At 63.6% G+C, this 115,343-nt stretch carries 97 protein-coding genes, 4 pseudogenes and 1 riboswitch (2 of these 102 only partly in view); of the genes and pseudogenes, 58 read left to right on the top strand and 43 right to left on the bottom strand.

What is annotated here, in order from left to right:
* The 3 genes in view from AB7M33_RS11360 to AB7M33_RS11350 are tightly spaced (at most 37 nt apart) and all read left to right on the top strand, a layout consistent with a single transcriptional unit that may run on beyond the window.
* Window positions 1-868: the 3' portion of an NAD(P)/FAD-dependent oxidoreductase gene (locus tag AB7M33_RS11360; protein WP_027592498.1), read on the top strand. The gene continues 308 nt to the left of window position 1, outside the view; only the last 868 of its 1,176 coding nucleotides appear in the window; the start codon falls outside the window, past its left edge; the stop codon is at window positions 866-868.
* A complete protein-coding gene (locus AB7M33_RS11355; protein ID WP_085272294.1) occupies window positions 865-1,677 on the top strand; it encodes an aldo/keto reductase in 813 nt (270 codons plus the stop codon). The genes AB7M33_RS11360 and AB7M33_RS11355 overlap by 4 nt, the downstream gene beginning before the upstream one ends.
* A 37-nt stretch (window positions 1,678-1,714) precedes the next feature.
* Window positions 1,715-2,683 carry a hypothetical protein gene (locus tag AB7M33_RS11350; RefSeq protein WP_027592496.1) on the top strand — a complete coding sequence of 323 codons (969 nt, stop codon included), beginning with the start codon at window positions 1,715-1,717 and terminating at the stop codon, window positions 2,681-2,683.
* 107 nt (window positions 2,684-2,790) lie between these two features.
* Here the strand turns inward: AB7M33_RS11350 and AB7M33_RS11345 are convergent, their stop codons facing one another.
* The 4 genes from AB7M33_RS11345 to AB7M33_RS11330 form a co-directional block, all read right to left on the bottom strand.
* Window positions 2,791-2,988, bottom strand: a complete 198-nt coding sequence (locus AB7M33_RS11345) for a hypothetical protein (protein ID WP_454242854.1) — start codon at window positions 2,986-2,988, stop codon at window positions 2,791-2,793.
* Window positions 2,988-4,409, bottom strand: a complete 1,422-nt coding sequence (gene hldE, locus AB7M33_RS11340; protein WP_027592495.1) for a bifunctional D-glycero-beta-D-manno-heptose-7-phosphate kinase/D-glycero-beta-D-manno-heptose 1-phosphate adenylyltransferase HldE — start codon at window positions 4,407-4,409, stop codon at window positions 2,988-2,990. The genes AB7M33_RS11345 and hldE overlap by 1 nt, the downstream gene beginning before the upstream one ends.
* Before the next feature lie 130 nt (window positions 4,410-4,539).
* Window positions 4,540-6,348 carry a lipid A export permease/ATP-binding protein MsbA gene (msbA, locus tag AB7M33_RS11335; protein WP_027592494.1) on the bottom strand — a complete coding sequence of 603 codons (1,809 nt, stop codon included), beginning with the start codon at window positions 6,346-6,348 and terminating at the stop codon, window positions 4,540-4,542.
* A 15-nt stretch (window positions 6,349-6,363) separates the two neighbouring features.
* Window positions 6,364-7,539, bottom strand: a complete 1,176-nt coding sequence (locus AB7M33_RS11330) for an O-antigen ligase family protein (protein WP_454242853.1) — start codon at window positions 7,537-7,539, stop codon at window positions 6,364-6,366.
* A 100-nt stretch (window positions 7,540-7,639) separates the two neighbouring features.
* Between AB7M33_RS11330 and AB7M33_RS11325 the strand changes: the two genes are divergently transcribed.
* Entirely contained in the window at window positions 7,640-8,245 is a 606-nt protein-coding gene (locus AB7M33_RS11325) for a hypothetical protein (protein ID WP_027592492.1), read from the top strand.
* A gap of 3 nt (window positions 8,246-8,248) precedes the next feature.
* Here the strand turns inward: AB7M33_RS11325 and AB7M33_RS11320 are convergent, their stop codons facing one another.
* From AB7M33_RS11320 to putP, 9 genes are all read right to left on the bottom strand, one after another.
* Complete coding sequence (locus AB7M33_RS11320; RefSeq protein WP_454242852.1) at window positions 8,249-9,340, bottom strand: glycosyltransferase; 1,092 nt, start codon at window positions 9,338-9,340, stop codon at window positions 8,249-8,251.
* 45 nt (window positions 9,341-9,385) lie between these two features.
* A complete protein-coding gene (locus AB7M33_RS11315; RefSeq protein ID WP_027592490.1) occupies window positions 9,386-10,159 on the bottom strand; it encodes a glycosyltransferase family 2 protein in 774 nt (257 codons plus the stop codon).
* Between the two features lie 64 nt (window positions 10,160-10,223).
* Window positions 10,224-11,180, bottom strand: a complete 957-nt coding sequence (locus AB7M33_RS11310) for a glycosyltransferase family protein (RefSeq protein WP_085272293.1) — start codon at window positions 11,178-11,180, stop codon at window positions 10,224-10,226.
* Window positions 11,181-11,228: 48 nt separating this feature from the next.
* Window positions 11,229-12,632, bottom strand: a complete 1,404-nt coding sequence (locus tag AB7M33_RS11305) for a PIG-L deacetylase family protein (RefSeq protein WP_454244215.1) — start codon at window positions 12,630-12,632, stop codon at window positions 11,229-11,231.
* The gene (locus AB7M33_RS11300; protein ID WP_027592487.1) at window positions 12,629-13,525 is read right to left on the bottom strand and encodes an antimicrobial resistance protein Mig-14; all 897 of its coding nucleotides are present in this window, start codon (window positions 13,523-13,525) and stop codon (window positions 12,629-12,631) included. The genes AB7M33_RS11305 and AB7M33_RS11300 overlap by 4 nt, the downstream gene beginning before the upstream one ends.
* Entirely contained in the window at window positions 13,525-14,655 is a 1,131-nt protein-coding gene (locus AB7M33_RS11295) for a glycosyltransferase (RefSeq protein WP_454242851.1), read from the bottom strand. Before AB7M33_RS11295 ends, AB7M33_RS11300 begins: the two co-directional genes overlap by 1 nt.
* Window positions 14,639-16,396, bottom strand: a complete 1,758-nt coding sequence (locus AB7M33_RS11290) for a carbamoyltransferase family protein (RefSeq protein WP_027592485.1) — start codon at window positions 16,394-16,396, stop codon at window positions 14,639-14,641. Before AB7M33_RS11290 ends, AB7M33_RS11295 begins: the two co-directional genes overlap by 17 nt.
* Window positions 16,397-16,598: 202 nt before the next feature.
* Window positions 16,599-17,435, bottom strand: coding sequence for a 23S rRNA (adenine(2030)-N(6))-methyltransferase RlmJ (locus AB7M33_RS11285; protein ID WP_027592484.1), 837 nt, complete (start codon window positions 17,433-17,435; stop codon window positions 16,599-16,601).
* A gap of 106 nt (window positions 17,436-17,541) precedes the next feature.
* Entirely contained in the window at window positions 17,542-19,020 is a 1,479-nt protein-coding gene (gene putP / locus AB7M33_RS11280; protein ID WP_099430603.1) for a sodium/proline symporter PutP, read from the bottom strand.
* A gap of 356 nt (window positions 19,021-19,376) precedes the next feature.
* On the opposite strand from putP, the gene putA reads away from it, so the two are divergent.
* Together putA and AB7M33_RS11270 are read left to right on the top strand one after the other, a co-directional pair.
* Entirely contained in the window at window positions 19,377-23,330 is a 3,954-nt protein-coding gene (gene putA, locus AB7M33_RS11275) for a trifunctional transcriptional regulator/proline dehydrogenase/L-glutamate gamma-semialdehyde dehydrogenase (protein WP_454242850.1), read from the top strand.
* A 598-nt stretch (window positions 23,331-23,928) separates the two neighbouring features.
* Window positions 23,929-25,731: an acyl-CoA dehydrogenase gene (locus tag AB7M33_RS11270; RefSeq protein WP_454242849.1), complete on the top strand. Its 1,803-nt coding sequence runs from the start codon at window positions 23,929-23,931 to the stop codon at window positions 25,729-25,731.
* Window positions 25,732-25,761: 30 nt separating this feature from the next.
* On the opposite strand, the gene AB7M33_RS11265 is transcribed toward AB7M33_RS11270, so the two are convergent.
* From AB7M33_RS11265 to AB7M33_RS11255, 3 genes are read right to left on the bottom strand one after another with little or no spacing between them, the layout of a single operon-like run.
* Entirely contained in the window at window positions 25,762-26,697 is a 936-nt protein-coding gene (locus AB7M33_RS11265) for a DMT family transporter (protein ID WP_454242848.1), read from the bottom strand.
* 2 nt (window positions 26,698-26,699) lie between these two features.
* Window positions 26,700-27,659 (bottom strand): 2OG-Fe(II) oxygenase, encoded by a 960-nt coding sequence (locus AB7M33_RS11260; RefSeq protein ID WP_454242847.1) that lies wholly within the window; start codon window positions 27,657-27,659, stop codon window positions 26,700-26,702.
* A 24-nt stretch (window positions 27,660-27,683) separates the two neighbouring features.
* The gene (locus AB7M33_RS11255) at window positions 27,684-28,664 is read right to left on the bottom strand and encodes a hypothetical protein (RefSeq protein WP_238215707.1); all 981 of its coding nucleotides are present in this window, start codon (window positions 28,662-28,664) and stop codon (window positions 27,684-27,686) included.
* 124 nt (window positions 28,665-28,788) lie between these two features.
* Between AB7M33_RS11255 and AB7M33_RS11250 the strand changes: the two genes are divergently transcribed.
* From AB7M33_RS11250 to AB7M33_RS11210, 9 genes and pseudogenes are all read left to right on the top strand, one after another.
* Window positions 28,789-29,679, top strand: coding sequence for a LysR substrate-binding domain-containing protein (locus AB7M33_RS11250; protein WP_085272286.1), 891 nt, complete (start codon window positions 28,789-28,791; stop codon window positions 29,677-29,679).
* Window positions 29,676-29,789, top strand: a pseudogene (locus tag AB7M33_RS11245) (hypothetical protein); the annotation flags it as partial. The gene AB7M33_RS11250 and the pseudogene AB7M33_RS11245, both read left to right, overlap by 4 nt.
* Before the next feature lie 31 nt (window positions 29,790-29,820).
* Window positions 29,821-31,263 (top strand): TldD/PmbA family protein, encoded by a 1,443-nt coding sequence (locus AB7M33_RS11240; protein ID WP_186677300.1) that lies wholly within the window; start codon window positions 29,821-29,823, stop codon window positions 31,261-31,263.
* Complete coding sequence (locus AB7M33_RS11235; RefSeq protein ID WP_454242846.1) at window positions 31,263-32,594, top strand: TldD/PmbA family protein; 1,332 nt, start codon at window positions 31,263-31,265, stop codon at window positions 32,592-32,594. Before AB7M33_RS11240 ends, AB7M33_RS11235 begins: the two co-directional genes overlap by 1 nt.
* Before the next feature lie 129 nt (window positions 32,595-32,723).
* Window positions 32,724-34,151, top strand: coding sequence for a multidrug transporter subunit MdtD (gene mdtD / locus AB7M33_RS11230; protein ID WP_099430611.1), 1,428 nt, complete (start codon window positions 32,724-32,726; stop codon window positions 34,149-34,151).
* A gap of 112 nt (window positions 34,152-34,263) precedes the next feature.
* On the top strand, window positions 34,264-35,601 hold the full coding sequence (dbpA, locus tag AB7M33_RS11225; protein WP_238348789.1) for an ATP-dependent RNA helicase DbpA: 1,338 nt from the start codon (window positions 34,264-34,266) through the stop codon (window positions 35,599-35,601).
* A gap of 136 nt (window positions 35,602-35,737) precedes the next feature.
* Window positions 35,738-36,919, top strand: coding sequence for a BaiN/RdsA family NAD(P)/FAD-dependent oxidoreductase (locus AB7M33_RS11220; protein WP_099455527.1), 1,182 nt, complete (start codon window positions 35,738-35,740; stop codon window positions 36,917-36,919).
* An 82-nt stretch (window positions 36,920-37,001) separates the two neighbouring features.
* A complete protein-coding gene (gene yccS / locus AB7M33_RS11215; protein WP_454242845.1) occupies window positions 37,002-39,185 on the top strand; it encodes a YccS family putative transporter in 2,184 nt (727 codons plus the stop codon).
* A 72-nt stretch (window positions 39,186-39,257) separates the two neighbouring features.
* A pseudogene (locus AB7M33_RS11210) lies at window positions 39,258-39,362 on the top strand (hypothetical protein); the annotation flags it as partial.
* A 290-nt stretch (window positions 39,363-39,652) separates the two neighbouring features.
* On the opposite strand, the gene AB7M33_RS11205 reads toward AB7M33_RS11210, so the two are convergent.
* Window positions 39,653-40,390, bottom strand: coding sequence for a substrate-binding periplasmic protein (locus AB7M33_RS11205; protein ID WP_274882949.1), 738 nt, complete (start codon window positions 40,388-40,390; stop codon window positions 39,653-39,655).
* Window positions 40,391-40,610: 220 nt separating this feature from the next.
* On the opposite strand from AB7M33_RS11205, the gene AB7M33_RS11200 reads away from it, so the two are divergent.
* Entirely contained in the window at window positions 40,611-41,063 is a 453-nt protein-coding gene (locus tag AB7M33_RS11200) for a GNAT family N-acetyltransferase (protein ID WP_027592469.1), read from the top strand.
* 29 nt (window positions 41,064-41,092) lie between these two features.
* On the opposite strand, the gene AB7M33_RS11195 is transcribed toward AB7M33_RS11200, so the two are convergent.
* From AB7M33_RS11195 to tkt, 9 genes are all read right to left on the bottom strand, one after another.
* On the bottom strand, window positions 41,093-41,389 hold the full coding sequence (locus AB7M33_RS11195; protein ID WP_003249396.1) for a winged helix-turn-helix domain-containing protein: 297 nt from the start codon (window positions 41,387-41,389) through the stop codon (window positions 41,093-41,095).
* 12 nt (window positions 41,390-41,401) lie between these two features.
* On the bottom strand, window positions 41,402-41,902 hold the full coding sequence (locus AB7M33_RS11190) for a M48 metallopeptidase family protein (protein WP_027592468.1): 501 nt from the start codon (window positions 41,900-41,902) through the stop codon (window positions 41,402-41,404).
* Window positions 41,903-41,941: 39 nt separating this feature from the next.
* Window positions 41,942-44,071 (bottom strand): putative bifunctional diguanylate cyclase/phosphodiesterase, encoded by a 2,130-nt coding sequence (locus AB7M33_RS11185; protein WP_265970337.1) that lies wholly within the window; start codon window positions 44,069-44,071, stop codon window positions 41,942-41,944.
* Between the two features lie 209 nt (window positions 44,072-44,280).
* Window positions 44,281-45,345 carry a class II fructose-bisphosphate aldolase gene (gene fba, locus AB7M33_RS11180; RefSeq protein WP_008093958.1) on the bottom strand — a complete coding sequence of 355 codons (1,065 nt, stop codon included), beginning with the start codon at window positions 45,343-45,345 and terminating at the stop codon, window positions 44,281-44,283.
* 100 nt (window positions 45,346-45,445) lie between these two features.
* Window positions 45,446-45,775: an MliC family protein gene (locus AB7M33_RS11175; protein ID WP_027592466.1), complete on the bottom strand. Its 330-nt coding sequence runs from the start codon at window positions 45,773-45,775 to the stop codon at window positions 45,446-45,448.
* Window positions 45,776-45,854: 79 nt separating this feature from the next.
* On the bottom strand, window positions 45,855-46,106 hold the full coding sequence (locus tag AB7M33_RS11170) for a hypothetical protein (RefSeq protein WP_099430618.1): 252 nt from the start codon (window positions 46,104-46,106) through the stop codon (window positions 45,855-45,857).
* Window positions 46,106-47,269, bottom strand: coding sequence for a phosphoglycerate kinase (locus AB7M33_RS11165; protein ID WP_027592464.1), 1,164 nt, complete (start codon window positions 47,267-47,269; stop codon window positions 46,106-46,108). Before AB7M33_RS11165 ends, AB7M33_RS11170 begins: the two co-directional genes overlap by 1 nt.
* 12 nt (window positions 47,270-47,281) lie before the next feature.
* Window positions 47,282-48,343: an erythrose-4-phosphate dehydrogenase gene (gene epd, locus AB7M33_RS11160; protein ID WP_027592463.1), complete on the bottom strand. Its 1,062-nt coding sequence runs from the start codon at window positions 48,341-48,343 to the stop codon at window positions 47,282-47,284.
* 152 nt (window positions 48,344-48,495) lie between these two features.
* Window positions 48,496-50,493, bottom strand: coding sequence for a transketolase (gene tkt / locus AB7M33_RS11155; RefSeq protein WP_454242844.1), 1,998 nt, complete (start codon window positions 50,491-50,493; stop codon window positions 48,496-48,498).
* Between the two features lie 225 nt (window positions 50,494-50,718).
* Here tkt and AB7M33_RS11150 point away from each other — a divergent pair, with 225 nt between their 5' ends.
* The 4 genes from AB7M33_RS11150 to AB7M33_RS11135 all read left to right on the top strand — a co-directional run bounded on the left by AB7M33_RS11150 (window position 50,719) and on the right by AB7M33_RS11135 (window position 55,290).
* On the top strand, window positions 50,719-51,711 hold the full coding sequence (locus AB7M33_RS11150; protein ID WP_027592461.1) for an ArsR/SmtB family transcription factor: 993 nt from the start codon (window positions 50,719-50,721) through the stop codon (window positions 51,709-51,711).
* A 19-nt stretch (window positions 51,712-51,730) separates the two neighbouring features.
* Window positions 51,731-52,921: a methionine adenosyltransferase gene (gene metK / locus AB7M33_RS11145; protein ID WP_027592460.1), complete on the top strand. Its 1,191-nt coding sequence runs from the start codon at window positions 51,731-51,733 to the stop codon at window positions 52,919-52,921.
* Window positions 52,922-53,065: 144 nt separating this feature from the next.
* Complete coding sequence (ligB, locus tag AB7M33_RS11140) at window positions 53,066-54,766, top strand: NAD-dependent DNA ligase LigB (RefSeq protein ID WP_454242843.1); 1,701 nt, start codon at window positions 53,066-53,068, stop codon at window positions 54,764-54,766.
* 131 nt (window positions 54,767-54,897) lie between these two features.
* Window positions 54,898-55,290, top strand: coding sequence for a DUF1090 domain-containing protein (locus AB7M33_RS11135; RefSeq protein WP_027592459.1), 393 nt, complete (start codon window positions 54,898-54,900; stop codon window positions 55,288-55,290).
* A gap of 122 nt (window positions 55,291-55,412) precedes the next feature.
* Here the strand turns inward: AB7M33_RS11135 and AB7M33_RS11130 are convergent, their stop codons facing one another.
* Window positions 55,413-55,859 carry a c-type cytochrome gene (locus AB7M33_RS11130; protein WP_454242842.1) on the bottom strand — a complete coding sequence of 149 codons (447 nt, stop codon included), beginning with the start codon at window positions 55,857-55,859 and terminating at the stop codon, window positions 55,413-55,415.
* 118 nt (window positions 55,860-55,977) lie between these two features.
* Between AB7M33_RS11130 and mltA the strand changes: the two genes are divergently transcribed.
* Window positions 55,978-57,129, top strand: a complete 1,152-nt coding sequence (mltA, locus tag AB7M33_RS11125; protein ID WP_454242841.1) for a murein transglycosylase A — start codon at window positions 55,978-55,980, stop codon at window positions 57,127-57,129.
* Window positions 57,130-57,242: 113 nt separating this feature from the next.
* On the opposite strand, the gene AB7M33_RS11120 is transcribed toward mltA, so the two are convergent.
* Window positions 57,243-57,629, bottom strand: a complete 387-nt coding sequence (locus AB7M33_RS11120) for an MAPEG family protein (protein WP_454242840.1) — start codon at window positions 57,627-57,629, stop codon at window positions 57,243-57,245.
* A gap of 28 nt (window positions 57,630-57,657) precedes the next feature.
* Complete coding sequence (locus tag AB7M33_RS11115; protein ID WP_099430625.1) at window positions 57,658-58,491, bottom strand: EamA family transporter; 834 nt, start codon at window positions 58,489-58,491, stop codon at window positions 57,658-57,660.
* A 261-nt stretch (window positions 58,492-58,752) separates the two neighbouring features.
* Here AB7M33_RS11115 and AB7M33_RS11110 point away from each other — a divergent pair, with 261 nt between their 5' ends.
* The gene (locus tag AB7M33_RS11110) at window positions 58,753-59,988 is read left to right on the top strand and encodes a cation:proton antiporter (RefSeq protein WP_027592454.1); all 1,236 of its coding nucleotides are present in this window, start codon (window positions 58,753-58,755) and stop codon (window positions 59,986-59,988) included.
* 117 nt (window positions 59,989-60,105) lie between these two features.
* Here AB7M33_RS11110 and AB7M33_RS11105 read toward each other — a convergent pair whose 3' ends face one another.
* On the bottom strand, window positions 60,106-60,507 hold the full coding sequence (locus tag AB7M33_RS11105; protein WP_027592453.1) for an acyl-CoA thioesterase: 402 nt from the start codon (window positions 60,505-60,507) through the stop codon (window positions 60,106-60,108).
* A gap of 179 nt (window positions 60,508-60,686) precedes the next feature.
* A riboswitch (S-adenosyl-L-homocysteine riboswitch) is annotated at window positions 60,687-60,783 on the top strand.
* 20 nt (window positions 60,784-60,803) lie between these two features.
* Here AB7M33_RS11105 and ahcY point away from each other — a divergent pair.
* The 6 genes from ahcY to AB7M33_RS11075 all read left to right on the top strand — a co-directional run bounded on the left by ahcY (window position 60,804) and on the right by AB7M33_RS11075 (window position 69,022).
* Window positions 60,804-62,213 (top strand): adenosylhomocysteinase, encoded by a 1,410-nt coding sequence (gene ahcY, locus AB7M33_RS11100; RefSeq protein WP_099430626.1) that lies wholly within the window; start codon window positions 60,804-60,806, stop codon window positions 62,211-62,213.
* Window positions 62,214-62,350: 137 nt separating this feature from the next.
* Window positions 62,351-63,196: a methylenetetrahydrofolate reductase [NAD(P)H] gene (gene metF / locus AB7M33_RS11095; protein ID WP_027592451.1), complete on the top strand. Its 846-nt coding sequence runs from the start codon at window positions 62,351-62,353 to the stop codon at window positions 63,194-63,196.
* Between the two features lie 93 nt (window positions 63,197-63,289).
* Window positions 63,290-64,366 (top strand): hypothetical protein, encoded by a 1,077-nt coding sequence (locus AB7M33_RS11090; RefSeq protein ID WP_454242839.1) that lies wholly within the window; start codon window positions 63,290-63,292, stop codon window positions 64,364-64,366.
* 52 nt (window positions 64,367-64,418) lie between these two features.
* Window positions 64,419-65,207, top strand: coding sequence for a substrate-binding periplasmic protein (locus AB7M33_RS11085; RefSeq protein WP_454242838.1), 789 nt, complete (start codon window positions 64,419-64,421; stop codon window positions 65,205-65,207).
* A 218-nt stretch (window positions 65,208-65,425) separates the two neighbouring features.
* Window positions 65,426-67,312, top strand: coding sequence for a DEAD/DEAH box helicase (locus AB7M33_RS11080; protein ID WP_085272274.1), 1,887 nt, complete (start codon window positions 65,426-65,428; stop codon window positions 67,310-67,312).
* A 150-nt stretch (window positions 67,313-67,462) separates the two neighbouring features.
* Window positions 67,463-69,022, top strand: coding sequence for a M60 family metallopeptidase (locus tag AB7M33_RS11075; protein WP_454242837.1), 1,560 nt, complete (start codon window positions 67,463-67,465; stop codon window positions 69,020-69,022).
* Between the two features lie 71 nt (window positions 69,023-69,093).
* Here the strand turns inward: AB7M33_RS11075 and AB7M33_RS11070 are convergent, their stop codons facing one another.
* The 3 genes from AB7M33_RS11070 to AB7M33_RS11060 all read right to left on the bottom strand — a co-directional run bounded on the left by AB7M33_RS11070 (window position 69,094) and on the right by AB7M33_RS11060 (window position 72,356).
* A complete protein-coding gene (locus AB7M33_RS11070; RefSeq protein WP_265968821.1) occupies window positions 69,094-69,672 on the bottom strand; it encodes a YceI family protein in 579 nt (192 codons plus the stop codon).
* A 31-nt stretch (window positions 69,673-69,703) separates the two neighbouring features.
* Window positions 69,704-70,255, bottom strand: coding sequence for a cytochrome b (locus AB7M33_RS11065; protein ID WP_099430628.1), 552 nt, complete (start codon window positions 70,253-70,255; stop codon window positions 69,704-69,706).
* A 223-nt stretch (window positions 70,256-70,478) separates the two neighbouring features.
* Complete coding sequence (locus AB7M33_RS11060) at window positions 70,479-72,356, bottom strand: flavin monoamine oxidase family protein (RefSeq protein ID WP_454242836.1); 1,878 nt, start codon at window positions 72,354-72,356, stop codon at window positions 70,479-70,481.
* A 209-nt stretch (window positions 72,357-72,565) separates the two neighbouring features.
* Between AB7M33_RS11060 and AB7M33_RS11055 the strand changes: the two genes are divergently transcribed.
* From AB7M33_RS11055 to AB7M33_RS11045, 3 genes are all read left to right on the top strand, one after another.
* Complete coding sequence (locus AB7M33_RS11055; protein ID WP_265968819.1) at window positions 72,566-73,054, top strand: hypothetical protein; 489 nt, start codon at window positions 72,566-72,568, stop codon at window positions 73,052-73,054.
* 79 nt (window positions 73,055-73,133) lie between these two features.
* Window positions 73,134-74,540, top strand: coding sequence for an adenosylmethionine--8-amino-7-oxononanoate transaminase (locus AB7M33_RS11050; RefSeq protein ID WP_027592442.1), 1,407 nt, complete (start codon window positions 73,134-73,136; stop codon window positions 74,538-74,540).
* A gap of 127 nt (window positions 74,541-74,667) precedes the next feature.
* The gene (locus AB7M33_RS11045) at window positions 74,668-75,387 is read left to right on the top strand and encodes a 16S rRNA (uracil(1498)-N(3))-methyltransferase (RefSeq protein ID WP_085272272.1); all 720 of its coding nucleotides are present in this window, start codon (window positions 74,668-74,670) and stop codon (window positions 75,385-75,387) included.
* Window positions 75,388-75,395: 8 nt separating this feature from the next.
* Here the strand turns inward: AB7M33_RS11045 and trhA are convergent, their stop codons facing one another.
* The 7 genes from trhA to AB7M33_RS11010 all read right to left on the bottom strand — a co-directional run bounded on the left by trhA (window position 75,396) and on the right by AB7M33_RS11010 (window position 85,054).
* Window positions 75,396-76,013: a PAQR family membrane homeostasis protein TrhA gene (gene trhA / locus AB7M33_RS11040; RefSeq protein ID WP_027592440.1), complete on the bottom strand. Its 618-nt coding sequence runs from the start codon at window positions 76,011-76,013 to the stop codon at window positions 75,396-75,398.
* Window positions 76,014-76,198: 185 nt separating this feature from the next.
* Window positions 76,199-76,672, bottom strand: a complete 474-nt coding sequence (locus tag AB7M33_RS11035) for a chemotaxis protein CheW (protein ID WP_027592439.1) — start codon at window positions 76,670-76,672, stop codon at window positions 76,199-76,201.
* Complete coding sequence (locus AB7M33_RS11030; protein ID WP_454242835.1) at window positions 76,665-81,608, bottom strand: Hpt domain-containing protein; 4,944 nt, start codon at window positions 81,606-81,608, stop codon at window positions 76,665-76,667. Before AB7M33_RS11030 ends, AB7M33_RS11035 begins: the two co-directional genes overlap by 8 nt.
* Before the next feature lie 9 nt (window positions 81,609-81,617).
* A complete protein-coding gene (locus AB7M33_RS11025) occupies window positions 81,618-83,642 on the bottom strand; it encodes a methyl-accepting chemotaxis protein (protein ID WP_189662490.1) in 2,025 nt (674 codons plus the stop codon).
* A 47-nt stretch (window positions 83,643-83,689) separates the two neighbouring features.
* Window positions 83,690-84,244, bottom strand: a complete 555-nt coding sequence (locus AB7M33_RS11020) for a chemotaxis protein CheW (protein ID WP_027592436.1) — start codon at window positions 84,242-84,244, stop codon at window positions 83,690-83,692.
* Complete coding sequence (gene pilH, locus AB7M33_RS11015; RefSeq protein WP_454242834.1) at window positions 84,241-84,606, bottom strand: twitching motility response regulator PilH; 366 nt, start codon at window positions 84,604-84,606, stop codon at window positions 84,241-84,243. Before pilH ends, AB7M33_RS11020 begins: the two co-directional genes overlap by 4 nt.
* 46 nt (window positions 84,607-84,652) lie before the next feature.
* Entirely contained in the window at window positions 84,653-85,054 is a 402-nt protein-coding gene (locus AB7M33_RS11010) for a response regulator (RefSeq protein ID WP_027592434.1), read from the bottom strand.
* Window positions 85,055-85,286: 232 nt separating this feature from the next.
* Here AB7M33_RS11010 and gshB point away from each other — a divergent pair, with 232 nt between their 5' ends.
* The 14 genes from gshB to AB7M33_RS10940 all read left to right on the top strand — a co-directional run bounded on the left by gshB (window position 85,287) and on the right by AB7M33_RS10940 (window position 99,408).
* Entirely contained in the window at window positions 85,287-86,240 is a 954-nt protein-coding gene (gene gshB, locus AB7M33_RS11005; RefSeq protein WP_027592433.1) for a glutathione synthase, read from the top strand.
* A gap of 91 nt (window positions 86,241-86,331) precedes the next feature.
* Complete coding sequence (locus tag AB7M33_RS11000; protein ID WP_027592432.1) at window positions 86,332-87,237, top strand: energy transducer TonB; 906 nt, start codon at window positions 86,332-86,334, stop codon at window positions 87,235-87,237.
* Window positions 87,238-87,408: 171 nt separating this feature from the next.
* Window positions 87,409-87,978 (top strand): YqgE/AlgH family protein, encoded by a 570-nt coding sequence (locus tag AB7M33_RS10995; RefSeq protein WP_027592431.1) that lies wholly within the window; start codon window positions 87,409-87,411, stop codon window positions 87,976-87,978.
* Window positions 87,978-88,403, top strand: a complete 426-nt coding sequence (ruvX, locus tag AB7M33_RS10990) for a Holliday junction resolvase RuvX (protein ID WP_027592430.1) — start codon at window positions 87,978-87,980, stop codon at window positions 88,401-88,403. The genes AB7M33_RS10995 and ruvX overlap by 1 nt, the downstream gene beginning before the upstream one ends.
* Window positions 88,404-88,449: 46 nt before the next feature.
* Entirely contained in the window at window positions 88,450-88,968 is a 519-nt protein-coding gene (gene pyrR, locus AB7M33_RS10985) for a bifunctional pyr operon transcriptional regulator/uracil phosphoribosyltransferase PyrR (protein ID WP_027592429.1), read from the top strand.
* 12 nt (window positions 88,969-88,980) lie between these two features.
* Window positions 88,981-89,985 (top strand): aspartate carbamoyltransferase catalytic subunit, encoded by a 1,005-nt coding sequence (locus AB7M33_RS10980; protein WP_027592428.1) that lies wholly within the window; start codon window positions 88,981-88,983, stop codon window positions 89,983-89,985.
* The gene (locus AB7M33_RS10975) at window positions 89,982-91,253 is read left to right on the top strand and encodes a dihydroorotase (protein WP_454242833.1); all 1,272 of its coding nucleotides are present in this window, start codon (window positions 89,982-89,984) and stop codon (window positions 91,251-91,253) included. Before AB7M33_RS10980 ends, AB7M33_RS10975 begins: the two co-directional genes overlap by 4 nt.
* 327 nt (window positions 91,254-91,580) lie before the next feature.
* On the top strand, window positions 91,581-92,111 hold the full coding sequence (gene hslV / locus AB7M33_RS10970) for an ATP-dependent protease subunit HslV (RefSeq protein ID WP_003249309.1): 531 nt from the start codon (window positions 91,581-91,583) through the stop codon (window positions 92,109-92,111).
* Window positions 92,112-92,184: 73 nt separating this feature from the next.
* The gene (gene hslU, locus AB7M33_RS10965; RefSeq protein WP_099430637.1) at window positions 92,185-93,528 is read left to right on the top strand and encodes an ATP-dependent protease ATPase subunit HslU; all 1,344 of its coding nucleotides are present in this window, start codon (window positions 92,185-92,187) and stop codon (window positions 93,526-93,528) included.
* Between the two features lie 182 nt (window positions 93,529-93,710).
* Entirely contained in the window at window positions 93,711-94,088 is a 378-nt protein-coding gene (locus tag AB7M33_RS10960) for a gamma-butyrobetaine hydroxylase-like domain-containing protein (RefSeq protein WP_099430638.1), read from the top strand.
* Between the two features lie 353 nt (window positions 94,089-94,441).
* Window positions 94,442-96,121, top strand: a complete 1,680-nt coding sequence (gene phaC / locus AB7M33_RS10955; protein WP_265970101.1) for a class II poly(R)-hydroxyalkanoic acid synthase — start codon at window positions 94,442-94,444, stop codon at window positions 96,119-96,121.
* Between the two features lie 63 nt (window positions 96,122-96,184).
* Window positions 96,185-97,036, top strand: a complete 852-nt coding sequence (gene phaZ / locus AB7M33_RS10950) for a poly(3-hydroxyalkanoate) depolymerase (RefSeq protein WP_099430640.1) — start codon at window positions 96,185-96,187, stop codon at window positions 97,034-97,036.
* A gap of 61 nt (window positions 97,037-97,097) precedes the next feature.
* On the top strand, window positions 97,098-98,780 hold the full coding sequence (gene phaC, locus AB7M33_RS10945) for a class II poly(R)-hydroxyalkanoic acid synthase (RefSeq protein ID WP_454242832.1): 1,683 nt from the start codon (window positions 97,098-97,100) through the stop codon (window positions 98,778-98,780).
* Between the two features lie 13 nt (window positions 98,781-98,793).
* Window positions 98,794-99,408: a TetR/AcrR family transcriptional regulator gene (locus tag AB7M33_RS10940; protein WP_027592421.1), complete on the top strand. Its 615-nt coding sequence runs from the start codon at window positions 98,794-98,796 to the stop codon at window positions 99,406-99,408.
* A gap of 120 nt (window positions 99,409-99,528) precedes the next feature.
* On the opposite strand, the gene AB7M33_RS10935 is transcribed toward AB7M33_RS10940, so the two are convergent.
* Window positions 99,529-100,317: a phasin family protein gene (locus AB7M33_RS10935; protein ID WP_099430642.1), complete on the bottom strand. Its 789-nt coding sequence runs from the start codon at window positions 100,315-100,317 to the stop codon at window positions 99,529-99,531.
* Between the two features lie 10 nt (window positions 100,318-100,327).
* A complete protein-coding gene (locus tag AB7M33_RS10930) occupies window positions 100,328-100,747 on the bottom strand; it encodes a phasin family protein (RefSeq protein WP_027592419.1) in 420 nt (139 codons plus the stop codon).
* 188 nt (window positions 100,748-100,935) lie between these two features.
* Here AB7M33_RS10930 and AB7M33_RS10925 point away from each other — a divergent pair, with 188 nt between their 5' ends.
* Complete coding sequence (locus AB7M33_RS10925; protein ID WP_454242831.1) at window positions 100,936-105,693, top strand: dermonecrotic toxin domain-containing protein; 4,758 nt, start codon at window positions 100,936-100,938, stop codon at window positions 105,691-105,693.
* A gap of 28 nt (window positions 105,694-105,721) precedes the next feature.
* On the opposite strand, the gene AB7M33_RS10920 is transcribed toward AB7M33_RS10925, so the two are convergent.
* Window positions 105,722-105,997 (bottom strand): polyhydroxyalkanoic acid system family protein, encoded by a 276-nt coding sequence (locus AB7M33_RS10920; protein ID WP_027592417.1) that lies wholly within the window; start codon window positions 105,995-105,997, stop codon window positions 105,722-105,724.
* A gap of 124 nt (window positions 105,998-106,121) precedes the next feature.
* On the opposite strand from AB7M33_RS10920, the gene ubiE reads away from it, so the two are divergent.
* From ubiE to AB7M33_RS10860, 12 genes and pseudogenes are all read left to right on the top strand, one after another.
* A complete protein-coding gene (ubiE, locus tag AB7M33_RS10915; protein ID WP_099430644.1) occupies window positions 106,122-106,892 on the top strand; it encodes a bifunctional demethylmenaquinone methyltransferase/2-methoxy-6-polyprenyl-1,4-benzoquinol methylase UbiE in 771 nt (256 codons plus the stop codon).
* Window positions 106,892-107,515 carry a ubiquinone biosynthesis accessory factor UbiJ gene (locus AB7M33_RS10910; RefSeq protein ID WP_099455558.1) on the top strand — a complete coding sequence of 208 codons (624 nt, stop codon included), beginning with the start codon at window positions 106,892-106,894 and terminating at the stop codon, window positions 107,513-107,515. The genes ubiE and AB7M33_RS10910 overlap by 1 nt, the downstream gene beginning before the upstream one ends.
* Complete coding sequence (ubiB, locus tag AB7M33_RS10905; RefSeq protein WP_099430646.1) at window positions 107,512-109,131, top strand: ubiquinone biosynthesis regulatory protein kinase UbiB; 1,620 nt, start codon at window positions 107,512-107,514, stop codon at window positions 109,129-109,131. The genes AB7M33_RS10910 and ubiB overlap by 4 nt, the downstream gene beginning before the upstream one ends.
* Before the next feature lie 72 nt (window positions 109,132-109,203).
* Window positions 109,204-109,596 carry a phosphoribosyl-AMP cyclohydrolase gene (gene hisI / locus AB7M33_RS10900; protein WP_027592414.1) on the top strand — a complete coding sequence of 131 codons (393 nt, stop codon included), beginning with the start codon at window positions 109,204-109,206 and terminating at the stop codon, window positions 109,594-109,596.
* A 1-nt stretch (window position 109,597) separates the two neighbouring features.
* Window positions 109,598-109,933, top strand: coding sequence for a phosphoribosyl-ATP diphosphatase (locus AB7M33_RS10895; protein ID WP_099430647.1), 336 nt, complete (start codon window positions 109,598-109,600; stop codon window positions 109,931-109,933).
* A gap of 25 nt (window positions 109,934-109,958) precedes the next feature.
* Window positions 109,959-110,231: a twin-arginine translocase TatA/TatE family subunit gene (locus AB7M33_RS10890; RefSeq protein WP_099430648.1), complete on the top strand. Its 273-nt coding sequence runs from the start codon at window positions 109,959-109,961 to the stop codon at window positions 110,229-110,231.
* A 3-nt stretch (window positions 110,232-110,234) separates the two neighbouring features.
* Window positions 110,235-110,621 (top strand): Sec-independent protein translocase protein TatB, encoded by a 387-nt coding sequence (gene tatB / locus AB7M33_RS10885; protein ID WP_027592412.1) that lies wholly within the window; start codon window positions 110,235-110,237, stop codon window positions 110,619-110,621.
* On the top strand, window positions 110,618-111,406 hold the full coding sequence (gene tatC, locus AB7M33_RS10880; protein ID WP_027592411.1) for a twin-arginine translocase subunit TatC: 789 nt from the start codon (window positions 110,618-110,620) through the stop codon (window positions 111,404-111,406). Before tatB ends, tatC begins: the two co-directional genes overlap by 4 nt.
* Window positions 111,403-112,110 carry a 16S rRNA (uracil(1498)-N(3))-methyltransferase gene (locus AB7M33_RS10875; RefSeq protein ID WP_265970098.1) on the top strand — a complete coding sequence of 236 codons (708 nt, stop codon included), beginning with the start codon at window positions 111,403-111,405 and terminating at the stop codon, window positions 112,108-112,110. The genes tatC and AB7M33_RS10875 overlap by 4 nt, the downstream gene beginning before the upstream one ends.
* A 47-nt stretch (window positions 112,111-112,157) precedes the next feature.
* Window positions 112,158-113,273, top strand: a pseudogene (locus tag AB7M33_RS10870) (methyl-accepting chemotaxis protein); the annotation flags it as partial.
* On the top strand, window positions 113,256-114,128 hold the full coding sequence (locus AB7M33_RS10865) for a methyl-accepting chemotaxis protein (RefSeq protein WP_371097101.1): 873 nt from the start codon (window positions 113,256-113,258) through the stop codon (window positions 114,126-114,128). The pseudogene AB7M33_RS10870 and the gene AB7M33_RS10865, both read left to right, overlap by 18 nt.
* A 245-nt stretch (window positions 114,129-114,373) precedes the next feature.
* Window positions 114,374-115,343: pseudogene (locus AB7M33_RS10860) on the top strand (methyl-accepting chemotaxis protein) (its annotated part continues 71 nt past the right edge of the window); the annotation flags it as partial.

The following is a 115,343-nucleotide window of genomic DNA, read 5'->3' as shown; positions in this document are numbered from 1 at the left end:
GTCCCCCGGCACCTTGGCCGGTAACCTCACCAGCTTCTTCGCCAGCAAGGCCGTGCGCGGCCGCGTCGATCAGGTCAAGGGTGAGCAACTGCCACCTGCGCTGCAGGACCGCGACTTCAAGGGCAAGGTCTATCGCCTGGCCGAGCTGGTCATCGACGTGCCCAGCCTGCTGGCCAACCTGGCCGAACTGGCCGGCGACAGCCTGCTCGCCGGCGAACGCATCGAACCCCTGCGTGACGGCGATGAGCTGGTTGGCCTGCGCGTGGACGACCGTGAAATCCGTGCGCAACGTATCGTGCTCAGCGCCGGCGCCGGCACCGAAGACGTGCTGCACGCCTTGGGCCTGAGCCAGCCGGCCATGCAACGTCGCCCGTTGCACATGGTCATGGCCAAGGGGCCGAACCTCAAGCCACTGTATGCACACTGCCTGGGCGGTGGGCCCAAGCCACGGGTCACCATTACCACCCACCCGGCGGCGGATGGCCAGTGGGTCTGGTACCTCGGCGGCGACCTGGCCGAGGCCGATGGCGTGGCGCGTGAGCCTGCCGCGCAGATTGCCGCAGCGCAAAAGGAAATCGGCAACCTGCTGCCGTGGGTCGACCAAAGCCAGATTCGCTGGGCCACCCTGCGCGTCGACCGCGCCGAACCGGCACAGTCGGGCCTGGTACGCCCGGACAACGCGTTTATTGCCGACCAGCAACGCCTGCTGGTGGGCTGGCCGACCAAGTTGGCGCTGGCCCCGGACTTCAGCGACCGGGTAATCGCCAAGCTTGAGCGCGATGGCATACGCCCCAGTGCCCAAGCCGATCTCTCTGGCCTGCCACGCCCTGCGCTGGGCGTACCTGCTTGGGAGCAACTGCTGCCATGAGCCTGCCAACCCTGCACGACTTCCATCGCCCCCTGGGCAGCACCGGCCTCACGGTTTCGCCCCTGGGCCTGGGCACGGTCAAGTTGGGCCGCGACCAAGGCGTGAAGTACCCGACCGGTTTCACCATCCCCGGCGATGACGAGGCCCGCATGCTGCTGGCCCAGGCGCGCGAACTGGGGATCAACCTGATCGACACCGCCCCGGCCTATGGCCGCAGCGAAGAGCGCCTTGGCCCGCTGCTGCGCGGCCAGCGTGATGAGTGGGTGATCGTCAGCAAGGTCGGCGAAGAATTCGACAACGGGCTCTCCCACTTCGACTTCAGCGCCGCCCATACCCGCCGCTCGGTCGAACGCAGCCTGCGCCTGCTGGAAACCGACCACATCGAACTGGTGTTGGTGCATTCCGACGGCAATGACTTGGCCATCCTCGAACAGCAAGAGGTCTACCAGACACTGGCCGCCCTCAAGCAGGAAGGCAAGATCCTCGGCTACGGGCTGTCCGGCAAGACCGTCGCCGGCGGCCTCAAAGCCCTGGAACAGGGCGACTGCGCCATGGTCACCTACAACCTGAACGAGCAGGCAGAACGCCCGGTGCTGGACTACGCTGCCGAGCACGGCAAGGCGATTCTGGTTAAAAAAGCCTTGGCCAGCGGGCACATCTGCCTGGCGCCTGGGGTTGACCCGGTGCAGGCCAGTTTCGAGCTGCTGTTCTCCCACCCGGGGGTCAGCAGTGCTATCGTCGGCACCATCAATCCCTTGCACCTGGCCCATAACGTGGCCACCGTGGCCCGAATTCTGGGCCAGCATTGAGCCGCCCTCGCGGGCGTCCGACAGGAGGAGGAACCTCGTGCCGCGTACGCTGATCCGCAAGAACCCGAGCAACTTCAAGACACTGCCGCTGCATGTCGAGGCAACTGCCGAAGGCCTGGTCTACCAGAGCATCGGCATGCCGCTAAACTTCGCCCAGACCCAACAGCGGCGCAGGGCCATCCAGTTGCCCGACACACAGCGTTTCGTGGCCGAGCTGGCCAACCTGGGCGTTTCGGTACGCCTGACCCTGCATTGGCAAAACCGTGATTACTGGGTACTGGTGCGCCAGCGGCGCCAGGACCGTGGCGACGTGGTGCTGAAGCTGATTTCAGGCTACGTCCCCGCTCAAGAGCTCAACTTGCCGCTGCACACCGCCGTCCAGGAAGTGGCCGAGGAGTGTTTGCTGGAAACACCGGAAGGCTGGCTGGGGGGGCGCTTCAACGACACCTGGCTACCGGCGCCCTACGCTGCCGCACTGCACTACCGCGAAGCGCTGCCTTTTGTGCTGACGCCGGAGTCTGGCGCGGCACGGCCGGTGCATTGCGGCAAGCTGATGCTGCTGGAGCGGCCACGGGCTTACGTGCACCTGCCGACCGCCTCGTTGCAACTGATCTATGACATGCGCCTGCAGGTACCCAAGGACGCCAAAAAGCTCAGCTTGTTCCATGTCGACGAACGCCTGGAAGGTGACCAGTTGGTGGCCCGACTGAATCGCAAGCGCCCAGACCTGTACCTAATGCCATTGGAAGAAGGCCGACCGTTGGCCGAGCTCTATACGCTGAAAAAGGACGAGCTGGTGCCGGCGAGCACGCGCGGGCTTTACTTGGCAGAGAGCTTTGCCCGGCAAGAAGGCTGGGTGGTCACCGATGAGCGGATTCGCTGGCGGGATTGGGTGAAGCAGCAGGGCTTGGTAGAGGCCAAGCCAGGGCGGGCTTCACACCTGCAGCGGTTTGGTGACAAGGCACGGGCGCTGCTAGCGCGGGCGCGGACGTCGCTGAATAAATAAATTCACGCGCGCGCCCTGTAGGAGCAGCCTTGTGCTGCGAAGAGGCCGGTGAAATCACCCTCAATCTATGGTGCTTTCACCGGCCTCTTCGCAGCACAAGGCTGCTCCTACAATGACCACGCATTGCACAGGTACAACGACCGCGCATTGTGCAGGTACAACAAACGCGCATTGCGCAGGTACAAGGACCGCGCGTTGTACGGGTACAACAAACGCGCAGTGCGCAGGTACAACGACCGCGCGTTGTACGGGTACAACAAACGCGCAGTGCGCAGGTACAACGACCGCGCAGTGCGCAGGTACATCAATGCTTGCGGATCTTCTCGACAATCGCCGTGGTCGAGCTGTTTTCAACTAGCCCGAGCACTTTCACGGTCCCGCCATAGGCCTTGACGATGTCGGCGCCGACCACCTGGTCGATACCATAGTCGCCGCCTTTGACCAGCACATCCGGCTTCACCTGGCTCAGCAGGTTTTCCGGCGTACCTTCCGGGAAGCTGATCACCCAATCTACCGCGCCCAGCCCCGCCAGTACCGCCATGCGGCGGTCGACGCTGTTGATCGGGCGGCCTGGGCCTTTAAGGCGGCTGACCGACGCATCGTCGTTGACCGCGACGATCAGCCGATCGCCCTGGGCCCGCGCCTGCTCCAGGTAGGTGACGTGGCCGGCATGCAGAATATCGAAGCAGCCGTTGGTGAAGACGATTTTCTCGTTGTGCGCACGCGCATCATCAATCGCCAGCAGCAGTTGTTCCAGGCCCAGCACACCGCGCTCGGAACCTTCTTCGCGCTGGATCGCCCGGCGCAGCTCAGGCGCGCTGATTGCCGCCGTGCCCAGTTTGCCCACCACGATGCCCGCAGCCAGATTGGCCAAGGCAACCGCGTGTGGCAGTTCTTCACCGGCCGCGATAGCTGCCGCCAGGGTAGAGATAACGGTATCGCCGGCACCGGTCACATCGAACACTTCACGCGCCCGGGCCGGCAAGTGCAATGCGGGTTGGCCGGTACGCAGCAGGGTCATGCCATGCTCGCCACGGGTGACCAGCAAGGCGCCCAGGTCGAGGTCCAGCAGCAGCTGCAGGCCCTTGGCGACCAGCTCCGCCTCATCGGCGCAACGGCCGACGATGGCTTCGAACTCGCTGAGGTTCGGGGTAATCAGGCTGGCACCGCGGTAGATGGAAAAATCCTTGCCCTTGGGGTCGGCCAACACCGGAATGCCCTTGGCGCGTGCGGCCTGGATCAGGCTCTGGTGGTTTTTCAAGGCACCTTTGCCGTAGTCGGACAACACCAGCACCTTGACGCCATCGAGCAGGCTGTCGACCTCCGCGCCCAACGACAGCGGGTCGGTGGCAAACGGTTCTTCAAAGTCGATACGCAGCAGCTGCTGGTGGCGGCTCATGACCCGCAACTTGACGATGGTCGGCTGGTGCGCGATGCGTTGGAACACCGAGCGCACGCCTGCAGCTTGCAGGCTGTTGGCCAGGCTGTCGGCGGCCTCGTCCTGGCCGGTGACACCAATCAGCGACGCCGGTGCGCCCAGGGCGGCGATGTTCAAGGCAACGTTGGCCGCGCCGCCGGGGCGATCCTCGATCTGATCGACCTTGACCACCGGGACTGGCGCTTCAGGCGAGATACGCGAAGTACCGCCATGCCAGTAGCGGTCGAGCATGACATCGCCGACCACCAGTACCGGGGCTTGATCGAAACGCGGCATGGACAACTTCATGGGCAACCCATATGAAAATAATGAACAGGGGCAGGATATTAGCACAGGGTAAGCGACGGCTTTATGGCCAGATCGGGCCCTTGAAAATTCCGGTGACAATCGGGGCCGGCGAGGCCCCGATCAAAGAGGTTCAGGTGATATCGGCCTTGGCCGGCTCATCCAGGCCCATCGCATGCAGGCGGGCATAATGGCCATTCGCCTGAAGCAACTCGGCATGGGTACCGCGCTCTACTAAGCGGCCCTGGTCCATGACCAGAATCAGGTCGGCCTTCTCGATGGTCGACAGGCGGTGGGCGATGACCAAGGTGGTCCGCCCTTCCATCACGTGATCCAGTGCGGCCTGGATATGCCGCTCGGACTCGGTATCCAGCGCCGAGGTCGCCTCGTCGAGGATCAGCAGTGGCGCGTCCTTGAGCAACGCGCGGGCAATCGCCAGGCGCTGGCGCTGGCCGCCGGACAGCAACACGCCGTTCTCGCCAACCTCGGTATCGAAGCCCTTCGGCAGCTTGTCGACGAACTCCTTGGCATAGGCATCGGCAGCCGCCGCCTCGATGTCCTCGCGCGGTGCACCGGCCAGGTCGCCGTAGGCGATGTTGTTGGCGACCGTGTCGTTGAACAAGGTGACGTGCTGGGTGACCTGGGACACATGGCGACGCAAATTGCGCAGGCGATAGTTCTCGATCTCCTCGCCATCGAGCAGAATCTGCCCTTTGTCGTGGTGATAGAAGCGCGGAATCAACGCCGCCAGGGTCGACTTGCCGCTGCCGGAGCGGCCTACCAAGGCAATCATCTGCCCCGGTTCAGCAACAAAGCTGATATCGCTCAGCACCTCACGGTCGGTGCCGGGGTAGGTGAAGCTGAGGTTACGCACTTCCAGACGGCCTTCTACCTGCGCCTTCTCAAGGGTGCCCGTGTCTACCTCGGGCTCTTCGTCGAGCTGTTCGAAGATGCTTTCTGCACCGGCGAGGCCCTTCTGGATGGTCGAGCTGACTTCGGACAGCTGGCGGATCGGTTTCGGCAGCAGGCCAGCCGCGGTGATGTAGGCCACCAGGTCACCGGCGGTCGAGTCACCACGGAGGTACAGCACCAGGAACATCAAGGCCGCCATGGCGGTGTAGATCACCAACTGCAGCATCGGCGTGTACAGCGAGCCGGTCTTGGTCATGCGCAGTTGCTTGTCGGTATTGCTTTGGCTCGCGCGGCCAAAACGCTGCTGTTCGTAAGCCTCGCCGCCGAAGCTGCGCACCACGCGATAGCCCTGGATGGTCTCGGAGGCGACGTGGGTCACATCGCCCATGGCCACCTGGATCTTCTTGCTCTGCTTGCGGAATTTCTTGCTGGCAACGCTGACCATCACCGCAATCACCGGCAGGATGGCAACCATCACCAAGGTCAGGTGCCAGTTCATCCACAGCAGGTAGGCGAACAGGAAGACCACCGTCAGGCCTTCGCGGATCACGACCTTGATCGCGTCGGTCGCAGCGCCGGTGACCATGGTCACGTTGAAGGTGATGCGCGAGATCAGGTGCCCCGAGTTGTGGTTGTCGAAGTAGCGGTTGGGCAACACCAGCAACTTGTTGAACAACTCGACACGCAGGTCATGCACCAGGCACAGGGAAACCTTGGCCAGGAAGTAGTTGCCCAGAAACGAGCCCAACCCCTGCCAGGCCGCGATCAGGATGATCAGCAGCGGCACCGCCTGCAGCAGCTGCAGGTCGCGCAGGTAAGGCACGGTAGGGAACAACACCGCTTGCGGATTGCTCAGGCCATCGACGAAATACTTGAGGATCCCGGCCAGCATCGGCTGGGTCGAGGCGAAGATCACGAAACCGACGATGCTCAGCAGGAAAATACCGGCATAGGGTTTCACGTAGCTCAGCAGCCGGAAGTAGATCTTCAGGCTGGAGGTATGCTCCGCGGTTCGCGGTGTTTCGGCCATCATCGAGCTCGCTGTTCAGGTTGAACCGGAAATTTTACCACAGGCGTCATTTTCGGCACGCCCCCAAGGCAACATCATGGCCAGGCCGACCGGCAGCCAGCTGATGAACCACTCTGCACGCGGCGTACCAGTGAGGCTGGCGGCATCGAACTGCATGGCCAGGGTCGAGTAAACCCAGAAGCACAGCAGGATCTTGCCGAACAGCGTGCCGCGTGCCCGGACAATTTCAGCCAGGGTGTACAGCCACACGGCCACCCACAGCAGCATGCCGGGCAGGCCCATTTCCACGGCAACGTGGGTGAACATGTTGTGGGTATGGTCGAAGTGCAGGCCAACGGCGTTCACATCGTACGCCGCGCCCAGCCCCAGCCCAGTCCAAGGGTGGGCGGCGATCATGTTCAGCACCGCATGGAAAATCTCCGGGCGGTACGATGAGCCGCGCTCGGCGATCAGGCTGAACAGGGTGTAGAAGGCCGCAGCGGTGGCGATCATGGCGAGGATGGCGAACAGCCGGCTGTGGCGGTCGCGGAACCACAGCGGCGCCAGCACCACAGTGATGACCAGGGCCAGCACCGCGCCACGGCTCTGACTAAGCACCGCGAAGGCCCCCAGGCAGGCCAGCGCCACCAGCCAGGCCAACTGCAGGCCGCGATGACGCGGCGGTTGGTAAAGCAGCAGCAGCGCGGCAGCGCCAATCACATAAGCGCCCAGGATCGGGTGCGAAATCTCGCCGATCCCCCCCAGCCGTACCGGCAGCGGGTTGCCCTGCACACCATAGAAGTTGATGATCGAGATCAGCGCGGCGAGGCCCAGCAAGCCGCTGCCAAACGCCAACAAGTGGCGAATTCGCCGCTGACCACGCTGCGCCAACAGCGGGAATGCCATCAGAAACACCAGGATATAAATCAGCCGCTTGATTTCGCGCCCGGGTTCCTCGGACGGCGACCAGGCCAAACTGATCCCGCTCCACGCCAGCAACAGCAGCACGCTCGCCCACAAGGCCGGCTGGCGCCGCCAAGCCTCAGCCAGCACCTGCCGGGCAGACCACGCCAACAGCAACGTCGGCAACCACAAGAACAGCACCAGCCCTTGCTGGTACAGCTTATTGCTGGGCGCCAGCGCAATCGCCGCCAAGAACCAGACCAGACCCAATCCTAACCAGGCGCGCGCCCAGTTTTTTTCATACAACATCCTTTCCCCCGATGAATCAAAGACACCATCCATGGTGCTACCGCATTATTTTCGGCATTATTGCCGGTCATTTTGCTCGCCAGACGACAAGGCCCTATTCATGCAATGCTCCCGGCTCACCCAGGTCGAATTCGATCAGCTGACACTAGGCGCACAGGTGCTAGAGGCAGACAGCCATGGCGCCAAAGTCTACCTGCTCGAGAATGGTAATTTCCTCAAGGTTTTTCGTCGTAAGCGACTGATTTCATCTGCGCTGCTGCGCCCCTATTCCCAGCGCTTCGTCGACAACGCCGCGCGCCTGGCGCAATTGGGCATTCCTACCCTCGAGGTGATCAGCCAGCACAAGCTTGACTTGCCCGGCAGAACGGCGGTGCTGTACCGCCCGCTGCCTGGGCGCACGCTGCTGCAGATGTCGCGCGACGCTGACTTCAGCTGGGACACTTACCTGCCGCGGTTGATCGAGTTGATCCGCCAACTGCACCGCAGCGGTGTCTACTTCCGCTCGTTGCACCTGGGCAATGTCGTGGTCACCCCCGACCAGCGCCTGGGCTTGATCGACGTGGCCGACATGCGCTTCCTGCGCCCGCCGCTGTCTGCACGCATGATTCGGCGCAACGTGCAGCACATGGTGAACTACATTCAGCGGGAGAACCTGGGTGACCGGTTCCCCCTCGCCGACTTCGAGGCCGCCCTGCTGGCCCGCTGACACTCAACTGCGCAGCAGGCTTTGCGACCCGTTCTGGAAAGCCTGCCAGGCCTGCTCCGGCGCCAATGCCTGGCGTTGCCGGGCAGCCAGCGCTGTGGCGCCGGGCACGCTGCAGCGCTCTATCGCCGCGGCCCAGGCTGACTGGTCAGCAATTGGCAGGTAGCCACCGGTGTCCAGCAACTGCTCACGGAAGACCAACAGGTCGCTGCAGACCACCGGCACATCGGCCATCACCGCCTCTTGCACGACCAGCCCCAAGCCTTCTGACCGCGAAGGCACCAGTAGCCAGTCAAACGCGCGGTAGAGCTGCTGTAGGTCTTCACGGTGACCGCACAGGTGCACCCGCCCGGCCAGGCCCAACTCGTCGATGCGCGCTTGCAGCACGGCATGCAAGGGGCCTTCACCGATGATTGCGAGTTGCAGATCAGGCTTGTGGATAGCGGCCTTGGCAAACGCCTCGATCAGCATTTCAAAGCCTTTGCTTTCGACCAGCCGCCCCACTGCACCCAACACCTGCCCATTGCCGGGCTGCAACGCCAGCGCTTGCCGGGCCTGCTCGCGGCTCAACAGCGGCTCGACGAACGCCCGTGGGTCCAGCGCCATGCGCAGGGTCTGTACGGGCCTGCCGAGATCACGTTCAAGGGCTTCGGCAAGCGTATGGGAAACCGCCGCAATGCTCAGGCGCTCGGCGGGCAGCGTGCGCAACAAGCGGATGTCGCTTGCCGTCAGCCGTGTCTTGCCATGGAACAGCACCTTGGCGCGTACGTTGGGAATCTGCTGCAACAGCGGCAGCACCAGCCGGGCGACGCCGACACCATCGAGCAGCACGATTTCGGCCTGAGCCTCGGCCAGCGCCTTGCGCAGCCGCATGCGCAGCCACGGGCGCAGCAGGCGCCACAGGTGCCGGCCCTTGAGCGCACGCGGTGGCATGTGCCACTCCCGGGTCGAACCGAGCCCACAGCAAAGCCCGCTGCCTAATAGCAGCCAGTTGCTGATCCTGGCATCGGGGCCCGCATGAGACAGCACCTGTCGATGAACCTTGTGGATGGACATGTACGGCGAACCGCCTGCCCACATCATATTGACGATGTTCATGGGGTTAGCGCCCCTCTCCCGCTCAAGTCAGGTGGGACTGCGACTTCATTGAACAAAAATGGTGATACCCATGCCGATTACGGCACCCGCCACCAGCGTCAATGCCAGCTTTATTCGATCACGTTGACGACGTTTGGCCTTGCGCTCTACTTCTACCGGCAAGGTCACGTGATTACCAAATCCTGTGTGCAATACTGCATCACCCTCCAAGGTGACCGCTGTCAGATTTAACTCTGAATAGCGACGGGAAAGCGCCTTTTCTCCAGCATAGGCGGCAAATGGCGCACAGCGCTGATAATCGCTCAGTCGGCGCAGGCCGGGGTTGAGCGAAAACGCTTGCCAGTCGGCCTTCTCGGACAGCAATGGGTAGCACGGCACGCCCGCGATCACCTGGCGATCGCCCAGGTGGATGTAGGGGCTGTGCACGGCCAGGTCGTGGGCATGGCTGCGCAGCCAGACCTGCAGCAGGTTGGGGCTGACCTCCAGGATGGCCCGGGAATCTTCGACAAAGCCCTGCCGATAGAAATGCCAGTCATCCTCGCAGTGGAAGATGTAGGGCGTCTTGACGTGGCTATAAGCCAGGTCGATCGACGGCAGCTGGCCCAGTTTTGGCCGGTTGACGAACACCGTGCAGTGCGGTTTCCAGTGCTCCGGCACTGCCCCATGCACGGCCTCGTCACCTGAATCTTCGGTGATGAAGACTTCGCGAATGGGCGCGGTGTTGTAGCGATCGAAACTCTCAAGGGTATCTTTGAGCAGATCGAACCGCCCACAACTTGTCACGACCAGCGTGACGTCACTCTCATTTGAAAAGCGCACCGGACTCCCTCCGCATTGCGACAATCGACTTCCAGCGCCCGCTCCGTAGGCACGAAAGCTCTTTTTAAATACCCAGCTTCAGGCGTAGCCGCTGCCAGGCAGACAACGGCGGATGAGGCCTGAGCGCAGGGCGCATGTGGTCGACGATGCTACGTCCAACTTCACCGAAACTGAAACGGGAAACCGCCAGATGGCGGCCATTTTCTGCAATCCGCTGTGCCAGCGCAGGGTCGGCCCGCAAACGGCCAAGCTTTTCCTGGAGGGTCGGAATGCTGTCGTAGAACACCACGTTGTGCATGTCTTGCAGGCCCAGGGCGCGGTTTTCTTCCTCGCCCTGGTCGAACGCCAGCAACACACAGCCACAGGCCATGGCTTCGAAGTTCTTGATCATGTACTCGCCCATGCCGACGTCGGCACTGACGAAGAAACGAATACGGTTGAGCGTGTTGCAGTAGTCCTCGCCCGACTTGGTGCGGGTCACTACCAGGTTCTCGACCCGCCCCAACTCGTCCAGCAGCGCCTTGCGCCCACTGTAGGCAACGCTGTTGGTGCTGCCCACGAACGCCAGTTCGATGTCGCGCTCACGGCCTTGGTCGGTCAGCAGGTGCTCATCGTAGCCTTTGGGCACGAATACCGCGTCAAAGCCTTCCTGGCGCAGGCGCTCACTGACCATGTAACCCGAACTGATCACCCGCGCCCACGGCAGCTTGCGGTAATGCGCGCTGAACTTGCCGGTGTACTTGCAGGGGATGTAGTTCTGGTAGGCGTCGTGCTCGAGGATGACCAGGTTAGGCACCGTCTGGATGAACGCCACCTGGCGGATCTCCTGCTTGAAGCGCAGGAAGAACACGATGCGGTCATAACGCTCCACCTGCACTTCACGCTTGAAGTAGCGGCGCAGGTTACGTTGGTCTTCACTGGTCAGCCAGCGCAGGTCACATTCGCAGTTGGCCGCGACGCCATCGTACAGGCGGTCGAGGATCGCCCGCTGTTCCTTCTGCACCAGAAATAAGACTTTCATTGCGTTCCTTGGGCGCTCAGCGCCATCGCGGTCAACCAGGGGGCGCGCCTACAGCTCACGCCGCCAGAACAGTTCATGTCGGCGCACGGCCTTGCGGAAGAATTCGTTCTCGCCATAGGGCGACGGCCGGCGCCCGGCCAGCCAGCGTTGCAACAGGCGGCGCAGGCGGCGCTTGAACGGCGCCGGGGGCTGCAGGTCGTGCATCATGCCCAGGGCCATGGCCTTGTCGTGTTGGGTCGGCAGGCCCAGCACCAGCGCGCACGGCGCCCACGGCTGGTCGGCACTCAGTTGCGGCGGCAAGGCCACACCGTCGCCGCTGTCACCCATTGGCCAGCGGTCGTTGTCATGCAGGTGGTTGGCATAGCACAGCAGCGTTTGCGGCTGCCACTCCAGGCCCTGCAAGGCTTCCAGCACGGCCGCCTGGGCACAGATATGGTCGGGGTGCGGGTCGAGTTGCGGGTGCGGCATGACCAGCACTTCAGGCTGGGCCATGGCCAGCAACGCGCGCAGGTCAGCCAGCAGGTTGTGCCAGGTCGGCGCACCATCACTGTCGGCGGGCAGCGCGAATGGGTTGAACTGGCGGAACGGGCGGATATCGGCCATGTCGGCTTCGCGTGAAGCGGCCGGCACATCCGGCGCGGCCTGCATGGCCGGCAGTTGCAGGCAGAAGTAGCCCAACTGCACACAGCGCGATTCCGGCACGCCCGCCCAGCGCGGCACGGCAATGCTGTCCCAGGCACGCAAACGGCCTTTGAGGCGCGCCGCCTCGGCTTTGCCCAAGCCCATCTGTTGATAGTGCTCGGCTTCGATTTCGCCGGCAGTCAGGGTGACCACCCAGGTTTCGTCGGCTTGGCTGTACAGGCCATAAGCTGCCAGCTCAGCGTCATCGGCATGGGGCGCAATGACCATCACGCGACGGCGCTGCAACTCGACGCTGGGGGTAATCCACAGGCGCGGTTCGCCCTGCAGCCGGCAATGGCGGCCACGCATACGCAGCGTACCGGCCTGGAGCCGCGCGGCCAGGCCGGTCAGGTTGAGGAATCGAACCCCGTCGACACCGCGCTCGAACGCCTGCCGGTCCGTCAGCTCATCCGCCAACAGCTCCACCCGCGGGTCGAGAAACCGCCCCAACCAGGTGCTCTTTACCCGCAGCTCCAGGACCAGGGTTTCGTCGCCTTGCAGCGCTGCGTCGGCCTTCAACAGGCCGTTTTGCAGGCTGGCCGAGGCTGCGCGGGCCTGCTCACCGAAGTTGTAGGCATAGTCCTCGGTGGGCGCGTAGAACAGGTGGTCCGCGAACCAGGCCTCGTGGGCGGCCCACACCAGCGGCAGCAACAACAGCGGCAGCCACCACCAGGTGAATACACCCAGCCCGATCAGCACGAGCAGGCCTGCAAGCAGGCCCAGGCGCTTGTTGCGCCGGTGGCGCTTGAGCAACTGCTGCTTGCGGCTCACGCCTGGAACACCGGCACGGGGTTGCACCAGCGGTCCTTGTACTCGCGGTCGGCGCGACCGAACGAGAACCGCAGGGGTTTGTTACGCGCCCGGGCGTCTTCCCAGGCCGCCTGGGTATTCAGGAAGCTCAGCACGCTACCGGGGCTGAACGCCTTGGTTTCCGGGTCGACACCGCCATTGACATACTCGACGCTGATCCACTCGGGCGCCTCGACGCGATACACCAACTGAATCGCGATGGGCTTGTCGTCGAGCAACAGCACCGAACCAATCAACAACTCGCGCAAACGCTCGAGCACCTCGTCAATGCGCTCGGCACCGGTGGCCGGGAAGCCCCAGCGACGCTGGAACAGGTCACGGTACATGGCGGCAATCTGGCCGGCGTCAAAGTCACTGATCGGCCGCACCACCCCGCCCGCCTCTTCCAGCAAACGCAACTCGCGGCGCTGGTTGTAGCGAAACTTCTTCGACAGGTCCTCGTGGGCACGGGCCATGGCCAACTGCTCGGTCTGCGCCTTGAGCCCGGTGAAGCGGCCCTGGTTCAGCTCGGACAGGTAACGCGCGGCATGGCGCAGTGGCGCGCCAGCATCGGCGGCGGCCGGCAGGATGATCTCGGCGTTGCCGAGGTCGAACAGGCCTTTCTTGCCCGCACGCTTGAGCACGTCCTTGGACAGCGCCAGGTGGCGCCCCCACGTCGGGATCGCTGCCTTCAGCTCGCCGCCTTGCAGCCAACCCAGGTAGCGCACGGGAATTTGCGCCAGCTCGGCCAACTGCTCGACCACCAGCGGGTGCGTGGCCACGCTGCCGCCAAAACGTGCCCAGGCTTCGGCATACGCGTTGGCGTCGATGACTTGCCAGCCGCGTTCGCGGAAGGCTTGGATATGATTGAGCATCACGCCTGCGCCACCAGGGCACGCACCTGCGGCAACTGCCAGAAGGCCTCGCGCACCGCCGGGTCAGAAAAGCGCTGGTGCAGGCGTTGCAGCATGTGCTCGGCGCACGCTTCGCGCTGCTGCTCATCCAGCGTGGCCATGTGCTTCAGGCCTTGGGCCAGCTGCCCAGCGTCACCGAGCGGGAACAGCACACCCACACCTTCGACCACTTCGCGGGCACCGCCGCAGGCCGTGGCCAGCACCGGTACGCCCGCCACCATGGCTTCAAGCAGGACCATGCCGAACGGCTCGTGGTCCGAACTCAAGGCGAACACATCGAACGCGGTGAAATAACGGCGGGCATCCGGCACCTGGCCAAGGAAGTCCACTTGCGCGGCGATACCCAGCTCGTCAGCCAGTGCCTTGAGCTCGGCTTCCAGGCGGCCTTTGCCCAGTATCGCCAGGCGCGCGCCAGCAGGCAGCCCCGGCAGCGCTTGGGCAAAACCGCGCAACAGCGTGGCCTGGTCTTTGTCTGGGTGCAGGCGGCCGACGTTGCCGACGATCCACGCCTGAGGGTCGAGGCCAAGTGCCTCGCGCGCTGCGTCCCGAGGCACCAATGCAGCCTGCAGGGCCTCGATGTCGATACGGTTGTACAGGGTCTGGATACGCTCAGCCGGCCATGCGGGCAGGCAGCGGCGCATGTCGTCCCGCACCGCATCGGAAACGCCGAGCAGGCTCAGGCGCTTGCTGAACAGGTTGGCAAACAGCCGCCGCCCTTTGCGCTGATAGTCGCCAAAGGCGTGGTGCACACCGATCACCGGCAGGCCAGTGCCCAACAAGGCGACATAGATCGGCTTGAACCGGTGGGCGATGCAGAAACTGAAATGGCGCTCAGCCGCAATCCGCCGCAAAGCACGGATGGCGCCAAGCTTCAGCCCACGCACAGCCTTGGAGCTGAACTCCAGGAACAGCACCTCGTCCGACGCGCAGCCGGCCGCGACCTGCGGGTCGGCGGCGCCGGTGAGAAACACCGTGGTGACCTGGTAGCCACGCCCCTGAAACAGGCTGGCGTACTGACGGGCACAGTCCAGAAACGGCCCGTCATAGCCATGGCAGAACTGCAGGATGCGCGGTTCAGAGCGGCTGGTCATACGCGGCCGCGCCGTCCTTCACTACCAGGATGTCTTCCATGATCAGGTACTGCAGGTCCGAGCCGAAGAACATGTTCAGGGCATCGGTCGGCGAGCAGATCATCGGTTCACCCCGACGGTTCAGCGAAGTGTTCAGCGACACGCCGTTGCCGGTCAGGTTTTCCAGCGCCTTCATCATGTCGTAGTAACGCGGGTTGTATTCGCGCTTGAGCACCTGGGCACGCGAAGTGCCGTCCTCGTGGACCACCTCCGGTACGCGGGTTTTCCACTCTTCAGCCACTTCGAAGGTGAAGGTCATGAACGGCGCCGGGTGATCGACCTTGATCATCTGCGGGGCGACGGTGTCGAGCATCGACGGGCAGAAAGGTCTCCAGCGCTCGCGGAACTTGATCTGGTGGTTGATGCGGTCAGCCACGCCTTCTACGCTCGGGCAGCCGATGATCGAACGACCACCCAGGGCGCGCGGGCCGAATTCCATGCGGCCCTGGAACCAGGCCACCGGGTTGCCGTCGACCATGATCTTGGCGATCTGCTCGGGCATATTGTCGAGCTTGCGCCACTTCGGCTGGTCCGGGTGACGGGCACAGGCGGCGATCACGTCCTCGTTGGAGTACGACGGGCCGAGGTAGACGTGCTCCATCTTCTCGACCGGCACGCCGCGGGCATGGGACACATAGGCCGCGGCACCCACCGCAGTACCGGCATCACCGGAAGCAGGCTGAACGAACAGCTCCTTCACATCCGGGCGAGCAATGATCTTCTGGTTGAGCTTGACGTTCAGCGCGCAGCCGCCGGCGAAGGCCAGCTTGCCGGTCTGCTTCAAGGTATCGCCCAGGTAATGGTCGATCATCTGCAGGGCCAGCTTCTCGAACAGCGCCTGCATGCTGGCGGCGTAGTGGATGTACGGCTCGTCGGCGATGTCGCCTTCGCGCTTGGGGCCCAGCCACTCGATCAGCTTCGGCGAGAAGTAGAAACCCTTGCCCTTCTCTTTATAGCGGCGCAGGCCGATGACGTTGGCGTATTCGGTGTTGATCACCAGTTCGCCGTTCTCGAAGCTGGCCAGGCGCGAGAAGTCATATTTGCTGGCGTCGCCGTACGGCGCCATGCCCATGACCTTGAACTCGCCGTCGAGCATTTCGAAACCGAGGAACTCGGTGATCGCGCCATACAGGCCGCCCAGGGAGTCCGGGTCGAAGAATTCCTTGATCTTGTGGATCTTGCCGTTTTCGCCATAGCCGAAGAAGGTCGTGGCGTACTCGCCCTTACCGTCAATACCCAGGATCGCGGTCTTTTCCTTGAAACCCGAGCAGTGGTAGGCGCTGGAGGCGTGAGCCAGGTGGTGCTCGACCGGTTCGATCTTGACCTTTTTCGGGTCGAAGCCCAGTTGCTCCAGGCACCAGACGATCTTCTTGCGGTAGCGCTTGTAGCGACGGTTGCCCATCAGGATCGCGTCGAGGGCGCGGTCCGGGGCATACCAGTAGCGCTTGGCATAGTGCCAGCGGGCCTTGCCGAACAGGCTGATCGGGGCGAACGGAATGGCTACCACGTCGACGTCGGATGGCTTGATGCCTGCCTGCTCCAGGCAGAACTTCGCCGACTCGTAGGGCATGCGGTTCTTCGCATGCTTGTCACGCACGAAGCGCTCTTCTTCGGCGGCGGCAATCAGCTTGCCGTCAATGTACAGGGCCGCGGAAGGGTCATGGCTAAGGGCGCCGGACAGGCCAAGAATCGTCAATGCCAAGGGATTAGCCTCTTCTTTCGGTAGAGATGCGCCAGCGGCCTCGTGGGCGGATGGCGGCTAAAGGGCGAGATTATAACGCAAACAATTCCAACTGGCCCTATCGCCGGCAAGCCGGCTCCCACAGGTACGGCGCAGCCCCTAAGAGCAGCGCCGTACCTGCGGGAGCCGGCTTGCCGGCGATAAGGCCAGCTGGGGAACCGCTTTACTCGGCGATCAGCCAGTCCATCCGGTAGCTACCCGCCGTCTGCGCCAGCTCTTTGGCGAGCCAGGGCAGCAGTTCCTTCAGCTCTTCCTCCAGCCCCCACGGTGGGTTGGCAATGGCCAGGCCAGAGCCGTTGAGCCCCTGCGGGCTGTCCTGGTGGTGCACATACAACTCCACGCGCAGCAACTTGGGCGCGCCAGTGCTGGTGAGGTCCTGATAGAAGCGGGTCAGCGAGCGCTGGTCCTTGATCGGGTACCAGATGGCCGCGACGGTTTGGCGCATGCGGCCGATCGCCTCCTTCATCGAGGTGGTACAGCGTTTGAGCTCATCGGCCTGCTCGAACGGCGGGTCGATCAGCATGATCGCGCGCTTTTCCTGCACCGGCAGCAGGGCGCGCGGCACATGCCAGCCCTCGCCGAGGTGAACGAAGACGCGTGGGTCTTTCTTCATGTTCTCTTTGAGCAGCGGCCCGTCTTCGGGGTGCTTCTCGTTGAGCAGGGCGCGGTCTTGCTGACGCATCAGGCGGCGGGCCAGCTCTGGCGAACCTGGGTAGTAACGCAACTCGCCATCGGCATTGAGGCGCTTGATGATGCGCAGGTAATCGCCTGCCATGGCCGGCAGGTCGTCGCGGTTCCACAACCGGGCAACGCCTTCGAGGTATTCACCGGTGCGGGTCGCCTGGTCGCCCTGCAAGTCATACAGGCCAAGGCCTGCGTGGGTATCGATATAGGCGAACGGCTGCTCCTTGCGCGACATCAGGGCGATGAGGCGGGTCAGCACGATGTGCTTGAGGACGTCGGCGTGGTTGCCGGCGTGGAAGGCGTGACGATAGTTCATGGCAACTCCTGCGGGGGTGGCAAGTTTACCTTGCCTTGCAGGCGGAGTCAGGCCTGGCTGTCGATCGGCGGCGCCTGCTTCGCGGGCGCCGCCTGTTCAACGGGTATTACTTGTCAGCGTGATACGCCGCATCAGCCGTTTCGAAGCGCTGAACCATCGCCGTCGACGGGCTACCCAGCTTGCTCACCACGACGATGGCGATGCTGGCGAAGAGGAAGCCTGGGATGATTTCGTACAGCCCAAGGGTGTCGAATTGCTTCCACAGGATCACGGTCAACGCACCCACCACGATACCGGCAAGGGCGCCGTTACGGGTCATGCCTTTCCACAGTACCGAGATCAGCACCACCGGACCAAAGGCCGCACCGAAGCCCGCCCAGGCGTAGGCCACCAGGCCCAACACGCGGTTTTCCGGGTTGGCTGCCATGGCGATGGCAATCAGGGCAACCGCCAGCACCATCAGGCGGCCGACCCACACCAGTTCACGCTGCGAAGCACCCTTGCGCAGGAAGGCTTTGTAGAAGTCTTCGGTCAGGGCACTGGAGCACACCAGCAGCTGGCAGCTCAGGGTGCTCATCACCGCCGCCAGGATGGCCGACAGCAACACGCCCGCGATCCATGGGTTGAACAGGATCTTCGCCAGCTCGATGAACACACGCTCGTGGTTCTCGGTCACCGGGCCCGCAAGATCAGGGTTGGCCGAGAAGTAGGCGATGCCGAAGAAGCCCACGGCACAGGTACCGGCCAGGCACAGGATCATCCACGTCATGGAAATGCGACGGGCCTTGGCGATCGACTTGACCGAGTCAGCGGCCATGAAGCGCGCCAGGATGTGCGGCTGGCCGAAGTAGCCCAGGCCCCAACCCATCAGCGAGATGATGCCGATGAAGGTGGCACCTTTGAACATGTCGAAGTTGGCCGGGTTCTGCGCTTCGATGGCCAGGAAGGTGGTGTCGAAGCCACCGGTCGAGATCAGCACGATCACCGGGGTGAGGATCAGCGCGAAAATCATCAGCGAAGCCTGCACGGTGTCGGTCCAGCTCACCGCCAGGAAGCCACCGACGAAGGTGTAGGCGATGGTGGCGGCAGCGCCAGCCCACAGGGCCGTCTCGTACGGCATGCCGAAGGTGCTTTCGAACAGACGCGCACCGGCGACGATGCCCGACGCGCAATAAATGGTGAAGAACACCAGGATGACGATGGCCGAGATGATCCGCAGCAGGCCGCTCTGGTCTTCGAAGCGGCTGGAGAAGTAGTCCGGCAGCGTCAAGGCATCGCCGTTGTGCTCGGTCTGCACCCGCAGGCGACCCGCAACGAACAGCCAGTTCAGGTAGGCGCCGACGGTCAGGCCGATGGCGATCCAGGCTTCGGACAGGCCGGAGAAGTAGATGGCGCCCGGCAGGCCCATCAACAGCCAGCCGCTCATGTCGGACGCACCGGCAGAGAGCGCAGTGACCACGCTGCCCAGGCTTCGACCGCCCAGGATGTAGTCGGAAAGGTTATTGGTGGCGCGATACGCGGCGAAGCCGATCAGTACCATCGCAGCGATATAGATCACAAAGGTGATCGTTAGTGGATTGCCCATGCGTGTGCCCTGGCGTTTGTTGTTATTTCATGCACAACCACAACGTGGCGGTTGCACCCAGGTGGCGAATGCTATGCAACATCGCAAACAGGGTGCAACCCTTTTTCCGTTTCAAGTTGCACCTACTCATGCATTTTCAGTTAAAGCCTCGTTCTTGCTCCTTTTTGGAGCAAAAACGGGATTTTTCAGACTAAATCGCCCCAGAAACAACCTTTAATTAAGTGTAGGAATGTTCGCCGGACGAGTTGCACCTTTTCCGTAAAAAAATCGGGTTGCACCTGGTTGCACCTGAATTGCCCTACAGCTACTCTTGGCGTCAGCTTAGGCCACAGCCGTGGCAATAATGAGGATAAGAAATGGCGACGACCACCCTTGGGGTCAAACTCGATGACCCTACCCGTGAGCGACTCAAAGCAGCTGCGCAGTCCATCGACCGCACGCCGCATTGGTTGATCAAGCAAGCGATCTTCAATTACCTGGAGAAGCTCGAGGGTGGTGCCACCCTGACCGAACTCAACGGTCATGCCAGCAACCTGGTCGACGATGCTGGCGAAGTCCAGCCGGACCATGCTCACCAATGCTTCCTCGAATTCGCCGAGAGCATCCTGCCGCAATCGGTACTGCGCTCGGCCATCACCGCCGCTTACCGCCGCCCTGAGCAGGAAGTCATTCCGATGCTGCTGGAGCAGGCTCGCCTGAGCGCGCCACTGGCAGAGGCCACCAACAAACTGGCGGCCGGCATCGCCGAAAAACTGCGCAACCAGAAGAGCGCTGGCGGCCGCGCAGGCATCGTCCAGGGCCTGCTGCAAGAGTTCTCGCTGTCGTCCCAGGAAGGCGTGGCGCTGATGTGCCTGGCCGAAGCCTTGCTGCGCATCCCAGACAAGGGCACCCGCGATGCGCTGATCCGCGACAAGATCAGCACCGGCAACTGGCAGCCGCACCTGGGCAATAGCCCATCGCTGTTCGTCAACGCCGCCACCTGGGGCCTGCTGCTGACCGGCAAGCTGGTGTCCACCCATAACGAATCCGGCCTCACCTCGTCGCTCACCCGTATCATCGGCAAAAGCGGCGAGCCGATGATCCGCAAGGGCGTCGACATGGCCATGCGCCTGATGGGCGAGCAGTTCGTCACCGGTGAAACCATCGCCGAAGCCCTGGCCAACGCCAGCCGTTTCGAGGCCAAGGGTTTCCGTTATTCCTACGACATGCTCGGCGAGGCCGCACTGACCGAGCACGACGCACAGAAGTACCTGGCATCCTACGAGCAAGCGATCCACTCGATCGGCAAAGCCTCGCATGGCCGCGGCATCTATGAAGGCCCGGGCATCTCGATCAAGCTGTCGGCCCTGCACCCGCGCTACAGCCGCGCCCAGTATGAGCGCGTGATGGAAGAGCTGTACCCGCGCCTGCTGTCGCTGACCCTGCTGGCCAAGCAATACGATATCGGCCTGAACATCGACGCCGAAGAAGCCGACCGCCTGGAGCTGTCGCTCGACCTGCTCGAGCGCCTGTGCTTCGAACCCTCGCTGGCAGGCTGGAACGGTATTGGCTTCGTCATCCAGGCCTACCAGAAGCGCTGCCCGTATGTGATCGACTATGTCATCGACCTGGCCAAGCGCAGCCGCCATCGCCTGATGATCCGCCTGGTGAAAGGCGCCTACTGGGACAGCGAAATCAAGCGCGCCCAGGTCGAAGGCCTGGAAGGCTACCCGGTCTACACCCGCAAGGTGTACACCGATGTGTCCTACGTTGCCTGCGCACGCAAACTGCTGGCCGTGCCCGAAGCCATCTACCCGCAGTTCGCCACCCACAACGCCCACACCCTGTCGGCCATCTACCACATCGCCGGCCAGAACTATTACCCCGGCCAGTACGAGTTCCAGTGCCTGCACGGCATGGGTGAGCCGCTGTACGAGCAAGTGGTTGGCAAGATTTCCGACGGCAAGCTGAACCGTCCGTGCCGTGTCTATGCACCGGTCGGCACCCACGAGACCCTGCTTGCGTACCTGGTTCGTCGCCTGCTGGAAAACGGCGCCAACACCTCGTTCGTCAACCGCATCGCCGACCACTCGATCTCCATCCAGGAGCTGGTTGCCGACCCGGTCGCCAGCATCGAGCGCATGGCCACCCAGGAAGGCGGCATCGGCCTGCCACACCCGCGCATCCCGTTGCCGCGTGACCTGTACGGCACTGAGCGGGCCAACTCGGCCGGTATCGACATGGCCAACGAACACCGCCTGGCGTCGCTGTCCTGCGCCATGCTGGCCACTGCCCACAACGACTGGAAAGCCACCCCGCTGCTGGCCTGCGCCGCCAGCGAATCGGCTGCTGTGCCGGTGCTGAACCCAGCGGACCACCGCGATGTGGTCGGCCACGTCCAGGAAGCCACGGTTGCCGACGTCGACAACGCCATCCAGTGCGCCCTCAACGCCGCACCGATCTGGCAGGCCACCCCACCCGCCGAGCGCGCTGCGATCCTTGAGCGCACCGCCGACCTGATGGAAGCCGAGATCCAGCCGCTGATGGGCCTGCTCATCCGCGAGGCCGGTAAAACCTTCGCCAACGCCATCGCCGAAGTGCGCGAGGCCGTGGACTTCCTGCGCTACTACGCGGTGCAAGCCCGCAACGACTTCAGCAACGACGCCCACCGCCCATTGGGCCCAGTGGTGTGCATCAGCCCGTGGAACTTCCCGTTGGCAATCTTCAGCGGCCAGGTCGCCGCTGCACTCGCCGCGGGCAACCCGGTACTGGCCAAGCCCGCCGAGCAAACCCCACTGATTGCCGCCCAGGCCGTGCGCCTGCTGCTGGAAGCCGGCATTCCGGAAGGCGTCCTGCAACTGCTGCCAGGCCGCGGCGAGACGGTCGGTGCCGGCCTGGTCGGTGACGAGCGCGTCAAAGGCGTGATGTTCACCGGTTCCACCGAAGTGGCCCGTCTGCTGCAACGTAACGTCGCCGGCCGCCTGGACAACCAGGGCCGCCCGATCCCGCTGATCGCCGAAACCGGCGGCCAGAACGCGATGATCGTCGACTCCTCGGCCCTGACCGAGCAGGTGGTGATCGACGTGGTGTCCTCGGCCTTCGACAGCGCCGGCCAGCGCTGCTCGGCTCTGCGCGTGCTGTGCCTGCAGGAAGACTCCGCCGACCGTGTGATCGAGATGCTCAAGGGTGCCATGGCCGAAAGCCGCCTGGGCAACCCGGACCGCCTGGCCGTGGACATTGGCCCGGTGATCGACGCCGAAGCCAAGGCTGGCATCGAGAAGCACATCCAGGGCATGCGTGAAAAAGGCCGCTCGGTCTACCAGGTTGCCATCGCCGATGCGGCCGAGGTCAAACGCGGCACCTTCGTCATGCCAACCCTGATCGAGCTGGACAGCTTCGACGAACTCAAGCGCGAGATCTTCGGCCCGGTGCTGCACGTGGTGCGCTACAACCGCCGCAACCTCGACCAACTGATCGAGCAGATCAACAACTCCGGTTACGGCCTGACCCTCGGCGTGCACACCCGCATCGACGAGACCATCGCCAAAGTGGTGGAAACCGCCAACGCCGGCAACATGTACGTCAACCGCAACATCGTTGGCGCAGTGGTCGGCGTGCAACCGTTCGGCGGTGAAGGCCTGTCCGGTACCGGCCCGAAAGCCGGCGGCCCGCTGTACCTGTACCGCCTGCTGTCGACCCGCCCGGCCGACGCCATTGGCCGTCACTTCCAGCAGCAGGATGGCGAAGGCAAGCCTGACCGCACCCTGCACGAGCAGCTGATCAAGCCGCTGCACAGCCTCAAGGCCTGGGCCGAGAGCAACCAGCAGGCCGACCTGGCTGCGCTGTGCACCCAGTTTGCCGGCCAGTCGCAGAGCGGCATCGCCCGCCTGCTGCCAGGCCCGACCGGCGAGCGCAACAGCTACACCATCCTGCCGCGCGAGCACGTGCTGTGCCTGGCGGACAACGAAGCCGACCTGCTGGCGCAGTTTGCTGCCGTCTTGGCGGTTGGCAGCTCGGCGGTATGGGCTGACGGCGAACCGGGCAAAGCCCTGCGCGCCCGCCTGCCGAAAGAGCTGCAGGCCAAGGTCAAGCTGGTAGCGGATTGGAACAAGGATGAAGTGGCGTTCGACGCCGTGATCCACCATGGCGATTCGGACCAACTGCGTAGCCTGTGCCAGCAAGTGGCCAAGCGTGCCGGGGCGATCGTCGGTGTGCACGGGCTGTCCAGCGGCGACCACCAGATTGCGCTGGAGCGCTTGGTAATCGAGCGGGCGGTGAGTGTGAATACTGCTGCTGCGGGGGGTAATGCGAGCCTGATGACCATTGGTTGATGGCTGAGGGTCGTTAATGAAGAAGGAGAGCTTTGGCTCTCCTTTTTTTATGGGTGTTTGTCTTGCGATTGGGTTGGGCTGCCAGGTGCTCGCCACAGCATTTTCTGCGCCTGCAAGACCGAGCGCCGCCCGCGCGGCGCTTCGCGGGGCAAGCCCGCTCCCACATCTGTTTCGGGCCAGTCCCGCTTGTACCAGAGCGCGCGGCCCCTTTGTCGCGCGCCAATACCACAGGCCTCATTGGCACAAAACAAATGTAGGAGCAGCCTTGTGCTGCGAAGCGCCGCGCGGGCGGCGCTCGATTTCATAGGCGCTGTAAGCATCAAGGCAAGCACCTTTATGCCCTAAGTCCTTCACGTGCGCCTTAGCCAGAGCCACCAAAGACTCCAGACTTTAGCCCCTTCAGATGCAACGACAAGGGTCAACCAAACCCACGTGCTGGTATGGATTTCCCTGTTTTGCATGGGAAATAAGATCTCAACGGATGCCAGACCGCTAGGTCTCATTGCACTTTCTAAACCCATATCACCCAAACCTATTAACCTCCCCCCACCCCACCCGATTCCCTACACTCGCAGCATCCCGCTCAAGGACCGCCCCCATGCCCGAGACCCTGCTCAGCCCTCGCAACCTCGCCTTCGAGCTCTACGAAGTCCTCGACGCCGAAGCCCTCACCCAGCGCCCGCGCTTCGCCGAGCACAGCCGCGAAACCTTCGACGCGGCGCTGGCCACCGCCCGTACCATCGCCGAAAAGTACTTTGCGCCGCACAACCGCAAGGCCGATGAAAACGAGCCGCGCTACGTGGACGGCCGCGCCGAGTTGATCCCCGAGGTGAAACCGGCCGTGGACGCCTTCCTCGAAGCGGGCTTTCTCAACGCCAACCGCGACTTCGAAGTCGGCGGCATGCAGTTGCCCAGCCTGGTCTCGCAGGCCTGCTTTGCGCACTTCCAGGCCGCCAACGCTGGCACCACGGCCTACCCATTCCTGACCATGGGCGCGGCCAACCTGATCGAAAGCTTCGGCACCGACGAACAAAAACGCCTGTTCCTGCAGCCGATGATCGACGGCCGCTACTTCGGCACCATGGCGTTGACCGAGCCGCATGCGGGCTCGTCCCTGGCCGATATCCGCACCCGCGCCGAACCCGCTGGCGATGGCAGCTACCGGCTCAAGGGCAACAAGATATTCATCTCTGGCGGCGACCACGAGCTGTCGGAAAACATCGTGCACATGGTGCTGGCCAAGCTGCCGGATGCACCTCCCGGGGTGAAGGGCATCTCGCTGTTCATCGTGCCCAAGTACCGGGTGAACCCGGATGGCAGCCGTGGCGAGCGTAACGATGTGCTGCTGGCTGGCCTGTTCCACAAGATGGGTTGGCGCGGCACCACCTCGACGGCGTTGAACTTCGGCGACAATGGCCAGTGCATCGGCTACCTGGTCGGCCAGCCGCACCAGGGCCTGGCCTGCATGTTCCAGATGATGAACGAGGCGCGCATCGGCGTTGGCATGGGCGCGGTGATGCTCGGATATGCCGGCTACCTGTACTCGCTGGACTACGCGCGCCAGCGGCCACAAGGGCGGTTGCCGGACAACAAGGACCCGCACAGCCCTGCCGTGCCGATCATCGGGCATACCGACGTCAAGCGCATGCTGCTGACGCAGAAGGCTTACGTTGAAGGCGCCTTCGACCTTGGCCTGTACGCCGCACGCCTGTTCGACGACACCCAGACAGCCGACGACGAGAGCACCCGGCAACACGCCCAGGCACTGCTCGACCTGTTGACCCCGATCGTCAAATCCTGGCCATCGGCCTTCTGCCTCAAAGCCAATGAGTTAGCGATCCAGGTCCTCGGCGGCCATGGCTACACCCGCGAATACCCCGTTGAGCAGTATTACCGCGACAACCGCCTGAACCCGATTCACGAGGGCACTGAAGGCATCCAGTCGCTCGACCTGCTCGGCCGCAAGCTTGCGCAAAACGGCGGCGCCGGGCTCAAGCAACTGATCCGCCTGATCGCCAGCACAGCCGAGCGCGCCAGCCACCACCCTGGCCTCGACACCCTGCGCCAGCCGCTGGAGCAGTTGGTCAATCGCCTGCAGGCCGTCACCCTTTCCCTGCTGGGTGACATGGCCCAGGGCAACGTCAGCACCGCCCTGGGCAACTCGGCCCTGTACCTCAAGGCCTTCGGCCACTGCGTGGTCGGCTGGCGCTGGCTGGAACAGGCGATCCACGCCGAACTCGGCCTGCTCAAAGGCAACGCCGACGACCGCGACTTCTACCTCGGCAAGCTCCAGGCCGCGCGCTACTTCCTGACCTGGGAAGTACCGGGCTGCCACAATGAGCTGGCATTGCTCGAGGTACGCGATGACACCTGCATCACCATGCAAGACGGGTGGTTCTAGCCACCAGCGCAGTGCCGCGCTCACGAGCCTCTATCTGTCACCCGTGTCGCTCAGCGCATTGGCAGGCGTGGCCGACCTGCGCGGCTGGCGGGTGATGGCGATACCTGCCGCGACCACCGCAATGCCCACATAAGTTGTCCAATGGATCACGTCCCCGAACATCAACGCCGCCCATAACAACGTCACCGGTGGCTCGAGGTAGACCAGTGCCGAGACGCGGGTCGCCGAGAGCTTTGTCAGCAATATCCACAGGCTCAGGTAGGCAATGAACGTGGAGAACAGGGTCAGCCATGCGACCGCCGCCCAGACCTGTGTGCTGGCAGGCACTTCGATCAACCCCAGTGGCAAGCCTGTAGCCGTGAGCAGCAGCAGTGTCGCAGTCGATTGCAGAAACAACGGCATCAGCAGACCGTCCTTGCTGTGGTCCGTCGCCATGATCGATTGCCGACGCTGATACAGCGTGGCAATGGACAACGTGATGGCGGCGATCAGCGGCAGGGCGTAAAGCCAGAGGCTAAGCTGGCTCGCAGACAGGCTGTACTCTGCAAAAATGATCATGCTGACGCCGGCGAACCCCACCCCAAGCCCGAGCCATTCCTGCCGACCACTGCGCTCATGCTGGCTGTTGTTGCTCATCGATGCCGTGATCAATGGCTGCAGCGCACAAATGATGGCGGCAATCCCCGCCGGTAGCCCGCCCCGGATGGCGATGTAGACACTGACCAGATAGGCAAACTGAGCCAGGAAACCAATGACGGCGTTGTAGCGTATCTGCGCCCACGTAAGCGCACGCAGCCGATGCACGACAAAAGGCAGCAGGCAGATGCTGACCAGCAGAAACCGCCAGAACAGCAGGTTGATGGCACCCGCGTCTTCCGTGCCCAGCCGGGCACCAATAAAGCCCGAACTCCAGGAAAGGACAAAGATGACTTGCAGCAGGATCAGGTACGGCGCACTGCTTGGCATGTTCACGCCCCTGTGTGATGCAATTGCGCGAACGTAATCGGCTCGATGCCTATTCTTGAAAACTGGCGGGCTGCTGATCGCTGCAAGGCCCAGCGCAACCCCAACCATTTAGGGATCGTCGCAGGGATGCCATCGTCGGAGGCCAAGTGCCAAAACCGGTTGGAGTCGTCACCAAAGTAGGGACAATGAAAGGACAGCACCAACGACATGCGTCGCCCGCTGACCACCGGGCGCACACCGTGGAACAATCGGCTGCCATAGATGAACAAGGCATCGCCAGGTGCGTCCAGGTGCGCATTTTCGAAGGTACGGTGATCCAGCGCATCAAAGCTGTCGACAGTGCCGTTATGGAACAGGAATTCGCCCCCGCTGTATTCGCAGGCCCCCGACAGCACGATGTTCAGCACGTAATTGGTGCCGTCTGTGTGCCACATGCCGAGTTGCTGCTGTTGCTCGACAGGCTTGGGGTAGAAATAGTTGACCTGCGAGCGCGCATTGACCATGGGGTAAGGCACCAGCGGCACGCCTGCAATGCGCGAGACAGCTAACAGGAATGAGCGGCTGCACATCATGTCGTTGATGAACGATGATAAAGCCGTCACCCCTCGCGTACGCCGCGAAATGATCCAGTCGCTGTCACTCGCCCCCTCCTCCAGACGGCTGCAGATGCCTTGCAAGGCCGCAACGCCCTCGGGCGTGAACAGCCGATGCACAACCGCCACCCCGGTGATGCTGTCCGCTGCGATTTTGGCGTGCGGGCTGTCGGCATACCCAAGCTGCCCAAGTGTTCGGGTGTCGCTGAGGACGGGCCCGTGCTGGCAAAGCAAATCGTCCGACCAGGGCAACTGCTCACTGAGGCAGATAGGCGATGGCCGCGGCGTGCGCTTCAATGTCGACTTGAGCGCCAGCTTCACGCGCCCTACGCCGCGTTCGAACAGGGGTAAGGTGTCTGAAGGATTCATGATGTGTCTGTCCCCGTAGAGTCACTACTGAAGGTACTTCGCGATCTGGTAGCGCACCGAGCCATCACCACTGGCGAACTCGTCCACCACACTGCAGTTGCAATGCCGGGCCCTGATGCGACGGAACTGTTCGGGCGTGTACTTGAGGCAGATGTTGGTCAGCAGGTACCCACGTTGCTGCAGACGCTGCACAGGTTGCAGGGTTACCGCTACATGGATGGGTTCATCCTGAATGCGTAGCGGTACGAGCATGGCTTCATGCTCGCCCGAGGGGATGAAGCCTTGTTGAAGCGCGACCATTTGGGAGAACTGGAGCATGCAGGGGTTGGCGTAGAACTTGAGGATGGTACTTTCCAGGCCTTCGTCGTAGACCTGCATTTCCGAAAGGATGTAGGTGGTGTTACCTGCAAGGCTACGAATCAGCCGCCCAGTGCTCACTGGCAGCTCGTTACCTTCCTGAAACCCAAGCAGGGTGATCAGTGTGAGCTCCTGATCGTGACGCAAATCCTCATGGGTTACGGTGCGGTAATCAGCGGCGATGTAATTGAAACTGCCATCCTCGCGCACGATGGGCCCCACGGCATCGCTCATCGCGGCTTGCGAGGTCTGGTTGATATCGATGGCGGTGTAGCGGATGGAGCTGGACGTCTCGACCATTCGCTTCAGCAAGCAGGCGCTTTTGATCGGCTCCGGGCCCAGCTCCACATAGTGCACGCGGCGCCCACTGCTCAGCGCTGCCAACCGCTCGGCAACGTCGCCGATGACGGCCTTGAGCGCCCCCTGCCCCTCTGCATCAGCACAGAGCCCGCTCTGACCTACGCCTTGCTCATTCAAGGCGCGCATAAGCAGAAATATCTCGTGGTTGAAACGGTGGTCGCTTTCAGGTCCCGGCTCAGGCTGGGCCAATGTCGAGTACTTCTCGTGGTTCTCGACAGTCCATAGTCGTGCGTGCTGGTAAGCGGGGTTGCGCACGAGTGCATCTACCACGAAGTCGTTCAGGCTCATCCGTATCATTCCATTGCAATTCAGGGGGCATGCGGGCTTCGACCCCACAGTAAGAGTGGGTATAAAGGCTGTACAGTTGATTAAATCGAAGCGCTGGTTCGATCCGACCAAATCAGGTGGCTCCATGGGCAAAGGCCTCGACATCGATGTACTGAGAACCTTCCAGGCAGTGGCCCGGCTAGGCCGTTTCAAGGCGGCGGCCGACTACGTCCACCGCAGCCCATCGGCGGTGACGACGCAGATCCAGAAGCTGGAGGGAAAGATCGGGCAACAATTGTTCACACGCAGTAACCAGTCGGTGGAGCTAACCCCTGCGGGCCGTCAGCTGATGGGCGAAGCGACACGTTTCTTGATGGCTCACGACAGGCTACTGGCCACGCTGTCGCCACAGCAGATGACCGGCAAGGTGCGCATAGGCGTACCCGACGGTTATGCCGCCAACCTCATGAGCGACTTTCTACCGGTGTTCGTGGCCAACAACCCGAAGCTGGAGTTGGAGGCTGTAGCGCGATCCAGCGCAGAGCTCATCGACCTGTTTGCGCGACAGCGGCTGGACCTGGCTGTAGCGGTCAGCAGTGACGACTGGCAGCAAGGCGAGTGGCTTCGCTCGACGCAGCCGCGCTGGGCCGCAGCGCCTGGATTCAGCCATGACCCCAATCGCCCCTTGCCGCTGGCACTGCAGTTGAAGGGTTGCCCGTACCGGGAGGCGGCCTTGCAGGCACTGAAAGCCCACGGCATTGCGTACCGTGTGCTGCTGGAAAGCGCCAACTGGCACGCGGTACTGGCCTGCATGAGAAGTGGCCTGGCCGTGGGCATTGTCGAAGGGCTGGATAGCACGGATACCTCACTCGCGTACGTGGAAGGGCTGGGCTTGCCCGACCTCGAAAAGCACCACGTCTACTTGCTGACGGACACCTCGCACCATGTCGCAGCGCATCTGAATGCTATGTTGAAGGCCGCCATCCAGAAAGTGGGCGTAACAACGCCGCCCCATTGCTGGGAGGGCGGTGGTTGAACGGCCCGCGTTATTTCCTGACCAGGGAAGTACCTGGCTGCCATAATGAGCTGGCATTGCTCGTGGCCCGTGACGATACGGGCCTGAGCATGCGAGTGGCGTGGTTCTAGGGGGAGCCACCACTGACTCGGAGGTTCCCGCATGTTTGATTCCAGCGCCCTGTTGCGCCAGCGCTTTGCTGGGCTGCGCAGCACGGCCGAGTTGTTTTCCCTGCGTCATGTGAAGCAGTCGTACCAGGCATTGTCTGTGCGTCGCAATGTGGCCGAGCCGCCCTTCTTCAGCCAGGACGAGGGCGCCATGCTCACCGTGCGGGTCAGCGGCGTTGAGGCCTATGCGGCCACCGCCGACCTGTCCCAACAAGGCTTGCAGCAGGCGCTCGAACGCGCCGAAGCGCTGGCCCGGCAGATCGCCAGGCATAGCCTGCTGGACCTGCGCGACCAACCGGTGACCAGCGCACGCCACGACCATGTCTCGCCCAACTTCGACCAGCCACTGCCCAACCTCGCCGATTGCCTGGGCCTGCTCGCCGCCGAGTCGGCCAGCGTGCCCCAGGACAGCCGCCTGGTGGATTGGCAAGCCGGCCTGGACATCACCCTGGTCGAACAAACCTACCTCAACTCCGCCGGCGCCGAGTTGCGCCACGCCCAGCGCTTCCTGTTCCCAGGCCTGAGCGTGACGGCCAGCGACGGCCAAGACAGCCAGAGCCGCAGCCTGGGCCGGGACAACTTTGGCCAGCAGGGTGGCTTCGAGGTCATCGAGCGCTGTGGCCTGGTCGGCGCCGCCCGGCGGGTCGCCGACGAGGCGCTGCAACTGCTGTTGGCGCCCAATACGCCCAGCGGCCCGCGTGACCTGCTGCTGATGCCCGACCAGATGATGCTGCAGATTCACGAGTCCATCGGCCACCCGCTGGAGATGGACCGCATTCTCGGCGACGAGCGCAACTACGCCGGCACCAGTTTCGTCAACGCCAGTGACTTCGGCCACCTGCAGTACGGCTCGAAGCTGCTCAACGTGACCTTCGACCCGACCATCGGCGAAGAACTCGCCAGCTACAGCTACGACGATGACGGCACCCAGGCCAGCAAGCAGTTCCTGATCCGCGATGGCGTGCTACTGCGCCCGTTGGGCGGCGCCCTGTCGCAGTTCCGCTCCGGCCTGGACGGCGTGGCCAACAGCCGTGCCTGTGGCTGGAACCGCGCACCGATCGACCGCATGGCCAACCTCAACATCGAGCCGGGCGACCGCTCGCTGGCGCAGTTGGTCAAGGGTATCGAGCACGGCATCCTGATGCGCACCAACCGCTCCTGGTCCATCGACGATGCCCGCAACAAGTTCCAGTTCGGCTGCGAGTGGGGCCAACTGATCGAAAACGGCGAGCTCAAGGGCATCGTCAAGAACCCCAACTACCGCGGCATCTCGGCGCAGTTCTGGCGCAACTTGTCCGCCGTCGGCGACGCCAGCACCTTCCAGGTGCTCGGTACGCCCAATTGCGGCAAAGGCGAGCCCAACCAGGTGGTGCGGGTTGGCCATGCTTCGCCGGCCTGCGTGTTCAGCCAGATCGATGTCTTCGGAGGCGACGCCTGATGAGCGCCACACCCCAACACCGCTTCGAAAGCCTGCTTGGCGCCCTGCGCGATGCCCTGCAGCCGGGCGAACAGTTCACCTTTGGCTACAGCGCCGAGCAGTCACAGTTCGTGCGCTTCAACCATGCCAAGGTGCGCCAGGCCGGCGAGGTGAGCCAGGCCAGTGTGCAACTGCGCCTGATCTGTGATGGCCGCCAGGCCGAGCAGTTGATCACCCTGGGCGATGATGCCGTGCAGGACCGCGCGCGCCTGGCCGATGCCCTGGGCCAACTGCGCCAGACCCTGCCCCTGCTGGCCGTCGATCCCTACCTGCGCCTGGACGAAACCCCGTGGAACAGCCACAGCCAGCAAGACCACACGCTGCCGGAACTGGATGAAGTGCTGGCCTTGATCGAACAGGAAGCCGGCGACCTGGACCTGGTCGGCATCTACGCCGCCGGGCCGATCTGTCGCGGCTTCGCCAGCTCGTTCGGGGCCTTTGGCTGGCACCAGGCCAACAGTTTCAACATGGACTGGAGCCTGTTCCACAGCAACGGCCAGGCCGTGAAAGCCAACTATGCCGGGCAGGCCTGGAGCGCTGACGAGTTCGTCGCGCGCCTGCGCCAGGCCCGCGAGCAACTGGCGTTCCTGGGCCGCCCCGCCATCACCTTGAAACCGGGCAGTTACCGCGCCTACCTGTCGCCAGCGGCCATGGACGAGATCGCCGGCATGCTGTGCTGGGGCGGGTTTTCTGCGCAGGCCCTGGCCACTGGCAACAGCGCCCTGCAGCGCCTGTATAACGGCGATGCCCAGCTGAGCCCGCTGGTCAGCTTCGACGAGCAGGTCAGCGGTTCGCTGAGCCCGGCGTTTTCAGATGAGGGGTCACCCCGCCTCGATGTGCCGCTGATCCAGCAAGGCCAAGCCGTGCAGCGCCTGATCAGCGCACGCAGTGCGGCCGAGTTCGCGCTGGTGGCGAATGGCGCCGACAGCTACGAGTCGCCCTGCGCCTTGAGCCTGGCGGCGGGCAACCTGGCCAGTGAAGCAATCCTCGAACGGCTGGGCACCGGGCTGTATATCAGCAACCTGTGGTACCTGAACTACTCGGACCTGCCAGCAGCACGCATGACCGGCCTGACCCGTTTTGCCACCTTCTGGGTGGAGAATGGCCAGATTCAGGGGCCGGTAAGTACCATGCGCTTCGATGACAGCCTGTACAGTTTGCTGGGCAGCCAGCTGGAGGACCTGACGCGCGAGCGCGAGATGATCCTGTCTACCAGTACTTATGGACAGCGCAGTACTGGGTCGAGTCATTTACCGGGGGCATTGGTCAAAGGCCTGACCCTGACATTGTGATAGGCATTAGCGGCCCTTTCGCGGGGCAAGCCCGCTCCCACAGAGATGTCACCCCATTCGAGGGCAGTGGAGATCCTGTGGGAGCGGGCTTGCCCCGCGAAGAGGCCGGCACAGACAAACGAGGACGTCATGCCCGAACGCACCCCGCTGGACCCCGTCACCGCCCGCTGGATCCCCTGGGTCGTGGCCATCGCTTTCTTCATGCAGTCCCTGGACGGCACCATTCTCAACACCGCGCTGCCGGCCATGGCCCGCTCGCTGGAAGAGGACCCGCTGCGCATGCAAGGCGTGATCATCGCCTACATGCTCACCGTGGCCTTGCTGATTCCCGCCTCCGGCTGGATCGCCGACCGCTTTGGCACCAAACGCATCTTCTTCAGCGCAATCCTGTTGTTCAGCTTCGGCTCGCTGTTGTGCGCCGCCGCCAACAGCCTGGGCTTTCTGATCCTGGCACGCGTCGTTCAAGGCCTGGGCGGTGCGCTGATGCTGCCGGTCGGGCGGCTGGTGGTGTTGCGCGCCTACCCCCGCACCGAGCTGGTGCGGATCATGAGCTTCATCACCATCCCCGGCCTGCTCGGCCCCCTGCTCGGCCCAACGGTCGGTGGCTGGCTGGTGGAAATCCTCAGCTGGCACTGGATCTTCCTGCTCAACCTACCGGTCGGTGCCATCGGCTGTTATGCCGTGTGGAAGTTCATCCCTGACCTGCGCGGCGCCGAGCGCACCAGCTTCGATGGCCCAGGCTTCCTCTTGTTCGGCGCGGCGATGGTGCTGATCACCATCGCCATGGAAGGCTTGGGCGAGTTGCACTTGCCGCACTTGCGGGTAATGTTGCTGCTGTTCGCTGGCATGGCCTGCCTGGCCGCCTACTGGCTACGGGCCGGGCGCGATCCCGAGCCGTTGTTCTCGCCCAGCCTGTTCCGCGTGCGCACCTTTGCCATCGGCATCCTCGGCAACCTGTTCGCGCGCCTGGGCAGCGGCGCCCTGCCCTTCCTCGTGCCCTTGCTGTTGCAGGTGGCATTGGGCTATTCACCAGCCCAGGCAGGCATGAGCATGATCCCGCTGGCTGCAGCGGCGATGCTGGCCAAGTCCATCGCCCGGCCGCTGATCGAGCGCTTCGGCTACCGCATCATCCTCACCGGCAATACCCTGCTGCTGGGCCTGCTGCTGGCCAGCCTCGGCCTGGTCGACGAGCAGACGCCCTACGCCGTGCTGCTGATACAGCTGGGCCTGCTCGGCGCCGTGAACTCCATGCAGTTCACGGCCATGAACACGGTGACCCTGATCGACCTCGACGATGCCAGCGCCAGCAGCGGCAACAGCCTGCTGTCGGTGGTCGCGCAACTGGCGCTGAGCCTGGGTGTGGCCTGCGCCGGGGCATTGCTGGGCGGCTTCACGGCAGCGGGCAGTGCCGAAGGGGTGGAAAGCACCTTGGGCGCCTTCCAGCTGACCTTCGTGACCATCGGCATCATGGCCATGCTGGCCGCAGCGATCTTCCTGCAACTGGCGCCGACAGACGGAAGGCGTGCCCGTCGTCCGGAACAACACATGGAGTCGTAGGGCGAATGGCCATGAGGCTGGTAGACTGTGCGGCATTTTTCGCTTCGCCACACAGGCCCGCCTCGTGACCACCGAATCCACCGCCTTTGCCACCCTGCCGCTGTCCGCCGCCATGCTGGCCAACCTGGACGCCCTCGGCTATGCCTCGATGACGCCGATCCAGGCCCAGAGCCTGCCGGTCATCCTCAAGGGCCAGGACCTGATCGCCCAGGCCAAGACCGGCAGCGGCAAGACCGCTGCGTTCGGCATCGGCCTGCTGAACCCGATCAACCCGCGCTACTTCGGTTGCCAGGCGCTGGTCCTGTGCCCGACCCGCGAACTCGCCGACCAGGTCGCCAAAGAGTTGCGCCGGCTGGCCCGCGCCGAAGACAACATCAAGATCCTGACCCTCTGCGGCGGCGTTTCGCTCGGCCCGCAGATCGCGTCGCTAGAGCACGGTGCGCACATCATCGTCGGCACCCCGGGGCGCATCCAGCAGCACCTGGATAAAGGCACCCTGGTACTCGACGGGCTCAACACGCTGATCCTGGACGAAGCCGACCGCATGCTCGACATGGGCTTCTTCGATGCCATCGCCAGCATCATCGGCAAGACCCCGGCCCGCCGCCAGACCCTGCTGTTCTCGGCCACCTACCCGTCCGGCATCAAGCAGCTTGCCGCAGACTTCATGCGCAACCCGCAGCAGGTCAAGGTCGAAAGCCTGCACACCGACAACCAGATCGAACAACGCTTCATCGAAATCGACGCGCAACAGCGCCTCGAAGCGGTGACCCGCGTGCTCGGCCACTATCGCCCGCAATCGTGCGTGGCGTTCTGCTTCACCAAGCAGCAGTGCGAAGACGTGGTCGCCCACCTCACGGCCAAAGGCATCGTCGCCCAAGCCCTGCACGGTGACCTCGAACAGCGCGACCGCGACCAAGTGCTGGCCATGTTCGCCAACCGCAGCAGCTCGGTGCTGGTGGCGACCGACGTGGCCGCGCGCGGCCTGGACATCGACGGCCTGGACATGGTGCTCAACGTCGAGCTGGCGCGTGACGCCGAGATCCACGTGCACCGTGTCGGCCGTACCGGCCGTGCCGGCGAGAAGGGTGTTGCGGTCAGCCTGGTGGCCCCGGCCGAAGGCCACCGCGCCCAGGCCATCGAAGCGCTGCAGAAGAGCCCGCTGCGCTGGGACCAGTTGGACAGCCTGAAAAATAAAGGTGGCGAGCCGCTGCTGCCGGTGATGAGCACCTTGTGCATCGCTGCCGGGCGCAAGGACAAACTGCGCCCGGGTGACATCCTCGGCGCATTGACCGGCGATGCCGGCATCCCGGGCAAGCAGGTGGGCAAGATCGCCATCTTCGATTTCCAGGCCTTCGTGGCAGTGGAGCGGGCACTGGCCAAGCAGGCGATGCAGCGCCTTAACAGCGGCAAGATCAAGGGCCGCGCCCTGAAAGTCCGCATCATTTAAAGAACTTTTGGGGCCGCTTTGCGGCCCTTTCGCGACACAAGGCCGCTCCTACACGGGTTACGCGATCCCCTGTAGGAGCGGCCTTGTGTCGCGAAAGGGCTGCAAGGCAGCCCCAGCAATCTTCAAGAGGTAACCCGTGCACACCACCGACGTGATCATCCTCGGCGCCGGCGCCGCCGGCCTGATGTGCGCCCAGCTCAGCGCCCGCCGTGGCCGCCGGGTACTGCTGCTCGACCACGCCAACAAGCCAGGCAAGAAAATCCTCATGTCCGGCGGCGGGCGCTGCAACTTCACCAACATGTACACCGAGCCTGCCAACTTCCTTTCGCACAACGCGCACTTCTGCAAGTCGGCGCTGGCCCGCTACACCCAGTGGGACTTCATCGAGCTGGTGGCCAAGCATGGCGTGCCGTATCACGAGAAGAAGCTCGGGCAGCTGTTCTGCGACAACAAGGCCAGCGACATCCTCAACATGCTCCTGGCCGAGTGCGACGAGGCCGGTGCCGAGTTGCGCATGGACACCAGCATCTCGCACATCGAGAAAACCGAAAACGGCTACCTGCTGCAAACCAGTGCCGGGCAGTTCGCCTGCCAGTCGCTGGTGATCGCCACCGGCGGCCTGTCGATCCCGACCCTGGGTGCTACCGGTTTCGGCTACCAGGTGGCGCGCCAGTTCGGCCACACCCTGCTGCCGACCCGCGCCGGGCTGGTGCCCTTCACCATCACCGAGCCCCAACTCAAGGCACTGTGCACTGAACTGTCGGGCACCTCGCTGGACTGCACGGCCAGCTGCAACGGCACCAGTTTCCGCGAGAACCTGCTGTTTACCCACCGCGGCCTGAGCGGCCCGGCGATTCTGCAGATCTCCTCGTTCTGGGAGGCCGGCGACACGGTGGAGATCAACCTGCTGCCGGACCGCGATGCACTGACCTGGCTGCAACAGCAGCAGGCCGAGCGCGCCAACGCGGAACTGAAGACGGTGCTTGGCGAGGTGTTCACCCGCAAGCTGGCCAACCTGTTGGCCGAGCAGTGGTTCGAATCGAAGCCGATGAAGCAGTACACCCCGGCAGAACTGGCCCAGATCGCCGAAAAACTGGCAGCCTGGCAGGTGGTACCGGCTGGCACCGAGGGCTATCGCACCGCCGAAGTGACGCTGGGCGGCGTGGACACCCGCGAGGTGTCGTCCAAGACCATGGAGTCGCTCAAAGCCCCGGGGCTTTACTTCATTGGCGAGGTGCTGGATGTCACCGGCCACCTGGGCGGTTTCAATTTCCAGTGGGCATGGGCATCGGCTAACGCTGCGGCGCAGTTCGTGTAGAGTAGAATCCATTCAGCAGCACGGAACGCTTCTTGCTGGTCCGTGCGGCACTGTATTCATTCGATCACAGCCCAAGGCCATCATGTCATCGAGCTCGTTCCGTCAGTCACTGCGTCGCCTGTGGGGCCAAGACAAGTTCAGCTACAGCATCAGGGTTACGGTCGCCCTTACCGGCAGCATGGCCTTGTGCTGGTACCAGGATGAAATGGCCCTGCTGATCCCCTTGTTCCTGGGCATCATCGCCAGCGCCCTGGCCGAAACCGACGACAGCTGGCAAGGCCGGCTCAGCGCGCTGGCGGTAACCCTGGTGTGTTTTGCCATCGCCGCGCTGTCGGTCGAGTTACTGTTCCCCTACCCCTGGATCTTCGCCGGCGCCCTGGCCCTGGCGGCCTTTGGCCTGACCATGCTCGGTGCACTGGGCGAGCGCTATGGTGCGATCGCTTCAGCCACGCTGATTTTGTCGGTGTACACCATGATCGGCGTGGACCAACGCGGCGGCCAGGTGAATGACTTCTGGCACGAGCCGATGCTGCTGGTGGCGGGCGCGGCCTGGTACGGCCTGCTGTCGGTGCTGTGGCAAGCGTTATTCTCCAATCAGCCGGTGCAGCAAAGCCTGGCCAAACTGTTTTTCGAGCTGGGGCGCTACCTCAAGCTCAAGGCCAACCTGTTCGAACCCATCCGCAACCTCGACCTGGAGGCCCGCCGCCTGGAGCTGGCTCAGCAAAATGGCAAGGTGGTCGCGGCGCTCAACGCTGCCAAGGAAATCATCCTGCACCGGGTCGGCAACAGCCAGCCAAATTCCAAGGTCAGCCGTTACCTGAAACTGTACTTTCTGGCCCAGGATATTCACGAGCGCGTCAGCGCCTCGCATTACCCGTACAACGCACTGGCCGAAGCGTTCTTCCACAGCGACGTGATGTTCCGCTGCCAGCGCCTGCTGCGTCATCAAGGCTCCGCCTGCCAAGACCTGGCACGCTCGATCCGCTTGCGCCAGCCGTTCGTGCTCGACAGCCGGTTTGCCGACACCCTGGAAGACCTCAACGCCTCCCTGGAGCACTTGCGCAACCAGAACAACCCGGCCTGGCGTAGCCTGCTGCGGTCGTTGCGGGCACTGGCGGCCAACCTTGCCACCCTCGACCGCCTGCTGGGCGCCGCCAGCAACCCGGACAGCCTGGCCGATGCCAGTGACAGCAGCCTGCTCGACCGTTCGCCACGCTCGCTGAAGGATGTGTTGAGCCGCCTGCGCACCCAGCTCACGCCGACCTCGCTGCTGTTCCGCCACGCTCTGCGCCTGTCGCTGGCACTGTCGATCGGCTACGGCATGGTGCATTTGATTCACCCGACCCAGGGCTACTGGATCATCCTCACCACGCTGTTCGTCTGCCAGCCCAACTACGGCGCGACCCGGCGCAAGCTGGTGCAGCGGGTGTTCGGCACGGCCATCGGTTTGACGGTCGGCTGGGCCCTGTTCGACCTGTTCCCCAGCCCGATCATCCAGTCGATGTTCGCCGTGGTCGCCGGGGTGGTGTTCTTCGTCAACCGCACCACCCGGTACACCTTGGCAACCGCAGCGATCACCTTGATGGTGCTGTTCTGCTTCAACCAGATCGGCGACGGCTACGGCCTGTTCCTGCCGCGCCTGTTCGATACCCTGGTGGGCAGCCTGATCGCCATTCTGGCGGTGTTCCTGTTCCTGCCCGACTGGCAAGGCCGGCGCTTGAACAAGGCGCTGGCCAACACTTTGGCCTGCGCCAGCGTGTACCTGCGCCAGATCATGCAGCAGTATGCCCACGGCAAACGCGACGACCTCGCCTACCGCCTGGCCCGCCGCAATGCCCACAACGCCGATGCGGCGCTGTCGACCACGCTGGCCAACATGCTCATGGAGCCGGGGCACTTCCGCAAGGAAGCGGACGTTGGCTTCCGTTTCCTGGTGTTGTCGCACACGCTGCTCAGCTACCTCTCCGGGCTTGGCGCGCACCGCGACACCACCTTGCCGGCGGAGGTGCAGGAGCAGTTGATCGAGGGCGCGGGGCAAAGCCTGGCCAACAGCCTGGATGAAATCGCCAATGGCCTGGCGGCGCGGCTACCGGTGGCGATCCACAGTGATGCCGAAGAAGCGCTGGCCAACGACCTGGAGCAGATGCCGGAAGAGCTGGATGAGCACCAGCGGTTGGTGCAGACCCAGCTGGCACTGATTTGCAGGCAGTTGGGGCCATTGCGCACGCTGGCGGCGCACCTGGTCAAGGAAAGCGCGCCGGCCTAAATGCTATGTGGCCTGTGGCGGCCTCTTCGCGGGTGAACCCGCTCCCACAGGGGGTGTGTATCGCTTGTGTGGGAGCACCAGCGGTTGGTGCAGACCCAGCTGGCACTGATTTGCAGGCAGTTGGGGCCATTGCGCACGTTGGCGGCGCACCTGGTCAAGGAAAGCGCGCCCGCCTAAATGCTATGTGGCCTGTGGCGGCCTCTTCGCGGGTGAACCCGCTCCCACAGGGGGTGTGTATCGCTTGTGTGGGAGCACCAGCGGTTGGTGCAGACCCAGCTGGCACTGATTTGCAGGCAGTTGGGGCCATTGCGCACGTTGGCGGCGCACCTGGCCAAGGAAAGCGCGCCGGCCTAAATGCTATGTGGCCTGTGGCGGCCTCTTCGCGGGTGAACCCGCTCCCACAGGGGGTGTGTATCGCTTGTGTGGGAGCGGGTTTACCCGCGAAGAGGCCAGCACGGCATTAGAGATCAAAAGCCATGCTGGCGTAACAAGCGCGCATAACTGCCATCAGCTTTCATCGCCGCAATCGCCTGTTCGAACCGTTCGACAATCTGCTGGTGTTGCGGGTGTTTCAGGCTGACCAGAATATGCAGGCTGTTCTGCGCCAGTGGCGGGTCGATCAGTTCCACACCCTCACGCACCGCCTGCGGCTCGCGCTGCAGGTTGTAACGGGCCACGTATTCATCTTCTACCGCCAGGTTCACCCGGCCTGCCGCCAACATGCGCACGGCTGACGAGAAGTTGCGCACAGGCACCTTGTGCAAGCGGGTGTCGCCGTCGAAATCGGGTGAGTAGGCATAGTCGCGCACCACGGCAATGCTGTACGGGTACAAATCGGCAGCATGCTGATAGTCAAACGCCTCACCCTTGCGCTTGAGCAAGCGGATGCGGTTAGTCAGGTAGGCGTCGGAAAACTGCCCGATGCGCGCACGCGCGTCGTTGCGCCAGGCATTGATCAGCACGTCGTAACGCCCTTCGCTGACGCCCATCAACGCACGCGCCCAGGGCACTTCTTCGAACGCGCTGGTGTATCCGGCCCGGGCCAGCGCAGTGGTGACGATGCTGGTCGCCAAACCGCCGCCGGGCATGCTGGTGTCGGTAAACGGTGGCCAGTTGTCCGCCACAAGCCGCAGCTTGCCGTGACCCTGGGCGGGCGAGGCCAGCATCACTGCCAGCAACCCCAGAACACAAAGCAGTGGCCGCATGCTCAAGTCCTTTCGCAATGGAGGGCACACACTGTGTAGGCGGTCTTCACCACAACTGCCGCTGAGCGTACACAAAGCTGCAGCCGAAGGCAGCGGACAATAGTGTCATTTTGCCTCTATTTTGGCCGAAGGCTGCATGACACCGCCTGCAGCAATCAGCCACTCGTCGGTAGCCTTGGGATTTGCGATGATCGACGGATCATTCAAGGAGTTCCTGACCATGTCCATCGACTGGCTTTGCAAGCACCACACTGATCTCGGCAAGGAGCAGCTCTATGCCATCCTGCAGTTGCGCACTGAAGTGTTCGTGGTCGAGCAACGCTGCAGCTATCAGGAAGTCGATGGCCAGGACCTGACCGGCGACACCCTGCACCTGATGGCCTGGCAAGACGACAAGCTGGTGGCTTACCTGCGCCTGCTCGACCCGCAATCCCAAGGGGGCGATGTGGTCATCGGCCGCGTGGTCACGTCACCTGCGGCGCGCGGGCTCAAGCTGGGGCATGCGTTGCTGCTCAAAGGGCTGGAGGCGGCCGAGCATTGCTGGCCGGGTACGCCGGTGTACCTGTCGGCACAGGCACACCTGCAAGGGTTTTATGCCGGGCATGGGTTTAAGGCGGTGGGTGAGGAATACCTTGAGGATGACATTGCGCATATCGGTATGCGTAAAGGCTGAAAAAGCCAGGGGGCACTTTGCCCCCCGCATCACGGATACCCCAGCACTTCGCGGATCTGGCGCAAATGCCGAATGATCCACTGCTTGTCGATCGCGCCCCAGTCATGAATGCGGTAATGCCCGGCATGATTGCGCGCGCCTTCCTGCTGCTCGAACTCACAGACGATGTCCAGGTCGGCCAGGGCGGCGATGGTGTCCTGGGCCGTGCGGCGTGGCATGCCGGTGGCCTCCATCAGCGCCGGCACGCTGGTCGCGGTCTGACTGTCGATCAGCCAGGCCACGTATAGGCGGCGGTAGAAGCTGCTCTTGGTCTTGCTCACTTCCATGCTGCGTGGTCCTTAACAGTTGCCCGGCAGCTCCCGATAGGTCAGGTAGACGCGCAGGTCGAATTCCAGTTGATGGTAGTCCGGCTCCATGTGCTGACAGAGCTGGTAAAACGCTTTGTTATGGTCGCGCTCACGCAGGTGCGCCAACTCGTGCACCACAATCATGCGCAAAAACTGCGGCGCGGCCTCCTTGAACAAAGCGGCGATGCGGATTTCCTTCTTCGCCTTGAGCTTGCCACCCTGCACCCGGGATACCGCCGTGTTCAGCCCCAACGCTCGGTGGGTCAGGTCCAGGCGGTTGTCGAACAGCACCTTGTCCAGGTTAGGCGCACTGCGCAGGTACTGCTGCCGCAACTCTTGGGCATAACCGTACAGCGCCTTGTCGCTCTGCACGTCATGGCGGTCCGGGTAACGGCGCTGCAGGTACTCGCCCAGGCGGTCGCTGTCGATCATCTGCCGCACCTGCTCTTGCAGGTGCGGCGGGTAGGCTTGCAGATAACGTAATACGGTCATGGCAGTGCATTCGGCGTGACGAAGGGCGATTCTAGCCAATCAGGGCCGAGGCCAGGAGAAAATCGCCGGGAAGCCGCTGGCATCCGCTGCGGTCATGGGGTGCGCCACCAGAAAACCCTGCACGTAGGCGCAACCGTTTGCCTTCAGCCACGCAGCCTGGGCCGGGGTTTCCACGCCTTCGGCGATCACTGTGATGCGGTAGTCGGCGCACAGGCCCACCACGCTGCGCACCAGCGCGGCGTCCACGGCTGAGTCCGGCAGGCGTGCCACCAGGTGGCGGTCCAGCTTCAGGGTATCGATCGGCAAGTCCCGCAGCATGCGCAACGAGCAGTCACCTGCGCCAAAATCATCCAGCGCCACCCGCACACCCAGCTCACGCAGGCGGTGTATCTGCTTAACCGCCGCGTCGATGTTGTACATCAGCGACGTCTCCGCCACCTCGACTTCAAGCTGCGCGGGGTCCAGCTGGTAATCCAGGATCACCCGCTGCAGCTCCTCGACCAGGCCCGGCATGACGAACTGGGCACGGCTCAGACTGATACCCAGCACCAGGTCGCGAGGGAAACGATCGCACCAGGCCTGGCGCTGCGCTGCCCCCTGGCGGTAGATCCAGCTGGCCAGGCGGTTGATCAGCCGGGCCTCTTCCAGCAAGGGTATGAACAGCCCTGGCGGCACATCGCCAACGCTGGGGTGCTGCCAGCGCAACAACGCCTCGAAACCGCGCAAGTGGCCATCGGCAAAACCCACCTGGGGTTGATACACCAGGCTGAAGTCTTGCTGTTCGATCGCTGCCCGTACACCGTCTTCAAGCATCAGCCGCGAACGTGCGCGGCCATTGAGCTCGTGGTCATAGAAGCGGTATTGCTGGCGGCCAGCCTGCTTGGCCGCGTACATCGCCGCATCGGCTGCGCGCAGCAGGCCCTCGACGGTGGCACCGCAGTCGGGGTAGGTGGCGATACCAATGCTGACCCCAAGGCACACATCCAGCCCTTCCACCTGCTGGCTGATGGCGATGCGCTCGAGCAAGCGCTCGGCGTAACGCCCGGCCTGCTCGGGGTAAGGCAAGCTGTCGAACAACGCCGTGAACTCATCACCGCCCATCCGTGCCAGCAGCGCCTCGCTGCCCAGGCAGTCCTTGATCTGCTCGGCGACCCAGCGCAGCACGCGATCACCCGCTTCATGGCCCAACGAGTCGTTGATCCGCTTGAAGCCATCCAGGTCCATGTACATCAGCGCCTGCGCCTTGTCCGAGCGCTCGTTGCGCAGCAGCACGCCCTCGGCGGCCTGGTAGAAGCCACGGCGGTTGAGCAGGCCGGTCAGCGGGTCGGTCACCGCCTGGTACTCGAGCTGTTGGTGCAGGTTGCGCACCACCGACATGTCCAGCACTGTCACCACCATCGCCTGCTGATCGGCTGGCAAGGGCGCACACGACAGCGCGACCGGTACCAGTTCGCCCCCCAGGGTGCGTAACTGGGCATCGTGCACGCGGAAAATCCGCCGCCCCAAGTAGGCCTGGTAGAAGTCCGACTCGCTCCACAGGTTGGCGTTGGCCATTTGCACCAGGTCAAGCAACTGGGCGCCCTGCAACTGCTCCACTGGCGCTGCCAGCAAGCGTGAAATGGCTGGGTTGGCGAAACTGATGGTGCCGGCGGCATCTACCACCAGAATCCCTTCGGCGGCGTTTTCCAGAATCGAAGCGTTGAACGCCCTGGCTGTTTCCAGCTCGCGGGTCAGTTGCTGCAACATGCGCCGGTTGCGTTGCTGATCGAGCAGGGCCTGGACCTTGGGCTTGAGAATCTGCGGGTCGAACGGCTTGAACATGTAGTCCACCGCGCCACTGGCGTACCCCTTCAGCACGGCGGCATCGGACTGTTCGTTAGCGGTAAGGAAGATGATCGGGGTCAGCCGCGTGCGCTGGCTGCCGCGCATCAGCCGGGCGACTTCGAAGCCGTCCATTTCTGGCATCTGTACGTCCAGCAAGACCAGGTCGACGTCGTGTTCGAGCAAGGCACTCAGGGCTTCCACCCCCGAACTTGCGGTCAATACTTGCCAATCCTGCCGGGCCAGCAAGGCCCGCATACTGATGAGGTTCTCGGGGTAATCATCTACCACCAGAAGAACCGAGCTGCCACCATCCCGTGGCTGTGGTTGAAGGTGAGCGCCATCCATGCTGCTTCTCTATTGTGTGACCGACTTCAAATCACGATTGGATCCGATAAGTACTCTAGACCCGGGCCTGTAACTCGCAATGCAATCAGAACGCTATCAGTGCATAAACTGTACGGTAGCCGACTAACGGTTGCTCTGCCGTGAATACCGGTTATCGCAGGCATAAAAAAACCCGCATCTCTGCGGGTTTTTTCAGTACTACCAGCGCATCAATTGACCTTGGCGGCCAATTCACCTTTCAGGTAACGCTGGAACATGCCTTCCAAGGAGATCGGCTTGATCTTGGAGGCATTGCCGGCGGTGCCGAAGGCTTCGTAACGGGCGATGCACACGTCACGCATGGCTTTGACGGTTTCACCGAAGAACTTGCGCGGGTCGAACTCGCTTGGGTTCTGAGCCATCAGGCGACGCATGGCACCGGTGGAGGCCAGGCGCAGGTCGGTGTCGATGTTGACCTTGCGCACGCCGTGCTTGATGCCTTCGACGATTTCTTCAACCGGTACGCCGTAGGTTTCTTTGATGTCGCCGCCGTACTGGTTGATGATCGCCAGCCACTCTTGCGGTACCGAAGAGGAACCGTGCATCACCAGGTGGGTGTTAGGGATGCGCTTGTGGATTTCCTTGATACGGTCGATCGCCAGCACGTCACCGGTCGGTGGCTTGGTGAACTTGTAGGCGCCGTGGCTGGTGCCGATGGCGATGGCCAGGGCGTCGACCTGGGTCTTCTTGACGAAGTCGGCGGCTTCTTCCGGGTCGGTCAGCATTTGGCTGTGATCCAGCACGCCTTCAGCACCGATACCGTCTTCTTCACCGGCCATGCCGGTTTCCAGCGAACCCAGGCAGCCCAGCTCGCCTTCTACCGAAACGCCGCAGGCGTGCGCCATGGCAACGGTCTGCTGAGTAACGCGGACGTTGTACTCGTAGTCGGTTGGGGTTTTGCCGTCTTCACCCAGCGAGCCGTCCATCATGACCGAGCTGAAGCCCAGCTGGATCGAGCGCTGGCACACGTCAGGGCTGGTGCCGTGGTCCTGGTGCATGCACACCGGGATGTGCGGGAACTCTTCGATCGCGGCCAGGATCAGGTGGCGCAGGAAGGGCGCACCGGCGTATTTGCGGGCACCCGCCGAAGCCTGCACGATGACCGGAGAGTCGGTCTTGTCGGCGGCTTCCATGATTGCGCGCATTTGCTCGAGGTTGTTGACGTTGAAAGCTGGAACGCCGTAACCGAACTCGGCGGCGTGGTCCAGCATCTGGCGCATGCTAATGAGTGCCATTGTGTATCTCTCTCCCGACAAGCGTCGTTTGTTTCGTGCAAGCCTGCCGCAGGGGCGGTTGCTGTTCAAGTAGTGTGGGCCACCTGGGCGGCCCGGCCAGTCACGGTGCCTTGCAGCCCCGCCCTATCAGATCGTTGGTTGCCACCCAGTACACCAGGCCTTCTTCGCCTTTGGTGTGGAAGGCCAGCACGCCATCGCTGTACATCGCGCCCGACGCGCTCGGCTCGGATTTGAGCCGGTAGACCTGGTCGCCGCCGCCAAGGCGTACGTCGACCGAATCTTGTTGTGCATCCGCGAAGCGCCACAGCACTTCAGTCTGGGTGTCACAGACCCAACGGGTCCAGTTGTCTGCCGGGGCGGGTTGCGCCGGCTGCAGCAGTGAGCATCCTGCCAGTGTCGCCAGGGCCGCGATGGCCATAAGCGCTTTCATCTCATTACTCCGCCAGGGGCTGCTTTGCAGCCCCAGTGTTGAAGACCTTCAAACCCAGCTTAGGTGCCCGAGAACCCGATCAAGGGCAACCAGGCGCCTTGTGCTGGTGGTCTTCGTCATACTTTTCCAGGCCATCCGGACCCAGGCGCTTGTTGATGACCGGTACGGTCTCAGCCTGCCACTCGGACTGGTAGCAGCCGCCCTTGGGCGACCGCGACGCGGCTTCATCCGAAGACGGGCTGCTGGAGCACGCGCTCAGCATCCCGGCCAGAATCATCACAGGCAATTGCTTGACCATCAGGTCGCTCCCTTTGCCAAGCGCCAACGTCATCAGGCCTTGGCCCGCTCTTCCAGGATTGCCACAGCCGGCAGGACCTTGCCCTCGACGAACTCGAGGAACGCGCCACCACCGGTAGAAATGTAGGAGATATCGGCGCCAACGCCATATTTGTCGATCGCCGCCAGGGTGTCACCACCGCCCGCGATGGAGAACGCGGCGCTTTCGGCGATGGCTTTGGCCAGCACTTTGGTGCCGTTGCCGAACTGGTCAAACTCGAACACGCCAACCGGGCCGTTCCACAGAATGGTCTGCGACGACTTCAGCAGCTCGGCGAAGTTGGCAGCGGTTTGCGGGCCGATGTCCAGGATCATGTCGTCAGCGGCAACGTCGGCAATGGCCTTGACGGTCGCTTCGGCGCTTTCAGCGAATTCCTTGGCAACCACCACGTCGACCGGCAGCGGCACGTTGACCTTGGCAGCGATGGCCTTGGCGGTATCGACCAGGTCAGGCTCGTACAGCGACTTGCCGACGGGGTGGCCAGCAGCCGCCAGGAAGGTGTTGGCGATGCCACCACCGACGATCAGCAGGTCGCAAACGGTGCTCAGGCTGTTCAGCACGTCGAGTTTGGTCGACACCTTGGAGCCAGCGACGATGGCCGCCATTGGCTTGGCCGGGGCTTTCAGCGCCTTGCCCAGGGCATCCAGCTCGGCGGCCAGCAGTGGGCCGGCAGCGGCGACTTTGGCGAACTTGGCCACGCCATGGGTCGAACCTTCGGCGCGGTGGGCAGTGCCGAACGCGTCCATCACGAACACATCGCACAGGGCAGCGTATTTCTGCGCCAGCTCGTCGGCGTTCTTTTTCTCGCCCTTGTTGAAGCGCACGTTCTCGAACAGCACCAGGTCACCGGCCTTGACCTCGACACCTTCCAGGTAGTCGGCGATCAGCGGCACGTCACGGCCCAGGGCCTTGCTCAAGTAGTCGGCGACCGGCTTGAGGCTGTTCTCGGCGGAGAATTCACCTTCGGTCGGGCGGCCCAGGTGCGAGCAGACCATTACCGCCGCGCCCTTTTCCAGGGCCAGCTTGATGGTCGGCAGCGCTGCCAGGATACGCGCGTCGCTGGCTACCACACCGTCCTTCACAGGCACGTTGAGGTCTTCGCGGATCAGTACGCGTTTACCTTGCAGGTCGAGGTCGGTCATCTTCAACACGGTCATGAATGCAGTCCTTCAGGGCTGTTTGTTGCGGGTTGGTTGAACGACGTGCAGATAGTGTTCGGCAACGTCGAGCATACGGTTGGCGAACCCCCATTCGTTGTCGAACCAAGCCAGCAGGTTTACCAGGCGGGGGCCGGAAACACGGGTCTGGCTGGCATCGACGATCGCCGAATGCGGGTCGTGGTTGAAATCACAGCTGGCGTGAGGCAGCTCGGTATAGGCCAGCAATCCTTTGAGCGGGCCCTCCAGCGCTGCCTCGCGCAGCACCCGGTTGACCTCGGCGGCGCTGGTGTCGCGGGCGGTCTGCAGCGTGATGTCCAGGCATGAGACGTTGACGGTCGGCACGCGCACCGCTTTGGCCTGAATTCGCCCGGCAAGTTCCGGCAGCAGCCGCTCGATGCCGCGCGCAAGGCCCGTGGACACCGGGATCACCGACTGGAACGCAGAGCGCGTACGGCGCAGGTCTTCGTGGTGGTAAGCGTCGATCACCGGCTGGTCGTTCATCGCCGAGTGGATGGTGGTGATCTGCACGTATTCGATGCCGAACGCCTGGTCCAGCACGCGCAACAGCGGCACGCCGCAGTTGGTGGTGCAGGACGCGTTGGACACCAGGCGCTCGCTGCCCGTCAGGCATGCCTGGTTGATGCCGTAGACCACCGTGGCGTCCACGTCCGCCTCGCTGGCCATGGGCTGCGAGAACAGCACCCGTGGCGCGCCGGCATCAAGAAAACGCTGGCCATCGGCGCGGGTGTTGTAGGCGCCGGAGCACTCCAGCACCAGGTCGATGTCCAGGGCGGCCCAGTCGATGCCTTCTGGGGTGGCGCTGCGCATCACCTTCACGCAGTCGCCGTTAATATGCAGACAGTCGCCGTCGACCCTCACTTCCCCGGGGAAACGCCCGTGGGTGGAGTCAAAGCGTGTCAGGTACTCGAGGCTGGCCTGATCGGCCAGGTCGTTCAGCGCAACAATCTCGAAACCGGCCTTCGCCCCCCGCTCGAACAACGCGCGCAGGACACAGCGGCCGATGCGGCCATAACCGTTGAGTGCAACTTTGTAGGGACGCGGGTGGGGCATAGGTGGCTCTTGAAATCCGTCGGTTGAAAGGGGCCGCCTTACGGCCCATTCGCGGCACAAGGCCGCTCCCACAAGGTACTGCGGCGTATGCAGATCCTGTGGGAGCGGCCTTGTGCCGCGAACGAGGGCCAAAGGCCCTCGCTTTGCCTGTATCAGTCTTCCAGCAGCTCTTCGGCGGTGCCCAGGATGTTCTCCAGGGTGAAGCCGAATTCTTCGAACAATGCAGAGGCCGGGGCCGACTCACCGTAGGTGGTCATGCCGATGATACGGCCTTCCAGGCCGACGTACTTGTACCAGAAGTCGGCGTGGGCAGCTTCGATGGCGATGCGCGCACCCACTTCCAGTGGCAGTACAGACTGCTTGTAGCCAGCGTCCTGGGCGTCGAACACGCTGGTGCACGGCATGGAAACCACGCGGACCTTGCGGCCTTGCTCGCTCAGCTTGTCGAAGGCCTGAACCGCCAGGCCCACTTCGGAACCGGTGGCGATCAGGATCAGCTCTGGCTCGCCAGCGCAGTCCTTGAGGATGTAACCACCACGGCTGATCTCAGCGATCTGCTGGGCGTTACGGTCCTGATGCTGCAGGTTCTGACGCGAGAAGATCAGCGCCGATGGGCCGTCTTTGCGCTCCAGGGCGTTTTTCCAGGACACGGCCGATTCGACCGCGTCAGCTGGGCGCCAGGTGTCCAGGTTCGGCGTGCTGCGCAGGCTGGTCAGTTGCTCGATCGGCTGGTGAGTCGGGCCGTCTTCGCCCAGGCCGATGGAGTCGTGGGTGTAGACGTGGATCACGCGCTGCTTCATCAGGGCCGACATGCGCACTGCGTTGCGGGCGTATTCCATGAACATCAGGAAGGTCGCGCCGTAAGGCACCAGGCCGCCGTGCAGGGCAACGCCGTTCATGATCGCGGTCATGCCGAACTCGCGTACGCCGTAGTAGACGTAGTTGCCGCTAGCGTCGTGGGCGTCGACGCCCTTGCAACCTTTCCACAGGGTCAGGTTGGAACCGGCCAGGTCAGCCGAACCGCCGAGGAACTCGGGCAGCAGCGGGCCGAAGGCGTTCAGGGCATTCTGGCTGGCCTTGCGGCTGGCAATGGTCTCGCCTTTGGCAGCGACGTCGTTGATGTAGGCCTGGGCCTTCTCGGAGAAGTCAGCCGGCAGCTCGCCGCTGTCACGGCGCTTGAACTCGGCAGCCAGCTCTGGGAAAGCCGCGGCGTAGGCGTCGAAGCGCTGGTTCCACTCGGCTTCAGCCTTGGCACCGGCGGCCTTGGCGTCCCACTCGGCATAGATGTCGGCCGGGATTTCGAACGGGCCGTGGTTCCAATTCAGTTCTTTGCGGGCCAGGGCGATTTCGTCGTTGCCCAGCGGTGCGCCGTGGCAGTCTTCCTTGCCCTGCTTGTTCGGCGAACCGAAGCCGATGATGGTCTTGCAGCAGATCAGGGTCGGCTGCTCGCTTTTGCGTGCAGTCTCGATCGCGGTCTTGATTTCGTCGGCGTCATGGCCGTCGACGTTGCGGATCACCTGCCAGTTGTAGGCTTCGAAACGCTTCGGCGTGTCGTCGGTGAACCAGCCTTCCACTTCGCCGTCGATGGAGATGCCGTTGTCGTCATAGAAGGCAATCAGCTTGCCCAGGCCCAGGGTGCCGGCCAAAGCGGCGACTTCGTGGGAGATACCTTCCATCATGCAGCCGTCGCCGAGGAACACGTAGGTGTTGTGGTCGACGATGTTGTGGCCTTCACGGTTGAACTGTGCGCCCAGGACTTTTTCCGCCAAGGCGAAGCCCACGGCGTTGGCCAGGCCTTGGCCCAGTGGGCCGGTGGTGGTCTCTACGCCTGGGGTGTAGCCGTATTCCGGGTGGCCCGGGGTACGGCTGTGCAGCTGGCGGAAGGCCTTGAGGTCGTCGATCGACAGGTCGTAGCCGGTCAGGTGCAGCAGCGAGTAGATCAGCATCGAGCCGTGGCCGTTGGACAGCACGAAGCGGTCACGGTCGGCGAAGCTTGGGTTGCTCGGGTTGTGCTTCAGGTAGTCACGCCAAAGCACTTCGGCGATATCCGCCATGCCCATAGGGGCACCTGGGTGGCCGCTGTTAGCCTTTTGCACGGCATCCATGCTGAGGGCACGAATGGCGTTGGCACGTTCACGACGGCTGGGCATCGCTGATCTCCTGGGGCTGAAAGGTTGTGATACGAAAAAAGGCGGCCATTTTCGCCCACTGGGGGGCTGGGGGCAAACATTTAAGCGTCAAGCGGCACGCTTTAAGCGGCAAGGTGCATGCAAGCATGGGCTGGGGCCGCTCTATCCTTGCAGCTCATCGCCAATATCAAAACTTTTTGATATTGGCCTTGCGGGTGCCACGATGCCTGTCTAGACTGCCGCCCCATGAACCTCCGTGCGCAATCGATCCCTCAGCGAAGCGACACCCTGGCCGCCCTGTGCAAAGCCAGCGGCGACGCGCTGCGCCTGAATGTTTTGCGCGCACTGGCCAGCGATTCGTTTGGCGTGCTCGAGCTGGCGCAAATCTTCGACATCGGCCAGTCCGGCATGAGCCATCACCTGAAGGTGCTGGCCCAGGCCGAGCTGGTGGCTACCCGGCGCGAGGGCAACGCGATTTTCTACCGCCGCGCCCTGCCCGACAGCCTACGCCTGGGCGGGCGTCTGCACACGGCGTTGCTCGAAGAAGTCGACGACCTGACCTTGCCACCTGCGGTGCAGGCGCGCATCGCCCAGGTACAGCAACGCCGCGCAGCCACCAGCCAAGACTTTTTCCTGCGCGTGGAAGAAAAATTCCGCGCCCAGCAAGACCTGATCGCCGGCCTGCCGCAGTACCGCGAAAGCCTGCTGGCGCTGCTCGACAAGCTGAACTTCGCGCCCACCGCCAGCGCGCTGGAAGTAGGCCCCGGCGACGGCGGCTTCCTGCCGGACCTGGCACGGCGCTTCGCCACGGTGACCGCCCTGGACAACAGCCCGACCATGCTCGAACTGGCCCGCCAGGTCTGCCAGCGTGAGCGCCTGGACAACGTGAACCTGCAGTTGGCCGATGCACTGAATGCAACGGATGTGGCAGCCGACTGCGTTGTGCTGAACATGGTGCTGCACCATTTCAGCGACCCGGCCCTGGCCCTGCGCCAGCTGGCCAAACGGGTGAAAGCGGGCGGCAGCCTGCTGGTCACCGAACTGTGCAGCCATGACCAGGGGTGGGCGCGCGATGCCTGCGGCGACCTCTGGCTGGGCTTCGAACAGGACGACCTGGCCCGTTGGGCCAATAGTGCCGGGCTGGTCCCCGGGGACAGCCTCTATGTGGGCTTGCGCAACGGTTTCCAGATACAGGTCCGCCATTTTCAGCGGGCGACTGGCGACATACACCATCGGTAAATTTTAGGAACCCTTCGAGATGAGCGAATACTCCCTTTTCACCTCCGAGTCCGTGTCCGAAGGGCATCCGGACAAGATCGCCGACCAGATTTCGGACGCTGTCCTTGATGCCATCATCGCTCAGGACAAATACGCCCGCGTGGCCTGCGAAACCTTGGTCAAGACCGGTGTCGCCATCATCGCTGGCGAAGTGTCCACGTCCGCCTGGGTCGACCTCGAAGAACTGGTACGTAAAGTCATCATCGACATCGGCTACAACAGCTCCGACGTCGGCTTCGACGGCGCCACCTGCGCGGTGATGAACATCATCGGCAAGCAGTCCGTGGACATCGCCCAGGGCGTCGACCGCTCCAAGCCGGAAGACCAGGGCGCTGGCGACCAGGGCCTGATGTTCGGCTACGCCAGCAACGAAACCGACGTGCTGATGCCAGCACCGATCTGCTTCTCGCACCGTCTGGTCGAGCGCCAGGCCGAAGCGCGCAAGTCGCGCCTGCTGCCGTGGCTGCGCCCGGACGCCAAGTCGCAGGTCACCTGCCGTTACGAAAATGGCAAGGTAGTCGGCATCGACGCGGTGGTCCTGTCGACCCAGCACAACCCTGAGGTCTCGCAAAAAGACCTGCAAGAAGCGGTGATGGAGCTGATCGTCAAGCACACCCTGCCGGCCGAACTGCTGCACAAAGATACCCAGTACCACATCAACCCGACCGGCAACTTCATCATCGGTGGCCCGGTGGGTGACTGTGGCCTGACCGGCCGCAAGATCATCGTCGACTCCTACGGCGGCATGGCCCGCCACGGTGGTGGCGCGTTCTCCGGCAAGGACCCGTCCAAGGTCGACCGTTCCGCCGCCTACGCCGGTCGCTACGTGGCCAAGAACATCGTCGCCGCCGGCCTGGCCGAGCGTTGCGAGATCCAGGTCTCCTACGCCATTGGCGTGGCTCAGCCAACCTCCATCTCGATCAACACCTTCGGTACCGGCAAGGTCTCCGACGACAAGATCGTCCAACTGGTGCGCGAGTGCTTCGACCTGCGTCCGTACGCGATCACCAAGATGCTCGACCTGCTCCACCCGATGTATCAGGAAACCGCGGCCTACGGCCACTTCGGCCGCACCCCGCAGCAGAAGACAGTCGGCGACGACACCTTCACCACCTTCACCTGGGAACGCACCGACCGCGCCCAGTCGCTGCGTGACGCTGCCGGCCTGTAAGTTTCCTACAGCGCTGGACGAAAGCCCCTGCCGAGCAATCGGCAGGGGCTTTTTTGTGACATATCGGCTGACAACTGTTCACGGCAATCGGCACCCAGCCTGCCTAGGCTGAGGGTTCCCACCCGCCATGCAAGGATGCTGGCCATGCCGTTCATGCTGTTGTTCGCACTGCTGCTATCGCTACATGCCTCGCTGGCGCACGCCAGCCCCTGCCCCGACTGGGACGCCAAACAAGCCAACGCCGAGGTCACCCACCTTCGCAACACGATTGCCCAATGGGACGACAGCTACCATCGCCTGGGCATCACCCAGGTGGCAGACGAACTGTATGACCAGAGCCGGCAACGCCTGGAACACTGGCAGCAATGCTTCGGCCTGCAGGCGCAACCCGCGCCACTGGCCACGGCGCGCGGCCCGATTACCCACCCCGTCCCGCATACAGGCGTCGACAAGTTGGGCGACGAGCAGGCCGTCAGCCGCTGGATGGCCGGCAAGGCTGGCCTGTGGGTGCAGCCGAAGGTCGATGGGGTGGCGGTGTCCTTGCGCTACCGACAGGGGCAACTCGTACAGTTGCTGAGCCGGGGTGACGGGGCCCAGGGGCACGACTGGAGCCGCCACATCCCGCGCCTCGACTCCATTACCCGGCAACTGCCCCAGGCCTTTGACCTGGTGTTGCAGGGTGAACTGTATCTGCGCCTGAACCAGCACGTGCAAGCCCAGGCGGGCAGCGCCAAGGCACGGGGCACCGTGGCAGGGCTGCTCGCCCGCAAGCAGCTCAGCGCTGAACAAGGCGCCAGCATCGGACTGTTCGTCTGGGATTGGCCACACGGCCCCAGCAGCCAGGCCGAGCGCCTGTCGCAGCTGGCACAACTGGGCTTCCCCGACAGCCAGCGCTACAGCGTTGCCATCGACTCCATCGCCGATGCCGCACACTGGCGCCAGCACTGGTACCGCTCACCCCTGCCCTTCGCCACCGATGGCGTCATCCTGCGCCAGAGCAGTCGGCCACCCGCCGAGCGTTGGCAGGCCAAGCCGCCCTACTGGCTGGCAGCGTGGAAATACCCCTACGCCCAAGCCTTGGCCCAGGTGCGTGAGGTACGCTTCCGGGTCGGTCGCACAGGCAGAGTCACGCCGGTGCTGCGCCTGCACCCGGTCACACTGGACGACCGGCTGATCACACAGGTCAGCCTGGGCTCACTGGCACGCTGGCAGCGCCTCGACATTGCGCCGGGTGATCAGGTAGCAATCAGCCTGGCCGGCCTGACCATTCCGCGTTTCGAGCACGTGGTGCACCGCGCGGTCCAACGCCAGCCGGTGGAGGCGCCGCAACCGGGGCGCTACCACCCCCATAGCTGCTGGCACGCAGACGACGGTTGCGACGAGCAGTTCATTGCGCGGCTTACGTGGCTCAGTGGCAAGCAGGGGCTGGCAATGCCGCGCACCGGGCCAGGTACGTGGCAACGCCTGGTCGGGGCTGGGTTGGTCACTTCGATGACGGATTGGCTGCAACTCGATGCTCAGCGCCTGGGCCAGGTACCGGGCATCAGCGACGCCACCGCCACGCAGCTGCTGCACGCCTTCGAAGGCGCCCGAGCACAGCCCTTCTCCCGCTGGCTGCGCGCGCTCGGCGCACCCGCACCGGGTGGTATGCAGCTCGACGGTGACTGGGCGCAGCTGTCCTCGCGCACGGCCAATGATTGGCACACCATGCCGGGTATCGGCGCAGCGCGCGCGCGTCAGCTTGAAGCGTTTTTTACGGCCAACGAAACTCAAGCCATTGCGGCGCAGTTAAACGAGGCCGGCGTAAACGCGTTCCAAATCAGCAACAAACCGCTCGCGCAATGATTTTTTACCAAATCCCACGCAGGGAAAGTCTGAGTTTCGGCCATAAAAAACCAACAAGGGTTTCTAAATAGGAAAAACCAAGGCAGGATTTCCCCCAACTTTTCTGCCCCGCCCCGTTCAGGAGGCTTTTCATGAAACGTATTTCGACTCTTTTCTTGCTCGCAACACTGGGCCTGGCTGCTGGCGCCGTGCAGGCTGCCGAGCCGGATGCCGGCCTGACTGGCTGCGCGGCCAAACGCAGCGCCATCGAGAACCAACTGAAGATTGCCCGCGAACACGGCAACAGTGACCAGGTTGCGGGGCTCGAGCAGGCACTGGAAGGTGCAAAAAACTGTACAGAAACCAGCCTGCGCAAAGAGCGTGAACAAAAGGTGCTGGATGCGCGCCATGAAGTCGCGCAACGCGAAAAAGACCTGAAGAAAGCCGAAAAGAAAGGCGATGCTGAAAAGATAAACAAGCGTAAAGACAAACTCGCCGAGTCGCGCAAAGAACTGCAGGAAGCGGTCGACGAACTCGACCGCTGAGGTGCAGCGTCCGTGAGCGCCTTATCGCCGGCAAGCCGGCTCCCACAGGTACTCCACTGCTCTCAAGGGCTGTGTGTTTCCTGTGGGAGCCGGCTTGCCGGGGATAAGGCCCTCACAGGCGATCAATGATTGCGGAATTCGGTATGGCAGGCCTTGCACGCTGCCTCGACCTTGTCCATCGGCCCCTTGAGCTGTGCAACGTCCAGCGGCTGGCCCCGGGTCGCATCGACCAATTCACCGGTCACGCCCTCCAGTTGCCGGGCAAGGTCATGGAACCGCGCCTGACGCTCCCACACCTCCGCTCGCGCGCTGCTGTCACCGCCATCGCGCGCTTGGGGGAAGTGCTGCCACGGCTGGTGCGACAAGCTGTCGAGCTTCACGGCCCCTTCGGAGAACTTCACCCCGTCGAACGGCAAACGGCCGCGCAGCATGCCGCCCAGGTCCTCGCTGGTCTTGAGCATGTCCTTGAAGATGACCTTGCGCTTGCCCAGCGGCGAGTTCGGGTCCACACGGTCACAGGCACTCAGAGCAAGGGCTGCGAGCAGAACAACGGTCAATCGCTTGAACATCACGGTCACTACGGCCTACGAAAATGGGCGGCCAGTATCGCTGGCCAAGGGCCAAAGACCAATAGCCACATAAAACACAGGGGCGAATCTTCATGTTCGCCCTGACAGGAATCTCCCTATGAAATCTGCCCTGCGCCACCTGGCCTGGACACTCCCGGCGCTGGCCCTGCTGGCCGGATGCAACGGCGGCGAGAACGCCAAACCTGAGCCCCATGCCATTGCCACCTATGCCAACGCCACCTGGCAGGACTTGCCCAGCGTCAGCGACACCGACCTGGTTGCCGGCTTCCACGCGTGGCGCAATGGCTGTGAAAAACTCAAGCGCGACGCCGTCTGGGCCTCCACCTGCGAGGCCGCTGCCAGCGTGCCAGACGATGCCCTGCAAATACGCGCCTTCCTGCAGCAAAACCTGCAGGTCTATGGCCTGCGCTCGGCCGAGAACAACGCCAACGGCCTGATCACCGGCTATTACGAGCCGGTCTACCCCGGCAGCCTGAAACCGACCGAAACCAACCACGTAGCGGTGTACGGCGTGCCCGACGACATGATCGTGGTCGACCTCGCCAGCGTGTACCCAGAGCTCAAGGGCAAGCGCCTGCGCGGGCGACTCGATGGCCGGGTGCTCAAGCCTTACGACACGGCCGAAGTCATCAACCGTGAGGGCGTAAAAGCCCCAGTGCTGGCCTGGCTGACCGACCCGATGGACCTGCAGTTCCTGCAGATACAGGGTTCGGGCCGGGTACAACTGGAAGATGGCCGCCAACTGCGCCTGGGCTACGCCGACCAAAATGGCCACCCCTACCGGCCGATCGGGCGTTGGCTGGTGGAACAGGGCCAGTTGAAGAAGGAAGACGTGAGCATGGGCAGCATTCATGCCTGGGCCCAGGCCAACCCGCAGCGGGTACCAGAGCTACTGGCCAGCAACCCCAGCTACGTGTTTTTCAGCACCCGCCCCGACAGTAACGAAGGCCCGCGCGGCTCGCTCAACGTGCCACTGACGGCCGGCTACAGCGTGGCGATCGACCGCAAGGTGATTCCGTTGGGCAGCCTGCTCTGGTTATCCACTACGCGCCCGGATGGTACCCCTGTTGTGCGGCCGGTAGGCGCTCAGGATACCGGGGGTGCGATTGCCGGTGAGGTACGTGCAGACCTGTTCTGGGGGACTGGGCCAGAAGCAGGTGAGCTGGCCGGGAACATGAAGCAGCAAGGGCAGATCTGGATGCTGTGGCCTAAAGGCAAACCGCTGCCTGAAGTACCGAAAGTCCTTTGATTCTGCGCTGACTTCTTCGCGGGTAAACCCGCTCCCACAGGGCTTGTGAAAACCTTCCAGGCTGCGCTAAACCTTGTGGGAGCGGGTTTACCCGCGAAGAGGGCAACTCGGTTTCAGGCGGAAACCACGAAAAACGTCACGATCAACGCCAACCCGGTAAACCACACCACTGACCGCAATGCCGCCCAGTCCGCCAGGTAGCAGATGATGTAGAGCAACCGGCTGGTGATGTACATCACGCCCAGCACGTCCTGCGTCACTTGCTCGGCATTGCCGACGATATCTGCCACCAGCACGGCCGCCGCAAACGCGGGAAACGCTTCGTAGCTATTCTGCTGCGCCGCATGGGCTCGGCGTGGCAGGCCCGATAGCGTGTCCAGGAAGGCACGCGGATCGTGATTGTCCTTAAGGCCGAAGCGGCCACTGCTCACTTTGGCGATCAATGCACAAAGCGGCGGCAATACCAGGGCAATCAGGATGCACCACAGGGCAACGGTCATGGACAGCACTCCTTGTTCAATCGAAAGGTTAGAGCTTCATTACCAGCATGCCTGCCAGCACCAGCCCGCAAGCTAGGAGTCTTGGCCCGCCAAAAGGTTCTTTGAGGTAGCGCATACCCAACAGCACCACCAGGATCACGCTCAATTCCCGCAGCGCCGCCGCCTCGGCCACCGACCCCAGGTGCATGGCCCACAGCACCAGGGCATAACTGAACAGCACACAAAGCCCTACGGCCAACCCCAGCCGCCACTGGGTTCGCCAAAACAGCACAAACGGTGCCCGGCGCGCCACACTGGCCAGCAGCGGGAAGGGCCAGGCACTGAGCAAGGTCAGCCATACCAGGTAGTCCCAAGGCTTGCCCCACAGCCGCACCGCCTGGCCGTCGAACCAGGTGTAGCAACCGATGCACAGGCCAATCAGCGCCACCACGGGCAACATCGACCAAGGCAGCCGATCACCACCGCCCCCCTGCCACAGCAGGCACGCCATGCCACACGGAATGAGCAGGATGCCGATGATCTGCTGCTGGCTCAGCGATTCCCCGGCAAAGGCTAAGGTCAAGCCCAGCACCACCAGCGGCGACAGCCCGCGCATCAGAGGATAGACCAGCCCCAGGTCACCCACCCGATAGGCCTGGATCAGCAGATAGCGGTACAACTGTTCGGCCAGCGCCGAGGCGATCAACCAGGGCCAGATTTCAGCAGGAGGCACCTCGACAAAGGCCACGGCCAGCACGGCAAAAGCCAGCGCGACCGTGTCCATGCTGGCAATCACCAACAAGCGCTCGCCGCTGAATTTGATCAGGGTGTTCCAGGTCGCATGCAGGAGGGCGGCGACCAGTACCAGGGAAGTTGCCAACACGCCTTCAAGTCCTTGTGACGTTATTGAGGCACGAATATATCGTCTTCAGTCTGGTGTGCGTATGTCGGAAGATTTTCAGCGTTTACGAAATCGGGCGCCGCGCGGGCGGCGCATCTCAAAACCATCGTACAACTCAAGCCCTACACATGAACGATTCCAACAATTCCGGTCAAAGGTGTGCCCCGAAGCCCTCGCCAGGTCATCAAAGAACTGCCCGAGTCATTCGGGTACGACTTGGAAGCCACTGTTACAGGATTTGGGATGCTTGAATTAGTTGCCGCGTTTATCTGCCTCACCACCCTTCTCACCTACGTCAACTACCGCTTCATCGGCCTGCCACCCGCCATTGGCGTGATGGTCACGGCACTGCTGTTCTCGTTGATGCTGCAAGGGCTTAGCCTGATTGGCTTCCCTGGCCTCGAAGAGCGCGTCGAAGGCCTGATGAACCAGATCGACTTCAACGATTTGCTGATGCACTGGATGCTGGCATTCCTGCTGTTCGCCGGCGCCTTGCACGTCAACCTCTCAGACCTGCGCAGCTATCGCTGGCCGATCGGCCTGCTGGCGACCATCGGCGTGCTGATCGCCACCGTGGTGATCGGCTACCTGTCGCACTGGGTGTTCGCGATGTTCGGCTGGCAGGTTCCGCTGATCTACTGCCTGCTGTTCGGCGCACTGATCTCGCCCACCGACCCGATTGCCGTGCTCGGCGCATTGCGGACCGCCAATGCCTCCAAGCCGCTGAAAACCACCATCGTCGGCGAGTCGCTGTTCAACGACGGCACCGCGGTCGTGGTGTTCACCGTGCTGCTGGGCATCATCCAGCTCGGCGAAACCCCCAGTGCCTATGACACAGCGGTGCTGTTCGCCCGCGAGGCCATTGGCGGTGTGGTGTTCGGCGGCGTGATCGGCTACGCCACCTACCGCATGATCAAGAGCGTGGAGCAGTACCAGGTCGAGGTCATGCTGACCTTGGCGCTGGTCATCGGTGGCTCGGCAATGTGCTACGAACTGCACGTTTCTGCACCGATCGCCATGGTGGTCGCCGGCCTGATCATCGGCAACATGGGGCGCAACCTGGCGATGAACGACATGACCCGTCGCTACATGGACGGTTTCTGGGAGTTGATCGATGACATGCTCAACGCCTTGCTGTTCGCGCTGATCGGCCTTGAGCTGCTGCTGCTGCCATTCAACTGGATGCACCTGGCGGCCGGCGGTGTGCTGGCACTGGCGGTCCTGCTGTCGCGGCTGCTTACCGTGGCCCCGGCAATCTTGCTGCTGCGCCGCTGGCGGAGTGTGCCGAAAGGCACCGTGCGGGTACTGACCTGGGGCGGCCTGCGCGGCGGCGTGTCGGTAGCGCTGGCACTGTCGCTGCCGCTGGGTGAGGAACGTGACCTGCTGCTGTCGATCACCTACATCGTGGTGTTGTCGTCGATCCTGGTGCAGGGGCTGAGCATCGGCCGGGTGGTGCGCAAGGTTAGCGCCCAGCCCTGAAAACAAGGGGGCCGCTTTGCGGCCCATCGCGACACAAGGCCGCTCCTACACGGGATTCGCATTCTCCTGTAGGAGCGGCCTTGTGTCGCGATGGGCTGCAAGGCAGCCCCAAAATGCCTACTCGACTGCCGAGTCCGGGAACTGGTCCTGGACGTATTTGATCTCGGTGCGCCCGTGAGCCGCCGGCATGCCATCTTCGCCGAGGTTGACGAACACCATCTTGTCGACGGTCAGGATGCTCTTGCGGGTGATCTTGTTGCGCACTTCGCACTTGAGGGTGATCGAGGTGCGGCCGAATTCAGTGGCGGTGATGCCCAGTTCGATGATGTCGCCCTGGCGTGAGGCACTGACGAAGTTGATCTCCGACATGTACTTGGTCACCACACGCTGGTTGCCCAGCTGGACGATGGCGTAAATCGCCGCTTCTTCGTCGATCCAGCGCAACAGGCTGCCACCGAACAGGGTGCCATTGGGGTTGAGGTCTTCGGGTTTTACCCATTTGCGGGTGTGAAAGTTCATCGGTACTCCTAACCTGCTTGGCTAACGTGCATTCATGATGGCAGAGCGGCCGTCGCCGCTCCATTGAACATCGACTATCGTCTCGATTAATCGACAGAAAACCTTGGGCGAAGGTCCCTGTCGCGGCTATAATCCTGCCGCTTCACTTGGCCACCCGCAGCGGCGGCCATGCCCGCCACCTGTCCGAGGGGCGCTGCAGCAGGCTAGGCCTGTCAGGCTCGGATGGGGCGTTGTCCGCTCCTGCGGACGCTCAACGCACAACGGCGCCCATTCGCACACTACGAATGGAGGCTCTCATGAGCGCTGTAAACACGCCTGCTGGTTTTACCGATTTCAAAGTCGCTGACATCTCCCTGGCTGCCTGGGGCCGTCGCGAAACCATCATCGCCGAATCGGAAATGCCTGCACTGATGGGCCTGCGTCGCAAGTACCTCACCGAGCAACCGCTCAAGGGTGCGAAGATTCTGGGCTGCATCCACATGACCATTCAGACTGCCGTGCTGATCGAAACCCTGGTTGCCCTGGGTGCCGAAGTGCGCTGGTCGTCCTGCAACATCTTCTCCACCCAGGACCAGGCCGCTGCCTCCATCGCTGCCGCCGGTATCCCGGTGTTCGCCTGGAAAGGCGAAACCGAGGAAGAATACGAGTGGTGCCTGGAGCAGACCATCCTCAAGGATGGCCAGCCATGGGACGCCAACATGATCCTCGACGACGGCGGCGACCTGACCGAACTGCTGCACAAGAAGTACCCAGCCGTTCTGGACCGCGTCCACGGTGTCACCGAAGAGACCACCACCGGCGTGCACCGCCTGCTGGACATGCTGGCCAAGGGCGAGCTGAAAGTCCCGGCGATCAACGTCAACGACTCGGTCACCAAGAGCAAGAACGACAACAAGTACGGCTGCCGTCACAGCCTTAACGACGCCATCAAGCGTGGCACCGACCACCTGCTGTCGGGCAAGCAAGCCCTGGTGATCGGCTACGGTGACGTGGGCAAGGGCTCGGCCCAGTCCCTGCGTCAGGAAGGCATGATCGTCAAGGTCACCGAAGTTGACCCGATCTGCGCCATGCAAGCCTGCATGGACGGCTTCGAGCTGGTTTCGCCGTTCATCGACGGCATCAACAACGGCACCGAGGCCAGCATCGACAAAGCGCTGCTGGGCAAGATCGACCTGATCGTCACCACCACCGGTAACGTCAACGTCTGCGACGCCAACATGCTCAAGGCCCTGAAGAAGCGTGCCGTGGTCTGCAACATCGGCCACTTCGACAACGAGATCGACACCGCCTTCATGCGCAAGAACTGGGCCTGGGAAGAGGTCAAGCCGCAGGTGCACAAGATCCACCGCACCGGCGCTGGCAGCTTCGACCCGCAAAACGACGACTACCTGATCCTGCTGGCTGAAGGCCGTCTGGTGAACCTGGGCAACGCCACCGGTCACCCAAGCCGCATCATGGACGGTTCGTTCGCCAACCAGGTGCTGGCACAGATCTTCCTGTTCGAGCAGAAGTACGCCGACCTGTCGGCCGAGAAGAAAGCCGAACGCCTGACCGTAGAAGTGCTGCCCAAGAAGCTCGACGAAGAAGTGGCCCTGGAAATGGTCCGCGGCTTCGGCGGCGTGGTCACCCAGCTGACCCAGCAGCAAGCCGACTACATCGGCGTGACTGTCGAAGGCCCGTTCAAGCCACACGCGTACCGCTACTAAGCGGCAAGCGCCCGGCGGCATGCCGGCGGGCGCTTGTAGTCGTTTAATCTTGATCGATGCCCAAGCCAGGCCGGCCCCCACCGCCCTGGCTTTTACTTGCAGCGTGCGGCTCATGGCCTGCAGCTGAGGAAACAGAGATGTCACAAGAACGCCGCTACAGTTTCGAATTCTTCCCCACCAAGACCGATGCCGGTCACGAAAAGCTGATGGGCGTTGCCCGCCAGCTGGCCACCTACAACCCCGATTTCTTCTCCTGCACCTACGGTGCCGGCGGCTCTACCCGCGACCGTACACTGAACACTGTGCTGCAGCTGGAGAGCGAAGTGAAAGTGCCTGCCGCACCGCACCTGTCGTGCGTCGGCGACACCAAAGAAGAGCTGCGCGCCCTGCTTGCCGAGTACAAGGCTGCTGGCATCAAGCGCATCGTTGCCCTGCGTGGCGACCTGCCTTCCGGCATGGGCATGGCCAGCGGCGAGCTGCGCTACGCCAGCGACCTGGTCGAATTCATCCGCCAGGAAACCGGTGATCACTTCCACCTGGAAGTGGCGGCCTACCCCGAGATGCACCCCCAGGCCCGCAACTTCGAGATCGACCTGGCCAACTTCGTGCACAAGGTCAAGGCCGGTGCCGACAGCGCCATCACCCAGTACTTCTTCAACGCCGACAGCTATTTCTATTTTGTCGAGCGTGCGCAGAAACTGGGCGTCGATATCCCGGTGGTGCCCGGCATCATGCCAATCACCAACTACAGCAAGCTGGCCCGGTTCTCCGACGCCTGCGGCGCAGAGATCCCGCGCTGGATCCGCAAGCAGCTGGAAGCCTATGGTGACGACACCGCCAGCATCCAGGCCTTCGGCGAAGAAGTGATCACCCGCATGTGTGAACAACTGCTGCAAGGCGGCGCACCGGGCCTGCACTTCTATACGCTGAACCAGGCCGAAGCGAGCCTGGCGATCTGGAACAACCTGAAGCTGCCTCGCTGAAACTTTTTGGCAATATCTGATTAAGAAATGATTAAGGCTTTGGTCATAGACTAAGGCCTTATTTATTTTCGGGTTAAACAGGTCTTGCCTGACATGCAGCATCCTCAGCCATCGCGCCCTCAGCTCGTCTACCTGGCTTTCGGCCCGGCCACCTACCATCAGGAAGCCTGCTTCAGCATCGTCAGTGCCCTTGCCCACCTGGACGTATCGGCAGGCGAGGCGCTGGATATTCAGGTCTACACCGACAACCCGGCGCCCTATGCCAAGCTGCCGGTCACGCTGCACCTGCTCGACGACGCCACGCGCGCGGCGTGGAATGCCCCGCATGGTTATCACTTTCGCAGCAAGCATGTGCTGCTGCGTCAGGTGCTGACGCAGCATGCGATGGCGGTGCTGATCGATACCGACACCTTCTTCCGTCAGTCACCGATGCGGCTGTTCCAGCGGGTCGCGCCTGGCCACCTGCTGTGCAACGCCATCGGCGGGCGCTACGGCGCCAACCAGAAATGCCTGCTGTACAAGAACCTGCTGGCCGTCCTCCAGGCCCAAGGCCTGGCCGATTGCCAGATGCCCTTGATCAACTCGGGCGTGATCGGGCTCACCGCCGAAGACGCGCAGGCACTGGACCACTCCATCGCCATGATGGACCAGTTCTACCCACTGGCCCGCGAGGCCTACACCCTCGAAGAGTTCTGCCTGGCAGTGGCGGCCTACCGCAAACTGCAGCTGGCCGAGTGCACCGACGTCATCCACCACTACTGGAGCCGCAAGGCCCAGTTCCGCGCCAAGATCCAGGCCTGGCTGCGCAAACACGGCGACGCTCCGTTGAGCGAAGCTGCACTGGCCGATGTCGCGCGGGTCAATGATCAACTGCCGCGGCCGCCGACCCTGCATCGGCTGGGCTACAAGGCGTTGAGCCTGACCCTGCCCAGCCACGAGCGGCAATTTGCCCGCGAATTGCTGTATGGCAGCTACCCCTACCCCAATGAGTTCGACCGGGCCTGTGCATCGGCCTGGTGGGACAAAGCCCTGGAGAACTTCAATGCGCGCAACGGCCGCATCCAGCCCGAACAGCTGCGCCAGTGCCTGCGTCACCCGGGCCTGCGCCTGTCACTCGGGGCACAGCGCAAGGCTATCGAAGCGCACCTGCTCAAGTCGGCGCAGGCCTGAACAGCCGCCGCTTCACTGGCCTTGAGCAGGCCGAGCGCGTAATCTGCGGGCCATGTTCGCCACCACCCGATTGTTCTGGATCCTGCTGCTCGCCTGCCTGAGCCCGTTGGCTCTGGCCGAACGCCTGCGCCTGGTGTCCGACGACTGGGCACCGTATGTGTACCAGCAAGATGGCCAACCTCGGGGCATCGACTACGAAGTGACCACCCAGGTATTCAAGCGCCTGGGGGTAGAGGTGGAATGGCAGTTCCTGCCCTGGAAGCGCTGCCTGGCAATGATCGAGCAAGGGCTGGCCGACGGTATTGTGGATGTCTTCCAGTTCGACACGCGCAGGCCCTACCTGGTCTACCCAACGGAGCCCATGTCGGATGTCGAGTTCGTGCTGTTTCAGGCCCGCAGCCGCCGTCATGCCGTCACCGGCCTGGACGATCTTGCGGGCCTGTCCGTCGGCACATCGCCCGGCTACACATATGGCGCCGCGTTCAACGATTCGCCGCGTTTTCGCCGCGAATCAGCCCCTACCCATGAAGCCAACTTCGGCAAACTTCTGCTGGGCCGTATCGATTTGCTGATTACCGACCGCAGGGTCGGGCGCTACCTGATGCGCCAGCTGGGCCTTGAACAACGCATTGAAGAGCTGCCCTGGGTGGTCAGCCGACAGACGCAATACCTGGGGCTGACCCGCAAACCCGGGCGCGAGGCACTGGCCCAGGCGTTCTCCGAAGAATTGCAACGCTTCAAGCAGGAACCCGCCTACGCCGCTATCAGCCACCGCTACATAGGCGACATCGGAAACATTCTCAACGCCGTTGAGCAGCAGGAAAGCAGCACGTCGCGATAGCTCTGTTATACTCGGGCCTTCCCGCCAGGCTTACGCCCGGACGCTCGGCCTAGCAACAGGCATCCCGATCGGCAACGACGCACCATCGCGTCAGCCCTCCGCTTCCTGGATGTGCAGTGAAAGCCAAGCTGGACCGGACGCGATCGCATCTCACCGATGCCCGTCGCGCCAGGCAGAACATCCCAACGGGCCCAGCCCACACGAGAACAGGATTGCCCATGTCCTTTGCTTCCCTCGGTCTCTCCGAGGCTCTTGTCCGCGCTATCGAGGCTGCGGGCTATACCCAGCCGACTCCGGTGCAACAGCGGGCTGTTCCCGCCGTGTTGCAAGGCCGTGATCTGATGGTCGCCGCCCAGACAGGTACTGGTAAAACCGGCGGTTTCGCCTTGCCGATCCTCGAGCGCCTGTTCCCGGGTGGCCACCCTGACAAGTCGCAGCGCCATGGCCCACGCCAGCCTCGCGTACTGGTCCTGACTCCGACCCGCGAGCTGGCCGCCCAGGTGCATGACAGCTTCAAGGTCTATGCCCGTGATCTGCCGCTGGTCAGCGCCTGTATCTTCGGCGGTGTCGGCATGAACCCACAAATCCAGGCCATCGCCAAAGGTGTCGATGTACTGGTCGCGTGCCCTGGCCGCCTGCTTGACCTGGCTGGCCAAGGCAAGGTCGACCTGGCCCACGTCGAAATCCTGGTCCTCGACGAAGCCGACCGCATGCTCGACATGGGCTTCATCCATGACGTGAAGAAGGTCCTTGCCCGCCTGCCGGCCAAACGCCAGAACCTGCTGTTCTCGGCCACTTTCTCCAAGGACATCACCGACCTGGCCGACAAGCTCCTGCATAACCCGGAGCGCATCGAGGTCACCCCACCGAACACCACGGTCGAGCGCATCGAGCAGCGCATCTACCGCCTGCCCGCCAGCCACAAGCGTGCGCTGCTGGCACACCTGATCACCCAGGGTGCCTGGGAACAGGTGCTGGTCTTCACCCGTACCAAGCATGGCGCCAACCGCCTGGCCGAGTACCTGGAAAAGCACGGCCTGACCGCCGCCGCGATCCACGGCAACAAGAGCCAGAACGCCCGCACCAAAGCCCTGGCCGACTTCAAGGCCAACGCCGTTCGGGTACTGGTTGCCACCGACATCGCCGCCCGCGGCCTGGACATCGACCAGTTGCCCCACGTGGTCAACTTCGAGCTGCCCAATGTCGAGGAGGACTACGTCCACCGGATCGGCCGTACAGGCCGTGCCGGCCGTTCGGGTGAGGCCATTTCCTTGGTCGCGCCTGATGAAGAGAAGCTGCTCAAGAGCATCGAGCGGGTCACCAAGCAGAAGATTGCTGACGGCGACCTGATGGGCTTCGACGCAAGCCAGGTCGAGGCCGAGAAGCCGGAAGTGCGCGAACGCCCGCAAAACACCGGCCGTGGCGGTCGCAACCAGCCACGCGGCGAAGGCGGCAAAGACGCCAACGGCGGCCGCAAGGACAAAGGCAAGGACAAGGGCAAGACCCGGCAGCACGCTGCCGAGAAGCCTGCCGAGAAGGAAAAGGCGGGCGACAAGCCGCAACAGCGCAAACCGCGTGACAACAAGCCACGCCAGCAGCAAGCCAGCCAGAACAGCACACCGAAAGCACCGGCCGACCGTGCCCCGGACGAGTTCCTGGATGACGAAGTCGACAACTTTGGCAACCGCGCTGACTACGTCAGCCCGTACCAGGGCAAGAACCAGGGGCGTAACCGCCGTCCTGGCGGTGGCACTGGCGCAGGTCAAAACCAGGGCCAAGGTGCGGCGGCTCCGCGCAGCAACAACGGCGGCCAACCTCGCACGGGTGGCCAGCCACGCAGCGCCAGCGGCGAGAAGCGCCCACCGCGCAACAATGCGGGCGGCGGTGCACGCCGTGACAACAACGGCGGTGGTCGCGGTCGCCCGGCGCGCGATGATGCTGCGCGCCAGGAACCTGCAGTCCGCAGCTCGCGTGAGCCGCAGAACCAGCCAGTGATCATCCGCAAGGAATCCAAGCTCGATCGTTACCCAACGCCTGAGCAACTGGACGATCTGCCAAGCCGCCCACGCGGCGAGCGACCTGCGCTGCTGACGCGCAATCGCTGACATTGAAGTGATCTATCCGGTGGGCTGCTGAACAGCCCGCCGCATAGCTTTATCCGAATGCTCCCCCTCCCGCAACCTATCAGTCCTGCGAGTTTTGTCATCGTTTCATTGCGCTCATCGTAATTACTCACTCCCCACTGAGTAATAGAAGTGCGTACTACAGAAACCCAGCAACACAGCAACGCGCAACGTGCACTCATCGACTGCATCGACGCCGACGCCGACGCCCTTGAACAAATCGCAGTTTCAAGACCGCTGATAGAAACACTTTCGTTGAGAGCGGGTTCCCGCATCGATGTGCGTGGCAGCACGTCAGCTAGAAAGGGCACAGTCGAAGCCTTTTCAGAAAACCGATGGAAAGGCATCGCCAGTGTGAAGCCCGATGGCACCTTTCATAATGGCGATCTTCCAGCGAGTTACCTCAACAGCAAAGACACCATTCTGGTTCGCATCGTCGATGGCGAAGCCTCCATTCCTGTCCTTGCCAACAGCTACTTCGTCCACCCACGCTCGGTCTGGGTCACTCCGACTCCGACTAAACAGGCAGATCGACAAGCCTATCGATGGCTACTTCAATGGGCCGATTACAAACCCACCGGCTACAAGCTTCCGGCGAACACCCGCGCCTCGATCTTTCTGGAGGGTGATGATTGCAATGTTACCGTGACGATCGGCATTCAGGGCCTGGCGCAGCAAGCGGACCGCAGCCAGCAAACCCAGAACATGCGCGAGCATCGTCTGCAGCGAGGGGAAAACATACTGCCCCTCGACCCACTGGGCGGCGTGGTACATATCCGCAATAACGGCAGTTCGGGCTGCCGAGTGATTTTCGACGAGGCGGTTCAACCCATTCCGTACTACGTCCTCGACCAAACGCCGCCTTCGGACTTTCTAACAATGCTATTGCTCTGTGACGCAGTGTCCGAGGTACAGCTTGTCGGTGACCGCATTGCCATTTCAGCCTACACCGACACCTTCAATCGGTTTGCGATTGCCGATGTCGCCGAAATTGTCCGCTCCCATCAAGAAGTGCTGAGCATCCAAGCCCAGGCCTGCGGCCTGGACGGCTCATCGCCAAGGCATAGGCGCAGCGATATGTGGATACACGCTGTGGAGGCAGCGTCGACGATCAACCCAAGCGCAACGACGGGATTAATCCTTCTGCCGCATAGGCGTGACCCTGGCAACGAATACATGTGCGCATTGCTTGCAGGTGAAGCCCACAAACGCTGGGTGACGCTGCATGAGTACGGCCATCACTTTCAGAACGTCGTCAATGCCGTCGCACCCATGTTCCGCGAGAACTCGGTAAACATCTACGCGCTTGCAGTCGGGCGCGTTCACAAACACGACTACAGCGACATTCTGCCTACTCGCTGGCCGGCGCTGAAAGCGTGGCTGGCCAAGCCCCGCGACCAGAAGCGATACATGGAGTCGCCAGACTCCCTCGCCATTTTTGAACAACTCAGGAAGGGCTTCGGCGACCACTACCTGCCCGCCTGGGATCGCTACATTCGCGACAATCCACAATGCACGGCCGACTTGAACGGGTTCGCCACTTCCCTGTCCCTGGTCGCAAACTGCAACCTCGCTGATTATTTGGCGGATTGGGGCGTCATCACGGTAAACGATGCCACATGGCACGCCCTGCAGGCCTTGGGCCTTCCAGCGCCTGCGGCGGGGTTGACTGACCTGGTCCCGTACCTCTGACACTGCAAAGCAAAACGCCGGGGATGAGCGTCAATCGCTCATCCCCGGCGTTTTTATTACACGTGCAGCGATTACTTCGCCTTAACGCCTTCAAGGCTGATATCCAGGTCCAAGGTCTGCGAAGTCGCGCCTGGGCCTTTGATGCCGAAGTCGTTCAGGTTCAGCGTGGTGGTGGCATTGAAGCCAGCACGTTCGCCGCCCCATGGGTCCTTGCCTTCACCGTTGAAGGTGGCCTTGAAGGTGACCGGCTTGGTCACGCCGTGCAGGGTCAGGTCACCGGTCACGTCGGCAGTCTTCTCACCGGTCGATTTGACGGCGGTCGACACGAACTTGGCGTCCGGGTACTTCTTCACGTCCAGGAAGTCTTTGCTGGCGATGTGCTTGTCACGCTCGGCGTGGTTCGACCACAGGCTGGCAGTCTTCAGGTCGACGTTGATCTTGCTCGCTTCAGGCTTGGCGCTGTCCCAGCTGAAGTTGCCGTCGAAGTCCTTGAAGGTACCGTGAATGAAGCTGTAGCCCAGGTGGCTGATCTTCCAGTCGACGAACGCGTGCTGGCCTTCCTTGTCGATCTTGTAGTCAGCGGCCATGGCTTGGCCAGCGGAGAACAGTGCAGTACCGAGCGCCAGAGCGGCAAAAGTCTTTTTCAACATCCTTTCTATTCCTTGCAATTGAGGTTGAGAGTCAAGCTTTGCGGCCCAGCATGCGGATCAGGGTCGCGTCACGGTCTATGAAGTGGTGTTTCAGTGCTGCCAGGCCATGCAGCACGGCAAAAATCACCAGGCCCCAGGCTAGCCAGAGATGGATCACCCCAGCCAGGTCCGCCTGATCGGGCAGGTCGCTGACCAGAGCCGGTACTTCGAACAAGCCGAATACCGGAATACCAACGCCGTCGGCGGTGGAGATCAAATAACCGGCGATCATCACCGCGAACAGCCCCACATACAGTGCCAGATGGCCCAGCTTGGCGGCCACGCGGGTGAGTGCCCCGTGGTTGGCCGGTGCCGGCGGTGGCGGGCTGATGAAACGCCAGAGTACGCGCAGCAGCATCACTGCCAGCAGCACCAGGCCGATGCTCTTGTGCAGGTCAGGGCCCGACTTGCGCCAAGGGTCGTAGTAATCCAGGCCGACCATCCACAGCCCCAGGCCAAACAGGCCGAAGACTGCCAGCGCGACACCCCAGTGCAGGATGATGCTGACCACGCCGTAGCGAGAAGGTGAATTGCGCAGTTGCATGTTGGCGTGTTTCCCCGTGAAAGCTGTGCACAGACTAACGCGTAACGTATCGAATAAAAGCGGAAAAAATTGCTTCGGATTATCGAGAAATCCGATGGATATTGTGAAAGCTTCCTATTAAGGAAACATTAACGATAGTCGGTGAGTTCAGGGTTGCCAGTGCCGGCCTCTTCGCAGCACAAGGCTGCTCCTACAGGAGGAAGAGGCCGGCACTGTCGATCAATCAACCCGCCTTGGCCTGGGTATTGGCCACTGGCTTCTTCGCGGGCTCTGATTTGACTGTGGCCTTTTTCGCTTCAACAGGCTTGTGCGCCTGTTTTGCCGCCGGCTTGTGCGCCGGGGCATGCTTGGCAGGGGCGGTTTTAGGCGCGGCAGGCTTGGCAGCAGCAGGTTTGGCCGCGGCTTCCTTGGCCACAGGCGCCGGCGCAACCGGCTCTGGAGCGACCGGTGCCGGGGCCACTTCGTCGGCCTTGGCAATCGGCTGGGCTTTCACCTCAGGCTTGTCAGCCCCACCAAACAGGCGCTTGAAGAAACCTGGCTTGTCCTGCTTGGCCTCTTCTTTCACCGGCTCGGCCTTGGCCGGGGCTTTTTCCACCTTGTCGCTCTTTTCAGCCTTGTCGGAAGCACCACCGAACAGGTTGGAGAAGAACCCTCCCTTGTCTTTGGCCGCCGCGGCGCCTGCTGCTGCTGCCGCCACCGGTACGGCCTTGGCCGGGTCGAACGACTTGCCGGCCAGCAGGTCCTGCACCTGGCCCGCCGCGCGTTGGCCGCTGCGCAAGGCGCCTTCCAAGGTGCCTGGGTAGAGCGCGTCAGTGTGCTCACCGGCGAAGCTGATGCGCTGCACCGGGCGCTCCCACAGGCGCCAGTACTTGCTGATCTGCCCTGGGCCGTAGGCCAGGTAGGCGCCACCGGTGCCAGCGTCAGTGCTGTAGCGTTTGACTTCGTAGCCGGTGAACGAACCGCGGGCCTGTGGATAAAACGCATGCAGGCGGATAAGCACCTGGTCGACCATCTGCTTGTCGCCAAATGCCTGCAGCAGGCGGGCGTTGTCGCCAGACAGGTTGATCACCACGTTGGCGCCACCCTTCAGCGCCGGTTCGATCCACAGCATGCCCAGGCCTGCGTTACTGAAGATTTCGCCGGACATACGGGCCCGGCTTTCCCACACCGGCTTGTTGAACTTGAGCATCAGCTGGTCGCGCCAGCCATAGTTGGTGCCCTTGAGCGCGGCCAGGTGCTGGCTGTCCAGGCCCGGGGTCATCTGGATCTTGGCCAGGGCGCGCAGCGGCACGGCCATGACCAGGTAATCGGCCTGGTAGCCCACGCTGCCAACCTTGACGGTGACGCCGTCCTTGTCCTGCACGATGGCAGTGACCGGCGAGCTGGTCTTGATGGTCTTCAGCTGTTTGACGAACGCCTGGGCCAACACCGGGCTGCCACCGGGCAGGCGCGCGGCACGCAGATCGCGGTCGCTGACACCACGGTAAACGCGGTTCTGCTGAGCGAAATACAGCAGCGACAGGCGCGACGGCTCATCGTAACGGCTACGGATCTGCTGGTTGACCAGCTGACGCGCAGTGGCCGGCAGTTGCAGCTTGTCGAGCCAGGAAGACACGTTGATCTGATCGAGGGCGAACAGCGTGCTGGTCGCCTGGGGGTTCAGCGGGTCGTCGATCGAACGGGCCAGGTCGTCGAGGGTTTTCTCATAGCGCTTGAGCGCCTCGGCAGTAGCCGGCTGCTTGGTGGCAAGGTCCGTCGCACTGAAGTACTCACCGTCGATCAGGTAGCCCGGCGTACGCACGAACTCTGGCGCTGGCAGTGTTTCAAGTTTGAAACGGTCGAGGTACTGGTTGAGTACCGGCTGTGCCTTGGCGTTGCCGATCCACTCACTGGTGGCCAGGCCCGAGCGACCGCCCATACCCGACTTGGCCTCCAGCAGCGTCACCTGCCAGCCCTTGCTCTGCAGTTCATAGGCTGCAGTGAGGCCCGCAAGGCCCCCACCCACCACGATAGCCGTAGGTGTTTTGTCCTTTGCCAGCGCGGCACCGCTGGACACACCAATCAATACCAACGCGCACAGGCGCACCCAAGCAGCAGCCATGTCGGCGAACTCCGAGTCAGACGTTACAGAAAAATAGGGAGGCAGGAATGCCCCGAGGCGATGCGTTAAGAATACGTCAGCTCTGCCAACCCTGCCAGCACGGCGACATCAAGTCCTTTTGGCAACTGACATTTTTGCCAGTAGCCGTGTCACACGCGGGTAGGCGATGCTGGCGATAATCGCCAAAAGCCCATCAGGAGGGCCTGCGCATGATCTTCGAGGAGCATTTCACCGGTGTCGTGCCACAGTTTCTCAGGTACCAACAGCCACTGGATATGCCATCAGGCCTCACCATTCACTCCAACAGCACCTCCTGGTCGGGCTTCGAGGCGTTCAAGGGCGAGGATGGCACTGAGTTGGTCATAGGCGAACACTCTGAAGTCCAGATTGCTTTCACAGAGGAAGTCGAAAGCTTGTGGCTGGAATACTACGTGGTGAGAGATTTTCCCTACGATAACGTGCACATGCTCTTTGATGCTCAGAACCATTATTACGACATGCTCGTTCCGGCACCTCGCAACTTCTATTGGCTCACCGTCGAAGGCAACGACTACCCGGACCTTAGGCCCGGCCCTATTGTCACCCAACCTTGTGAACAAGTGATCGACGGCCCCTTCCGCCGCCTGACCATCTCCACCTCGCAGGCCGGCACGGTGCACATTCGCAAGCTCGAATGGACCGGTACCCGACGACAATGACTGCCAGCGGTTGTGGTGCCCTCCAGCTTTGCTTAGGCTTACGCGGTCCAAGCCAGCAGCAAAGCCAGGAGAAGTACCCATGGGCCTCAACGATCAGTGGATGCAACGTGACCTCAAGGTCCTGTGGCACCCCTGCACCCAGATGAAAGACCACGAGCAACTGCCGCTGATCCCGATCAAGCGTGGTGAAGGCGTGTGGCTGGAGGACTTCGAAGGCAAGCGCTACCTGGACGCCGTGAGCAGTTGGTGGGTCAACGTGTTCGGCCATGCCAACCCGCGCATCAACCAGCGCATCAAGGACCAGGTCGACCAGCTGGAGCACGTGATCCTGGCCGGTTTCAGCCACCAGCCGGTGATCGAGCTGTCCGAGCGCCTGGTCGCCATGACCCCGGCCGGGCTGGACCGGGTGTTCTACGCCGACAACGGCTCATCCTGCATCGAAGTCGCGTTGAAGATGAGCTTCCATTACTGGCAGAACATCGGCAAACCCGAGAAGAAGCGCTTCGTCACGCTGACCAACAGCTACCATGGCGAAACCATTGCCGCGATGTCGGTGGGCGACGTGCCGCTGTTCACCGAAACCTACAAGGCGCTGCTGCTCGACACCATCAAGGTGCCCAGCCCCGATTGCTACCTGCGCCCTGAGGGCATGGGTTGGGAAGAACACTCGCGCAACCTGTTCCAGGCCATGGAACAAACCCTGGCCGAGCACCACGCCACCATCAGCGCGGTGATCATCGAGCCGCTGATCCAGGGCGCAGGCGGCATGCGCATGTACCACCCGGTTTACCTGAAACTGCTGCGCGAAGCGTGTGACCGCTACGGCGTGCACCTGATCCACGACGAAATCGCCGTGGGCTTCGGCCGCACCGGGACGATGTTCGCCTGCGAACAGGCCGGCATCCGCCCAGACTTCCTGTGCCTGTCCAAGGCCCTGACCGGGGGCTACCTGCCGCTGGCCGCGTGCCTGACCACCGATACCGTGTACCAGGCCTTCTACGACGACTACCCGACCCTGCGCGCGTTCCTCCACTCGCACAGCTACACCGGCAACCCGCTGGCCTGCGCCGCAGCGCTGGCGACCCTGGATATTTTCGAACAGGACAACGTGATCGAGGCCAACAAGGCCTTGTCCGTGCGCATGGCCACGGCCACCGCGCACCTGGCCGACCATGCGCATGTCGCCGAAATCCGCCAGACCGGCATGGCCCTGGCCATCGAGATGGTCCAGGACAAGGCCGGCAAGGTTGCCTACCCCTGGCAGGAGCGCCGTGGCTTGAAGGTCTTCGAGCACGCCCTGACCCGCGGCGCGCTGCTGCGCCCGCTTGGCAGCGTGGTGTACTTCCTGCCGCCGTATGTGATCACGCCCGAGCAGATCGACTTCCTCGCCGAGGTGGCCAGCGAAGGCATCGACATCGCCACCCGCGACAGCGTCAGCGTTGCCGTACCGGCCAACTTCCACCCCGACTTCCGCGACCCGGGCTAGGCCCGAAAGCCCGCCGCCGACCCTGTGGGAGCGGGTTCCCGCGAATGCGATGTTGCCCCCACCTTCGCATTCGCGGGTGAACCCGCTCCCACAGGGTCACATGATCCCTTTTCGTCCGAGCTGAACCATGAGACTGTCCCGCTTCTTCATCGACGCCCCCCTGAGCCTTGGCGAGCATGACCTGCCCGAAGCCCAGGCCCATTACATCGGCCGCGTGCTGCGCATGGCCCCCGGTGACGCCGTGCAACTGTTCGACGGCAGCGGCCAGGAATACCGTGGCCAGTTGCTCGAAGTCGGCAAGAAAACCGTGCGCGTGACACTGGACCAGGCCCTGGCTGGCCAAGCCGAATCGGCGCTGCACATCCACCTTGGCCAGGGCCTGTCCCGTGGCGAGCGCATGGATTGGGCCATTCAGAAGGCCACCGAACTGGGCGCCAACGAAATCACCCCGATCGTCAGCGAGCGCTGTGAAGTGCGCCTCAAGGACGAACGCGCCGACAAGCGCCTGGCCCACTGGCGCCAGGTGGCCATCAGTGCCTGTGAACAGTGCGGCCGGTCGAGCCTGCCCGTGATCCATCCGCCGGTGACACTGGCCGAATGGATCAAAACCACCGAAGCCGACCTGAAACTGGTCCTGCACCCGGTGGCCGAACCACTGACCAGCCACGACACACCGTCACGCCTGGCCTTCCTGATCGGCCCCGAAGGCGGCCTGAACGACGCTGAAGTCGACCAGGCCAAGGCCGCCGGCTTCCACGCCGCGCGCCTCGGCCCACGCGTGCTGCGCACCGAAACCGCGCCAGTGGTGGCGCTGTCGGTGGCACAGCAGTTGTGGGGCGATTTTTAACCCGGCGCCTAAAGTACGTAGAACGACACGGCGATGAAGTGCAGCAGGCTGCCGGCGATCACGAACAGGTGCCAGATGCCGTGCCAGTGGCGAAAGCGGCTGTCGAAGGCAAAGAAGATGATGCCCACCGTGTAGAACACCCCGCCGGCCGCCAACCAGGCGAAACCGGCGGTACCGAGGCTGCGCAGCAGCGGGTTGACCGCCACCAGGACAATCCAGCCCATCACCGCATAGATGATGATCGACAGCACCCGCGCCTCGGAGCGGGGCTTGATCTCCTGCAGCATGCCGATCACCGCCAACCCCCAGACCACCCCGAACAAACTCCAGCCCCAAGGCCCGCGCAAGCTGACCAGGCAGAACGGGGTGTAGCTGCCGGCGATCAGCAGGTAGATCGACAGGTGATCGAGCTTGCGCATGATCACCTTCGCCCGCCCACGCGTGCTGTGGTAGAGGGTGGAAATGCTGTACAGCAGCAACAGCGTGCCGCCGTAAATGGAGAAACTGACGATCTTCCAGGGGTCGCCCTGCAGGCCCGCGACGACGATCAGCCAGATGGCACCGATGCAGGCCAGGATGGCGCCGACCAAGTGGGTCCAGGCGTTGAAGCGTTCACCGTAATACATGCAAACACAGACCTCCTGTGAGGGGCTGGGTTCCAAAAACCTGCGCGGTCCTCTGGTAATCCAACCCTTTGTAGGAGCAGCCTTGTGCTGCGAAGAGGCCAGTGATTACACAGTAGATCTGCGCAGTGTTTTGCGGCCTCTTCGCAGCGCAAGGCTGCTCCTACAGGGACCGCGCTATCCGCAGCCTATCCTGCGAGAGGTTGCAGATCCGCGTCACGCACCAGCCGTTCCAAGGCCACCAGGTCCGGCACCCGCGCCACCTGCTCGCCCACCTGCACCGCCGCCAGCTCCAGGCTGCCCAGCGCCACATCCACATAATTGAGCTGGCTGTCGAGCTTGCACGAGCGTGGAATGTCCTGCAGCAGCACCGCCAGGTAGCGCAGCCCGGTATCGCCCAGGGCATTGAGCACCACGATGCGCGCGCGCTCGCCACACGGGGTTTCGCCGCCGCATGCGGCCTCGAAGCCGATCAGTGGCAAACGCTGCTTGCGCCAGTCGATCCAGCCCAGGTGCCAGGCGGGCTCGCCACGCTGGCACACCAGGTTGCGCTGGCCAAACAGTTCGGCCACGGCGACATTGGGCAAGACCAAGGTACGGTCGCCCAAGGGCAACAACAGGCCGGTAAGGCTGCTGCGCTGGCCCGAGATCAGCTCAAGCATGGGTTTGGCTCCAGTGGGCAATGCTCTGCAGCAACACAGACTCCTGGTAAGGCTTGCCCAGGTATTCGTTGACACCAATGGCCATGGCCCGGTCGCGGTGCTTCTGCCCGGTGCGCGAGGTGATCATGATGATTGGCAAATCCTTCAGGCGCTCGTCACGGCGAATGCGCGTGGCCACCTCGAAACCGTCCATGCGGGGCATCTCGATGTCCAGCAGCAACACATCCGGCCGATGCTCTTCCAACTGCGCCATGGCATCGACCCCGTCCTTGGCAGTGAGCACGCTCATGCCATGACGCTCCAGCAGCCGGCTGGTGACCTTGCGCACGGTGACCGAATCGTCCACCACCATCACCAGCAGTGACCGGCGCGGCGCCGGGCCGAACAATTGCCGCTGGGCATCGCCGCCGCCCGGCAAGCGCGCCAGGCGCCGTTGCTGGCCACGCAACTGGCCCAGCAGGTCGAGAATCAACACGACCCGGCCGTCGCCCAACAAGGTGGCGCCCGACAACCCAGCGACCGCAGCGAATTGCGGGCCGAGGCTCTTCACCACGATCTCCCGGCTGGGTGACAGGCTGTCAGCCTGGATGGCGAACGACTGCTCCTGAGAGTGCACCAGCAGCACCGGCAGCGGCACGCTTTGCCCAAGCAGGCTGGGCCGTGGCTGGCCTTGCAGCAATTCACCCAGGTAACGCAGGTCGTAGGTGTGGCCTGCGTAGACGTAACGCGGGGCATCCAGTTGGTAGCACGCCGCCAGCTCCGCAGGCGGCACGCGGACAATGCCTTCGATGGTATTGAGCGGGATCGCGTATTGGTCCTCGCCCAGGTGCACCATCAGCGCGCGGTTGATCGACACCGTGAACGGCAGGCGGATCAGAAAGCGTGCGCCCTTGCCCTGGGCCGACTCGATGGTCATCGAGCCCCCCAGTTGCTTGACCTCTTCGTGCACCACATCCATGCCCAGGCCACGCCCGGAAATCTGGGTGATCTTCTCGGCGGTGGAGAAACCGGGGCGCAGGATGAACTGCAAGACCTCGTGATCGCTCAAGTGCGCCTGCGGGTCCAGCAGGCCACGCTTGATCGCCTTGCGCCGCACGGCCTCCAAGGGTACGCCGGCGCCATCGTCGGTCATCTCGATGACGATGTCGGCGCCTTCGTGCAACAGGTTCAGGTGAATCGTGCCGTGCTCCGGTTTGCCGGCAGCCAGGCGTGCTTCGCGGCTTTCCAGGCCATGGTCGACGGCGTTGCGCAGCATGTGCTCCAAGGGCGCCACCATGCGCTCGAGCACACTGCGGTCCAGCTCACCTTCGGCGTTGCCCACCACCAGTTCAACCTGCTTGCCCAGTTCGCTGGCCACCTGCCGCACCACGCGTTGCAAGCGCGGCACCAAGCGTTCGAAGGGCACCATCAGGGTCGCGGTCAGGCCTTCCTGCAACTGGCTGTTCACCCGCGCCTGCTGCTGCAACAGGCCGTAGGCTTCCTGGGCACGCTGGGCCAGGGTTTCCTTCAGGTCGAGCAGGTCGGAGGCCGACTCGAACAGGGCCCGCGACAGCTGCTGCAGCTGCGAGTGGCGGTCCATTTCAAGGGGGTCGAAATCGTCGTAGGCGTCGCTCTCGAACGGCTGCCGGCTCGAGATCCGCCCCTGGGTCTCGACATCCAGGCGCAGCAGCTGGTCACGCATGCGCTCCAGGGTGGTTTCCATTTCGTTGAGGGTGAACTGGGCGTCGTTGACCTGCTGCTCGATGCGGCCACGGATCACCGAATGCTCACCGGCCAGGTTGCCCAGGTCGTCGAGCAGTTCGGCATCGACCTTGACCATGTCGCCGGCCGCTCGCTCCGGCGCGGCAGCAGGCACTTCGAGGGCCGAAGCCTCGACAGGACCTTGGCCCGCCGCGCTGTCGGTCAGGGCCGCACTGCTGAAGTTGCGGATGTAATCGATCAGCGCCGTGGCGGCATGCAGCGGCTGCCCCAGGCGCACCGCATCGAGCATGTGCGCCAGGCGGTCATGGCAATTTTGCAACAAAGCGAACAACGGCGGGCTCGGCGGCAGGCGGCCGGCAGCGAGCAGTTCGTAAAGAAATTCCAGCTCGTGGGCCAGGTCGCCGATGGCGGCGATCTCGACCATGCGGGCACCGCCTTTGAGGGTATGCAGGTCACGCAGCAGGTTATCCACCTCGACACTGCTGCGCGGGTCGGCCTGCCAGCGCGCCAGGGCCGCAGCGGCGCTTTCGACGATGTCCGAGCTTTCTTCCAGGAAGACTTCCAGCAGCTCCTTGTCGCCTGGGCTTTCAGGCTCTTCAGTCAACGGCTCGCTCGCTGGCGGCAGTGCCAGGTTGCGCGACAGCCCCAGGCCAAGGTCCATGTCGGGGTGCAACGGGGTGACCGTATCAATGCCCACAAGGCCCGTGGCCTCAGGTGCCAAGGCCTGCGCCAAGAGGCTGCGCAAGCTGTCGATCAGCGCCGGCCTGGGCGAAATCTCCTGCCCGGCAGCCACCTCGTCGAGCATGTCCAGCAGCGCTTCATGGCCTGCCTGCGCCTGGGCGAAAAAGCGTGCGTCGGCGGCCAGGCTGCCCTCTTCCACGGCACCATAGACGTCGAGCAGGGCCTCGCAGACATCGTCCATCTGCCACAGGTCAGCCAGGTGCGCCGCGTGGCCCAGGCTGGTCAGCTCATCGAGCAGGGTGTCCAGCGCCTGGCGCTGCCCCGGCTGCTCTTGCCAGCGCGACAGCAACGACTCGGCGTCGAGCAGAATGTCCATGGCCTGGGCCAGGAAGCTGGCGGTCAATTGCGGGTCGCGCTTGTTGCGGCGCGCATGCTGCGGGTCTTCATGCAGGGTGGCCAGGCGCACATCCACCGCCTGGCCCACTTGTTCGATCAATTCGGCGGCACCCGGGATGGCCGCCAGCGGCGTGCTGTCCAGCTGTGCCAGGCCCAGGTGGAACAATGAACGCCCGGCCTCCAGCCATTCGATTTCAGCCACTTGCAGGGGCAACTGGTGGCCCTTGTACTCACGCGCGAGGCGGTCGAAGGCGGTAGCCAGCTCGGCGACGGGCATCACGCCCGCCATGGCGGCGCTGCCCTTGAGCGTGTGCAAGGCGCGTTGCAGACTGTCGCTGACCGGGGTGTCGTGGCCGTCGGCGCCCTGCAAGAATGCCTCGAGGCTGGCCAGGTGGCCGTGCGCCTCGCTGCGGAAGATGTCCAGCAAGTGCGGATCGAGGCCATCCACCTCAGCAGCAGGTGGCGCATCGTTTTCGGCCAGGGCATGCAGATGCCCGGCCAGTTGCTCGATTTCGGTCAGCTGCGGTAACTGCCCGGCGGCAAAGTCGGCCAACAGGTCAGGCAGGTGGACGAACACTTGCTGCAAGGCGACCACCCCTTCCGGGGTGAGCACGCTTCGGCCTTCGAGCATTCGATTGAGCAGGTGCTCCGCGCCCCAGGCCAGCTCGGCCACCGCCTCGGCATGCACCATGCGCCCGCTGCCCTTGAGCGTATGCAGCGCACGGCGCACTTCCAGCAGTGCCTCGCGCTGCTGGTTGTCGGCTCGCCAGCGCAGCCAGTGGCGCTCGATTTCCGGCAGCAGTTCACCGGCCTCGTCGAGGAACACCTCGCGCAGCTCGTCGTCGATACCATCGCCGTAGTCTTGTTGGCCGAAGCCGGTTTCGCTGACCGCGCAGGCCACGCCCAGTGCCGCGAGGCTGGCGCGCGCCATTTCGATGAAGGGCTGAGCATCGGCAAGCGGGTCGGCCACCCGCCATTGCAGGTAGCATTCGGCTGCGCTCAGGGCATCGGCCAGGTGCGCCAGCTCATCGGCTGGCGGCTCGACGTCCAGGTGCTGCAACCAGCGTTGCACGTAGCTGGCGCAGCCGGCAAACACGTCGGCAGGGCCCGCCAGCATCAGCATCGCCAGCGCCCCGCGCACTTGCTGCAGCAGCCCTGGCAGCGGCTGCAGGCGCTGCCGGGGCCAGTCGGACTCCAGGCAATCACCAATCAAGTCCTTGGCCTGCTGCAGTACGGCCAGCGACTCGCTCAGCACCAACTGGCGGATCTCGGTGAGGTCCGAGCCCGGCATCCCGCCCTGCCCGCTTTCTTCCAGCGGGCCGACCATGCCATTGAGGGTCGCCTCCACATACAACAGGGCGCCCGCCACATCCATCAAGACCGCGTCATCCACCGAGCCCTCGCCGGGGGCCAAGGCCTGCAGCGCCAGCACCTGGTCGATGATCACCCGCCGCGGCTGCTGGAAGCCCAGCACTGCCAGGGTGTCGGCGACATGGCGCAACGGTGCGAGCAGGGCTTCGGACTGTTCGCTGTGCTGACGGTCGCCGCGCACGAACTGGTCCAGGCGTTCCTTGATGCGCATCAGGTCGTCGCACAGCGCGCTCACCACCGAGCGCAGGGCATCGCGGCCGGGCCCGGCCTGCATCTGTTCCCGCCAGTTGCCCAGCGACAGGTCAAGGTTGGCCAGGTCATCGGAGCCGGCAAAGCGCTGGGCAGTGCCACTGATGAGGCTGGCCTGGGCCAGGGGCTCCACGCCGCGGCAGGCGCGCAGCTGGTTGAGCAACGGCAGCATCACCAAGGGCAGGTCGTGGCGCGCGCCGCGCAGCCGTTCCAGGTACGACGGCAGTTGCTCCAGGCCACGGAACAGCGCCCCCAGGCAGTCGCCGCGCGGGCTGACCTGGCCGTCGGCCAAGGCCCGGGCGAACAGCTCCAGCTCTTCAGCCAGGCGCGTCGCACCGCGCAACTCGAGCATGCGCAGGCAACCGTGCACCTGGTGCAGGTTGTCGACCACGAAGGCCAGCATGGACAGATCGCCCGGCTCGCCAGCAAAGCGCTCCAGGGCCTGTCGCGCCTGGCCCAGGCAGTCGAGGATGGCAGCCTTGGTCCAGGCCAGCGCTACCGTTTCGTGGCGCTCGGGGCTTACAGCGGCAGAAGCCATGGGCATTCCTCAGCGCGGCTCGGCAGGTGCCGGCAGGGTGAAACCAGAAACAGACCGGCGCATCTCGCTGGCCATGCGTGCCAGGTGGCGGATGCTGTCGGCAGTGGCGCCGGACCCGGCAGACGTCTGCGCGGTGATCTGCTGGATGACGGCCATGGTGTGGGAGATCTGCCCGGCAGAAGACGTCTGCAACTGGGCCGCGTCGGAAATACTGTGGATCAGCTCGGCCAGGTTTTGCGACACGCCTTCGATCTCCGCCAGCGCCACCCCGGCATCCTGGGCCAGGCGCGCGCCGCGCACCACTTCGGCGGTGGTCTGCTCCATGGAGATCACCGCCTCGTTGGTATCGGCCTGAATGGTGCGCACCAGCGCCTCGATCTGCCGCGTGGCCGACGACGAACGCTCGGCCAGGCGCTGCACTTCGTCGGCAACGACCGCGAAACCACGCCCGGCTTCACCGGCCAGCGAGGCTTGGATCGCGGCGTTGAGGGCCAGGATGTTGGTTTGGTCGGCAATGTCGTCGATCAGGCTAACGATGTCGCCGATCTCCTGTGACGACTCACCCAGGCGCTTGATGCGCTTGGCGGTGTCCTGGATCTGTTCGCGAATGTTGTCCATGCCGTTGATGGTGTTGTGCACCACCTCGTTGCCCTTGTTGGCGATCGCCACCGAGCGCTCGGCCACCTTGGCCGACTCATAGGCATGCGCCGACACCCGGTCGATCGATTCGACCATGTCGCCCACCGCCTCGGACGCCTCGCTGATTTGCGCGGCCTGGTGCTCGGACGCTTTGGCCAGCTGACGCGCGGTGTTCTGCGTGTCCTGCACGGCAGCGGCCACTTGCACGGCGCTGTGGTTGATGGTGGCGACCAGGTCACGCAGTTGGTCGACGGAGTAGTTGATCGAGTCGGCGATGGCGCCGGTAAAGTCTTCGGTAACCGACACGGTGACGGTCAGGTCGCCATCGGCCAGCTCTTCGATCTCGTCGAGCAGGCGCATGATCGCCTGCTGGTTGCGTTCGTTCTTCTCTGCGGTCTCGCGCAGTTGCCGGTTGGTGGTGCGCACCATGACCAGGCCAATGAGGATGATCGAGGCCAGCGCCAGCAGGCCCAGGACGTAGCCGCCGACCGTGTCCAGGGTACGCCCGCCGGCCAGGTTCTCGAAGCCGTTGGCCAGGTGCGAGGCCTCGTCGAGCAGGGTTTGCGACAGGCTGAAGATGTTGCCTGCGGCTTCACGCACGCGGAACAGTTCGGGCGATGTTTCGAGGATTTCGTCCACCGAGCCGGCCACGAACTGGAACAGCTCGGCGATTTCAGCCAACCGCGCCCGGGCATCGGCGTCCTCGACGCGGGTCACCTGCAGCGCGGGGTTGCCGTTGAGCATGCCCTCCAGCACCTGGCCAAAACGCCCGGCATCGCGGCCGAAGGCATCGGCGGCCTGGGCCGCGGTGTCGTCACCGGCCAGCACCGTGTTGACCGAACCGAGGATGCGCTCAGCCAGCAGCAACTGGCGCTGGGCGACGACCACCTGGTTGGCCGGGGCACCGCTCTGCAGCAGGATTTCGACCACCTTTTCGTATTCGACCTGCAACTGCGGCACGGTCTCGGCAAGCGTCGCCGCCACCTGGTGCAGCGACAACACCGTCTGCTCGCTGGCCAGGATGGTATCGGTGTTCTTGCGCAGGTTCTCCCAGTCCTGGCGGACGGCTTCCATCTCATCGCGCACCGTGGCCGGTGCCGCTGGCAGGCCGGTGGACGTGTCACCTTCGCGCAGGTAGCTCCAGCGCCGCTCGAAATCGTTGCGCGCATCCGACAGCAGCTTGAACGCCAAGGCCTTGCCCGTCGCCGCCTCGGTGGCGTTCTTGGCAATCCGCTGGGACAGCACGCGAAGCTCACCGGCATGGCCGATGTACTGTTTGTCGTAGTTGGACTGGGTGCTCAGGTAGGCGAAATTGGCGAACAACAGGATGATCGACAGGATCAGCACCAAAAACAGCACGGTGATCTGCGCGATGCTGCGCGTACGCGGAGCCATGGGCGTTGCGGTAGCGCTGGTGGCAGGCTTGTTCACGTTCGCAGGTCCTATAACGCCACATCAAGAAAGCCCGGCGCCTGGGCCAGGGCGAAGGGGCTGAAAATTGCCCAATTGCGTTCACGCGGGAAGTGCCCCTGCACAAAGCGGGCAGCCGCGCGGATCAATGGCTGCGGGGGCGACAGCTCCAGGCTGCTCAGGGCAAAGTGCTGCAGCCCCAGTACTTCGTCCACCAGCAGGCCGACGAACAGGTCCTCATGGTCCAGCACCAGCACCCGCCGCTGCTTGCCGGGGGCGGCCGGGCCAAGCCCGAAGAAGCTGCTCAGGTCCATAACCGGCAGCAACCGCCCGCGCAAGTTGGCGACCCCGCAGACCCAGGGCTGAACCCCAGGAACACGGCTGCTGCGCGGTTCGCGCAGCACTTCGGCCACCTCGCCCATGGGCGCGACGAACCACTGCCCGGCAATCCGAAAGCCGATCCCGCTCCACTGTTGCAGGCGGGTGTCCTGCGGGGGCTGGTCCGCCACCAGCAGGCGGCAGCGCCGGTCGATGTCCAGCAGCAACTCGAAGGCGGTCAGCGACGCGCCATGAGGGCGGGTGGTCAAGCCCCCAGCACTTCTTTGAGCTTGGCGATCAGTGCGTCTTCTTCGACCGGTTTGGTCAGGAAGTCGCGGGCGCCCTGGCGCGTCGCCCAGATACGGTCGGTTTCCTGGTCCTTGGTGGTTACCACGATCACCGGAATGGCGCTGGTTTCCTCGTCCTTGCTCAGCTGGCGAGTGGCCTGGAAGCCGTTCATGCCGGGCATGACGATGTCCATCAGCACCGCGTCGGGCTTTTCCTGACGGGCCAGGGCCACGCCATCGCCACCGTTGTTGGCCTTGAGCACCTCGTAGCCGTGCTTTTCCAGCCATTCGGTCAATCTGTACATCTCTGTCGGCGAGTCGTCGACAATCAGAACTCGGGCCATGCTGTTTCCCCATCAGGAAAGTAAGACCGCGCCATGGCGGACGCGGTCAGGGTGCGTGTTGTTGGTGTTCGGCAAAACCAGGCACATGGGCCCTGATCGCTTCGAGCAGTTCTTCTTTGCTGAACGGCTTGGTGAGGAACTGGTCGGAGCCCACCACCCGCCCGCGGGCCTTGTCGAACAGGCCGTCGCGCGACGACAGGAGGATCACCGGTATGTCCTTGAAAGCGCTGTTGTGCTTGATCACGGCGCAGGTCTGGTAACCGTCCAGGCGCGGCATCAGCACATCGACGAAGATGATGCGTGGCTGGTGATCGACGATCTTGGCCAGGGCATCGAAACCATCGCTGGCGGTAATCACCTCGCAACCCGCTTCGCCGAGCAACATCTGCGCGGTACGGCGGATCGTGCGTGAGTCGTCGATCACCATGACCTTCAGGGGTTGTTCCATCACTTGGGCTACCGTCGCTGCTCAGGCCAGAATTGCTGGGGCCGCGTTGCGACCCTTTCGCGACACAAGGCCGCTCCTACAGGTTTGCGCAGCATTGTGCCTCGCATTTTTAGCACACTCCGGGTAGCCATTCCATCTGCTGCGCCCCTTGACCATCGGCGCTCCCGGCGCCACCCTGAGCCACTTTTCTTTCGATCCATCGCGGCTGCGCGCCGCCAAGAGGAACCACCCCATGAGCGTTCGCCTCGGCATTGTCATGGACCCCATCGCGTCCATCTCCTACAAGAAGGACAGCTCGCTGGCCATGCTGCTGGCCGCCCAGGCACGCGGCTGGAGCCTGTTCTACATGGAACAGCGCGACCTGTACCAGGGCGAAGGCAAGGCCCGTGCACGCATGCGCCCGCTAAACGTGTTCGCCGACCCGGCGCGCTGGTTCGAGCTGGGCGACGAGCAGGACAGCCCCCTGGCCGAGCTGGACGTGATCCTGATGCGCAAGGACCCGCCGTTCGACATGGAATTCGTCTACAGCACTTACCTGCTGGAGCAGGCCGAGGCCGAAGGCGTGCTGGTGGTCAACCGCCCGCAGAGCCTGCGCGACTGCAACGAAAAACTGTTCGCCACGTTGTTCCCGCAGTGCACGCCACCGACCCTGGTCAGCCGCCGCCCGGACATCATTCGCGAATTCGCGGCCAAGCATGGCGACGTGATCCTCAAGCCGCTGGACGGCATGGGCGGCACTTCGATCTTCCGCCACCGGGTCGGCGACCCCAACCTGTCGGTGATCCTCGAAACCCTGACCGCCCTGGGCGCGCAGCAGATCATGGCGCAGGCCTACCTGCCAGCGATCAAGGACGGCGACAAGCGCATCCTGATGATCGACGGCGAGCCGGTCGACTACTGCCTGGCGCGCATCCCGGCCAGTGGCGAAACCCGCGGCAACCTGGCCGCCGGTGGCCGTGGCGAAGCGCGACCGCTGACCGAACGTGACCGCTGGATCGCCGCCCAGGTCGGCCCGACCCTGCGCGCGAAAGGGCTGCTGTTCGTTGGCCTGGACGTGATTGGCGAGCACCTCACCGAAATCAACGTCACCAGCCCGACCTGTATTCGCGAGATCGACAACGCCTTCAACACCGACATCGGCGGGCAATTGATGGACGCCATTGATCGCCAGCTGAAGGCGCGCTGACCGGCAACGCGCGGCACAATCGCGGAGTGGGGTATGATACGGGTCCTTTTTACTTGGCCTGCTGCCCCGCCCCGCGGTTGCTGGATACCTGATGACGCTGCCCGCTGACATCCCCTCCGACCTGCTGCCACCGCGCGTTCGCCCGGTGGACCGGCTCGGCTTTACCCTGTTCCTGGCTGCCCTGGTGCACCTGGCGCTGATCCTTGGCGTCGGTTTTACCGTGGTCAAGCCGGCTGAAATCCGCCATACCATGGACATCACCCTCGCCACTTTCAAAAGCGAGAAAGCGCCCGAGAAGGCCGATTTCCAGGCTCAGGACAACCAGCAAGGCAGCGGCACACTGGAGAAGAAGGCGGTGCCCAAGACCACCGAACTCGCCCCCTTCCAGGACAGCAAGATCAACAAGGTCACGCCCCCGCCTGCGGCCAAGCCCGAGGTCGCACCGCCGCCCACACCTGAGAAGTCGGCCGTGGTGACCAAGGCCGCCAAGCCTCACAAAGTCGAGCCCAAGCCCAAGGAAAGCAAGGCGCAACCAAAGCCTGCAACGCCCACGCCTGATTTCGACAGCTCGCAGCTGTCCAGCCAGATCGCCAGCCTTGAGGCAGAGCTGTCCAATGAACAGCAGCTGTATGCCAAACGCCCGCGCATCCACCGCCTCAACGCCGCCTCGACCATGCGCGACAAGGGCGCCTGGTACAAGGAAGAATGGCGCAAGAAGGTCGAGCGGGTGGGCAACCTCAATTACCCTGACGAAGCGCGGCGCCAGCAGATCTACGGTAACTTGCGCATGATGGTCTCGATCAACCGCGATGGCTCGCTGTACGAAGTGCTGGTGCTGGAATCGTCCGGGCAACCGGTGCTGGACCAGGCGGCGCAACGTATTGTGAGGCTGGCGGCGCCGTTTGCGCCGTTTACCGGGGACTTGGCGGAATTCGACCGGCTGGAGATCATCCGTACCTGGCGCTTTGCCCGTGGGGACCGGTTGTCCAGTAACTGATTTGCTGGCTGTACTGGCCTCTGTGGGAGCGGGTTTACCCGCGAAAGCGTTCGACAAGGCAACATAATTGCCTGATCTGACGCATTCGCGGGTAAACCCGCTCCCACAGGGATCAAGTAAGCCCTGCAGAGCACCTTGTCAGCCTCGCCACCTGGCGCCACACTATCCCCCATGAAAACCCTCGCCCCGAGCTACCTCAAGCATCAGTTCCTGATCGCCATGCCGCACATGGCCGATCCGAACTTTGCCCAGACCCTCACGTACATCGTCGAGCACAACGCCAATGGCGCCATGGGCCTGGTGGTCAACCGACCGCAGGAGCTCAGCCTGGCCGACATCCTCGAACAGTTGCGCCCGGACGATGAACCCCCGGCCAGCACGCTGCACGTGCCGATCTACCAGGGCGGCCCGGTGCAAACCGATCGCGGCTTCGTGCTGCACTCCAGCGAGTGCACCTACCAGGCCACCGTCGAACTGCAAGGCCTGTCGCTGTCCACCTCGCAGGACGTGTTGTTTGCCATTGCCGAGGGCGTGGGGCCGCAAAACAGCCTGATTACCCTGGGCTACGCGGGCTGGGAAGCCGGCCAGCTGGAAGCCGAACTGGCCGACAATGCCTGGCTCAACTGCCCGTTCGACCCCGAGATCATCTTCGGCCTCGCCAGCGACCAGCGCCTGAACGCCGCCGCCGCCAGCCTGGGCATCAACCTCAGCCTGCTGACCAGCCAGGCGGGCCACGCCTGATGGCCGAGCTACGCCTGCTGCTGGGCTTTGACTACGGCACCAAACAGATCGGGGTGGCGGTTGGCCAGGTCATCACTGGCCAGGCCCGCGAGCTGTGCACCCTGAAAGCGCAGAACGGCGTGCCGGACTGGGCCCAGGTGGAAAAACTGGTCGCTGAATGGAAGCCCGACGCCATCGTCGTCGGCCTGCCGCTGAACATGGACGGCACCCCCAGCGAGATGAGCGCGCGCGCCGAGAAATTCGCCCGGCGCCTGAACGGCCGCTTCAACCTGCCCGTGCACACCCACGACGAACGCCTGACCACCTTCGAGGCTAAAGGCGAACGCCTGACCCGTGGTGGCCAGCGCGGCAGCTACCGCGACAACCCGGTCGACGCCATTGCCGCCGCCCTGCTGCTGCAAGGCTGGCTGGAGGCCAATACCTGATCATCTTTGCCGCCGGGCAGAGCCGGCGGCCCCCGAGGAGCACGCAATGAGCCTACCCAATCCCGCCGATCTGATCCGGCAGATGGCTGTCGACCTTCGCGCCCACCTGGCCCGCCGTGCTATCACCGAGCCGCGCTTCATCGGCATCCGCACGGGCGGCGTCTGGGTCGCCCAGGCCCTGCAGGAAGAAATGGGCGATACCAGCCCCATGGGCACCCTGGACGTGTCGTTCTACCGCGATGACTTCAGCCAGAACGGCCTGCACCCGCAAGTACGCCCGTCCGAGTTACCGTTCGAAATCGAAGGCCAGCACCTGGTCCTGATCGACGACGTCCTGATGAGCGGTCGCACCATCCGTGCCGCGCTCAACGAGCTGTTCGATTACGGCCGCCCGGCCAGCGTCACCCTGGTCTGCCTGCTCGACCTGGATGCCGGCGAGCTGCCAATTCGCCCCAATGTGCTGGGTGCCACCCTGTCGCTGGCAGCCCATGAACGGGTAAAATTGACCGGACCCGCACCGCTCGCCCTCGAGCGCCAGGACCTCGCCTCCGCTTCCGCCCTTTAAGAGTCCCCCGCGATGACGCCAATCGACGCCAAGCGCCCGCTGCAGCTCAATGATCAGGGCCAGCTGCGCCACTTTCTCTCGCTCGACGGTTTGCCCCGCGAACTGCTGACCGAGATCCTCGACACCGCCGACTCCTTCCTGGAAGTCGGTGCCCGGGCCGTGAAAAAAGTCCCGTTGCTGCGCGGCAAGACCGTCTGCAACGTGTTCTTCGAGAACTCCACCCGTACCCGCACCACTTTCGAACTGGCCGCGCAGCGCCTGTCTGCCGACGTGATCAGCCTCAACGTGTCGACTTCCTCGACCAGCAAGGGCGAAACCCTGTTCGACACCCTGCGCAACCTGGAAGCCATGGCTGCCGACATGTTCGTCGTGCGCCACTCCGATTCGGGCGCCGCGCACTTCATCGCTGAACACGTGTGCCCCGATGTGGCCGTGATCAACGGTGGCGATGGCCGCCATGCGCACCCAACCCAAGGCATGCTCGACATGCTGACCATCCGTCGGCACAAGGGCAGCTTCGAGAACCTGTCTGTCGCCATCGTCGGCGATATCCTGCATTCGCGCGTGGCGCGTTCCGACATGCTCGCGCTCAAGGCGCTGGGCTGCCCGGACATCCGCGTGATCGGCCCGAAAACCCTGATCCCGATCGGCATCGAGCAATACGGCGTGAAGGTCTACACCGACCTCGCCGAAGGCCTGAAAGACGTCGACGTGGTAATCATGCTGCGCCTGCAGCGTGAGCGCATGGCCGGTGGCCTGCTGCCGAGCGAGGGCGAGTTCTACCGCCTGTTCGGCCTGACCACCGCACGCCTGGCCGGTGCCAAGCCCGATGCCATCGTCATGCACCCTGGCCCGATCAACCGCGGTGTAGAGATCGAATCGGCAGTGGCCGACGGCAAGCACTCGGTGATCCTCAACCAGGTGACGTACGGCATCGCCGTGCGCATGGCCGTGCTGTCCATGGCCATGAGCGGGCAAAACGCGCAACGCCAACTCGACCAGGAGAACGCCCTGTGAGCATCAGTATTCTTGGCGCCCGGGTCATCGACCCCAACAGCGGCCTGGACCAAATCACCGACCTGCACCTGGACGGCGGCCGCATTGCCGCCATCGGCGCAGCACCGGCCGGCTTCAGCGCCAGCCGCACGATCCAGGCCGATGGCCTGATTGCAGCGCCTGGCTTGGTCGACCTCGACGTCTCTCTGCGCGAGCCGGGCTACAGCCGCAAAGGCAACATCGCCAGCGAAACCCGCGCCGCCGTGGCCGGCGGTGTGACCAGCCTGTGCTGCCCGCCGCAGACCAAACCGGTGCTGGACACCTCGGCCGTGGCCGAGCTGATCCTTGACCGTGCCCGCGAAGCCGGCAACAGCAAGGTCTACCCGATCGGCGCCCTGACCAAGGGCCTGGAAGGCGAGCAACTGGCCGAGCTGGTGGCCCTGCGCGACACCGGTTGCGTGGCCTTCGGCAATGGCCTGCAGCAAATCCCCAACAACCGTACCCTGGCCCGTGCCCTGGAGTACGCCGCCACCTTCGACCTGACCGTGGTGTTCCACTCCCAGGACCGCGACCTGTCCCACGGTGGCCTGGCCCATGAAGGCGCCATGGCCAGCTTCCTCGGCCTGCCGGGCATCCCGGAAACTGCCGAGACCGTGGCCTTGGCGCGCAACCTGCTGCTGGTCGAACAGAGCGGCGTGCGGGCGCACTTCACCCAGATCACCAGCGCCCGCGGCGCGCGCTTGATCGCCCAGGCCCAGGAACTGGGCCTGCCGGTGACCGCCGACGTGGCGCTGTACCAGCTGATTCTCACCGACGAGTCGCTGCGCGAGTTTTCCAGCCTGTACCACGTGCAGCCACCGCTGCGCACCGCCGCCGACCGCGACGGCCTGCGCGCAGCCGTCAAGTCGGGGGTGATCCAGGCGATCTCCAGCCATCACCAACCGCACGAGCGCGATGCCAAGCTGGCGCCGTTCGGTGCCACGGAGCCTGGTATCAGCAGTGTCGAAGTGCTGCTGCCACTGGCCATGACCCTGGTCGAAGACGGCCTGCTCGACCTGCCGACCTTGCTGGCTCGCTTGACCAGCGGCCCGGCTGCAGCCATGCGCCTGCCGGCGGGTGAACTGAAGGTAGGTGGCGCGGCGGACCTGGTGCTGTTCGACCCGAAAGCCTCGACCGTTGCCGGCGAGCAGTGGCTGTCCCGTGGCGAGAACTGCCCGTTCATCGGCCACTGCCTGCCTGGCGCTGTGCGTTATACCTTGGTCGATGGGCACGTCTGCCACGAGGCCTGAGTAACCCCAGGGGCCGCTCTGCGGCCCATTCGCGGGGCAAGCCCGCTCCCACAGGACCTTCGCAATCATCAAGGCAAGCGGAGAACCTGTGGGAGCGGGCTTGCCCCGCGAATGAGCCAGCACAAATGTGCCCGCCAAGCCCCCACAGGATCTTCGCATCATCAAGGCAAGCGGAGAACCTGTGGGAGCGGGCTTGCCCCGCGAATGAGCCAGCACAAATGTGCCTGCCAAGCTCAACCGCTCATCCCCCAAGGTTGAAATCCTTCCCCCCACCCCCATATGAGTCTGCATCAGGCACTTTCGCCCCGCTGCGTGGAGACTCTCCCCTTGACCACCATCGTTTCTGTCCGCCGTAACGGCAAAGTCGTCATGGGCGGCGACGGCCAGGTTTCCCTCGGCAACACCGTGATGAAAGGCAACGCCAAAAAGGTCCGTCGCCTGTACCACGGCCAGGTCATTGCAGGCTTCGCCGGTGCCACCGCCGATGCCTTCACCCTGTTCGAACGCTTTGAAGGCCAACTGGAGAAACACCAGGGCCACCTGGTCCGTGCCGCCGTCGAGCTGGCCAAGGAATGGCGTACCGACCGCTCCCTGAGCCGCCTGGAGGCCATGCTGGCCGTGGCCAACAAGGATGCATCCTTGATCATTACCGGTAACGGCGATGTGGTCGAACCCGAAGACGGCCTGATCGCCATGGGTTCCGGTGGCGCCTACGCCCAGGCCGCCGCCCGCGCCCTGCTGAACAAGACCGACCTCTCGGCCCGCGAAATTGCCGAGACCGCGCTGAACATCGCCGGTGACATCTGCGTATTCACCAACCACAACCTGACCATCGAGGAGCAGGACCTGGCCGACTGATCAGTTGTTTTGGCGTCCCGCCCAGGGCGGGACTTTCCCACACTGATTGCTCTGCTCGAGGACCATTTTCATCATGTCCATGACCCCCCGCGAAATCGTTCACGAACTCAACCGCCACATCATCGGCCAGGACGACGCCAAGCGCGCCGTGGCCATCGCCCTGCGCAACCGCTGGCGGCGCATGCAGCTGCCGACCGAGCTGCGCGCCGAGGTGACCCCGAAAAACATCCTGATGATCGGCCCGACCGGTGTCGGCAAGACCGAAATCGCTCGCCGCCTGGCCAAGCTGGCCAACGCGCCGTTCATCAAGGTCGAAGCGACCAAGTTCACCGAAGTCGGCTACGTCGGCCGTGATGTCGAATCGATCATCCGTGACCTGGCCGATGCCGCGCTGAAGATGCTCCGCGAGCAGGAAATCATCCGCGTGCGCCACCGCGCCGAAGACGCCGCCGAAGACCGCATCCTCGATGCCCTGCTGCCGCAGGCGCGGGTCACCAGCTTCAGCGAAGAAGCCGCGCAGACCAGCAGCGATTCCAACACCCGCCAGCTGTTCCGCAAGCGCCTGCGCGAAGGCCAGCTGGACGACAAGGAAATCGAGATCGAAGTGGCTGACGCCGTAGGTGTCGAAATCGCCGCGCCGCCTGGCATGGAAGAGATGACCAACCAGCTGCAGAGCCTGTTCGCCAACATGGGCAAGGGCAAGCGCAAGGCGCGCAAGCTCAAGGTCAAGGAAGCGCTGAAGATGGTCCGCGAAGAAGAAGCGGGCCGCCTGGTCAACGAAGAAGAACTCAAGGCCAAGGCCCTGGAAGCTGTTGAACAGCACGGTATCGTGTTCATCGACGAAATCGACAAAGTGGCCAAGCGTGGCAATGTCGGCGGCGCCGATGTGTCCCGCGAAGGTGTCCAGCGCGACCTGCTGCCGTTGATCGAAGGCTGCACCGTCAACACCAAGCTGGGCATGGTCAAGACCGACCACATCCTGTTCATTGCCTCGGGTGCGTTCCACCTGAGCAAGCCAAGCGACCTGGTGCCTGAGCTGCAGGGCCGCCTGCCGATCCGTGTCGAACTCAAGGCACTCACCCCAGAAGACTTCGAGCGCATCCTGCAGGAGCCGCACGCTTCGCTGACCGAGCAGTACCAGGCACTGCTGAAAACCGAAGGGCTGAACATCGAGTTCCTCACCGACGGTATCAAGCGCCTGGCCGAGATCGCCTACCAGGTCAACGAGAAAACCGAGAACATCGGTGCCCGCCGCCTGCACACCCTGCTCGAGCGCCTGCTCGAAGAGGTGTCGTTCAGTGCCGGTGACCTGGCCAGCACCCACGATGAAACGCCGATCCAGATCGATGCGGGCTATGTGAACAGCCACCTGGGTGAGCTGGCGCAGAACGAAGACCTGTCGCGCTATATCCTGTAAGACCGTATGGGGCCGCTTTGCGGCCCATTCGCGGCACAAGGCCGCTCCTACACTGAATGCAGCGGTGTACCTGTAGGAGCGGCCTTGTGCCGCGAATGGGCTGCAACGCAGCCCCAATCAAGCTTGAATCCCTCACGCAGAAGCTGGAAGCTTGCAGCATCAGCTCCCGAGAGATTCAGCCCATGGCCCGCCTGCCCACCGCCATCAACCTGCACAAAGCCTCCAAGACCTTGAGCCTTACCTACGGCCCCAACGAGGTCTACCACCTGCCCGCCGAATTCCTGCGCGTGCACTCCCCTTCCGCCGAGGTCCAGGGCCACGGCAACCCCATCCTGCAAGTTGGCAAGGTCAACGTCGGCCTCGCGGGCCTCGAACCCGCCGGCCAATATGCACTGAAATTGACCTTCGACGACGGCCATGACAGCGGCCTGTTCACCTGGGAGTACCTCGAGCAACTGTGCCTGCGCCAGGAACAGCTGTGGGCCGAGTACCTCGACGAGCTGCATAAGGCCGGAAAATCCCGCGACCCGGCCGAATCGGTCGTGAAACTCATGCTCTAGCGCAAGCCCTCGAACGTTTAGAGCGCATTTTCTAATCTCATCTGCTTGAATGCCCCTACAGGCAGCTCAGTGACGGGCTGTCTTGCGCATTACATGAAAGTCGGGTAACCAATGGAGCTGGCAAGTTCCCTGCATCGCCTTGAAGGCAATCAGGGCCTGGCCGGTATGTAGAGGTCGCGAGCGAAAGCAGGCTGTCTTCACACGCAGAATTCCCCGCAGCTCATCGCCGAATGCATCCGGCCCGCAGCACCGCTGTTCCTTATCACTGGTCACCCGAGTAGCAGTACCGGGCTCTGGACTGTGCAAGCGCCACAGGCAACCGGTACTCGTCTCTGGACAACGGAGCGTCGCAGATGAGTAACAAGAACAACGATGAGTTGCAGCGGCAGGCCTCGGAGAACACCCTGGGGCTGAACCCGGTCATCGGCATCCGCCGCAAGGACCTGTTGAGCTCGGCACGCACCGTGCTGCGCCAGGCCGTGCGCCAACCTTTACACAGCGCCAAGCACGTGGCGCACTTCGGCCTGGAGCTGAAGAACGTGCTGCTGGGCAAATCCAGCCTCACCCCCGAAAGCGACGACCGCCGTTTCAACGACCCGGCCTGGAGCAACAACCCCCTTTACCGCCGCTACCTGCAAACCTACCTGGCCTGGCGCAAGGAGCTGCAGGAGTGGATCGGCAACAGCGACCTGTCACCACAGGACATCAGCCGCGGGCAGTTCGTCATCAACCTGATGACCGAGGCCATGGCGCCGACCAACACCTTGTCCAACCCGGCAGCGGTCAAGCGCTTCTTTGAAACCGGTGGCAAAAGCCTGCTCGATGGCCTGTCCAACCTGGCCAAGGACGTGGTCAACAACGGTGGCATGCCCAGCCAGGTGAACATGGACGCCTTCGAAGTGGGCAAGAACCTGGGCACCAGCGACGGCGCCGTGGTGTTCCGCAACGACGTGCTGGAGCTGATCCAGTACAGCCCCATCACCGAACAGGTGCATGCGCGGCCACTGCTGGTGGTGCCGCCGCAGATCAACAAGTTCTACGTGTTCGACCTGAGCCCGGAAAAAAGCCTGGCGCGCTTCTGCCTGCGCTCACAACAGCAGACCTTCATCATCAGCTGGCGCAACCCGACCAAGGCCCAGCGCGAGTGGGGCCTGTCGACCTACATCGATGCGCTCAAGGAAGCGGTCGATGCCGTGCTGGCGATTACCGGCAGCAAAGACCTGAACATGCTCGGCGCCTGCTCTGGCGGCATCACCTGCACCGCGCTGGTGGGCCATTACGCCGCCCTGGGCGAAAACAAGGTCAATGCCCTGACCCTGCTGGTCAGCGTGCTGGACACCACCATGGACACCCAGGTCGCGCTGTTCGTCGATGAACAGACTCTCGAAGCCGCCAAGCGCCACTCCTACCAGGCCGGCGTGCTCGAAGGCAGTGAGATGGCCAAGGTGTTCGCCTGGATGCGCCCCAATGACCTGATCTGGAACTACTGGGTCAACAACTACCTGCTCGGCAACGAGCCGCCGGTGTTCGACATCCTGTTCTGGAACAACGACACCACGCGCCTGCCGGCTGGTTTCCATGGCGACCTGATCGAGATGTTCAAAAGCAACCCACTGACCCGCCCCGGTGCACTGGAAGTGTGCGGCACGCCGATCGACCTGAAGCAGGTCACCTGCGACATCTACAGCCTCGCCGGCACCAACGACCACATCACTCCGTGGCCGTCCTGCTACCGCTCGGCGCACCTGTTTGGCGGCAAGATCGAGTTCGTGCTGTCCAACAGCGGCCACATCCAGAGCATCCTCAACCCACCGGGCAACCCCAAGGCGCGCTTCATGACCGGCGCCGATCGCCCGGGCGACCCCGTGGCCTGGCAGGAAAACGCGACCAAGCATGCCGACTCCTGGTGGCTGCACTGGCAAAACTGGCTGGGCGACCGTGCCGGCGACCTGAAAAAAGCGCCAACCCGGCTGGGCAACCGCGCCTATGCCGCTGGCGAGGCATCTCCGGGCACTTACGTTCACGAACGTTGAGTTGCAGCGCCGTGGCCACCTGCGGGTGGGCCACGGTGTTCACTTCACCACAGAGCCACGCGCATGCCGTCACCCTATATCTTCAGGACCGTCGAACTGGACAACCAGTCCATCCGCACTGCCGTGCGCCCGGGCAAGCCGCACCTGACGCCGCTGCTGATCTTCAACGGCATCGGCGCCAACCTGGAGCTGGTGTTTCCGTTCATCGAAGCGCTGGACCCGGACCTGGAAGTCATCGCCTTCGACGTACCGGGCGTAGGCGGCTCGTCGACGCCACGCCAGCCCTATCGCTTCCCGGGGCTGGCCAAGCTCACGGCACGCATGCTCGATTACCTCGACTACGGCCAGGTGAATGTGATCGGCGTGTCGTGGGGCGGCGCCCTGGCGCAGCAGTTTGCCCACGACTACCCCGAGCGCTGCAAGAAGCTGGTGCTGGCGGCCACGGCTGCCGGCGCGGTGATGGTGCCGGGCAAGCCCAAGGTGCTGTGGATGATGGCCAGCCCCCGGCGCTACATCCAGCCTTCGCATGTCATCCGCATCGCCCCGCTGATCTACGGCGGTGGCTTTCGCCGCGACCCGGACCTGGCCATGCGACACGCAGCCAAGGTGCGCTCCGGCGGCAAGCTGGGCTATTACTGGCAACTGTTCGCCGGGCTTGGCTGGACCAGCATTCACTGGCTGCACAAGATCCAGCAGCCCACCCTGGTACTGGCTGGCGACGACGACCCGTTGATCCCGCTGATCAACATGCGCCTGCTGGCCTGGCGGATTCCCAATGCCCAGCTACACATTATCGACGACGGCCATCTGTTTCTGATCACCCGGGCCGAGGCCGTCGCCCCGATCATCATGAAGTTCCTCCAGCAAGAGCGTCAGCGCGCGGTCATGCATCCGCGCCCGGCTTCGGGCGTGTAGGGGCGGGTTCGCCCGCGACGGGGCCAGCAGGCGCCAAGGGTCAAGACGAGGGAGTGTTGCCATGAAAGACAAACCGGCCAAAGGAACGCCAACGCTTCCCGCCACCAGCATGAACGTGCAGAACGCCATCCTCGGCTTGCGCGGGCGCGACCTGATTTCCACGTTGCGCAGTGTCGGCCGTCATGGCTTGCGCAACCCGCTGCATACCGCCCGCCACCTGCTGGCCCTGAGCGGCCAGCTGGGCCGCGTGATGCTCGGCGACACCCCTTACCAGCCGAGCCCGCGAGACACCCGCTTCAGCGACCCGACCTGGAGCCAGAACCCGTTCTACCGGCGCGGCCTGCAAGCCTACCTGGCCTGGCAAAAGCAGACCCGCCTGTGGATCGATGAAAGCCACCTGGACGACGATGACCGCGCCCGCGCGCAGTTTCTGTTCACGCTGATCAACGATGCCCTGGCGCCCAGCAATTCGCTGCTCAACCCACTGGCCGTGAAGGAGCTGCTCAACACCGGCGGGCAAAGCCTGGTGCGTGGCGTGGCGCACTTGCTTGACGACTTGCGCCACAACGATGGCTTGCCTCGCCAGGTAGACGAACGCGCCTTCGAGGTGGGTGGCAACGTCGCGGCAACCCCCGGCGCCGTGGTGTTTCGCAACGAACTGCTGGAGTTGATCCAGTACCAGCCGATGAGCGAAAAACAGCACGCCCGCCCACTGCTGGTGGTGCCGCCGCAGATCAACAAGTTCTATATCTTCGACCTCAGCTCGACCAACAGTTTTGTCCAGTACATGCTCAAGAACGGCCTGCAGGTGTTCATGGTCAGTTGGCGCAACCCCGACCCACGGCACCGCGAGTGGGGGCTGTCGAGCTACGTTCAGGCCCTGGAAGAAGCGCTTAACGCGTGCCGCAGCATCAGTGGCAACCGCGACCCCAACCTGATGGGCGCCTGCGCTGGCGGGCTGACCATGGCAGCGCTGCAAGGCCACCTGCAAGCCAAGCACCAGTTGCGCCGAGTGCGCAGCGCCACGTACCTGGTCAGCCTGCTGGACAGCAAGTTCGAAAGCCCCGCGAGCCTGTTCGCCGACGAGCAGACGATCGAGGCGGCCAAGCGCCGCTCGTACCAGCGCGGCGTGCTGGACGGCGCCGAGGTGGCGCGGATCTTCGCCTGGATGCGGCCCAATGACTTGATCTGGAACTACTGGGTCAACAACTACCTGCTCGGCAAGACCCCGCCCGCCTTCGACATCCTCTACTGGAACGCCGACAGCACACGCCTGCCGGCGGCGCTGCATGGCGACCTGCTGGACTTCTTCAAGCACAACCCGCTAACCCACCCGGCAGGCCTTGAGGTGTGTGGCACGCCCATCGACCTTCAGCAGGTCGACCTCGACAGTTTCACCGTGGCCGGCAGCAACGACCACATTACCCCGTGGGATGCCGTGTACCGCTCAGCCATGCTGCTGGGCGGCGACCGACGCTTCGTGCTGGCCAACAGCGGGCATATCCAGAGCATCATCAACCCACCTGGCAACCCCAAGGCCTACTACCTGGCCAACCCGAAGCTGTCCAGCGACCCGCGTGCCTGGTTCCACGACGCGCAGCGCAGCGAAGGCAGTTGGTGGCCGTTGTGGCTGGAGTGGGTCACCCCGCGCTCCGGCCCGCTGAAAGCGCCACGCACCACGCTTGGCAATGCCACCTATCCGCCGCTGGGCCCTGCGCCAGGCACCTATGTCCTGACCCGATGAGCACACCGCCCGGATGAAGACCCGCGACCGTATCCTTGAATGCGCCCTGCAGCTGTTCAACCAGCAAGGCGAACCGAATGTCTCGACCTTGGAGATCGCCAACGAACTGGGCATCAGCCCTGGCAACCTGTACTACCACTTCCATGGCAAGGAACCGGTGGTGCTGGGCCTGTTCGAGCGTTTCGAAGAAGCGCTGATGCCGCTGCTCGACCCACCGCTTGAAGTGCGCCTGGAGGCCGAGGACTACTGGTTGTTCCTGCACTTGATCGTCGAGCGCATGGCCCAGTACCGCTTCCTGTTCCAGGACCTGTCCAACCTGACCGGGCGTCTGCCGAAGCTGGCCCGCGGCATGCGCAGCCTGATCAACGCACTGAAGCGAACCCTTGCCGCGTTGCTGGCCAGCCTCAAGGGCCAGGGGCAGGTGGTGAGCGAAACTCAGGCGCTGGGGCAGTTGGTGGAGCAGATCACCCTGACACTGATGTTCTCGCTGGATTACCAGCGCGTGCTGGGGCGGGAGGGGGATGTGGGGATCGTGGTGTACCAGGTGATGATGCTGGTGGCGCCGCATCTGCAGGCACAGGCCCGGGCGGCGGCGGAGCAGTTGGCGGTGCGGTATCTGGAGGGGTAGTGCCGCATCGGCGGTGCCCTCTTCGCGGGGCAAGCCCGCTCCCACAGAGACCCAGCTCAGGGTTTGCAAGCTGAGCTGAATCTGTGGGAGCGGGCTTGCCCCGCGAAGAAGGCGACGCGGTTAGATCAGGGTACCGGTACCGGTCGCTGCCGACGGTGTGCTGCTGGCCGGTGCCGCGCTTGGCGCTGGCGCTGCAGCTGTAGCAGTCGGAGCCGGTGCCGCACTGGCCGCAGGTGCTGCCGGTTTGGCGGCGGCCGGTTTGGCCGGGGCCTTCTTCACTGCCGGTTTCTTCGCCGCTGCAGGCTTGGCCGCAACAGGCTTGGCAGCAGGTTTGGCCGCAGGCTTGGCAGCAGCGGTTTTCGCAGCAGGTTTAGCCGCTGGTTTTGCCGCAGCCGCTTTGGCCGCCGGCTTGGCTGCTGCGGTTTTCGCAGCAGGTTTGGCAGGCGCCTTGGCCAGTGGCTTGGCAGCGGCTTTGCTCGCAGCCGCCTTGGAGATCGGTGTGACCGAGGCACCGGTCAGTTTCTCGATCTGCTTGGTCAGGCTGTCCACTTGCTGGTGCAGCGCCTTGATCTCATTGCGGCTTGGTACGCCCAGGCGCGAGATGGCGCTGTTCAGGCGCTTGTCGAAGGCTTCTTCAAGCTCGCTCCACTTGCCCAGCGCGCGATCTTTCACGCCGGACACGCGCGACGTGGTCGAAGCCTTGGCGCTATCAGCCACGTCTTCGGCGGTCTTCTTCGCCTGCTTCTCGGCCTTCTCGCCGTCCTTCACCAGCGTATCGAACAGCTTCGGGCCGTCCTGGTCGATCTTCGAATAGATCCCCAGGCCCGCCAGCCAGATCTTGCGGGAGTACTTCTCGATCCCGCCGACCCAGGAGCTGCTTTCTTTGTCGGAATTCTTCTTGCCAGCCATCCTGCTCTCCTTATGGTTTGTGCGCGACGCGCTCAAGCAGCTCGTGCAGCTGTTCAAGCTTGATGGACAACGCCTCAACGTCATGTTTAGACGGAATGCCAAGGCGATTCAAGGCGCGACCAACCCGTGCGTCGAAAGCTTTTTCGATCTTGTCGAGTTGAACTTCGACCTTGCCGCGTACGCGGCTGACTTCCTGGGTCGCTTCATCCAGCTGGTTGTTGGCCGCATCGAGCTCTTTGTCGATGCGCTTCTTGCCACGTTTTTCAACGCCTTCGCCGGCTTTGACCAGCTCGTTGAAGTACTCGGAACCTTCCTGGCCGACGCGGGCATAGGCGCCGATACCTGCCAGCCAGATCTTGCGCGCGTAACCGCGCACTTCGCCCAGGGTGCCTGGAGCGTCGTCCTTTTTCTTCACATTCACTTTGGCCATGCTCTGTACCTCATGCTCATGAGTGGAGAGGAACTGCCCATGGAGGTTGGGCTTGAGCATAAGGTAGGGAAGAAAATTAGAAACCTCACCCTAAGCTCACGCGGCATAAGGGGGCCAAACATGTACCGCCGCCGCCGCAGGCATCGGCGCTAGCGTGCGAGCATTCCCGCCACCGGAGCTCACACCTCATGCCTGCGTCCCCACCCTTGCAGCCCACCACGTTCAAGCAACGGGTAGCCAGCCAATTCGCCCAACGCCCCACGCTGCGCGAGGTGGTTGCCAAGGCCGGTTTGACGATCCTGGCCAACCGCTACCCCTGGATCACCCGCAACCACCCGCAGTTGCAGTCCCTCGAGCCCTTCACGCTCATCCACGGCGCAGGCAAGCAACCGGCACAGGCCTCCCTGGTAAACACGCTGCTCGACCATTTTCTGACGGGCAAAGGCATGGCCCTCACGCACACAGACGTGCTCAGCATCGCGCCGCCCCTGCCCTTTCTGCCGCAGGCGGCAGGTGTCGGCCCAAACGCCCAGCCCGAAGTCAGCCTGAACATGGACAACCTCAACCGCGACTTCGACGAACTGCTGGCGGCCCTGACCGAAGCCTTCCAGCAGGCGCAGATTGGTTTCTGGGCTGCAAGCGACGCCACATCGGGCCTGTCCCATGTGCACAGTTTGGCGCAGACCTTGAAAGCCGCCCTGCTGCTGGGCGTGGAACGGCAGGGCTTGCCCGAACCGGTGAAAGCCGTGCTGTATGGTGTGGTCAACGGCACTGCCAGCGCACTGGCGATCAACCGGCTGCAGGTCACCCTCGATGAGCATCCACCCCAGGCCTTACCGGACCTGTTGATCATCGCCGAAGCCGGGATGGTGCTGTGGTGTAAACCTTCAGGCGCGGTACGCAGCTACGTTGACCTTGCGGCCTTCGCCGAGGCCCTTCGCGACGCACTGGCGCAGCAGTATCAATTCGACACGCTGCGCTGGGCACAGCAACCACTGAACACAGACCCGTTCGCTTTCCAGTCCACTGAACTACTCAATGGCATCCTCGACAGGGTCGGCCGCCTGCGGTTGTCCACGCTCACCAGCGTCCCCGCGCTTGAGGAGGCCTTCAGCACCTTGAGCGACCCTTCGTCCCATTTCCTCGACCTGCCCCTGCCAAGCACCGAGCAGCCACTGCTAAGCCTGCCCACCTGGCTTAATCAAGCAGACAGCACCGGCCACCTGCTGTACGCCGAAGCCCTGCTGGAGCTCGCCGCCAGCCAGGCGCACGCCCAGGGCAGGACGTCGTTCGACGCAATAGAAACCCTGGGCCGCTATGCCGCTCGCCGGCTGCGCGAACAGATGCATGCGGACTTCCCAGCCGAAACACCGCAAGACCCCGACCAGCTGCTCGTGCAGATCTCGGTGGTGGTACCGCTGTCGTCGTCCGGCCCCGCGCAATTGAACTACCTGAAAAGCATGACCCTGACGGAACTGGCCATTGCACGCCTGCACACGGGCAGCGACGAAGTGGCGTCCGGCCTGCTCGACACCCACGCACGGCCTCTGGGCAGCTGGCTGAACCTGGATTACGTCAACCGCTTGATCTCGACTGTGGATGTCGGCGGGCGTTACCCCGCTTATGTCGCCCACCAACTGCAAGACGCCACGCTCAAGTCCAGCCGCCTCCAGCGCCATGCCACGGAATGGCGCAGCACCCTGCAGTTCGCCGCGCTCAGGGCCAGGATCGAAGCCAAGCTCAGCGCACAGGCCTGCCAGGCAATCGTCGATTTCTGCCGTGCCAATCAAGCGTCACCTGATGCGCTCAGCATTGCGCCACTGGCGTTTCTGCCTGCACCGGGTGCCTCCGAAGGCAACACGGTGCACGGCATGTTCCTGATCAAGGTAAAGGCCAACCAGCGCTGGGTCCTGTATCGCCCTCTGTTCGCGGATGACGCCGTGGCAGAGTTTGCCAGCCTGGACAGCCTGATGGCGCAGATACGGGCTGATCAGGCGTTGCAGCAACAGCTGCTGGCCTGGATGGATGACGACGCCAGGGGCATCTACCAGCACGGCGGATTCGAACGTCCGCACCTGCATAGCCGCCTCTCGGCCCTGGCGCACTTGATTGGCACGCAGTCGGCGTTGGTAGACACCCTGGTGGAACGCCTCAGGGTCCCTGTTACAGCCGTTCACACACCTTGGCTGGAAGATTTGGACAACCACCTCTACAACGCACGCATTCAGACAATGCTACTGCTGGCCTCCCGGCAGAGCCGTTCGAATGCGCAACAGCGCTGGGCCTTGATCGTGCAGTGCGGCTGGGTCGTGTTCAACACGGTCACGCCCCTGCTACGTGGCCCTGCGGCCATGCTGGCCTGGCTGGTCGCCGCCGTGGCAACGCTCAAGGATGACCTGCCCGCGCTGTCCGATGGCAGCGCGGAAGAACAGGCCTTGGCAGCGGCAGATGTGCTGACCAACCTGGCCCTGTTGTTGATGCAGGGCCCCACAGCCCCAACGCATGCGGGGGTCAGCTCGGCAGCGGTGGACGCCATGGCCCTGGAAGGCCCCGCCCGCAGAACGCCCTCCACGCCGGTTACCGTTGAGGCACCCAAGACAGCGGACTGGGTCGAGCCCCACCAGGCGCAACGCCCCGGCCACGTCAGTGTGAGCCGTTGGCACAACAGCCAGCGGGTGGGCAATTTGCCCTCCCACGCCCGCCAGCGCCTGGGTGAACTGCGCGCAGGCGTTTCCCTGCAAGGCCATGCCGCTGAAACACAAGGCCGCCTACGCGGGTTGTACACGGTGCAAGAGCGGCTCTACGTGAACCTGCAGGACGTAGCCTACGAGGTGCAGGAAACCTGGGGCGGAATCCAGATCATCGGCCCGGACACCAGCCAGGGCGAATGGCACACACGTTGGGGCGGCGCGCCCGACGGCTACTACATTGTCGGGCGCGAACGCAGCAAAGGCCCTTGGCTGCGGCGCTGGAATGACGAATGGGTCCTGGACTTGCACTTGGCCGGCGGCATGCCAAAAACCCGAGAAGCCGTCACCGCGCAGAATCGCCAGCACTACGATGCACTGCAAGCGACCGGTCAAGCCAACCAGGACAAACTGACCCAGCTCGAACCCTTCATGGAGCGCAACCGCATCGAGCTTGAAGCCTTTGACGACGAGGCGGCCGCGTTCAGCCTGGCGTTCAATGCGTTGCCCAAACCCGACGTCAAGGCACTTCCACCGGCACTCCGAGTGCAGCGCCAGGCAGTGCTGGAAATGCGCAGGCAGCACGTGCCGCAGATCGCCGCGGGGTCGCTGTACCTGGAGAAGCAGGCCAGCTTGCTGCATGCCAACGCCGACCTCTACCGGCAGATGCTCGAGCCTCGCTACCTGAAGTACGACCGTTCGGGCGCCACTGCACGCCGGCTCAGCAACTGGACAGAAGCCGCCATCGACAATGACATGCTGCTGGTGCGGCGCCTGCTCGAACTGGTCGACCACGAACACTTGCAGGAGCAATCAGTGGGCTTGCGTGGGGTGCCTGACAGTGATGAGCAGAGGGGCCGACACGCTGCATTTCGCGAATCGACCCGAGACGCGCTGAAGGTCAGCCGCCGCCTGCTCGTGGTCAGCGAGCGGCTGGATAAAACGCTTTCCGACGTGCTCAGCGATACCCGAATCGCCTACCCGGACAAGAAAGCCAAGATCGAACGCGCCATCAAGCTGCGCCCTTACTCGTCGTTGATCGTCCGCGCACAGATTGTCAGCGACCTGGCTTACCTGACACTGGACAAGACCCTGCTCACTGCCGAAGCGGCCATTGACCTGCTGCCCTTGCAAAACAGCCTGAGCGACACGGACCTGTCAGCAGCGCTGTGGAGCCACGATGGCGTTGCCTCTGCCAACCTGCCTGCCGACCAACAAGCGGAGGTGCTGGGCAACGCCCTGCGCGTTTACCGGGCAGTCATTGGCAGGGCCAGGTACATGCAATCGTTCACCGCACCTGCCGTGGACACCACGATGCTGCAAGCCTACATCGAGGCGATGACGGGCCTGGAGCGCCTGGCAGAATCCGACTTGAGCACCGCCTTGATGAATGCCGAACAGGGCACATCGTCCCCTGCGCGACAGCTGACCCACCGCGTCAGGGCCGGCAAACGCACCCTGATCCGAACCTCCCGAGGGCGCTCGGTGCTGGTCGAGCGGGACCTGGAAGGCGATCATGCCGTTCAGCGCAACCCGGCCACCGAGCAACCTGGGGGCGCCTATGAGCGGCGCAATGGCCAATGGTTCGAAGTCCCAGGCGAGGAGCGCCCCGCCGCGCAAGACTCCGCCCAGCTGCGCAGTCGCGCGCAACACCTGCTGGCGCACGTGAATGACCGGGTCGCGCTGGCAGCGCGCTACGCGAACGAGCCGAACAGCCTGGCCGACCTCATGGATTGGCAGATCGAGGACATGCGCAAGGTCGAGCAGCACGTAAGCGCCGCCGATGACCGGGCGTCCGAAGGCCTGGCCAGCCAACTGCGCGATGCCATCGCCTCGCTGAACACCGAAAAACGCCGACTGCTCACCGACGCCTACCTCAACACCCGCCACCCGGACAGCAGTGCGTTACGTTACCTGTATCAGCAACAGCGGATCGAGATCGCCCTGAGCACATCGCGTAAGCCGCTGCGCACCGCCAACGACTACCTGGACGTCTACCAGATCAAGGACGTGCAGGTGCCCAATGCGGTGCTGTGGGAAGCTCACTTCCACTACCGCAGCGCCGACGCGGCGCCCCGCACCTTCGTCAAAGGCCACCTGAAGCACTGGGAGCCGCGCCCCGCGCGTGCCAGCAGGGCCGAAAAGGCGCGCGAGGTCAGGCTAGAGCACGCCCATACAGCGGCTGAACGGATCGACATCTACCGCGGCGACCTGCGCCTGGACCAGATAGAGGGCATCATCCCCTTTCCGGCCCACTGACGGGCCGGTCAACAGCACAGCCCTGGTGTCAGGCCAGGGCTTTGTCCAGCGCCCGCTCGATCTCGCTCTTGATGCTAGCGCCCATGATCGACAGCATCATGCCGAGCTTAAGCTCGACGCGGATGGTGTCTTCGCCAATCTGCACGCTGCCGTTGGCGCCGCTGCGCGCGACGTCGACGCGGTCGCCGTTCCAGGTGGCCTTGAGGTCATATTCGCGGCTGAGCTTTTCTACCAGCGCCTCGGCCTTGGCGCGGGCAGCCTCGCGGCCGAGGGAATGTTTGCGTTCGACGCTGATCTGGGTCATGCGGGTGATCCTGGGTATGAAGACATAATCAGCATTATGCCCGCCCCTGCCCCCTGGCACACCCCGCCAAGACAAATCCGCCCATTCGCCCTAGAATGGCGGTAATTTTTTCCGGTGAAGCGATATGAACGACCAGCGCAAAGGCGAACACGCCGAACCCACCACCCATTTTGGCTACACGGACGTACCGGAGAGCCAGAAAGCGAAGAAAGTCGCCGAGGTGTTCCACTCCGTGGCCGCCAAGTACGACCTGATGAACGACGTGCTTTCCGGCGGCATGCACCGCCTGTGGAAGCGCTTCACCATCGAGCTGTCGGGCGTGCGCAGCGGCAACCGCGTGCTGGACATCGCCGGCGGTACCGGGGACCTGGCCGCCAAGTTCTCGCGCCTTGTAGGCCCGACCGGGCAGGTAGTGCTCGCCGACATCAACGATTCGATGCTCAAGGTCGGCCGTGACCGCCTGCTCGACCGTGGCGTGGCCGGCAACATCGAGTTCGTCCAGGCCGACGCCGAGAAGCTGCCGTTCCCGGACAACCACTTCGACTGCGTGACCATCGCCTTCGGCCTGCGCAACGTCACCCACAAAGACCAAGCCATTCGCTCGATGCTGCGCGTGCTCAAGCCCGGCGGCCGCCTGTTGATACTGGAATTCTCCAAGCCGACCAACAAGCTGATGTCCAAGGCCTATGACGCCTACTCGTTCGCCTTCATGCCACTGGCCGGCAAGCTGATCACCAACGACTCGGAAAGCTACCGCTACCTGGCTGAATCGATCCGCATGCACCCCGACCAGGAAACCCTCAAGGCCATGATGGTCGACGCCGGCTTCGACCGCGTCACCTACCACAACATGACCAGCGGTATCGTCGCCGTGCACCGGGGAATCAAGCCCTGATGCTGCTGGCCGGGCTGCTCGCCAGCGTCGAACATGGCCTGAACCGCGTCCTGCGCATGGACAGCACGGCGCTGCCGCGGCTGGCCGCGCTCGAAGGCAAGGTCATCGAGATCGATTGCCGTCAGCCGGCCCTGCAGGTGTTCATCCTGCCCGATGAAGACGGCCTGATGCTGGCCGCGCACTGGGAGGGCGAGGTCGACTGCAGCCTGCGCGCCCCTGCCGGCAGCCTGGCGCAACTGGCCCTGGCCAAGGACAAGACCGCCGTGCTGCACAGCCCACAGGTCGAACTGCATGGCGACAGCGCTGTCTTGCTCGACCTGTTCGGCGTGCTGCAAGACCTCGAACTGGACTGGGAGCACGAGCTGCAGCGCTGGCTCGGCCCGGTGGCCACGGCGTTGCTGGCCGGCCACCTCCGCCTGCGCGCGCGCTGGACCCGCCAAGGCCTGACGCGCTTCAGCCAAAACCTCTCCGAGTACCTGGCCGAAGAGTCGCGCACCCTGGTGGGCAAACGCGAAGCCGAAGCCGCCTTCAGCGAGCTCGATGCCCTGAAGGTCGATATAGAACGCCTCGAGGCGCGCCTGCAGCGCCTCTCCCGATCCCTTGATACCAGCGATAACGCATGAAGCTGCTCGCCGTCCGCCGTCTCTTTCGCATCCAGCGTGTGGTGATCCGCTACCGTCTCGATGACCTGTTGTTCGACCTGCCCCTGCCCTGGTGGCTGATGAGCCTGCGCCTGCTGATGCCTTGGCGCTGGCTGCCGCGCAAGCCCTCCGCGCTCAGCCGCGGTGCGCGCCTGCGCCTGGCGCTGCAGGACCTGGGGCCGATTTTCATCAAGTTCGGCCAGCTGTTGTCCACCCGCCGCGACCTGCTGCCCACCGACATCGCCGACGAACTGATGGGGCTGCAAGACCGCGTGCCGCCGTTCGACCCGAAACAGGCCGTGGCGTTGATCGAAGAACAGCTCGGCGCCAAGGTTGGCGAGGTGTTCAGCCGTTTCGACGTCGAGCCGCTGGCCTCGGCCTCGGTGGCCCAGGTACACGCCGCCCGCCTGAAAAGCGGCGAAGAAGTCGTGGTCAAGGTGGTCCGCCCGGGCCTCAAGCCGGTCATCGCTCAAGACCTGGCCTGGTTGTTCCTGATCGCCAAGGGCGCCGAGCGGGTGTCTGCCGACGCCCGCCGCCTGCACCCGGTGGAGGTGGTCAACGACTACGAAAAGACCATCTACGACGAACTCGACCTGCTTCGCGAGGCGGCCAACGCCAGCCAGCTGCGGCGCAACTTCGAAGGCTCCGAGCTGATGTACGTGCCCCAGGTGTACTGGGACCTGTGCCGGCCCAAGGTGCTGGTGATGGAGCGTATCTACGGCGTGCCGGTCACCGACATGGCGACCCTGGCCGACCAGCGCACCGACATGAAGCTGCTGGCCGAACGGGGTGTGGAGGTGTTCTTCACCCAGGTATTCCGCGACAGCTTCTTCCATGCCGACATGCACCCCGGCAACATCTTCGTCAGCACGGTCAAGCCGTGGAGCCCGCAGTACATCGCCATCGACTGCGGCATCGTCGGCAGCCTCACGTCGGAAGACCAGGACTACCTGGCGCGCAACCTGTTTGCCTTCTTCAAGCGTGACTACCGCCGCGTTGCGCAACTGCACATCGATTCGGGTTGGGTGCCGGCGCACACCAAGGTCAACGAATTCGAGGCGGCGATCCGTACGGTGTGCGAGCCGATCTTCGAAAAACCGTTGAAAGATATTTCCTTCGGCCAGGTGCTGATGCGCCTGTTCCAGACCGCCCGGCGCTTCAACATGGAAGTCCAGCCTCAGCTGGTGCTGCTGCAGAAGACCTTGCTCAACATCGAAGGCCTCGGCCGTCAGCTCTACCCGGACCTGGACCTGTGGAGCACCGCCAAGCCATTCCTGGAACGCTGGATGCGCGAGCGCTACAGCCCCAAGGCCATGGTCGGCAACCTGTACAGCCAGGCCGAGCAGTTGCCGCACCTGGCCGGCATGACCCGCGACCTGCTCGAACGCCTGTCGCAACCGCACCTGCACGACCCGCAGATGCCCGAGCGCCGCCGCCAAGGTGACCGCTGGGCGCTGCGCCTGCTGGGCGCCGGCTTGCTGGGGGGTGGCGCGGTGCTGGCCGCCGGCGCCGCCGAGGCCGCCAGCCTGGCCGCTCCGGCCGCTTGGCCAGCTTGGCTGATGCTGGCCGCCGGCCTTTACCTGATCGTGCGCCAATAGCCAGCCGGCCCGCTGGCTGGCACACTAGCGCAAAGGGCCCGGCACAGGAGCGGGCCCGTTTTGGAGTGGACGATGAAAGACTGGCTGGACGAGATCAAGTGGAACAGCGATGGCCTGGTACCGGCCATTGCCCAGGACCACAAGACCGGACGCGTGCTGATGATGGCCTGGATGAACCGCGAGTCCCTGGCCCTGACCGCCGCCGAGCAACGCGCCATCTACTGGTCGCGCTCGCGTGGCAAGCTGTGGCGCAAGGGCGAGGAATCTGGCCATGTGCAAAAACTGCACGAAATGCGCCTGGACTGTGATGCCGACGTGATCATCCTGATGGTCGAGCAACTGGGCCATATCGCCTGCCATACCGGCCGCGAAAGCTGCTTCTACCGCGTCTTCGAAGACGGCCAGTGGAAAACCGTCGACCCGGTCCTGAAAGACCCGGACGCCATTTATAGCGCAGGACACTGACATGAGCGACACCCTCAACCGCCTGGCCGAAGTGCTGGAACAACGCAAGCACGCGGCACCCGACAGCTCCTACGTGGCAAGCCTGCATCACAAGGGCTTGAACAAGATCCTCGAAAAGCTCGGCGAAGAGTCTATCGAAACGATCATCGCCGCCAAGGACGCCGCTGTCAGCAAGGATTACAGCGATGTCATCTATGAAACCGCCGACCTGTGGTTTCATAGCTTGGTCATGCTCAGCGCGTTGGGGCAACACCCACAGGCCGTGCTCGATGAACTGGAGCGCCGTTTCGGGCTTTCCGGGCATGACGAGAAGGCTGCGCGTCAACCTTCCGCCTGACTGTATAGAATTCTAGGAGAGCAACATGGGTATCTTTGACTGGAAACATTGGATTGTCCTGCTGGTCGTCGTCGTTTTGGTGTTCGGCACCAAGAAGCTGAAAAACCTCGGCAGCGACCTCGGCGAGTCGATCAAAGGCTTCCGCAAGGCCATGAACGACGAAGAAAACAAGCCGGCCGAGCAGACCCCGCCGCCTGCCCAGCCCGTGCCACCAGTGCAGAACACTGCACAACAGCCTCAGGGCCACACCATCGAAGGCCAGGCCCAGCCGGTCCAAGAGCCGCAGCGGAAAGACTGACCCATGTTCGGCATCAGTTTCAGTGAGTTGCTGCTGGTAGGCCTCGTCGCCTTGCTGGTGCTCGGCCCCGAGCGCCTGCCCGGCGCCGCGCGCACGGCAGGGCTGTGGATCGGCCGCCTCAAGCGCAGCTTCAACAGCATCAAGATGGAAGTCGAGCGCGAGATCGGCGCCGACGATATCCGTCGCCAGCTGCACAACGAGCACATCCTGCAAATGGAAGAGCAAGCCCGGCGCATCCTCAACCCGCAGACGCCACCGGTGCAGCCCCCTGTCACCACGGCCACGGTGCAGCCGCCTGCTGGGCTCGAAGCCACGCCAGACGCTACGCCGGCCGCCCCAACAGCGCCGGCCGCCCCCTCTGAACCGCCACAACCGCCGCGAGCCCCATGAGCGAAAATCCGGAACACGACCAGCCCATGCCGCTGGTCTCGCACCTGACTGAACTGCGCACCCGCCTGTTGCGCTGTGTCGCCGTCATCTTCCTGATCTTTGCCGGGTTGTTCTCTTTCGCCCAGCAGATCTACACCTTGGTGTCCGCGCCGCTGCGCGACCACCTGCCGGCCAATGCAACGATGATCGCCACCGACGTGGCCTCGCCGTTCCTCACGCCGTTCAAGCTGACCATGATCGTTTCGCTGTTCCTGGCGATCCCGTTCATCCTTCAGCAGATCTGGGGCTTTATCGCACCTGGGCTGTATCGCCACGAAAAACGCATCGCCATACCGCTGCTGGTGTCGAGCATCTTCCTGTTCTACGCCGGCATGGCCTTCGCCTATTTCCTGGTGTTCCCGCTGATTTTCGGCTTCTTCGCCAGCGCCACGCCCGAGGGTGTGTCGATGATGACCGACATCGCCAGCTACCTCGACTTCGTCATGACCCTGTTCTTCGCCTTTGGCGTCGCCTTCGAGATCCCGGTCGCCGTGGTGCTGCTGGTGTGGATCGGCGTGGTCGACGTGAAGTACCTGAAGAAGGTCCGCCCCTACGTGATCATCGGCTGCTTCGTGGTCGGCATGGTCCTGACCCCGCCAGACATCTTCTCGCAGACCCTGCTGGCCGTGCCCATGTGGCTGTTGTTCGAGGTCGGCGTGCTGTGTGGCAGCCTGATCCGCAAGCGCGGTGCGCACGATGAAGCGGCCAACGACCACAACGACCAGCCGCCAGCGACGCAACCGTGAACCTGCTGCTACTCGAAGAAGCCGATTTCATCGCGGCCGACCGCGTGGTGCTGGCCGACCGGCGTTTCACCCACATGCAGGAGATCCACAAGGTCGCGGTGGGCGATAGCCTGCGCGTCGGCCAGATCAACGGTTTGATGGGCCGCGCCACCGTTGTGCGCCTGGAAGGCCATGAGGCAGAACTGCAGGTCGGCTTCGACCAGCCACCGCCCGCCAAGCTGCCGCTGACCCTGGTGCTGGCCGTGCCACGGCCAAAAATGCTGCGCCGGCTGTTCCAGACCATCGCCACGCTGGGTGTACCGCGCCTGATCCTGGTGAACAGCTACAAGGTCGAGAAGAGCTTCTGGCAAACGCCATTTCTGAACCCGGACAGCATTCGTGAAAACCTCATCCTGGGCCTGGAGCAGGCACGCGACACCGTGCTGCCCGAGGTGATCATCGAGAAGCGCTTCAAGCCCTTCGTCGAAGACCGCCTGCCCGCCATTGCCGAAGGCACGTTGGGCCTGGTGGGCCACCCGGGCCCCTACCCCGCCTGCCCGCGCGCCGTCGAACAAACGGTGACCCTGGCCATTGGCCCCGAGGGCGGCTGGATCCCCTACGAGGTCGAGCTGCTGGGCAAGGCTGGCCTGGCACCGGTGCAACTGGGCGAACGCATCCTGCGCGTGGAGACTGCCGTTACCGCGCTGCTGTCGCGCATTTTCTGACGCATCAGTCAGTCTTTTCCCCCATCAAGTTTCTCTCTCCCAGGCCGATGCCTTGGCAACACAATAATTATCCGTGCTGCCAAGTTACCGGAGAGTCGAACATGTACCGATGGTTAGCCCACTCGCTGGGGAACGTAAGCGTCAATCGCAAGCTAGGGCTGGGCTTTGGCCTGGTATTGCTCCTGACCCTGGCCATTACCTTGACCGGCTGGCACGGCCTGGACAGCGTCATCGACCGCGGTGACAAGCTGGGCAATATTTCGGTGATCCAGCAGTACACTCAGGAACTGCGCATCGCGCGCCAGCATTACCAGCGAAACCGCGATGACGCCGCCGTCGCCGAGCTGGAAAAGGCCTTGGCCAACCTCGATCGCCAGGTGACGTTGATGCTGGGCCAGATCGACCACCCTGCCGACCGTCAGCACCTCGAACAACAACGCGAGGCGGTGCGTATCTACCAACAAGCGTTCAACGACCTGAAGCAGGCCGGCCAGCGCCGCGAGGCCAGCCGCAGTGTGCTCGGCGACAGTGCCGACAAGGCCGTCGAGCTGGTCGGCCGCGTGCAGCAGGGCCTGCTGAAGGGGGGCGATATCGCCCAATACCAGCATGCGGTCGAGGTAAGCGCGCTGCTGCAACAGGCGCGCTTCCAGGTCCGCGGTTACACCTACAGCGGCAACGCCGAGTTCCAGCAGACCGCACTGAAGGCCATCGACGCAGCCCTGGCCGAACTCAAGGCACTGCCCGCCAAGGTGCCGGCAGAGCATGCCGCCAGCCTCGACGACGCCGCTACCGCCATGGCCGGCTACCGTGATGCGGTCAACCAGTTCAGCAACGCGCAGACGGCCAGCGAGCAAGCGCTGCAACACATGGCTGACCAAGGCACGGTGTTGCTGCAAGCCAGCCAGGCGATGACCACGTCGCAAACCGCAGTGCGCGACGCTAGCGCTACCCAGGCCAAAACCCTGCTCGCCGCCGCCACCGCCTTGGCCTTGGCCCTGGGCCTGCTGGCGGCCTGGGCGATCACCCGGCAGATCATCATCCCGCTGCGCCAGACCCTCAGCGCTGCCGAGCGCGTGGCCAATGGTGACCTGAGCCAAGACCTGCAGGTGCAGCGCCGCGACGAGCTGGGCCAACTGCAGGCCAGCATGCAGCGCATGACCCAAGGCTTGCGCGAACTGATCGGCGGCATCGGCGACGGCGTCACGCAGATCGCCAGCGCTGCCGAAGAGCTGTCGGCGGTCACCGAGCAGACCAGCGCCGGGGTCAACAACCAGAAGGTCGAGACCGACCAGGTGGCGACGGCCATGAACCAAATGACCGCCACCGTGCACGAGGTGGCGCGTAGCGCCGAGCAGGCCTCGGAAGCGGCCCTGATGGCCGACCAGCAGGCCCGCGAGGGCGACCGGGTGGTGGGCGAAGCGGTGGCGCAGATCGAACGCCTGGCCTGCGAAGTGGCCAACTCCAGCGAAGCGATGAACCAGCTCAAGGCCGAGAGCGACAAGATTGGCAGCGTCCTTGATGTGATCAAGTCGGTGGCCCAGCAGACCAACCTGCTGGCCCTTAACGCGGCGATCGAAGCGGCACGCGCAGGTGAAGCCGGGCGGGGCTTTGCCGTGGTGGCCGACGAAGTGCGCAGCCTGGCCCAGCGCACGCAACAGTCGACCGAAGAAATCGAAGAATTGATTGCCGGCCTGCAAAGCGGCACCCAGCGCGTGGCCAGCGTGATGGACAACAGCCGCCAGCTGACCGACAGCAGCGTAGAACTGACCCGCCGCGCGGGCGGCTCGCTGGAGACCATCACGCGGACCGTGTCGTCGATCCAGGCGATGAACCAGCAAATTGCCACGGCGGCAGAGGAACAGACGGCCGTGGCCGAGGAGATCAACCGCAGCGTGATGAATGTGCGGGACATCTCTGACCAGACGTCGGCGGCCAGTGAAGAGACGGCCAGTTCCAGTGTCGAGTTGGCGCGGTTGGGTACGCACCTGCAAGGGTTGGTCGGACGCTTCAGGCTCTGATCAGGGTTTTTCGGCGCGTGTGCTGGCCTCTTCGCGGGTAAACCCGCTCCTACAGGTAAAGCGCTACCCCTGTGGGAGCGGGTTCACCCGCGAAGAGGCCGCCACAGGCAGAGCCTTCCTACCAGTTACAGCGAAATTTCCTACCTGATTTTCAGGTCAAGTCCTACACCTCCGCTGCCGATGGGCAGGAGTGTCATGCCGGCATTGTGCCCGCACGACCTCTCTCAAATGGACGGAGACTCACCATGCTCGGTTACCTTAACCGCAGGCTCGGCAACATCGGTGTCGGCGCCAAGCTCGCCCTCGGCTTCGCCGTGGTCTTGCTGCTTACCCTGGCCACCACCCTCAGCGGTTGGCGCGCGCTGGATGGCGCCATCAGCCGTTCGGAGCAACTCAGCGAAATCGGCCTGATCAACGACCTGGTCAAAGACCTTCGCGCAGAGCGCATCACCTACCGCGTGCTCAGTGATGACGCCAGCAAGTCGCGTATCGTGCGCATCCTCGATCAGCTGGAAGGCATGCTGAGCACCCTGCAGCAGCGCAGCAACGTCGATGACTCACGCCAGATGCTCACCCAGAAACTGCAGCTGCTGCAGCGTGTGCGCGACGACTTCGCTGAACTGCAACGCCTGGTCGGCCAACGCCAAGCGCGGCGCGACGCGATGCAGGCACAGGAACAGAAACTCAACGACGTCATCGATGAGCTGCAGACCCAGGCTTTGCTGAAGATGCCCGACGATAGCCGGCAAAGCGGCCTATTGGGCCTGATGGACACCCTTAGCCGTCACGTCGACGTTGCCAACCAGCAGAGCCTGGTGCCGGCGTATACCTTCTCGCCCGTCGAAGACTTCGCCAAGGTCGGTGATGCTGCCTTGAATGCCGCCGACAGCAGCCTGGGGCAGTTGCTCAAGGACCTTGCGCCCTTGGGCCTGTCGCGCACATTGACCGAACAACCCGGCACCGAACTGGCCAACTACCGCGCCAGCCTGGACCAGTACCGTAGCGTCGCCATACGGGTCGAGCAGTTGCAAGGCAATATGGAAAAGATGGGCGATGAACTCAGCGCCGTCAGCGTGGAGCTGGGCGAGCGCAAAGTCGAACAACGCGACAGCGAAGCCCTGGCCGCCCGCTCGTTGCTGACCAGCGTGGCCGTACTGGCGCTTCTGGTCGGCGTGCTCGCCGCCTGGCTGATCACCTTGCAGATCACCCAACCGC

The sequence above is a fragment of the Pseudomonas sp. Y3 TE3536 genome (assembly GCF_053629175.1).
The sequence above is the reverse complement of the archived record's forward strand: the minus strand, read 5'-3'. Positions and strand labels throughout refer to the sequence as shown.

Excerpts from the sequence above, each read along its gene's own strand:
- AB7M33_RS11110 (WP_027592454.1), top strand. The coding sequence starts at position 58,753 with ATGCTTGAATTAGTTGCCGCGTTTATCTGCCTCACCACCCTTCTCACC.
- AB7M33_RS11345 (WP_454242854.1), bottom strand. The coding sequence starts at position 2,988 with ATGTACCTGCGCACTGCGCGGTCGTTGTACCTGCGCACTGCGCGTTTG.
- AB7M33_RS11050 (WP_027592442.1), top strand. The coding sequence starts at position 73,134 with ATGGGCCTCAACGATCAGTGGATGCAACGTGACCTCAAGGTCCTGTGG.
- AB7M33_RS10920 (WP_027592417.1), bottom strand. The coding sequence starts at position 105,997 with ATGACCCAGATCAGCGTCGAACGCAAACATTCCCTCGGCCGCGAGGCT.
- ubiB (WP_099430646.1), top strand. The coding sequence starts at position 107,512 with ATGAAGCTGCTCGCCGTCCGCCGTCTCTTTCGCATCCAGCGTGTGGTG.
- tatB (WP_027592412.1), top strand. The coding sequence starts at position 110,235 with ATGTTCGGCATCAGTTTCAGTGAGTTGCTGCTGGTAGGCCTCGTCGCC.
- mdtD (WP_099430611.1), top strand. The coding sequence starts at position 32,724 with ATGCCCGAACGCACCCCGCTGGACCCCGTCACCGCCCGCTGGATCCCC.
- AB7M33_RS10980 (WP_027592428.1), top strand. The coding sequence starts at position 88,981 with ATGACGCCAATCGACGCCAAGCGCCCGCTGCAGCTCAATGATCAGGGC.
- AB7M33_RS11285 (WP_027592484.1), bottom strand. The coding sequence starts at position 17,435 with ATGAACTATCGTCACGCCTTCCACGCCGGCAACCACGCCGACGTCCTC.
- AB7M33_RS11190 (WP_027592468.1), bottom strand. The coding sequence starts at position 41,902 with ATGACCGTATTACGTTATCTGCAAGCCTACCCGCCGCACCTGCAAGAG.
- tkt (WP_454242844.1), bottom strand. The coding sequence starts at position 50,493 with ATGCCCAGCCGTCGTGAACGTGCCAACGCCATTCGTGCCCTCAGCATG.
- AB7M33_RS11240 (WP_186677300.1), top strand. The coding sequence starts at position 29,821 with ATGTTTGATTCCAGCGCCCTGTTGCGCCAGCGCTTTGCTGGGCTGCGC.
- mltA (WP_454242841.1), top strand. The coding sequence starts at position 55,978 with ATGAAATCTGCCCTGCGCCACCTGGCCTGGACACTCCCGGCGCTGGCC.
- ahcY (WP_099430626.1), top strand. The coding sequence starts at position 60,804 with ATGAGCGCTGTAAACACGCCTGCTGGTTTTACCGATTTCAAAGTCGCT.
- metK (WP_027592460.1), top strand. The coding sequence starts at position 51,731 with ATGAGCGAATACTCCCTTTTCACCTCCGAGTCCGTGTCCGAAGGGCAT.
- AB7M33_RS10890 (WP_099430648.1), top strand. The coding sequence starts at position 109,959 with ATGGGTATCTTTGACTGGAAACATTGGATTGTCCTGCTGGTCGTCGTC.
- gshB (WP_027592433.1), top strand. The coding sequence starts at position 85,287 with ATGAGCGTTCGCCTCGGCATTGTCATGGACCCCATCGCGTCCATCTCC.
- AB7M33_RS11295 (WP_454242851.1), bottom strand. The coding sequence starts at position 14,655 with ATGACCAGCCGCTCTGAACCGCGCATCCTGCAGTTCTGCCATGGCTAT.
- AB7M33_RS11200 (WP_027592469.1), top strand. The coding sequence starts at position 40,611 with ATGTCCATCGACTGGCTTTGCAAGCACCACACTGATCTCGGCAAGGAG.
- AB7M33_RS11235 (WP_454242846.1), top strand. The coding sequence starts at position 31,263 with ATGAGCGCCACACCCCAACACCGCTTCGAAAGCCTGCTTGGCGCCCTG.
- ligB (WP_454242843.1), top strand. The coding sequence starts at position 53,066 with ATGCCGTTCATGCTGTTGTTCGCACTGCTGCTATCGCTACATGCCTCG.
- epd (WP_027592463.1), bottom strand. The coding sequence starts at position 48,343 with ATGCCCCACCCGCGTCCCTACAAAGTTGCACTCAACGGTTATGGCCGC.
- putP (WP_099430603.1), bottom strand. The coding sequence starts at position 19,020 with ATGGGCAATCCACTAACGATCACCTTTGTGATCTATATCGCTGCGATG.
- AB7M33_RS11260 (WP_454242847.1), bottom strand. The coding sequence starts at position 27,659 with ATGAATCCTTCAGACACCTTACCCCTGTTCGAACGCGGCGTAGGGCGC.
- AB7M33_RS10895 (WP_099430647.1), top strand. The coding sequence starts at position 109,598 with ATGAGCGACACCCTCAACCGCCTGGCCGAAGTGCTGGAACAACGCAAG.
- AB7M33_RS11270 (WP_454242849.1), top strand. The coding sequence starts at position 23,929 with ATGCCCGAGACCCTGCTCAGCCCTCGCAACCTCGCCTTCGAGCTCTAC.
- AB7M33_RS11045 (WP_085272272.1), top strand. The coding sequence starts at position 74,668 with ATGAGACTGTCCCGCTTCTTCATCGACGCCCCCCTGAGCCTTGGCGAG.
- pilH (WP_454242834.1), bottom strand. The coding sequence starts at position 84,606 with ATGGCCCGAGTTCTGATTGTCGACGACTCGCCGACAGAGATGTACAGA.
- AB7M33_RS11355 (WP_085272294.1), top strand. The coding sequence starts at position 865 with ATGAGCCTGCCAACCCTGCACGACTTCCATCGCCCCCTGGGCAGCACC.
- msbA (WP_027592494.1), bottom strand. The coding sequence starts at position 6,348 with ATGGCCGAAACACCGCGAACCGCGGAGCATACCTCCAGCCTGAAGATC.
- AB7M33_RS11320 (WP_454242852.1), bottom strand. The coding sequence starts at position 9,340 with ATGAACATCGTCAATATGATGTGGGCAGGCGGTTCGCCGTACATGTCC.
- fba (WP_008093958.1), bottom strand. The coding sequence starts at position 45,345 with ATGGCACTCATTAGCATGCGCCAGATGCTGGACCACGCCGCCGAGTTC.
- AB7M33_RS11255 (WP_238215707.1), bottom strand. The coding sequence starts at position 28,664 with ATGAGCCTGAACGACTTCGTGGTAGATGCACTCGTGCGCAACCCCGCT.
- AB7M33_RS11025 (WP_189662490.1), bottom strand. The coding sequence starts at position 83,642 with ATGGCTCCGCGTACGCGCAGCATCGCGCAGATCACCGTGCTGTTTTTG.
- AB7M33_RS11130 (WP_454242842.1), bottom strand. The coding sequence starts at position 55,859 with ATGTTCAAGCGATTGACCGTTGTTCTGCTCGCAGCCCTTGCTCTGAGT.
- AB7M33_RS11065 (WP_099430628.1), bottom strand. The coding sequence starts at position 70,255 with ATGCAACTGCGCAATTCACCTTCTCGCTACGGCGTGGTCAGCATCATC.
- AB7M33_RS11195 (WP_003249396.1), bottom strand. The coding sequence starts at position 41,389 with ATGGAAGTGAGCAAGACCAAGAGCAGCTTCTACCGCCGCCTATACGTG.
- AB7M33_RS11010 (WP_027592434.1), bottom strand. The coding sequence starts at position 85,054 with ATGGAACAACCCCTGAAGGTCATGGTGATCGACGACTCACGCACGATC.
- AB7M33_RS10910 (WP_099455558.1), top strand. The coding sequence starts at position 106,892 with ATGCTGCTGGCCGGGCTGCTCGCCAGCGTCGAACATGGCCTGAACCGC.
- tatC (WP_027592411.1), top strand. The coding sequence starts at position 110,618 with ATGAGCGAAAATCCGGAACACGACCAGCCCATGCCGCTGGTCTCGCAC.
- AB7M33_RS11330 (WP_454242853.1), bottom strand. The coding sequence starts at position 7,539 with ATGTTGTATGAAAAAAACTGGGCGCGCGCCTGGTTAGGATTGGGTCTG.
- AB7M33_RS11080 (WP_085272274.1), top strand. The coding sequence starts at position 65,426 with ATGTCCTTTGCTTCCCTCGGTCTCTCCGAGGCTCTTGTCCGCGCTATC.
- AB7M33_RS11185 (WP_265970337.1), bottom strand. The coding sequence starts at position 44,071 with ATGGATGGCGCTCACCTTCAACCACAGCCACGGGATGGTGGCAGCTCG.
- AB7M33_RS11175 (WP_027592466.1), bottom strand. The coding sequence starts at position 45,775 with ATGAAAGCGCTTATGGCCATCGCGGCCCTGGCGACACTGGCAGGATGC.
- AB7M33_RS11165 (WP_027592464.1), bottom strand. The coding sequence starts at position 47,269 with ATGACCGTGTTGAAGATGACCGACCTCGACCTGCAAGGTAAACGCGTA.
- hisI (WP_027592414.1), top strand. The coding sequence starts at position 109,204 with ATGAAAGACTGGCTGGACGAGATCAAGTGGAACAGCGATGGCCTGGTA.
- AB7M33_RS11135 (WP_027592459.1), top strand. The coding sequence starts at position 54,898 with ATGAAACGTATTTCGACTCTTTTCTTGCTCGCAACACTGGGCCTGGCT.
- AB7M33_RS11310 (WP_085272293.1), bottom strand. The coding sequence starts at position 11,180 with ATGAAAGTCTTATTTCTGGTGCAGAAGGAACAGCGGGCGATCCTCGAC.
- yccS (WP_454242845.1), top strand. The coding sequence starts at position 37,002 with ATGTCATCGAGCTCGTTCCGTCAGTCACTGCGTCGCCTGTGGGGCCAA.
- AB7M33_RS11085 (WP_454242838.1), top strand. The coding sequence starts at position 64,419 with ATGTTCGCCACCACCCGATTGTTCTGGATCCTGCTGCTCGCCTGCCTG.
- AB7M33_RS10930 (WP_027592419.1), bottom strand. The coding sequence starts at position 100,747 with ATGGCCAAAGTGAATGTGAAGAAAAAGGACGACGCTCCAGGCACCCTG.
- AB7M33_RS11090 (WP_454242839.1), top strand. The coding sequence starts at position 63,290 with ATGCAGCATCCTCAGCCATCGCGCCCTCAGCTCGTCTACCTGGCTTTC.
- AB7M33_RS11055 (WP_265968819.1), top strand. The coding sequence starts at position 72,566 with ATGATCTTCGAGGAGCATTTCACCGGTGTCGTGCCACAGTTTCTCAGG.
- AB7M33_RS10935 (WP_099430642.1), bottom strand. The coding sequence starts at position 100,317 with ATGGCTGGCAAGAAGAATTCCGACAAAGAAAGCAGCTCCTGGGTCGGC.
- AB7M33_RS10995 (WP_027592431.1), top strand. The coding sequence starts at position 87,409 with ATGAAAACCCTCGCCCCGAGCTACCTCAAGCATCAGTTCCTGATCGCC.
- ruvX (WP_027592430.1), top strand. The coding sequence starts at position 87,978 with ATGGCCGAGCTACGCCTGCTGCTGGGCTTTGACTACGGCACCAAACAG.
- AB7M33_RS10925 (WP_454242831.1), top strand. The coding sequence starts at position 100,936 with ATGCCTGCGTCCCCACCCTTGCAGCCCACCACGTTCAAGCAACGGGTA.
- AB7M33_RS11300 (WP_027592487.1), bottom strand. The coding sequence starts at position 13,525 with ATGCTCAATCATATCCAAGCCTTCCGCGAACGCGGCTGGCAAGTCATC.
- AB7M33_RS11070 (WP_265968821.1), bottom strand. The coding sequence starts at position 69,672 with ATGTTGAAAAAGACTTTTGCCGCTCTGGCGCTCGGTACTGCACTGTTC.
- metF (WP_027592451.1), top strand. The coding sequence starts at position 62,351 with ATGTCACAAGAACGCCGCTACAGTTTCGAATTCTTCCCCACCAAGACC.
- phaC (WP_454242832.1), top strand. The coding sequence starts at position 97,098 with ATGAAAGACAAACCGGCCAAAGGAACGCCAACGCTTCCCGCCACCAGC.
- AB7M33_RS11325 (WP_027592492.1), top strand. The coding sequence starts at position 7,640 with ATGCAATGCTCCCGGCTCACCCAGGTCGAATTCGATCAGCTGACACTA.
- trhA (WP_027592440.1), bottom strand. The coding sequence starts at position 76,013 with ATGTATTACGGTGAACGCTTCAACGCCTGGACCCACTTGGTCGGCGCC.
- AB7M33_RS11265 (WP_454242848.1), bottom strand. The coding sequence starts at position 26,697 with ATGCCAAGCAGTGCGCCGTACCTGATCCTGCTGCAAGTCATCTTTGTC.
- AB7M33_RS11170 (WP_099430618.1), bottom strand. The coding sequence starts at position 46,106 with ATGACGTTGGCGCTTGGCAAAGGGAGCGACCTGATGGTCAAGCAATTG.
- putA (WP_454242850.1), top strand. The coding sequence starts at position 19,377 with ATGGCGACGACCACCCTTGGGGTCAAACTCGATGACCCTACCCGTGAG.
- AB7M33_RS11205 (WP_274882949.1), bottom strand. The coding sequence starts at position 40,390 with ATGCGGCCACTGCTTTGTGTTCTGGGGTTGCTGGCAGTGATGCTGGCC.
- AB7M33_RS10960 (WP_099430638.1), top strand. The coding sequence starts at position 93,711 with ATGGCCCGCCTGCCCACCGCCATCAACCTGCACAAAGCCTCCAAGACC.
- AB7M33_RS11000 (WP_027592432.1), top strand. The coding sequence starts at position 86,332 with ATGACGCTGCCCGCTGACATCCCCTCCGACCTGCTGCCACCGCGCGTT.
- AB7M33_RS11105 (WP_027592453.1), bottom strand. The coding sequence starts at position 60,507 with ATGAACTTTCACACCCGCAAATGGGTAAAACCCGAAGACCTCAACCCC.
- AB7M33_RS10865 (WP_371097101.1), top strand. The coding sequence starts at position 113,256 with ATGCAGCGCATGACCCAAGGCTTGCGCGAACTGATCGGCGGCATCGGC.
- phaC (WP_265970101.1), top strand. The coding sequence starts at position 94,442 with ATGAGTAACAAGAACAACGATGAGTTGCAGCGGCAGGCCTCGGAGAAC.
- AB7M33_RS11030 (WP_454242835.1), bottom strand. The coding sequence starts at position 81,608 with ATGGCTTCTGCCGCTGTAAGCCCCGAGCGCCACGAAACGGTAGCGCTG.
- AB7M33_RS11150 (WP_027592461.1), top strand. The coding sequence starts at position 50,719 with ATGAACCTCCGTGCGCAATCGATCCCTCAGCGAAGCGACACCCTGGCC.
- AB7M33_RS11120 (WP_454242840.1), bottom strand. The coding sequence starts at position 57,629 with ATGACCGTTGCCCTGTGGTGCATCCTGATTGCCCTGGTATTGCCGCCG.
- AB7M33_RS11250 (WP_085272286.1), top strand. The coding sequence starts at position 28,789 with ATGGGCAAAGGCCTCGACATCGATGTACTGAGAACCTTCCAGGCAGTG.
- pyrR (WP_027592429.1), top strand. The coding sequence starts at position 88,450 with ATGAGCCTACCCAATCCCGCCGATCTGATCCGGCAGATGGCTGTCGAC.
- hslU (WP_099430637.1), top strand. The coding sequence starts at position 92,185 with ATGTCCATGACCCCCCGCGAAATCGTTCACGAACTCAACCGCCACATC.
- ubiE (WP_099430644.1), top strand. The coding sequence starts at position 106,122 with ATGAACGACCAGCGCAAAGGCGAACACGCCGAACCCACCACCCATTTT.
- AB7M33_RS11035 (WP_027592439.1), bottom strand. The coding sequence starts at position 76,672 with ATGCTTGAGCTGATCTCGGGCCAGCGCAGCAGCCTTACCGGCCTGTTG.
- dbpA (WP_238348789.1), top strand. The coding sequence starts at position 34,264 with ATGCTGGCCAACCTGGACGCCCTCGGCTATGCCTCGATGACGCCGATC.
- hldE (WP_027592495.1), bottom strand. The coding sequence starts at position 4,409 with ATGAAGTTGTCCATGCCGCGTTTCGATCAAGCCCCGGTACTGGTGGTC.
- phaZ (WP_099430640.1), top strand. The coding sequence starts at position 96,185 with ATGCCGTCACCCTATATCTTCAGGACCGTCGAACTGGACAACCAGTCC.
- AB7M33_RS10940 (WP_027592421.1), top strand. The coding sequence starts at position 98,794 with ATGAAGACCCGCGACCGTATCCTTGAATGCGCCCTGCAGCTGTTCAAC.
- AB7M33_RS11060 (WP_454242836.1), bottom strand. The coding sequence starts at position 72,356 with ATGGCTGCTGCTTGGGTGCGCCTGTGCGCGTTGGTATTGATTGGTGTG.